General features: G+C 46.9%; 93 protein-coding genes and 6 tRNA genes (2 of these 99 cut by a window edge). 58 read left to right on the forward strand and 41 right to left on the reverse strand.

Annotation, left to right across the window (positions count from 1 at the left end):
• The 6 genes from LRP49_RS08670 to yvcK all read left to right on the forward strand — a co-directional run.
• Nucleotides 1-101: the 3' portion of a MaoC family dehydratase gene (locus LRP49_RS08670; protein WP_274141662.1), read on the forward strand. It extends 316 nt beyond the left edge of the window; only the last 101 of its 417 coding nucleotides appear in the window; its start codon lies off the left edge, out of view; the stop codon is at nt 99-101.
• A gap of 15 nt (nt 102-116) precedes the next feature.
• Nucleotides 117-1,319, forward strand: a complete 1,203-nt coding sequence (gene fabV / locus LRP49_RS08675) for an enoyl-ACP reductase FabV (protein WP_274141663.1) — start codon at nt 117-119, stop codon at nt 1,317-1,319.
• A gap of 196 nt (nt 1,320-1,515) precedes the next feature.
• Nucleotides 1,516-2,715, forward strand: a complete 1,200-nt coding sequence (locus tag LRP49_RS08680) for an MFS transporter (protein ID WP_274141665.1) — start codon at nt 1,516-1,518, stop codon at nt 2,713-2,715.
• 9 nt (nt 2,716-2,724) lie between these two features.
• Nucleotides 2,725-3,660, forward strand: coding sequence for an alpha/beta hydrolase (locus tag LRP49_RS08685; protein ID WP_274141666.1), 936 nt, complete (start codon nt 2,725-2,727; stop codon nt 3,658-3,660).
• A 76-nt stretch (nt 3,661-3,736) separates the two neighbouring features.
• Nucleotides 3,737-4,999 (forward strand): hypothetical protein, encoded by a 1,263-nt coding sequence (locus tag LRP49_RS08690; protein ID WP_274141667.1) that lies wholly within the window; start codon nt 3,737-3,739, stop codon nt 4,997-4,999.
• 209 nt (nt 5,000-5,208) lie between these two features.
• Nucleotides 5,209-6,096 (forward strand): uridine diphosphate-N-acetylglucosamine-binding protein YvcK, encoded by an 888-nt coding sequence (gene yvcK / locus LRP49_RS08695; protein WP_274141668.1) that lies wholly within the window; start codon nt 5,209-5,211, stop codon nt 6,094-6,096.
• Here the strand turns inward: yvcK and LRP49_RS08700 are convergent.
• The 3 genes from LRP49_RS08700 to uvrB form a co-directional block, all read right to left on the reverse strand.
• Nucleotides 6,058-6,417, reverse strand: coding sequence for an Hpt domain-containing protein (locus LRP49_RS08700; protein ID WP_274141670.1), 360 nt, complete (start codon nt 6,415-6,417; stop codon nt 6,058-6,060). The genes yvcK and LRP49_RS08700 overlap by 39 nt on opposite strands.
• Before the next feature lie 4 nt (nt 6,418-6,421).
• On the reverse strand, nt 6,422-7,876 hold the full coding sequence (gene luxO, locus LRP49_RS08705) for a quorum-sensing sigma-54 dependent transcriptional regulator LuxO (protein WP_274141671.1): 1,455 nt from the start codon (nt 7,874-7,876) through the stop codon (nt 6,422-6,424).
• 299 nt (nt 7,877-8,175) lie between these two features.
• Nucleotides 8,176-10,200, reverse strand: a complete 2,025-nt coding sequence (uvrB, locus tag LRP49_RS08710; protein ID WP_274141672.1) for an excinuclease ABC subunit UvrB — start codon at nt 10,198-10,200, stop codon at nt 8,176-8,178.
• A 349-nt stretch (nt 10,201-10,549) separates the two neighbouring features.
• Between uvrB and LRP49_RS08715 the strand changes: the two genes are divergently transcribed.
• Nucleotides 10,550-11,278 (forward strand): SDR family NAD(P)-dependent oxidoreductase, encoded by a 729-nt coding sequence (locus tag LRP49_RS08715; RefSeq protein ID WP_274141673.1) that lies wholly within the window; start codon nt 10,550-10,552, stop codon nt 11,276-11,278.
• A 2-nt stretch (nt 11,279-11,280) separates the two neighbouring features.
• Nucleotides 11,281-12,126: an amidohydrolase family protein gene (locus tag LRP49_RS08720; protein WP_274141674.1), complete on the forward strand. Its 846-nt coding sequence runs from the start codon at nt 11,281-11,283 to the stop codon at nt 12,124-12,126.
• 69 nt (nt 12,127-12,195) lie between these two features.
• On the opposite strand, the gene LRP49_RS08725 is transcribed toward LRP49_RS08720, so the two are convergent.
• Nucleotides 12,196-13,371 carry a mandelate racemase/muconate lactonizing enzyme family protein gene (locus tag LRP49_RS08725; RefSeq protein WP_274141676.1) on the reverse strand — a complete coding sequence of 392 codons (1,176 nt, stop codon included), beginning with the start codon at nt 13,369-13,371 and terminating at the stop codon, nt 12,196-12,198.
• A 51-nt stretch (nt 13,372-13,422) separates the two neighbouring features.
• Entirely contained in the window at nt 13,423-14,190 is a 768-nt protein-coding gene (locus LRP49_RS08730; RefSeq protein ID WP_274141677.1) for a class II aldolase/adducin family protein, read from the reverse strand.
• A gap of 673 nt (nt 14,191-14,863) precedes the next feature.
• Between LRP49_RS08730 and LRP49_RS08735 the strand changes: the two genes are divergently transcribed.
• The 15 genes from LRP49_RS08735 (at nt 14,864) to LRP49_RS08805 (ending at nt 29,422) form a co-directional block, all read left to right on the forward strand.
• Nucleotides 14,864-14,939 (forward strand) — tRNA-Asn (locus tag LRP49_RS08735).
• A gap of 142 nt (nt 14,940-15,081) precedes the next feature.
• A tRNA-Asn gene (locus LRP49_RS08740) sits at nt 15,082-15,157 on the forward strand.
• A gap of 41 nt (nt 15,158-15,198) precedes the next feature.
• Nucleotides 15,199-15,274, forward strand: a tRNA-Asn gene (locus tag LRP49_RS08745).
• Nucleotides 15,275-15,343: 69 nt separating this feature from the next.
• Nucleotides 15,344-15,419: transfer RNA gene (locus LRP49_RS08750), tRNA-Asn, on the forward strand.
• A gap of 41 nt (nt 15,420-15,460) precedes the next feature.
• Nucleotides 15,461-15,536, forward strand: a tRNA-Asn gene (locus tag LRP49_RS08755).
• A gap of 315 nt (nt 15,537-15,851) precedes the next feature.
• Complete coding sequence (gene rsxA / locus LRP49_RS08760) at nt 15,852-16,433, forward strand: electron transport complex subunit RsxA (protein WP_274141679.1); 582 nt, start codon at nt 15,852-15,854, stop codon at nt 16,431-16,433.
• Entirely contained in the window at nt 16,433-17,017 is a 585-nt protein-coding gene (gene rsxB / locus LRP49_RS08765; RefSeq protein WP_274141680.1) for an electron transport complex subunit RsxB, read from the forward strand. Before rsxA ends, rsxB begins: the two co-directional genes overlap by 1 nt.
• Nucleotides 17,014-19,650, forward strand: coding sequence for an electron transport complex subunit RsxC (gene rsxC / locus LRP49_RS08770; protein ID WP_274141681.1), 2,637 nt, complete (start codon nt 17,014-17,016; stop codon nt 19,648-19,650). Before rsxB ends, rsxC begins: the two co-directional genes overlap by 4 nt.
• Nucleotides 19,651-19,652: 2 nt before the next feature.
• Complete coding sequence (rsxD, locus tag LRP49_RS08775) at nt 19,653-20,714, forward strand: electron transport complex subunit RsxD (RefSeq protein WP_274141682.1); 1,062 nt, start codon at nt 19,653-19,655, stop codon at nt 20,712-20,714.
• Entirely contained in the window at nt 20,711-21,343 is a 633-nt protein-coding gene (gene rsxG / locus LRP49_RS08780; RefSeq protein WP_274141683.1) for an electron transport complex subunit RsxG, read from the forward strand. The genes rsxD and rsxG overlap by 4 nt, the downstream gene beginning before the upstream one ends.
• The gene (locus LRP49_RS08785) at nt 21,340-22,032 is read left to right on the forward strand and encodes an electron transport complex subunit E (protein ID WP_274141684.1); all 693 of its coding nucleotides are present in this window, start codon (nt 21,340-21,342) and stop codon (nt 22,030-22,032) included. Before rsxG ends, LRP49_RS08785 begins: the two co-directional genes overlap by 4 nt.
• 23 nt (nt 22,033-22,055) lie before the next feature.
• Nucleotides 22,056-22,697, forward strand: coding sequence for an endonuclease III (nth, locus tag LRP49_RS08790; RefSeq protein ID WP_274141685.1), 642 nt, complete (start codon nt 22,056-22,058; stop codon nt 22,695-22,697).
• Nucleotides 22,698-22,801: 104 nt separating this feature from the next.
• Nucleotides 22,802-23,212, forward strand: a complete 411-nt coding sequence (gloA, locus tag LRP49_RS08795) for a lactoylglutathione lyase (protein WP_274141687.1) — start codon at nt 22,802-22,804, stop codon at nt 23,210-23,212.
• A gap of 193 nt (nt 23,213-23,405) precedes the next feature.
• Nucleotides 23,406-26,306 carry an HD domain-containing phosphohydrolase gene (locus LRP49_RS08800; RefSeq protein WP_274141688.1) on the forward strand — a complete coding sequence of 967 codons (2,901 nt, stop codon included), beginning with the start codon at nt 23,406-23,408 and terminating at the stop codon, nt 26,304-26,306.
• 212 nt (nt 26,307-26,518) lie between these two features.
• Complete coding sequence (locus LRP49_RS08805; protein WP_274141689.1) at nt 26,519-29,422, forward strand: HD domain-containing phosphohydrolase; 2,904 nt, start codon at nt 26,519-26,521, stop codon at nt 29,420-29,422.
• An 84-nt stretch (nt 29,423-29,506) separates the two neighbouring features.
• On the opposite strand, the gene motY is transcribed toward LRP49_RS08805, so the two are convergent.
• Complete coding sequence (gene motY / locus LRP49_RS08810) at nt 29,507-30,394, reverse strand: flagellar protein MotY (protein WP_274141690.1); 888 nt, start codon at nt 30,392-30,394, stop codon at nt 29,507-29,509.
• Nucleotides 30,395-30,560: 166 nt separating this feature from the next.
• Between motY and rnt the strand changes: the two genes are divergently transcribed.
• From rnt to LRP49_RS08835, 5 genes are all read left to right on the forward strand, one after another.
• Nucleotides 30,561-31,229 (forward strand): ribonuclease T, encoded by a 669-nt coding sequence (rnt, locus tag LRP49_RS08815; protein WP_274141692.1) that lies wholly within the window; start codon nt 30,561-30,563, stop codon nt 31,227-31,229.
• Between the two features lie 281 nt (nt 31,230-31,510).
• A complete protein-coding gene (locus LRP49_RS08820; RefSeq protein WP_274141694.1) occupies nt 31,511-32,830 on the forward strand; it encodes an outer membrane protein transport protein in 1,320 nt (439 codons plus the stop codon).
• 449 nt (nt 32,831-33,279) lie between these two features.
• On the forward strand, nt 33,280-34,530 hold the full coding sequence (locus tag LRP49_RS08825) for an outer membrane protein transport protein (RefSeq protein WP_274141695.1): 1,251 nt from the start codon (nt 33,280-33,282) through the stop codon (nt 34,528-34,530).
• A gap of 33 nt (nt 34,531-34,563) precedes the next feature.
• On the forward strand, nt 34,564-36,954 hold the full coding sequence (locus tag LRP49_RS08830) for a VolA/Pla-1 family phospholipase (RefSeq protein ID WP_274141698.1): 2,391 nt from the start codon (nt 34,564-34,566) through the stop codon (nt 36,952-36,954).
• Nucleotides 36,955-37,141: 187 nt separating this feature from the next.
• Nucleotides 37,142-38,464 carry a Na+/H+ antiporter family protein gene (locus LRP49_RS08835; protein WP_274141700.1) on the forward strand — a complete coding sequence of 441 codons (1,323 nt, stop codon included), beginning with the start codon at nt 37,142-37,144 and terminating at the stop codon, nt 38,462-38,464.
• 74 nt (nt 38,465-38,538) lie between these two features.
• On the opposite strand, the gene LRP49_RS08840 is transcribed toward LRP49_RS08835, so the two are convergent.
• Nucleotides 38,539-38,877, reverse strand: coding sequence for a Grx4 family monothiol glutaredoxin (locus LRP49_RS08840; RefSeq protein WP_274141701.1), 339 nt, complete (start codon nt 38,875-38,877; stop codon nt 38,539-38,541).
• Between the two features lie 264 nt (nt 38,878-39,141).
• Here LRP49_RS08840 and sodB point away from each other — a divergent pair, with 264 nt between their 5' ends.
• Nucleotides 39,142-39,726, forward strand: coding sequence for a superoxide dismutase [Fe] (gene sodB, locus LRP49_RS08845; protein ID WP_067419935.1), 585 nt, complete (start codon nt 39,142-39,144; stop codon nt 39,724-39,726).
• A gap of 137 nt (nt 39,727-39,863) precedes the next feature.
• Here sodB and asd read toward each other — a convergent pair whose 3' ends face one another.
• On the reverse strand, nt 39,864-40,982 hold the full coding sequence (gene asd, locus LRP49_RS08850) for an aspartate-semialdehyde dehydrogenase (RefSeq protein WP_274141704.1): 1,119 nt from the start codon (nt 40,980-40,982) through the stop codon (nt 39,864-39,866).
• 589 nt (nt 40,983-41,571) lie between these two features.
• Between asd and nhaC the strand changes: the two genes are divergently transcribed.
• From nhaC to LRP49_RS08870, 4 genes are all read left to right on the forward strand, one after another.
• Nucleotides 41,572-43,011: a Na+/H+ antiporter NhaC gene (gene nhaC, locus LRP49_RS08855; protein WP_274141706.1), complete on the forward strand. Its 1,440-nt coding sequence runs from the start codon at nt 41,572-41,574 to the stop codon at nt 43,009-43,011.
• A gap of 328 nt (nt 43,012-43,339) precedes the next feature.
• On the forward strand, nt 43,340-44,068 hold the full coding sequence (locus tag LRP49_RS08860; protein WP_274141708.1) for a nucleoside recognition domain-containing protein: 729 nt from the start codon (nt 43,340-43,342) through the stop codon (nt 44,066-44,068).
• Nucleotides 44,068-44,529, forward strand: a complete 462-nt coding sequence (locus tag LRP49_RS08865; protein ID WP_078751828.1) for a YjiG family protein — start codon at nt 44,068-44,070, stop codon at nt 44,527-44,529. Before LRP49_RS08860 ends, LRP49_RS08865 begins: the two co-directional genes overlap by 1 nt.
• A gap of 68 nt (nt 44,530-44,597) precedes the next feature.
• A complete protein-coding gene (locus tag LRP49_RS08870; RefSeq protein WP_274141711.1) occupies nt 44,598-45,719 on the forward strand; it encodes a M20 family metallopeptidase in 1,122 nt (373 codons plus the stop codon).
• A 45-nt stretch (nt 45,720-45,764) separates the two neighbouring features.
• Here the strand turns inward: LRP49_RS08870 and LRP49_RS08875 are convergent, their stop codons facing one another.
• From LRP49_RS08875 to yejK, 7 genes are all read right to left on the reverse strand, one after another.
• On the reverse strand, nt 45,765-47,168 hold the full coding sequence (locus tag LRP49_RS08875; protein ID WP_274141713.1) for a TRAP transporter large permease: 1,404 nt from the start codon (nt 47,166-47,168) through the stop codon (nt 45,765-45,767).
• Complete coding sequence (locus tag LRP49_RS08880; protein ID WP_274141714.1) at nt 47,165-47,719, reverse strand: TRAP transporter small permease; 555 nt, start codon at nt 47,717-47,719, stop codon at nt 47,165-47,167. The genes LRP49_RS08875 and LRP49_RS08880 overlap by 4 nt, the downstream gene beginning before the upstream one ends.
• A 45-nt stretch (nt 47,720-47,764) precedes the next feature.
• Nucleotides 47,765-48,751 carry a TRAP transporter substrate-binding protein gene (locus tag LRP49_RS08885; RefSeq protein ID WP_274141716.1) on the reverse strand — a complete coding sequence of 329 codons (987 nt, stop codon included), beginning with the start codon at nt 48,749-48,751 and terminating at the stop codon, nt 47,765-47,767.
• A 377-nt stretch (nt 48,752-49,128) separates the two neighbouring features.
• Complete coding sequence (locus tag LRP49_RS08890) at nt 49,129-49,479, reverse strand: nitrous oxide-stimulated promoter family protein (RefSeq protein ID WP_337992944.1); 351 nt, start codon at nt 49,477-49,479, stop codon at nt 49,129-49,131.
• Nucleotides 49,480-49,538: 59 nt separating this feature from the next.
• The gene (locus tag LRP49_RS08895) at nt 49,539-52,001 is read right to left on the reverse strand and encodes a hybrid sensor histidine kinase/response regulator (protein WP_274141718.1); all 2,463 of its coding nucleotides are present in this window, start codon (nt 51,999-52,001) and stop codon (nt 49,539-49,541) included.
• Nucleotides 52,002-52,042: 41 nt separating this feature from the next.
• A complete protein-coding gene (locus tag LRP49_RS08900) occupies nt 52,043-53,323 on the reverse strand; it encodes an Hpt domain-containing protein (RefSeq protein ID WP_274141719.1) in 1,281 nt (426 codons plus the stop codon).
• Nucleotides 53,324-53,539: 216 nt separating this feature from the next.
• Nucleotides 53,540-54,553 carry a nucleoid-associated protein YejK gene (yejK, locus tag LRP49_RS08905; protein ID WP_274141720.1) on the reverse strand — a complete coding sequence of 338 codons (1,014 nt, stop codon included), beginning with the start codon at nt 54,551-54,553 and terminating at the stop codon, nt 53,540-53,542.
• Nucleotides 54,554-54,629: 76 nt separating this feature from the next.
• Here yejK and LRP49_RS08910 point away from each other — a divergent pair, with 76 nt between their 5' ends.
• From LRP49_RS08910 to LRP49_RS08930, 5 genes are all read left to right on the forward strand, one after another.
• A complete protein-coding gene (locus tag LRP49_RS08910; RefSeq protein ID WP_067419922.1) occupies nt 54,630-54,851 on the forward strand; it encodes a YejL family protein in 222 nt (73 codons plus the stop codon).
• Between the two features lie 52 nt (nt 54,852-54,903).
• Entirely contained in the window at nt 54,904-56,778 is a 1,875-nt protein-coding gene (locus LRP49_RS08915; protein WP_274141721.1) for a DUF3413 domain-containing protein, read from the forward strand.
• 120 nt (nt 56,779-56,898) lie between these two features.
• Nucleotides 56,899-56,975 (forward strand) — tRNA-Pro (locus LRP49_RS08920).
• Nucleotides 56,976-57,093: 118 nt separating this feature from the next.
• On the forward strand, nt 57,094-57,852 hold the full coding sequence (locus tag LRP49_RS08925; protein WP_274141722.1) for a sulfite exporter TauE/SafE family protein: 759 nt from the start codon (nt 57,094-57,096) through the stop codon (nt 57,850-57,852).
• 214 nt (nt 57,853-58,066) lie between these two features.
• The gene (locus LRP49_RS08930) at nt 58,067-59,662 is read left to right on the forward strand and encodes a diguanylate cyclase domain-containing protein (RefSeq protein WP_274141724.1); all 1,596 of its coding nucleotides are present in this window, start codon (nt 58,067-58,069) and stop codon (nt 59,660-59,662) included.
• Here LRP49_RS08930 and LRP49_RS08935 read toward each other — a convergent pair.
• From LRP49_RS08935 to LRP49_RS08945, 3 genes are all read right to left on the reverse strand, one after another.
• Nucleotides 59,644-61,578: a DNA topoisomerase III gene (locus LRP49_RS08935; RefSeq protein ID WP_274141726.1), complete on the reverse strand. Its 1,935-nt coding sequence runs from the start codon at nt 61,576-61,578 to the stop codon at nt 59,644-59,646. The two genes, LRP49_RS08930 and LRP49_RS08935, sit on opposite strands and share 19 nt — an antisense overlap.
• Before the next feature lie 114 nt (nt 61,579-61,692).
• Nucleotides 61,693-62,241, reverse strand: a complete 549-nt coding sequence (locus tag LRP49_RS08940; protein WP_274141727.1) for an NAD(P)H nitroreductase — start codon at nt 62,239-62,241, stop codon at nt 61,693-61,695.
• A 104-nt stretch (nt 62,242-62,345) separates the two neighbouring features.
• Nucleotides 62,346-64,355 (reverse strand): NADPH-dependent 2,4-dienoyl-CoA reductase, encoded by a 2,010-nt coding sequence (locus LRP49_RS08945; RefSeq protein ID WP_274141729.1) that lies wholly within the window; start codon nt 64,353-64,355, stop codon nt 62,346-62,348.
• Nucleotides 64,356-64,516: 161 nt separating this feature from the next.
• Here LRP49_RS08945 and sppA point away from each other — a divergent pair, with 161 nt between their 5' ends.
• Entirely contained in the window at nt 64,517-66,373 is a 1,857-nt protein-coding gene (gene sppA / locus LRP49_RS08950; protein ID WP_274141730.1) for a signal peptide peptidase SppA, read from the forward strand.
• 86 nt (nt 66,374-66,459) lie between these two features.
• A complete protein-coding gene (gene ansA, locus LRP49_RS08955) occupies nt 66,460-67,470 on the forward strand; it encodes an asparaginase (protein ID WP_274141731.1) in 1,011 nt (336 codons plus the stop codon).
• Between the two features lie 28 nt (nt 67,471-67,498).
• On the opposite strand, the gene LRP49_RS08960 is transcribed toward ansA, so the two are convergent.
• Nucleotides 67,499-67,783, reverse strand: coding sequence for a YeaC family protein (locus tag LRP49_RS08960; protein ID WP_274141732.1), 285 nt, complete (start codon nt 67,781-67,783; stop codon nt 67,499-67,501).
• Nucleotides 67,784-68,143: 360 nt separating this feature from the next.
• Here LRP49_RS08960 and LRP49_RS08965 point away from each other — a divergent pair, with 360 nt between their 5' ends.
• Together LRP49_RS08965 and LRP49_RS08970 are read left to right on the forward strand one after the other, a co-directional pair.
• The gene (locus LRP49_RS08965; RefSeq protein ID WP_274141733.1) at nt 68,144-69,910 is read left to right on the forward strand and encodes a calcium-binding protein; all 1,767 of its coding nucleotides are present in this window, start codon (nt 68,144-68,146) and stop codon (nt 69,908-69,910) included.
• Nucleotides 69,911-70,076: 166 nt separating this feature from the next.
• Complete coding sequence (locus LRP49_RS08970; RefSeq protein ID WP_274141734.1) at nt 70,077-70,943, forward strand: DUF2989 domain-containing protein; 867 nt, start codon at nt 70,077-70,079, stop codon at nt 70,941-70,943.
• Between the two features lie 37 nt (nt 70,944-70,980).
• On the opposite strand, the gene msrB is transcribed toward LRP49_RS08970, so the two are convergent.
• A complete protein-coding gene (msrB, locus tag LRP49_RS08975; RefSeq protein ID WP_274141735.1) occupies nt 70,981-71,367 on the reverse strand; it encodes a peptide-methionine (R)-S-oxide reductase MsrB in 387 nt (128 codons plus the stop codon).
• A 510-nt stretch (nt 71,368-71,877) separates the two neighbouring features.
• On the opposite strand from msrB, the gene gap reads away from it, so the two are divergent.
• The 5 genes from gap (at nt 71,878) to LRP49_RS09000 (ending at nt 79,042) form a co-directional block, all read left to right on the forward strand.
• Nucleotides 71,878-72,873 carry a type I glyceraldehyde-3-phosphate dehydrogenase gene (gene gap, locus LRP49_RS08980; protein WP_274141737.1) on the forward strand — a complete coding sequence of 332 codons (996 nt, stop codon included), beginning with the start codon at nt 71,878-71,880 and terminating at the stop codon, nt 72,871-72,873.
• A gap of 118 nt (nt 72,874-72,991) precedes the next feature.
• On the forward strand, nt 72,992-73,855 hold the full coding sequence (locus LRP49_RS08985; protein ID WP_274141738.1) for a D-hexose-6-phosphate mutarotase: 864 nt from the start codon (nt 72,992-72,994) through the stop codon (nt 73,853-73,855).
• 353 nt (nt 73,856-74,208) lie between these two features.
• Nucleotides 74,209-76,143: a PrkA family serine protein kinase gene (locus tag LRP49_RS08990; RefSeq protein WP_274141740.1), complete on the forward strand. Its 1,935-nt coding sequence runs from the start codon at nt 74,209-74,211 to the stop codon at nt 76,141-76,143.
• Nucleotides 76,144-76,182: 39 nt separating this feature from the next.
• On the forward strand, nt 76,183-77,451 hold the full coding sequence (locus tag LRP49_RS08995; RefSeq protein ID WP_274141741.1) for a YeaH/YhbH family protein: 1,269 nt from the start codon (nt 76,183-76,185) through the stop codon (nt 77,449-77,451).
• A gap of 46 nt (nt 77,452-77,497) precedes the next feature.
• Nucleotides 77,498-79,042 carry a SpoVR family protein gene (locus LRP49_RS09000; protein WP_274141742.1) on the forward strand — a complete coding sequence of 515 codons (1,545 nt, stop codon included), beginning with the start codon at nt 77,498-77,500 and terminating at the stop codon, nt 79,040-79,042.
• An 81-nt stretch (nt 79,043-79,123) separates the two neighbouring features.
• On the opposite strand, the gene fadR is transcribed toward LRP49_RS09000, so the two are convergent.
• Nucleotides 79,124-79,975, reverse strand: coding sequence for a fatty acid metabolism transcriptional regulator FadR (gene fadR / locus LRP49_RS09005; RefSeq protein ID WP_274141743.1), 852 nt, complete (start codon nt 79,973-79,975; stop codon nt 79,124-79,126).
• A 660-nt stretch (nt 79,976-80,635) separates the two neighbouring features.
• On the opposite strand from fadR, the gene nhaB reads away from it, so the two are divergent.
• Both nhaB and dsbB read left to right on the forward strand, forming a co-directional pair.
• Nucleotides 80,636-82,222: a Na(+)/H(+) antiporter NhaB gene (gene nhaB, locus LRP49_RS09010; RefSeq protein ID WP_274141745.1), complete on the forward strand. Its 1,587-nt coding sequence runs from the start codon at nt 80,636-80,638 to the stop codon at nt 82,220-82,222.
• Nucleotides 82,223-82,312: 90 nt separating this feature from the next.
• Entirely contained in the window at nt 82,313-82,852 is a 540-nt protein-coding gene (dsbB, locus tag LRP49_RS09015; protein ID WP_274141746.1) for a disulfide bond formation protein DsbB, read from the forward strand.
• Between the two features lie 13 nt (nt 82,853-82,865).
• Here the strand turns inward: dsbB and LRP49_RS09020 are convergent, their stop codons facing one another.
• Entirely contained in the window at nt 82,866-83,270 is a 405-nt protein-coding gene (locus tag LRP49_RS09020) for a (deoxy)nucleoside triphosphate pyrophosphohydrolase (protein WP_274141747.1), read from the reverse strand.
• Nucleotides 83,271-83,272: 2 nt separating this feature from the next.
• Nucleotides 83,273-83,914, reverse strand: a complete 642-nt coding sequence (locus LRP49_RS09025) for a YecA family protein (RefSeq protein ID WP_274141748.1) — start codon at nt 83,912-83,914, stop codon at nt 83,273-83,275.
• A 222-nt stretch (nt 83,915-84,136) separates the two neighbouring features.
• On the opposite strand from LRP49_RS09025, the gene LRP49_RS09030 reads away from it, so the two are divergent.
• On the forward strand, nt 84,137-84,811 hold the full coding sequence (locus tag LRP49_RS09030; protein WP_274141749.1) for a Rossmann-fold NAD(P)-binding domain-containing protein: 675 nt from the start codon (nt 84,137-84,139) through the stop codon (nt 84,809-84,811).
• Nucleotides 84,812-84,916: 105 nt separating this feature from the next.
• On the opposite strand, the gene dusC is transcribed toward LRP49_RS09030, so the two are convergent.
• Both dusC and LRP49_RS09040 read right to left on the reverse strand, forming a co-directional pair.
• A complete protein-coding gene (gene dusC, locus LRP49_RS09035; RefSeq protein ID WP_274141750.1) occupies nt 84,917-85,876 on the reverse strand; it encodes a tRNA dihydrouridine(16) synthase DusC in 960 nt (319 codons plus the stop codon).
• A 357-nt stretch (nt 85,877-86,233) separates the two neighbouring features.
• Nucleotides 86,234-86,662, reverse strand: coding sequence for a helix-turn-helix transcriptional regulator (locus tag LRP49_RS09040; protein ID WP_274141751.1), 429 nt, complete (start codon nt 86,660-86,662; stop codon nt 86,234-86,236).
• A gap of 135 nt (nt 86,663-86,797) precedes the next feature.
• Here LRP49_RS09040 and LRP49_RS09045 point away from each other — a divergent pair, with 135 nt between their 5' ends.
• The gene (locus LRP49_RS09045; RefSeq protein ID WP_274141753.1) at nt 86,798-87,631 is read left to right on the forward strand and encodes an alpha/beta fold hydrolase; all 834 of its coding nucleotides are present in this window, start codon (nt 86,798-86,800) and stop codon (nt 87,629-87,631) included.
• Between the two features lie 86 nt (nt 87,632-87,717).
• On the opposite strand, the gene LRP49_RS09050 is transcribed toward LRP49_RS09045, so the two are convergent.
• Together LRP49_RS09050 and LRP49_RS09055 are read right to left on the reverse strand one after the other, a co-directional pair.
• Nucleotides 87,718-88,602, reverse strand: coding sequence for a hypothetical protein (locus tag LRP49_RS09050; protein ID WP_274141754.1), 885 nt, complete (start codon nt 88,600-88,602; stop codon nt 87,718-87,720).
• 406 nt (nt 88,603-89,008) lie between these two features.
• Nucleotides 89,009-89,449 carry a YcgN family cysteine cluster protein gene (locus tag LRP49_RS09055; protein ID WP_274141756.1) on the reverse strand — a complete coding sequence of 147 codons (441 nt, stop codon included), beginning with the start codon at nt 89,447-89,449 and terminating at the stop codon, nt 89,009-89,011.
• 221 nt (nt 89,450-89,670) lie between these two features.
• On the opposite strand from LRP49_RS09055, the gene LRP49_RS09060 reads away from it, so the two are divergent.
• The gene (locus tag LRP49_RS09060) at nt 89,671-89,919 is read left to right on the forward strand and encodes a YkgJ family cysteine cluster protein (RefSeq protein ID WP_274141941.1); all 249 of its coding nucleotides are present in this window, start codon (nt 89,671-89,673) and stop codon (nt 89,917-89,919) included.
• Here the strand turns inward: LRP49_RS09060 and LRP49_RS09065 are convergent.
• Nucleotides 89,902-90,501, reverse strand: a complete 600-nt coding sequence (locus LRP49_RS09065) for a sugar O-acetyltransferase (RefSeq protein ID WP_274141758.1) — start codon at nt 90,499-90,501, stop codon at nt 89,902-89,904. The genes LRP49_RS09060 and LRP49_RS09065 overlap by 18 nt on opposite strands.
• Nucleotides 90,502-90,647: 146 nt before the next feature.
• On the opposite strand from LRP49_RS09065, the gene LRP49_RS09070 reads away from it, so the two are divergent.
• Entirely contained in the window at nt 90,648-92,072 is a 1,425-nt protein-coding gene (locus tag LRP49_RS09070) for a hypothetical protein (RefSeq protein ID WP_274141759.1), read from the forward strand.
• A 71-nt stretch (nt 92,073-92,143) separates the two neighbouring features.
• Here LRP49_RS09070 and LRP49_RS09075 read toward each other — a convergent pair whose 3' ends face one another.
• The 7 genes from LRP49_RS09075 to LRP49_RS09105 form a co-directional block, all read right to left on the reverse strand.
• Nucleotides 92,144-92,602: an FKBP-type peptidyl-prolyl cis-trans isomerase gene (locus tag LRP49_RS09075; protein ID WP_274141761.1), complete on the reverse strand. Its 459-nt coding sequence runs from the start codon at nt 92,600-92,602 to the stop codon at nt 92,144-92,146.
• 189 nt (nt 92,603-92,791) lie between these two features.
• Entirely contained in the window at nt 92,792-93,529 is a 738-nt protein-coding gene (locus LRP49_RS09080) for a 3'-5' exonuclease (RefSeq protein ID WP_274141762.1), read from the reverse strand.
• A 10-nt stretch (nt 93,530-93,539) separates the two neighbouring features.
• The gene (locus tag LRP49_RS09085; RefSeq protein ID WP_274141763.1) at nt 93,540-95,423 is read right to left on the reverse strand and encodes a putative nucleotidyltransferase substrate binding domain-containing protein; all 1,884 of its coding nucleotides are present in this window, start codon (nt 95,421-95,423) and stop codon (nt 93,540-93,542) included.
• 137 nt (nt 95,424-95,560) lie between these two features.
• Nucleotides 95,561-97,168: a BCCT family transporter gene (locus tag LRP49_RS09090; RefSeq protein WP_420791535.1), complete on the reverse strand. Its 1,608-nt coding sequence runs from the start codon at nt 97,166-97,168 to the stop codon at nt 95,561-95,563.
• A 536-nt stretch (nt 97,169-97,704) separates the two neighbouring features.
• On the reverse strand, nt 97,705-99,336 hold the full coding sequence (locus tag LRP49_RS09095) for a BCCT family transporter (RefSeq protein ID WP_274141765.1): 1,632 nt from the start codon (nt 99,334-99,336) through the stop codon (nt 97,705-97,707).
• A gap of 353 nt (nt 99,337-99,689) precedes the next feature.
• The gene (locus LRP49_RS09100) at nt 99,690-100,880 is read right to left on the reverse strand and encodes a putative manganese transporter (RefSeq protein ID WP_274141766.1); all 1,191 of its coding nucleotides are present in this window, start codon (nt 100,878-100,880) and stop codon (nt 99,690-99,692) included.
• Between the two features lie 166 nt (nt 100,881-101,046).
• Nucleotides 101,047-101,550: a lactoylglutathione lyase family protein gene (locus LRP49_RS09105; RefSeq protein WP_274141767.1), complete on the reverse strand. Its 504-nt coding sequence runs from the start codon at nt 101,548-101,550 to the stop codon at nt 101,047-101,049.
• A gap of 105 nt (nt 101,551-101,655) precedes the next feature.
• Here LRP49_RS09105 and LRP49_RS09110 point away from each other — a divergent pair, with 105 nt between their 5' ends.
• Nucleotides 101,656-102,546, forward strand: coding sequence for a LysR family transcriptional regulator (locus tag LRP49_RS09110; protein WP_274141768.1), 891 nt, complete (start codon nt 101,656-101,658; stop codon nt 102,544-102,546).
• 74 nt (nt 102,547-102,620) lie between these two features.
• On the opposite strand, the gene LRP49_RS09115 is transcribed toward LRP49_RS09110, so the two are convergent.
• From LRP49_RS09115 to LRP49_RS09125, 3 genes are all read right to left on the reverse strand, one after another.
• Nucleotides 102,621-104,246: a methyl-accepting chemotaxis protein gene (locus LRP49_RS09115; RefSeq protein ID WP_274141769.1), complete on the reverse strand. Its 1,626-nt coding sequence runs from the start codon at nt 104,244-104,246 to the stop codon at nt 102,621-102,623.
• Between the two features lie 298 nt (nt 104,247-104,544).
• On the reverse strand, nt 104,545-105,387 hold the full coding sequence (locus LRP49_RS09120) for a LysR family transcriptional regulator (protein ID WP_274141770.1): 843 nt from the start codon (nt 105,385-105,387) through the stop codon (nt 104,545-104,547).
• Nucleotides 105,388-105,548: 161 nt separating this feature from the next.
• On the reverse strand, nt 105,549-105,878 hold the full coding sequence (locus tag LRP49_RS09125) for a hypothetical protein (protein WP_274141771.1): 330 nt from the start codon (nt 105,876-105,878) through the stop codon (nt 105,549-105,551).
• A gap of 244 nt (nt 105,879-106,122) precedes the next feature.
• Between LRP49_RS09125 and LRP49_RS09130 the strand changes: the two genes are divergently transcribed.
• On the forward strand, nt 106,123-107,328 hold the full coding sequence (locus tag LRP49_RS09130; RefSeq protein WP_274141772.1) for a pyridoxal-phosphate-dependent aminotransferase family protein: 1,206 nt from the start codon (nt 106,123-106,125) through the stop codon (nt 107,326-107,328).
• A 44-nt stretch (nt 107,329-107,372) separates the two neighbouring features.
• Here LRP49_RS09130 and LRP49_RS09135 read toward each other — a convergent pair whose 3' ends face one another.
• On the reverse strand, nt 107,373-108,332 hold the full coding sequence (locus tag LRP49_RS09135; RefSeq protein ID WP_274141773.1) for a hypothetical protein: 960 nt from the start codon (nt 108,330-108,332) through the stop codon (nt 107,373-107,375).
• A gap of 276 nt (nt 108,333-108,608) precedes the next feature.
• Between LRP49_RS09135 and LRP49_RS09140 the strand changes: the two genes are divergently transcribed.
• Nucleotides 108,609-109,868: an aromatic ring-hydroxylating oxygenase subunit alpha gene (locus LRP49_RS09140; RefSeq protein ID WP_274141774.1), complete on the forward strand. Its 1,260-nt coding sequence runs from the start codon at nt 108,609-108,611 to the stop codon at nt 109,866-109,868.
• Nucleotides 109,869-109,898: 30 nt separating this feature from the next.
• Nucleotides 109,899-111,014: an FAD-binding oxidoreductase gene (locus tag LRP49_RS09145; protein WP_274141776.1), complete on the forward strand. Its 1,116-nt coding sequence runs from the start codon at nt 109,899-109,901 to the stop codon at nt 111,012-111,014.
• Between the two features lie 367 nt (nt 111,015-111,381).
• Here the strand turns inward: LRP49_RS09145 and focA are convergent, their stop codons facing one another.
• Nucleotides 111,382-112,224, reverse strand: coding sequence for a formate transporter FocA (gene focA, locus LRP49_RS09150; RefSeq protein WP_274141778.1), 843 nt, complete (start codon nt 112,222-112,224; stop codon nt 111,382-111,384).
• Nucleotides 112,225-113,999: 1,775 nt separating this feature from the next.
• On the opposite strand from focA, the gene LRP49_RS09155 reads away from it, so the two are divergent.
• Nucleotides 114,000-114,584, forward strand: coding sequence for a hypothetical protein (locus tag LRP49_RS09155; protein WP_274141779.1), 585 nt, complete (start codon nt 114,000-114,002; stop codon nt 114,582-114,584).
• 130 nt (nt 114,585-114,714) lie between these two features.
• On the opposite strand, the gene LRP49_RS09160 is transcribed toward LRP49_RS09155, so the two are convergent.
• Nucleotides 114,715-115,343, reverse strand: partial view of an SIR2 family protein gene (locus LRP49_RS09160; protein WP_274141781.1) — the final stretch only. Its footprint extends 3,157 nt past the window's final position; 629 of the gene's 3,786 nt are visible here — the last part of the coding sequence; the start codon falls outside the window, past its right edge; its stop codon occupies nt 114,715-114,717.

Genomic DNA, 115,343 nt, shown 5'->3' on the forward strand with positions numbered 1-115,343 from the left:
TCAAAGAAAAAAACATCGTCAAGCTCGCGACGCGAAGCATTAACCAGAACAACAAAATCGTGATTCAAGGTCAGGCAACCGTTATGCCGCCAAAGCATTAGTTTTAAGGATTTAACATGATTATCAAACCCATTATTCAAGGTGTCGTTGCGCGTTCTGCACACCCTCTTGGTTGCCAGCAAGCGGTCTTAAACCAAATTGACTACGTGAAAAATGCTCCCCAAATTGCCAACGGCCCCAAAAAAGTCTTGGTGCTGGGCGCATCGTCTGGCTTTGGCTTGGCATCACGAATCAGCATGGCATTTGGCGGCTCACAGGCTGATACCGTTGGTGTATCTTTCGAGCGAGGCCCTAGTGATAAAGGAGTTGGCACAGCGGGCTGGTACAACAATGTGTTCTTTCGCGAGGAGGCAGAAAAACAAGGCTTGATTGCGAAGAACTTTGTAGGCGATGCATTCTCGCAGGACATGCGAGATCAAGTGGTGTCATATATCCAAAATGAATTCGGCGGTAGTGTTGATTTGGTGGTCTATAGCCTTGCGACTGGGGTTAGGCCAAATCCTGAAACCGGGGAACTGTGGCGTTCTTCAATCAAGACAATTGGCGAGCCTGTCTCCGGCCCAACCATCAATATTGAGCAAGATACGCTGGAGTCAATGGATGTCGGAACCGCTTCTGCTGACGAGCTAGAAGCGACAGTCAAAGTCATGGGCGGTGAAGACTGGGCCAGCTGGATTTCCATGCTGAACGATGCAGGCGTGCTCGACAAAGGCTGTAGAACCGTTGCTTACTCTTATGTAGGGCCAGAAGTCACATACCCTATTTACCACCACGGCACCTTAGGCAGAGCAAAAGCGCACTTACATAACACCGCCGATCTGCTTAACGAACAGCTGGCTGACATTGACGGTGCTGCCTATGTGTCGGTATGCAAAGCATTGGTCACCAAAGCCAGTGTTTTTATTCCTGCATTTTCGCCTTACATCCTTTCACTATTTAAGGTGATGAAAGAGAAAGGCACGCACGAAGGCTGCATAGAACAAATGCAACGCTTGTTTGGCGAACGCCTCTATGGCAAAAGCAATCACGTCCCGGTAGATGATGCACGATTAATCCGTGTTGATGACTGGGAGTTAGAGCCAGACACACAAGATGCGGTAAAAGTCCTGATGGCGCAAATGACCGCTGACAATTTTCACCAAATCGGTGATTACGCAGGCTATAAACTCGACTTTCTACAACTCAACGGATTTGGGTATGACAATGTAAATTACGACGCCCCTGTCGACATGGAAAAGATGCTGGCATTGCACCCGTAATCTGCATACTGAATTGGACAAAAAGCCTCGCCTATCGCGAGGCTTTTTTTATTTACCTGTTTTAAAAGGTGTTTTTACGAATTCGTTAGCACCATCACGGAATTCATTATTGCAAAATCAGGATAATTCCTTGTTTTTAATGGGGTATTATTAACACCAGAAAATCAATCAAATACCACCCTACAAGGTTTATAACATGAATAAGAAACATCTTATTGAAGTCGTCATATTCCTCACTTATGCATTGTTCGCAATGTCGTGGGTTGCAGGCTCAATGATGACCAAAGACATCATGGCTTACTACAATATTGAAGGTATGGCAGCAGCCACATGGATGACCAACGCCATCACAATCGCAAAGATCATCGGTAACCTTTCGGCTGCTTGGCTATTGGTGAAAATGGGCCCTAAAAAAGCGTTTGCGGTCGCTTCTGTCCTTATTGTTGCAGGTGCAATCGGTGCCTATGCTTCAAACTACCCACTTTACGTATTCTCTCGTCTGGTTATGGGCTTTGGTGGTGCGTTTGCCATCGTGTATTTCAACCCGATCGTCATCAATTATTTTACTGCTGAAGAACGCCCACTGATTAACGGTATTAATGCCGCCGCATTCAACATGGGTAACTTGCTGGCAATACTGTTCACAGGCTCATTGCTATCGAGTCTCGGTCAATGGCAAAACGTTATTCTCGCCATCTCTGGCTTCAGCCTGGCCATTTTGATTGTCTGGTGGTTTATCAGCGATGACTTTTCACTTTCCAGCTCTGCAGGTAACCAACAACAAGCCGCCTATACATTGAAAGACGGAATGAAAGAGTCAGTGAACTGGTGGTTGCCAATCGCTTACTCCGGCCTTTTATTCTGCTATATCTCTGTCTTCTCGTTGTTCCCTCTCGTACCAACCTTTGCCGCTGAAGCTAAATACCTGTCATCCATCATGATTGGTGCAGGTATGGTGGGTACCATCGCAGGCATTATGATTGCGAAACGCTATCCACTGCGTGTCCCAGTTATCCGTTACTGTGGCTTAGCCATGACCCTGTTTGCGGCATTAATGATTACCACCAGTAACGCCACCATCGCATATATTGCAGCGTTTATGGCCGGCTTCTTTATGTTCATGCCAATGACATCTTTGGTAACCTTGCCACAAGAACTTCCAAACATGACGCCAGCGCGCATCACGGTAATTTTCGGCATGTTCTGGTCTGTTTCTTACATGATCGAAACGGCACTGATGTATTTCGCAGGGATCCTGGCAGACATGACAGGGAACATTGCTTATGCGGCGAGCTTTGCTGTCATGTGTTCTTCAACATTCTTCCTCGCCAGTTTCTTCTTGCCGGAAACAGGCAAGAAACCTGATGCCTTTAATGCAACTGCAAAACAAGCCTAAGGAGTGGGTATGCGCCAAGTAAGTCCAAAATTACAAACCTGGTTAGCCAACTTTAATGTGGCAGTAAATCAACTTATTGAGGGCGGTTTCAAACCCACCGCGACCAATGCCCGTGAAGGTCTGGCCAATTTAACCAAAGGCCTCGTTACTGACATTCCGGCAGTTGCATGGGTACAAGACGATTTAGTCGTCGGCGGCGAATACTCGGTACCCGTGCGTATTTACCACCCTGCACCTGACGCTGAATTACCGGTATTGGTGTATTACCACGGTGGTGGCCATATGGCAGGCAGCGTGACTGTGTATGACCCGATTTGTAGAAAGCTCGCACTCGCTACACAGCATATTGTGGTTTCCGTCGACTATCGACTTGCGCCTGAATGTGCCTATCCTGCTGGTGTAAACGATGCGTACTCCGTCGTTAAACATTTATGGCCAACACTGGATAGCAGGAAGGTGAAATACATTCCTACACTCTCCATCGCAGGCGACTCTGGTGGTGGTGCGTTAGTCGCAACTGTCAGTGCCAAAGCGCAATTTGACAGTGACGTGAACATCGCCAAGCAGGTGATGGTTTACCCGAGTCTGGATTACACGATGGACAGTGCATCCATGGAGCAAAATGCAACAGGATATCTGCTGCAAAAAGGCAAAATCGTCTGGTATTTCGACAACTACCTACAGCATGGTGAAGACAGAAAAGCCGTGTCGCCTTTGTATCAGCCAATGACAGCGCAACTTCCTGATACCCTGCTATTCACCGCCGAGTTCTGCCCTTTGAGAGATGAAGGTGTTGCTTACTGTGAATACGCAAAATCAGCTGGCGCGAACGTCGAGCATTATCACTTCACCGACATGATCCACACCTTCCTCAATATGGAAGATTTGGTCAAAGAAGAATGTGAACTGGTTTATCAAAAAATCAGCGACTTCTTGAACAAATAACCTCTCCACCCCGGCATCACTGGCTGAGCAAGTACCACTTGCCAGCCAATGATCGCCGACTCGCATGGAAACAATAATGAAAACACATACGCTGCTCTTCGCGCTGGCGGGGATTTGTGCACCTTTTTCCGCTTCTAGTGCCGTCACAGACATCAATCAAGACGTATCAATAGACTGGGGAATGGACGCCTATCTGCAGGCTTTCTCCGTCACACCTGACGCAGGAGAAAACCAACATGGCTACACCAGTCGTTTCAAAATGACAGCCAATTTACTGCTCGATGATGGCTGGTCAATTAACACTCGCTGGCAAGCCTATTATGACTGGTCCGGAGACCGCCGACACAGTGGGGGCTCGGGAACCAATTTTACAGATGGCGAGAATGCTGACGGGCTTTCGCTTGATCTTGGTTATTTGCAATATGCCGCAAACGACTGGATTTTCAGAGCGGGTCGCCAACGCGCGGATTGGGGTTACGGTTTTAACATTGAAAATGACCGACGAGATCGCTTACTTGCCATGAAATCCCTGAGTTACGGCCAAAGCAATTCCGTTAGTGTTCTGGGTATTTATGACCTCAGGTTCGCCGAAAAAGAGCTAGACACTACGTACGATGTTTACGATGACGTCCATATGTATGCGCTGGCTGCAGTAGGTAAGCATGGCATCGTCGACTGGGGAATGTTGTGGGCGTATTTTGATGGCGGAGCCAACAATATTGGCGACCCGTCGCAGGGGATCCCTCAACAAGGATATGGTATTGATTACTTCCATAACGTATCTCCGTTTTTAACCGTTAATCTGGATGCTTTGCAACTAAGAAGTGGTGTCAATATCATCCTGTCAGATTCAAACGAAACGCGCGGAAAATACACCACATGGGGAGATGATAGTCTGGCTGGATTTATCGAAGCCAGCTACAGCATAACGCCCAATGTGACAGTACAGGCGCAGGGTATCGGTTACGTTGACGGTGGGCTGGTAGGTCGTGGGTTTGACACCTATTCTGGCCTTATCAACAATAGTGACCGAAATGACCCTAGCCCAATTGCGCGCCAGTACTTTGGTGGATTAGGCCATGAAGGCAATGACGGTCAGATTTATGCGGCAAGGCTTGATTGGCAGATGGACGATGCGCTAAATATTAAAGTCGCAGCCGGGCATATGTCCATCAGCAACCACCTCGGAAATGGGCAAGATACAGAAGCCCAATTTGTCGATGCTAAGGCATTGTATGCATGGAGCAAACATACAAACATTGGCATGCAAGTCAGTTGGGCCAATGAAGATATTGATGATTTAGCCGTAATGGCACGAATCAATATTCGTTACCACTGATTTCATAGATAACGATATCAAGGGTGAATGCACCGCCATTCACCCTTTAGTAAGTGGTTACTTTCGTTTCATACCCTTGCCAACACTGCTTCTTTTTTCATCGCAGCGTGACCCAATAGCCAGTTTTCTCTACATTTCACATTAAGTTTGTGCGCTAGATGTGATTCTTATCTTATTATTTGAGTAGACGAACCCAGTAATGGCAAACAATGAAACAAAAACAACAACGCATCGTCGCAATTGGCGGCGGTCACGGCTTAGGGCGCGTGCTCTCTGCACTCAGAGACTTTGGTGAGAACGTTACCGGCGTAGTAACTACAACGGACAACGGTGGGTCTACCGGTCGTATTCGTGCCTGTCAGGGCGGGATTGCTTGGGGCGACACACGTAATTGCATCAATCAGCTCATCACAGAGCCTTCTATCGGCTCAATGATATTTGAGTATCGCTTTCGTGGTAACGGAGAGTTGAATGGCCACAACCTCGGCAACTTAATGCTTACCGCACTCGACAATCTTTCAATTCGTCCGTTGGAGGCAATTAACCTGATCCGCGACATGCTGAAGGTTTCGACGCATATTGTTCCTATGTCTGAACATCCTGCAGATCTCGCAGCACAAACGCGTTCAGGAGACATTATCGCTGGCGAAACAGACGTGGACGAATTAGCGGAGCCTCCCGCAAGGTTATTGCTAGAACCTGTCGTACCTGCCACAAAAGAAGCGGTTCTCGCCATCCAACAAGCCGACTTGATTGTACTTGGCCCCGGCAGTTTCCTGACCAGCGTCATGCCGCCACTCTTGCTTCCAGAAATCAGCCGCGCCATGAAGCTGACACCTGCAAAAATCATGTTTATCCGGAATCTGGATAAAGAGGCGGGCCCCGCAGGCCAAATGTCACTTTCGACCATGCTAACGTGGTGCGAACGATCGATTGGCGGGAGAAAAGTCGATGTCGTATTAGGTCCGGATGAAGAATCCGATCTCGATAAAGATTACAAGCAAGTGGTTGCAGACCTTGCGTCTGCGAACCACCGCTGGAGACACGACAGAGAAAAGCTATCCCTGGCGATTGAACAAGTCTTGCTGGCGAGCTAACGCCTTGTACTCAGACGCTGTGCCTTGCAACATGGTTGTGAGGCGCGGCAACTGATCATGAACCCAAGAGTCTTGTCCGAGCTTAACGCGAGACTCACACTCTCTCGCCAACTCCGCAAGCTCATCAGCGCCGAAACTGGCTGCACTGCTTTTGATTGCGTGGCTGATTTCTCGAACTTTAAGCGAGCTCGGTGTATCTGTAAGCTGATCAGAGTATCGGCTCAATTCATCACTAAAAACGATCAGAAGTGAAGATACGGTTTCTTCACCTACCTCCACCGCTAGCCGCCGCAATGTTTCGTGGTTCACCGTCGACGCCATATTCCTAGTTCCTTTTTTCTTGTGACTCTTGCCAACTTTGCAGTTTTCGATAAATAGTTGATGGACTTACCTCTAACAGGCCAGCTGCTTGAGGAATGTTTCCGTCACATGCATCAATCGCGATTTGTATTGCGCGTTTCTCGACTAACCATAAAGGCTCGATATCCGCTTTTGTGATTGATTCAGGTCTATTTAACGTCGAACTAACAGCAAAACTTTCTTCGCGTATGTGGGCAATAGTGTTTTGATTTTTGTTATTCGAACCTAGTGATGCAATTTTGACACCAGAAACGGTGGAAAGAGGGGGAGGAAGCATAGTTTCCGTGACTTCCCGCGCATTGTGAAGCACGACGATATTTCGTATTACGTTCTGTAACTGTCTGACATTACCCGGCCAATCATAGCTAATGAGCCGCTGAATAACGCCAGCATTAAAGGTGCGGAAATCTTTCCCTTCTTCCATGGCAACATGCAGCAACAGAGATTGTGCAATCTCCAGCACGTCTTCACCACGATCACGTAACGGCGGTAAAGTAAGCGGAATAACATGCAATCGGTAGTAGAGGTCTTCTCTAAAATTCCCCTTCATTACCTCTTCCCAAGGATCGCGATTGGTTGCACAAACAAAGCGCACATCAACCTGTCTCACTTTAGAAGAGCCAACTTTTTGGAATGTACCTGTTTGAATAAAGCGAAGAAGTTTTGACTGTAGGTCCAAATCCATCTCGCAAATTTCATCCAGAAACAGCGTGCCTCCATCGGCCATTTCTGCTGCCCCTTCGCGCTCTGCTGCCGCCCCGGTAAACGCCCCTTTAACATGACCAAACAGCTCACTTTCTATCAGGTCTTTAGGGATGGCCGCACAGTTGATCGCAACAAATGGGTTCTTGGCCCGCGCACTGGCAGCATGTACTGCTTCCGCACAGACTTCTTTCCCCGTTCCGCTTTCACCAGTAATAAATACCGTAGCTTTACTTGGCGCCGCTGAGTCAATAACTCGATAAACGGCCTGCATTGGCACGCTTCTTCCAATAAAACCATAGTAAGCACCTTCTGGGGATTGCTTATTTATGGCGCTCTTTGGTTTCAACGCATTGTTGACAGTGACCCGCAGTAAATCCGCTTCGCAAGGTTTGATCAAGAAGTCGCTGGCACCATAGCGTAAGGCTTCTACAGCTGCATCAATTGAGCCATGCGCAGTCATGATAACGACTGGAATATCAGGCTTTTGCTTGCGTATTTCAGCAAGTACTTCGAACCCAGAAAGGTCGGGTAAGCGCAAGTCGAGTAGGATCAATGAAAACGCACTATCAGAGCTAAATTGCTCTAAGGCTTGTCTGCCATTGCTTGCGATTTCAACATCCACATCGAGTGGATTGAGATAAGATTTGTATAGCGCAGCTACTGATGCAGTATCCTCTACCATCAGTATCCTTTTCTTAGCGCCAGAATCTAGCATTATTCCCCCTGCTTTGATCCCGAAAATTTTTTTGTTTTGATATTGTCTCTAGTATAACGCCGATCTTCTTGTCGCAAGGTGTTTTGGATGCGTTTTGCATTGCAAAATGCAAAAGAATTTGCAAAACCTTATGATATTACACTGAGAGTTTGCCGAATTCTAACACATGAAAAATTGGCACAGTATGTGCTTATACTAATATGACCCTTCGGGGTCACCTAGCCAACTGACGTTGTTTGTGAGCACTTCGTTCACTGAAACAAGACAGCCAACCGACTTATTTACGGTTGGCTTTTTTTTTAACTGTTTTGAATAAACAAAGCCCTCAACGTTGATATCTCATCACGTAAGCCAGCAGCCGTTTCAAACTCCAAGTTCTGTGCAGCTTCATACATTTGCGACTCGAGTTTCTGAATACGCGCTTCAATCTGCTGTGGCGACTTCGCCGCATACGCAGCATCTTCTTCTGCGACCGCTTTAAGCGATGGGGTGACCTTTGGCTTGTGCGATTTACGCTTGCCACCAATCTCCATCACATCAGCCACTTTCTTATTCAGCTTTTGAGGAATAATTCCTTTTTCTTCATTGTAGGCTTCTTGCTTAGCTCTGCGTCGCTCCGTCTCATCAATCGCACGTCGCATTGAACCCGTAATGTTATCCCCATAGAGAATCGCTTTACCGTTCAGGTTACGCGCAGCGCGACCAATGGTTTGTATCAGTGAGCGCTCCGAACGCAAGAAACCTTCTTTGTCAGCATCTAATATAGCAACGAGTGACACTTCGGGCATGTCCAAACCTTCTCGAAGTAAGTTTATGCCCACCAGCACGTCAAACTCGCCTAAGCGCAAATCACGAATAATTTCGACACGCTCGACGGTATCAATGTCCGAGTGAAGGTAACGCACCCGCACATCGTGTTCTTCAAGATATTCCGTTAAATCTTCGGCCATACGCTTGGTTAGCGTGGTCACCAAAACGCGCTCATCAATGGCACTTCGAATGCGTATTTCTGACAGCAAATCGTCGACTTGTGTGGTGACAGGACGCACTTCAATAATAGGATCGAGCAAGCCTGTTGGTCTCACGACTTGATCGGCTATCTCGCCATCCGATTTGTCTATCTCGTAATTTCCCGGTGTTGCCGACACATAAATGGTTTGCGGAGCCAGAGATTCAAACTCATCAAATTTAAGCGGGCGATTATCAAGTGCTGAAGGTAATCGAAATCCGTATTCCACCAAGGTTTCTTTGCGTGATCGGTCACCTTTAAACATTGCCCCAATTTGCGGCACAGTGACGTGAGATTCATCGATGATAAGCAGGCCATCTGCTGGCAAGTAATCAAATAAGGTAGGAGGCGGCTCGCCTTCAGTTCGGCCACTCAAATACCGCGAGTAGTTTTCGATGCCAGAGCAATAACCGAGCTCTTGCATCATCTCAAGATCAAACAAGGTGCGTTGAGAAATCCGTTGCTCTTCAATCAGTTTATTGTTCTCAAGCAATACTTTCTTGCGGTCCGCCAGTTCTTCTTTGATGTGTTCAATTGCATCGAGAATTTTCTCGCGAGGCGTCACATAGTGTGTTTTCGGATAGATAGTGCAGCGTGGAAGGTTACGTTCAGAAATCGCGCCTGTCAGTGGGTCGAATACGCTGATACATTCCACTTCATCATCAAACAATTCTATTCGAATTGCATCTCTGTCTGATTCCGCGGGGAAGATATCAATGACCTCCCCTCTGACTCGAAAGGTACCTCGAGTAAACGCTTGGTCATTTCGGGAGTACTGCAGTTCTGCCAAACGGCGCAACATGCTGCGCTGTTCTATCACATCCCCACGGCGCAAATGCAGCATCATCTTTAGGTAAGAGTCGGGATCACCCAAACCATAAATAGCGGACACCGATGCGACAATGACCACATCGCGCCTTTCCATTAACGCCTTGGTCGCCGACAAACGCATTTGCTCGACATGCTCGTTAATAGACGCATCTTTCTCAATAAAGGTGTCAGAAGCAGGCACATACGCTTCTGGCTGGTAATAGTCATAGTACGAAACAAAATACTCTACGGCGTTGTCAGGAAAAAATTCCCGCATTTCGCCATAAAGCTGCGCCGCCAACGTCTTGTTAGGCGCAAGGATCATCGTAGGCCGTCCCATCTCTGCAATGACATTTGCCATCGTATAGGTTTTGCCCGACCCCGTAACCCCCAACAAGGTTTGATGAGCAATACCCGAGTCCAGCCCCTCAATCAACTGACTGATTGCGGTTGGCTGATCCCCTGAAGGTTTAAACGGTGACTGTAATTTAAAAGTCTTACTCATGACGCGTCCGTGACTTAAATACTGAACCCGTCATTTTGCGCTTGGATGAGGGTAAGTCAACTGACAATATCCTGACAGTGAAAAGGTCTCAGCCTACTCAAGCATGAACCTCTCGGGTTTAGCGGATCGTCCACAGTGATCGTTTTACCGCTTCACCTCTTTTTACCTATGTAAAACCAAACACAGAACTTCCAACTAAACGCCCAAATGATGTTCAAGTTCAGGTTGCTTGAGGATATTCCTTTTTGCGTGATTGACTTATCGAATCCTCCCCACCATCATCAGCAACAATAGCAAACCAAACGGCCAACATGATCCAAACGCTGGTCGATTAAGATTGAGAATTAGCATGAAAAAAGTCGCACTGGTAACAGGTGGTTCAGCAGGTATCGGTTTAGCCGTGGTAGAAGGATTTATCGCTGAAGGCTACACCGTCTACAGCTTGGATATTCAACAAGGCCCGAAAGGACAATGGTTGGACTGCGACGTGACTGATTCAAACGCAGTCCAAACAGCGGTAAATACGGTGGTTTCTAATGAGGGGCAGATCGATGCATTGGTTTGCAATGCGGGGATTCACTTTAGCTCTACCATAGAAAATACATCTGAAGCTGATTTAGACCGGGTGCTCAGTATCAATGTGAAAGGGGCGTACTATGCAATTCGCGCGTGCTTGCCAACGATGAAGGACGCTAAACAAGGCAGTATCGTTCTGCTCGGCTCCGACCAATGTACCATTGGTAAACAAAACTCGTTCGCTTATAACATGAGTAAGCACGCTATTGCTTCTATGGCAAAAACCACAGCACTGGATTATGCCAAATTCAACATCCGCGCTAACGCGGTGTGTGCAGGGACTACAGAGACCCCGCTTTATCATAAAGCGATTGATGCATACTGTGAGCGTTCTGGTGCAGATAAAGCAGAGATCCACAAAGAAGAAGGCGCATTGCAACCGCTTGGCCGTATTGCTCAGCCTGAGGAAGTGGCAAATCTGGTTGTGTTCCTTGCCAGTGACAAAGCAAGCTTTATGACTGGCGGGCTTCACGCGGTCGACGGCGGATACACGGCACAATAAGCATGAAGATTATCGACCCACATCTTCATCTTTTTTCGCTTGAAGACGGAAACTACGGATGGTTAAAACCACAAAACCCTCCCTTCTGGACAGACAAGACGATCATACACCGTGACTTTCACGAAAAAGACCTATCCCTTGATAGCCCTTTGGCATTAACAGGGTTTGTGCATGTCGAAGCTGGGTTTGATAACGCGCAGCCATGGCGAGAAATTGAATGGCTAGAAGCATCTTGCTACCTGCCATTTAAAAGTATTGCGTGTGTTGATCTCACCTTGCCTCAAGACGCATTTGCGGTTCTCGTCGACAAGCTGACTCAATATCAAACTGTTGTGGGAGTTCGCCACATTTTAGATGATGACGCGGTCAGATTACTAAATCTCGCCTCAGTGCAAGACAACCTGCGAACACTTGCGGAAAATAACCTAATTTTCGAAGCACAATTTGATGCAAACGACACACAAGCCGTAGAGGCATTTTTCGACACGACTCGGCAACACGCTGACCTTCAGTTTGTCCTTAATCATGCTGGCTTCCCTCCCTCAGAAAATGACAAGCCTTGGGAGATAAACCTTCAACGTCTCTCTAAGTCGAAAAACCTATGGGTGAAAGCCTCAGGTTGGGAGATGAGCGATCGTCATTTTAGCGTTAAAACCATGCTTGAACGCATAAATGCGCTGATCGCGTGTCTGGGAGAAGAACGTGTCATGCTGGCAAGTAACTTCCCTTTGACCTTGTTCAGAACAACATATTCAGGATTGTGGGCAGACTACCTTGCATTGCCCTATTCAGAGATGACGTTAAAGAAACTTTGTTTTGAAAACGCCAATCAATGCTACCGCTTTTGACGAGATTCGCTGTATGAAAAGGAAGAGCCCGCACTATGCGGGCTCTTTTCTGTTCGAACTAAGGCGATATTATTTGATAACAAGCCGAGGTGAACGCATCACCACGTCATCATTCAACTCAATACCGATACCCGGCGTTTCTGATACCTCAAAGAAGCCATTTACAGGCTGAGGGTCTTGAATACACAACTCGCGGTTCCAAGACTTAATCGCATAAGTATGGTGTTCGTGAATAAGGAAGTTCGGGATGGCCGTTTCCAAATGCAGTGAAGCCGCTGTTGCTACAGGACCACCACAGACGTGCGCTTGAATGCGCACATCGAAGATATCAGCGTAATCACACACTTTCTTCGTTTCAGTAAAGCCGCCACACAACCCGATATCGGGTTGCAATACGTCCACACTCTGGTCTTCAAGGTAAGGCCTTACTCCCCAGCGGTTATAAAGACGCTCGCCCCCGGCGATCGGCACATTCACGCGATCTGCCACTTTCTTATGCAGTGAATGATTCAGGTAGTTCACGGGTTCTTCGTAATACATGCAATCAAACTCTTCGGCGATCTCGCCAAGTTGAATCGCGGTTGTTGCTCCCGGCAGGCTGTGGCATTCAAAAATGATATCAACCTCATCGCCTACCGCTTCTCGAATGGCTTGCATACGCGCACGATAGAGTTTCATTTCAGCACGAGAGATGATCTTGGTGCGCTCGTAATAGGTGTTCCCATCTTTGTCATACATGATTGGGTCAACTTTTACGGCATCGTACCCTTCTGCGATCGCTTTAAGTGCTGCTTCTGCATACTCTTCAGGTTGGGAAAGGGCTTTAAATTCTTTATCCCAATCGAACTGAAGCTGAGACGCATAGGTACGCAGCTTGTCGTTAACTTTGCCGCCTAAAAGCTGATAAACCGGCAGATTAAGTGCCTTGCCTTTTATATCCCACAAGGCAGTATCAATTGCACTCATTGCGGCATAAACAACAGGACCACCGCCGAGTCCCCAAAAACTTTCGCGCAACATACGTGACCAAAGCATTTCAGTTTGAAACGGGTCATGCCCGATTAAAAACGCTTCGGCCATCTCTTTGATCATATTCGCTGCCGCGCTGTGCCCTAAGTCATAAGCCAGCCCGGCTTCGCCCACACCGTTGATCCCTTCATCTGTGTGAATCCGAACAAACACGGGATTCCACGCTGGGCGCTCAGGGCAATGAATGTCGAAAACTTCAACCGACGTTACTTTCATCCTTGTTCTCCATTTCGTCTTTTATTCAGACAGGTTTTCTTACTGCCCGATTTATTCCATAAAACTGGGGTCTAATCGCCACGCTTTTCTTAATAGAGACGGCCAAGCCTTCTGCCCACCCGTACTGCCAGAATGCACAACATTCGCCTGTGCATAAATATTGTCCTGAATACTCTGCGGAACGGGAATAATTTCTTGACCCGCAGACTGCAGCATTAACTGCACTTCACATGCCCGTTGCATATCATAGAAACGCATGAATGCGTCACCTACCGTTGGACCAAGTGTTAGCCCACCGTGGTTTACCAGTAACATATGATTAGTCGTACCTAAATCCTCTTGCAGACGCTTTCTTTCATCATCGTTTACTGCAAGTCCTTCGTAGCCATGGTAAGAAAGCGAAGACAACGAAAACATGGAGTACTGGCTAAGAGGTTTGAGACCTTCTTTTTGACTCGCCACAGCGATGGTTTCATTGGTATGCAAATGGATAACACAGTGCGCATCCGGCCGAACCTCGTGAATCGCACTGTGAATGGTGAAACCGGCGGGGTTAATCGTAAAAGGTGAGTCGTCAAGAATATTGCCATCGAGGTCGACCTTCACCAAATTCGAAGCCGTCACCTCATCAAATGCCACGCCAAACGCATTAACCAGATACGTATCAGTACCCGGTATACGTAAAGAGATATGCGTGTAAATGAGATCATCCCAGCCCATATGCGCGACCAAGCGGTAGCAAGCTGCCAAATCGACACGTCGCTCCCACTCTTCCGGCGAAACCTTGTCCTTCAATGACGTGTTAGATAATTCAATCATTGTCGCATCCTTACGCGTTGTCTTTTTTTCAGCTTGTCTTATTTATGGGCAGTTCGCAATCATCCTTACAGAAAACAGGGGGAGTCTGCAAATAACACCGAAGTGAATTAAAAAATACAAAACAGAGGTAAAGTCGTTGCCTTCTCAAACACATTCAGTGGATATCCCTTCAAAATAAGGATCCAAATTTGATGATTAACACACTTATCCACAGATTTTGTGGGTAACATTGTCAACGCCAAACCCTGAAAGACTTTTTAAATGTCAATCCAATTCTGAAAAAATGTCCATCAAATCGACTGAATACACACGATTTCGCTCAATGAGACCTTCATCACAAAGTTTTAGCGTAATAATTCATCGACCTCTGTCGCTGCAACGCGCTTGATATCGTCGTCAACCCTTACGCGAGGTCAAACTTTAACCAACTTAAGTCAGGTGCCCAAAAACACAAATCGGAATGAATAAAGACGTCGCTCGACCGTGAATATGAACAATGCCGCCCAAAACGGGAGTTACGCGATGTTTTTTGCCTTTAATTTAGCCAGTAGCACAAAAAAGAAACCAAATCTGATCGCACTTTAAACGGATGATTTAAAATCCGCATTTTGTGCTATTTCAATGGTTGACAGCCAGAAAGACGATAGCTAAGATTCGCCCCGCTTTGAGAGATTCCCCCTTAGTTCAGTCGGTAGAACGGCGGACTGTTAATCCGTATGTCGCAAGTTCAAGTCTTGCAGGGGGAGCCACTTTCGATGATTGGTTCAATGAACGAGTCATCCGCTTGAGATTGTCGCTACGCGATATGTCGCAAGCCTAGGCGGCCCCGTTAAGTCATACAGGGAAGCCACTTTCGATACATCGCCAAGGCGGTGAATCAATAAAATCTGCTCCCCCTTAGTTCAGTCGGTAGAACGGCGGACTGTTAATCCGTATGTCGCAAGTTCAAGTCTTGCAGGGGGAGCCACTTTCGATACATCGCTAAGGCGGTGAATCAACAAAATCTGTTCCCCCTTAGTTCAGTCGGTAGAACGGCGGACTGTTAATCCGTATGTCGCAAGTTCAAGTCTTGCAGGGGGAGCCACTTTCGATGATTGGTTCAACGAACGAGTCACACGATACATCGCCAAGGCGGTGAATCAATAAAATCTGTTCCCCCTTAGTTCAGTCGGTAGAACGGCGGACTGTTAATCCGTATGTCGCAAGTTCAAGTCTTGCAGGGGGAGCCACTTTCGATACATCGCTAAGGCGGTGAATCAACAAAATCTGTTCCCCCTTAGTTCAGTCGGTAGAACGGCGGACTGTTAATCCGTATGTCGCAAGTTCAAGTCTTGCAGGGGGAGCCACTTTTAAGAAACCTAGTCCTCGGGCTAGGTTTTTTTTCGCCTGTTATTCAGGCGGGCACGACTTGGCGTCCCCGTAAAGCCTCACAATGTGAGCTTTTTTAGGGAAATCAGCCTCGGCTGTTTTTTGTTATCTACTCTCCGTATCTCACTAAACTGATGTTACCGTCTGTTTGACATTGTGTGACATCGAAATCCAGATCGGTCAATTTATATACACTATCGCAAATTTAGTGAAAAACCCTTCCTGCTATCTGTTGTTATACCCGCCTCAAACGCCGATAATATAAAGATCTCTTTAAAATTGTATTGAATGGCATGACTGAGTATTTATTGCTTCTCGTCGGTACCGTCCTCGTTAACAACTTCGTTTTGGTGAAGTTTCTTGGCCTCTGTCCATTTATGGGCGTGTCTAAAAAGCTTGAGACCGCGATTGGTATGGGCCTGGCGACAACATTTGTGCTTACCCTCGCATCGGTAAGTGCCTACCTCGTTGAAACCTACATTCTGGCACCGTTAGGCTTGGGTTACTTGCGTACCCTGAGCTTTATTTTGGTCATTGCAGTGGTCGTTCAGTTCACCGAAATGGTGGTACATAAAACCAGTCCGACCCTTTATCGTCTGCTCGGAATATTCTTGCCGCTCATCACGACAAACTGTGCAGTGCTGGGTGTCGCACTACTTAACATCAACGAACAGCACAACTTTATCGAATCCATCATTTATGGTTTTGGTGCAGCAGCAGGCTTCTCACTTGTGTTGATTCTGTTCGCCGCGATGCGTGAACGCATTGCCGCAGCGGATGTCCCTGCACCATTTAAAGGTGCATCTATCGCAATGATTACCGCAGGACTTATGTCACTGGCGTTCATGGGCTTTACTGGATTGGTGAAACTGTAATGAGCGGAATTCTAATTGCGGTAGCAGCTATAGCCATTTTGGCTGCCGTATTTGGCGTGTTGTTAGGCTTTGCGTCTATCCGCTTTAAAGTGGAAGCCGACCCAATTGTCGACCAAGTCGATGCGATTTTGCCACAAACCCAATGTGGCCAGTGCGGCTATCCCGGCTGCCGTCCTTATGCAGAAGCCATCGCGAATGGTGATGCGATCAACAAGTGTCCTCCAGGTGGCCAAGCGACTATAGAGAAGCTCGCCGACCTTATGGGCGTGGAAGCCACAGAGTCTGCTCACGACGAAGAAAAGAGCGCAAAAACCGTCGCCTTTATTCGTGAAGACGACTGTATTGGTTGTACCAAGTGTATTCAGGCGTGCCCTGTAGACGCCATTATTGGTAGCACCAAGGCCATCCACACAGTATTGAAAGATGAATGTACAGGCTGTGACCTTTGTGTTGCGCCGTGTCCGACAGATTGTATTGAGATGATCCCAGTTCAAACAACGCCAGAAACGTGGAAATGGCAACTTAACCAGATCCCTGTTGTACAAGTGACCGACCATGAAAATGCCGGGGTGAAACAAGCATGATCACCCTTATCGAACAAATCAAACACGGTCAGATCTGGGATTTCCATGGTGGGGTTCATCCACCTGAAAACAAACACCAGTCTAACCAACAGACTATACAATCTGCTGAGATTCCAAGCGAAATTGTACTGCCACTGAAGCAGCATATCGGCACAACCGGACAGCTTTTGGTGTCCGTTGGCGACAAGGTATTGAAAGGCCAGCCGCTGACGAAGTCAGACGTACTGCAAGCCTGCCCTGTCCATGCGCCGACGTCAGGCGAAGTGGTTGCGATCGAAGCGCGCACCATTGCTCACCCTTCTGGATTAACAGACAACTGCATCGTTATTCGCCCTGACTTTGAAGACACGTGGGCAGAAAAATCATCGGTTGATGATTACCTCAGCAAGTCGCCAGAAGATCTTATCGATCATATCCGACTCATGGGTATCGCAGGTATGGGCGGCGCAGGTTTCCCTGCCGCGCGCAAACTACAAACCGCGCATAACAGGACCGAAATACTGATCTTGAACGGGGCAGAGTGTGAACCTTACATCACGGCGGATGATCGCCTGATGCAAGAGCGCGCAGACGAAATCGTTCAAGGTGCAGAAATTCTCAAGCATATCGTTAATCCAAAGCTAACCGTGGTGGCACTGGAAGATAACAAGCCAGAAGCTATTGAAGCACTCAAAACGGCAGTGATGGGTAAAGACGACATCCTTGTTCAGGTTGTACCAACCAAATACCCTTCTGGTGGTGAGAAACAACTGATAAAACTGGTCACGGGTAAAGAAGTACCAACCAAAGCCATTCCTGCTGCTATCGGCATCATGGTTCAAAACGTGGGTACTGCTTTCGCTATCAAACGTGCAGTGATTGACGGTGAGCCGCTTATCGAGCGTGTGGTAACACTAACGGGCACCACGCTAAAAGAGCAAAGCAACCGTTGGGCTTTGCTAGGCACTCCAATCAGCTTCTTATTGGACAAGCATGGCTACCAGCCTGACAAAAAACTGGAACGCGTGATCATTGGTGGTCCAATGATGGGCTTTACCGCGCCACACACTCAGATCCCAGTGACAAAAGTGACCAACTGTATTCTGGTACCGAGCAAACGCGAAATTGAGCCAAGCCACGGCGAAATGGCGTGTATCCGATGCAGCAGTTGTGCAGAAGCCTGCCCTGCGTCCTTGTTGCCACAACAACTTCAGTGGTACGCGAAAGATCAAAACTACGATAAATGCGAAGAGTACAACCTGTTCGATTGTATTGAATGCGGCGCATGTGCTTACGTTTGTCCAAGTGAGATCCCCCTCGTTCAGTACTATCGCCAAGCAAAAGCGGAAATTCGTACACGGGATGCAGAACATCAATCGGCCGAGCGCGCACGCGAGCGTTTCGAAGCGAAGAAAGCCCGTTTAGAGCGCGATAAAAAAGAGCGTGAAGCGCGACATAAGCAAGCGGCTGAAAATCGCCGTAAGGCAATGGAAAAATCCGGTGACGGTGACGCAATCGCCGCTGCTATTGCGCGAGTTAAAGCGAAAGGCGAACAAGGCTCCGCAGTTGCAGCAATAAAACCCGCCGTTGCCGCGGCCATTGCGAAAGCGAAAGCGAAGCAAGCAGAAGCCGCTGTTGCAGGTAGTTCTGAACCCGACAACAGTGAAATGAGCAAGCTTCGCGAGGAGCGTAAACGCCTTGCTAGAGAGCGAAAAGCACAAAAAGAGGCGACGACAGACACTTCGCCTTCTGACAGCACAACAGACAAAAAAGATGCTGTAGCTGCGGCAATTGCCCGCGCGAAAGCGAAAAAAGCAGCGCAACAAGCCGATGCACCAACGAGCGAGTCTAGCGAGGGTGATGCGAAGAAAGCAGCAGTAGCGGCGGCTATCGCTCGCGCGAAAGCTCGCAAGGCAGAACACGCTGAATCAGTTGAGCCAACAGAAAATGCGTCGTCTGATGCTGACCCGAAAAAAGCTGCTGTTGCGGCTGCAGTTGCTCGCGCAAAGGCGCGTAAAGCGTCGCAACAGGTAGACTCGCAAGATACCGCTGATGTTGTAGTGCCTTCCGAGAACGACCCGAAGAAAGCGGCTGTCGCTGCTGCCGTCGCCCGTGCAAAAGCACGCAAAACGGCTCAGCAGGCCGAAGCGCAAGATACCGCCGATATGGTTGAATCTTCTCAGGAAGATCCGAAGAAAGCAGCCGTCGCTGCCGCCGTTGCCCGGGCAAAAGCACGCAAAGCGTCTCAGCAGGCTGAAGCGCAAGATACCGCTGATGTGGTTGAATCTTCTGAGGAAGATCCGAAGAAAGCAGCCGTCGCTGCCGCCGTTGCCCGAGCAAAAGCACGCAAAGCGGCTCAGCAGGCCGAAGCGCAAGATACCGCTGATGTGGTTGATCCTTCTATTGAGGAAGACCCGAAGAAAGCGGCTGTCGCTGCCGCCGTTGCTCGCGCAAAAGCGCGTAAAGCTGCTCAGCAAGCCGAATCAAAACAGCTCCAAAGCGAAAATACTGAGGTTCAAGCTCCGCTAATCGAAGAACCTTCCGCGGAAGAGCCTGTGATTGAAGACCCGAAAAAAGCAGCTGTCGCTGCTGCAGTCGCGCGAGCAAAAGCGCGTAAAGCAGCGCAAATGCAAAACAAGAACGAGGATGAGTAATCGTGGCCTTTTTTCTAGCCAGCAGTCCACATAGTCATAACCGCAGAAGCACCAAAGACATCATGATGACGGTGATCCTATGTACCCTTCCGGGTATCGCGGCACTGTGTTACTTCTTTGGCTGGGGCGTGTTGTTGCAAGTGCTCATCGCCTCTATCACAGCAATGGTGGCAGAAGCCGCCATTGTTGCTATGCGTCGTCGCCCTGTTAAGCGTTACTTGCAGGACAACTCTGCCCTGCTGACAGGGATTTTAATCGGCATTGCTATCCCGCCTTTTGCACCTTGGTGGATTGCGGTGATTGGCTCTCTGTTCGCTATTGTTATCGCAAAACATCTCTATGGTGGCTTGGGACAAAACCCATTTAACCCCGCGATGGTGGCTTACGTTGTTCTGCTGATCTCTTTCCCTGTACAAATGACGACGTGGCTACCGCCATCATCACTGCTAGCGCAACCGTTAAGCTTTATGGATGGACTGTCAACCGTGTTTACAGGATTGAGCGTTGATGGATTCAGCGTCAACCAACTCCGACAAGCTGTTGATGGCACCACCATGGCGACACCGCTAGACACCGTCAAAACGGCACTGCTGGCAGGTAAAACCGTAACAGAAGCCGTTCAAGAGCCCGTATTTGGCACCTTTGCGGGCCTAGGCTGGGGCTGGGTGAACCTCGCGTTCCTTGCAGGTGGTATTGTGTTGCTGAAACTAAAAGTGATTCAATGGCAAATCCCTGTTGCGATGCTGGCAACACTGCTTGTGTTCAGCGTGGTAGGTTTTGCTATCAGCCCAGATACTGTCGCGTCTCCGCTATTGCACCTATTTTCGGGCGCAACCATGCTAGGTGCATTTTTCATCGCAACCGATCCGGTTTCTGCATCCACCACGACAAAAGGTCGACTGGTATTTGGTGCCATGATTGGCATGCTTGTTTACCTCATCCGTACTTTCGGTGGTTTCCCTGACGGTGTGGCATTTTCCGTGTTGATTGCAAACATGTGCGTGCCTTTGATTGACTACTACACCAAGCCAACCACATACGGTTACAGTAAGGAAAGTAAATGATCCGCGCGATGAGAAAAAATGGGTTGGTTCTGGCTTTCGTCGCCCTGCTTTCAACTGGCTTGATTGCAATTACCGATGCACTAACCAAAGACACCATTGCTGAACAACAAAGGCTGCAACTGCTGAACGTATTGAACCAAGTAATCCCTACGTCGATGCATGACAATCCGCTTTACAAAAGTTGCACCATGGTAACCAGCCCCGAACTGGGTTCTAAGTCACCGATGCCAGCGTACATTGCAACCAAAGACGGCAAGACAACGGCGATCGCTATTGAAGCCATTGCACCTGACGGCTACAACGGCGCAATCAAAATTCTGGTGGGTGTAGACACCAATAAAACCGTGCTGGGTCTTCGTGTATTGAGCCAAAACGAAACACCGGGATTAGGTGACAAAATTGAACTGAGCGTGTCCGATTGGGCCCTGTCGTTCAACAACCAAAAAATTGAAAGTGCTGACGACAAACGCTGGCACGTGCAGAAAGATGGCGGTCAATTTGACCAATTTACAGGCGCAACCATTACGCCTCGTGCTGTTGTAAACGCAGCGCGCAAAGCGGCATGGTACGTAAGCGAAAACCTCGATACCATCGTTAGACAACCACAAGATTGTGGAGATGCATCATGAGCCAAAACATTGAATTAATGAAAAACGGGCTTTGGAACAACAACCCAACGCTCGTTCAATTGCTAGGCCTTTGTCCTTTGTTGGCGGTATCGTCTACTGTGGTCAACGCTTTGGGCTTGGGTCTTGCTACGCTGCTAGTACTTGTCAGCTCGAATCTGACTATTTCGCTAGTACGTGAGTGGGTACCGAAAGAAGTACGTATCCCTATCTTCGTAATGATCATCGCATCACTGGTAACCTGCGTTCAACTGCTGATGAATGCCTACGCATATGGCCTTTATCAGTCTCTGGGGATCTTCATCCCGCTGATCGTAACCAACTGCATAATCATTGGTCGTGCCGAAGCATTTGCTTCGAAAAACACTCCTCTGCCATCGGTACTTGATGGCTTCTGGATGGGCTTGGGCATTACGCTATCACTTACCGTAGTTGGTGCTATCCGAGAGGTATTGGGAAACGGTACCTTATTTGATGGCGCGGATCGCTTGCTCGGCGAATGGGCGGCAGGTCTGAAAATACAAATCTTCCACTTCGACAGTGCGTTTTTGCTGGCATTGTTGCCACCAGGCGCATTCTTAGCCGTGGGTTTTCTTATTGCCGCGAAAAACGCCCTCGACGAGCACCAAGCGAAGAAACAGCCAAAAGAAAAAGTCGTGATTGAACGTGCCCGCGTGACATCAACAGACTAACAATTCAATTCAATGGAAGAGCAATGAATAACGAAAAACGAGTCCAAATACTGGAGCGCTTGCGCGCGGAGAATCCACATCCGCAGACAGAGTTGAACTGGAGTACACCGTTTGAGTTACTCATTGCAGTATTGCTGTCTGCACAAGCGACAGATGTCAGTGTAAATAAAGCCACTGACAAGCTATACCCAGTCGCTAACACCCCTGCATCCATTCTCGCTTTAGGGGTGGAAGGTGTTAAAGACTACATTAAAACCATTGGCTTATTTAATTCTAAAGCAGAAAACGTCATCAAAACCTGTCAGATTTTAATCGACAAGCATGGTGGCGAGATACCCGAGGATCGGGAAGCACTTGAAGCCTTGCCAGGCGTTGGGCGTAAAACAGCAAATGTTGTACTAAACACCGCATTTGGCTGGCCAACAATTGCCGTCGACACCCACATTTTTCGCGTATCCAATCGTACAAAATTTGCGATGGGCAAAAATGTCGACCAAGTGGAAGAAAAACTTCTCAAAGTCGTCCCTAAAGAATTTAAAGTAGACGTTCACCATTGGCTGATTTTGCATGGTCGCTATACCTGCGTGGCGCGAAAGCCTCGTTGTGGTAGTTGCATCATCGAAGATCTTTGCGAATTTAAAGACAAGGTCTATCCAGACGAATAAACAAAAGCCACCCAAGGTGGCTTTTTCTATACCCAAACAACCTGATGGGTCAGTTTTCAGGTTGCTTGGGTATAAATCATACAGACATATTAAAGGAGCATGTCATGAGCCGTATTCTTCACACCATGATTCGCGTTGGCGATTTGGACCGTTCAATTGCTTTCTATACCGACGTGATGGGTATGCAACTTCTACGTAAAAACGAGAATGAGCAGTTCGAATACACGCTAGCATTTGTTGGTTACGGTGACGAATCGCAAGGTGCGGTTATCGAACTCACCTACAACTGGGGCACTACCGAGTATGAACAAGGTACTGCATTCGGTCACATCGCGATTGGCGTCGACGACATTTACAGCACCTGTGATGTCATTCGCGCAGCGGGTGGCAATATCACACGTGAGCCTGGCCCAGTTAAAGGTGGCTCAACGGAAATCGCATTTGTTGAAGACCCTGATGGCTACAAAATTGAGCTTATTCAAAACAAAAGCGCATCAGAGGGTTTAGGCAACTAATCCCCATGGGAAACGCCGTAAACATTGCGGCGCTTTCCATTTGCATATCGCTATATACATAATTATCAATACGACATACTGCAAGTCGTTTCTTTCTGATTTAAGCCCCCTTCACATTTCCCGAGTTCATCCTTCAAAATCAATTATCTCTGATAGGCTTATTGTATTGTCGCAATAACAAGACTATGCCTTCATGCTCCGTAAAAAGAACACGCTACAACTGCACATCGCCAGCATTTTTTTCATCGTCGTCTCTGTGCTTTCACTGATACTGATCATCCTCAGTTATCAGAACTCAAAAGCATTAAATGAGCAGCTTGCGAGAGAGCGTACCTCGCAAAATGCTGAACAGGTTAAACTGGCTTTTGATAAGAAAATCACCCCCGTTCTCACTGCGTTGGAAACGCTGGCTGTGTCAGACTTTGGGCATACACTCGACGCGTCTAACGACGAAAACTGGCTTGCTTCCGTCAATGCCATCATGGATGTTTCCCCTGACGTACTATCGATCTATGTCGGGTATGAAAATGAAAGCTCCGCATTTATTCGCTCAACGCGACCTGCATTTATGCGTGACCAGTTCTCAACGCCAGACAACTCACACATCATGGTCGATATCAACCAGAGCAATGGCAATCAAGTCAGAACCTACTACGACGACAAGCTTCAATATATCGCAGAAAAAACCGACAAAATCTCGTATTTACCCACGACGCGGCCATGGTACAAAGATACGCCGCATGATGGTTCGATTTATATTACTGACCCCTATTTCTATCTGTTTATAAAGCGGATGGGAATTACAATCTCTAAACGCATTCCAGAAAATGGCGGTGTTCTGGCAGCCGACATTACGCTCGCATCCCTCAATGCTTTCCTAACATCACTGCCTTTCTCAGAGGACTCTCAAGTACTGCTTGTTGATGACAATGGCACCATACTTGCGCAAAACGGCATCATGCAGAATGCTGCAGAGAACACATCACAAGATACCTATACGAAGGCAATTAAAAATACCCCGTTGAACACTATTTTCACGTCTGAGAACTGGTCGGAATCCTCACAAACCTTGACCCATAAAGGCGTGTTGTGGCGCATTACACTGGTAAATGTCGCCTTTGGGCAGGGAAATGGCTTATGGTTAGCAACCGCTATTCCAGAGAATAAATTGATTGGAACGGCCCTTGAAGCCAGAAACAACCAAATAATCATCAGCTTTGTGGTTCTGGGTATCGGAATGATTCTGATCCTTTGGGCATCGCGACGTATTGCAACACCTTTGAGATTGCTCAACCAAGCCACACAGCGCATTAGAAACCTCGACTTTACTGGCGTTAAAACGCCCGAATCAACAATTCAAGAAGTGCGAGAGTTGTCTGACTCAATCAGCGTGATGTCTGAAACCATCGGTGATTTTTTAAACACACTCCACCGAGTCTCCCATAGCCAGAATTTCGAATCGCTCTTGGCAGATATGGTGTCTCATTGCCAAAAAACATCAGGCGCGGATTATGTCCTTATGTGGGCAGCAGACATGGATGATCGAAACCAGCTTTCTCTTGTGACCCACTTTCCTGAAGAGATCAGCGAAACCACCATCGATATTTCCCTTTTGCTGAGCATACTGCCAGACATGGCAGAAGCTCTCGACAGCCAGCGTTTCTATACCTTCTCTCCAAACGAAGAAATAAAGAACCAGTGTTGCTTACCCGCGGAACTCGAAAGAGCATGGGTGCTGCCTCTTCATAACAGAGACAAAGAATGCGTCGGTTATGTCTTTATCGGTTTCAACCACAAAGTCTCTGCGGAGCAAGAGGAAAAAATTGCCTTTATTCAGGAGTTCCTTGGCTTTGCTTCGCTCATCAAAGAAAACTGGGACCATATTGCAGCCCAACAAAACCTCTTTAAGTCATTCATTGAGCTGATGGCTTCAGCTATCGATACAAAATCACCTTATACTGCGGGTCATTGTCAACGTGTGCCAGAGTTGACCTTTATGATTGCCGAAGCGGTCAGTAACGACGATGAATCGTTCCCTCACTTCTCGTTAAATGAAAAGTCACGCGAAGCCTTATACTTTGCAGCGTGGCTTCATGATTGCGGAAAAGTAACGACCCCCGAATATGTGGTCGATAAAGCCACCAAGCTCGAAACCATTTACAACCGTATCCACGAAATCAGAATGCGCTTTGAAGTATTAAAGCGTGACGCCGAAATAGACTATTGGCGGAAAAAAAGTCGTGGAGAAACCTCGGATGTTGATTGGGAAACACTGCAACAGACCCACCAGCACTTAGACGATGATTTTGCGTTTATTGCCCAATGTAATATTGGGGGTGAATTCATGGATGATGCTTCTATAGAAAGGCTCAACCGGATCAGCGAAATAACATGGACACGCACACTTGATGATTCACTTGGCTTGTCGTGGGAAGAGGAAGAACGCAGGAATAGAAGGCACGACAGATCACTACCTTGCGAAGAGAAGCTACTCGTTGACCGAATAGATCATCAGATCCACTGGATGACAGAGCAACGCAAATACTTTGATAATTGGGAGTTCAAATTACCTGCTCCGTTTTTGCAATACAATCGCGGAGAAGTTTATAACCTGAGTATTCGCAGAGGCACTCTGAATGATGAAGAGCGTTTCCGCATCAACGATCACATCATCCAAACCATCCTTATGCTTAGAAAACTGCCCTACCCAGAGCACCTGAAACGCGTCCCTGAAATCGCAGGTGGGCACCATGAAAAACTGGACGGCAAAGGCTACCCCTACGGGTTGAATGAAAGTGAGCTGCCCATTGATGCACGAATTATGGCTATCGCCGATATCTTTGAAGCACTAACCGCGAGCGACAGACCTTACAAAAAAGCGAAAACACTCAGTGAAGCTCTCAAGATCTTGGCTTTCATGGCCAAGGACAAACACGTTGACCCTAAGTTGTTTGAGCTTTTCATAAAGCAGAAAATCTATCTGAAGTATGCAGATGATCATTTACCTCAACAGCAGCATGATGATGTTGACGAAGATGCGCTGCTTAACCTTGTATTTGCCGCCGACAAGGCGCAAAACACCACAAAAGTATAAGGAAAACTCAAGTGTTCACGTTTATCTATTCGTACGTACTGTTTCATCCGTTAGACGAGAAAAACAGACAGGTATTTCTTTTCAAAAGTTCGAGGCTTAACTCAGCGTGAAATTGTTTTACGTGATGAAATTCATAGGCATGAATGTAAATATCTTGAAAATTTTTAGATCTAATAGTCTCTAAGTAACATCTTACTTTTAAGACAAGACGCATGCTCCCGAAGAAACATTACACACTCCAAATCCATATTGCTGGTATTTTCTTTGTTGTCGTCTCGGCACTTTCTTTCATCCTAATTATATTGAGCTATCACAACTCAAAAGCACTGAATGAGCAGCTAGCCTCAGAACGTGCCGTTCAAAATGCGGAACAAATTAAAGCCTCATTCCAGAACTTGGTCTCCCCCGTTGTGACATCACTCGACACCTTAGCTGCTTCTAGCTTCGGAAAAACACTCTATTCGGCGAACAACAAGCTTTGGATTTCAACCATCGATGCCATCATGACACGCAATCCAGACGTGCTAACTGTTTACCTTGGCTACCCTGATGAAAGCTCAGCTTTTATTCGATCTACCAAACCACGCTTTATGAAAGAGCAATTTTCAACGCCAGACAACAGCCACATTATGGTGGATATCAACATGGCGTCAGGTCGGCAAATTCGCACTTACTATGATGCAGACTTAAGCCACATAGATACTGCTATCGATGCCATCGAGTACTCGCCTACATCGCGTCCTTGGTACACCGCCGCCCCGAAAGACGGCAACATTCATGTTACTGACCCCTACTTCTACCAGTTTATTCAACGAATGGGCATCACACTTAGCCGCAAACTGCCCTCTGGAGATGGCGTCCTTGCAGCAGACATTACCATCGCCTCTCTAGAGAATTATCTCAATGCGCTTATGGACTCTCCATCCACGCAATTGATGCTACTCGATGACAAAAAACGCATCTTTGCCCATACAGGCTTTCTACCCTCCATGTCCACAGGATCGAGCCAACAGCTTTATCTTGATGCTCTTGCTAAATCCCCGCTGAATACCTTTTTCGCTAGCCCCCAATGGGAAGAGAACAACCAAAAAGTCGAACACGACGGGCAAACCTGGGTGCTGAATTTAGTCCACATCACTTTTGGCGGAGAAAGAGGCCTTTGGCTGGCAAAAGCGATTCCAGAAACAGCACTGATTGGCAGTGCAATTGAAGCAAGAAACAACCAAATCATCATCAGTGCGTTTGGGTTACTCATTGGCACGCTAATGGTACTTTGTGCTTCTCGTAAAATAGCTACCCCTTTGAAGCAGCTAGGTCTTGCAACGCAAAACATCCGACGCTTAGATTTCTCCTCTGTAGACACCCCGACCTCAAACATTGTTGAAGTGCGCGAACTGTCCGAGTCAGTAGAGCTGATGTCAGAAACAATCGGAAGCTTCCTTGATACGCTCCACCGTGTTTCCAACAGTAATAACTTCGATGCGTTGATGTCCGATATCGTATGTCATTGCCATCAAACTGTTGGTGCTGACACGGTGCACTTATGGACCAAGCCCGCAGAACAAGAAGACGCCTTAGCCCTGATTGCGCATCATCCAGCTAACAGCCAGGAAAGTGAGATCAATATGGCTAAATTGCTTGATGATTCGCCCGAAATTGCTAACGCACTAAGCGGACAAGCGTTCTTTCGCTTTACACCGTCAGAAACAGACATACAGCGCAGCCATTTTCCAGCGGACATAAAGCATGCTTGGCTGCTTCCGCTTTACAACCGTGATCGTGAAAATGTTGGCTGTGTGCTTCTTGGTTTCCATGACTGCCCAACAAAAGAGCAAGAAGACAAAATCCACTTTATTCAGCAATTTTTAGGGTTCGCCTCACTAATCAAGGAAAACTGGGACCGCGTTTCTGCCCAAAAGCATCTTTTTAAATCGTTTATCGAAATGATTGCATCTGCAATTGATACAAAGTCCCCTTATACAGGTGGCCACTGTCAACGAGTGCCTGAACTGACATTTATGCTCGCAGAAGAAGTCGACAAAGATAAAGAACGGTTCCCTGAGTTCTCACTCGATGAACAATCCCAAGAAGCGCTATATTTTGCCTCTTGGCTGCATGACTGTGGAAAGGTCACAACACCCGAGTATGTGGTCGACAAAGCCACCAAATTGGAAACCATCTACAACAGGATTCACGAAATCAGAACACGTTTCGAAGTGTTGAAACGCGATGCCGAAATCACTTACTGGCAAAAACGATTTGAAGGCGAAGACGAAAGGATATGGCGAAAGTGGCTGGGTACAACGCAACAAAAACTCGATGAAGACTTTGCGTTTATCGCCAAATGTAATGTTGGCGGTGAGTTTATGGATGACAGCAACCTTGTTCGCTTAGATGAAATTTCGAAAAGGACATGGGTACGCACCATCGATGACTCATTAGGCCTTTCTTGGGAGGAAACAGCCAGACGAGCCAATCGCGGTGACACTGTGCTACCGGCTGTTGAACGTGTACTAGATGATAAAACTGATCATCAAATACCTTGGCTTGAACAACAAAAAGAGGCATTCCATAATTGGGAGTTCAGTCTGAAAATTCCTGAGCTACAGCACAATCGCGGAGAGTTATATAACCTCTCAATCCAGCGCGGAACACTAAATGATGAAGAACGATTCATCATTAATGATCACATCATTCAAACTATCAAGATGCTCAGAAAGCTGCCTTATCCCAATCATTTACGAAATGTGCCAGAGATAGCAGGCGGGCACCACGAAAAGCTTGATGGAAAAGGCTACCCATATGGACTTGATGAAGCGTCACTGTCTGTCGACGCGCGAATTATGGCCGTCGCTGATATCTTTGAAGCACTAACAGCCAGTGACAGACCGTACAAGAAAGCCAAGACATTAAGTGAAGCACTAAAAATACTGGCATTCATGGCAAAAGATAAGCATATAGACCCAGCACTGTTCCATGTATTTATTAAGCAGAAAGTTTATCAACGCTATGCAGATACGTTCTTACCGCCATCTCAACATGACGCAGTCAATGAAGAGGCACTACTTGCGATAGCCACACCACCGATACCAAATAAAGAGGAAACGCCAGTATAGCGGTTTCCCCTTCCTCTAAAATGGTACCCCAAAATAACAAAAAGCCCCTTGCAAAGGGGCTTTTTACCGTTAGCTACCGCGAGGTTATATAATGGTTCGTCCGAGCGATATCACCACGCGCCGGTTCTTATTTCGCCCAATCGGTGTTTCATTTACAGCAATTGGACGCCTCTCCCCGTAAGCTTCAACCTGTATGCGGTTTTTGGGTAACCCAAGAGACATGAAATACTCTTCAAGTTTTTGCGCGCGTTTTTCCGACATCCGTTGGTTGGCCGCTTTTGCGCCACGGGTGTCAGTGTATGTCGCCATAAGGACCAAATCGATATCAGGGCTGTAACGAACAAACTCTGCAATCTGCGCGAGTTTTGCCATGGACTGCTTATTTAACTCATCGCCGTTTTCGTCGTAGTGCAGCGTTGTAAATGCAATATCTTCAAACGAATAAGGCAAAAGGCGCGATAAGCAATTGCTGAACTCATTATAAGAAGGTTGGAACGCAACAGGTGACAGAGCCACTTCTACGCGCTTCCCGCGACTTTGCCACTCGCGAAAACTGAATGTTGGTAAACGCCCCGACTCCAACTCTGCCAACATACTCCAAGCAGTCTGGCCGTCAACATACCCATCAAACTGTTTGTAAAATCGCAAACGGTCAATGTATTCAGCAGGCTCGCCAGGGGTCCAAACAGGCGGTTTAGACAGCAAGGCAACATTTTCGGTTTGCCCCATAGGTCGGCGCATTTCTAACTCAAAATCTAAATTGATTTTCTTGCTGGCGCGAGATGTAAACGTCGCCAGTCCAAAGTTAGGAATTACATGCTGGACTCGACACTCAATCGGCGTATCCACTTTTACCTGCCATACTGATTCAGTCGGCTTGGCACCGTAATACTTGCTCGCATTCACAGACAAAGGAGTGAGTGCAGCTGCAATACACAGAGGAAGAAGCGTATGGCGGATCGCGCTTTTCATAATCTGGGTAAGCTCCTGTGTCTTTGGCTAAATGGGTTATTAGATTTATCGGTCGGCACACCGACTTCTTTAATGGTAATTGTAATAATCATCGGCCCAACAAGAAAATGAAAAAGACAGCAGCTTCTGACATAATGCACGCCTGATTTTAATGAGTTGCTCAAATATGACCCAAGAAACCAACCTAAACACCTTAAAAGCGCGATTTCGTGGCTACTTCCCTGTGGTTATTGATGTTGAAACTGCAGGTTTCAATGCCAAAACTGACGCATTGCTGGAGATTTGTGCCGTCACTTTAAAGATGGACGAAGAAGGTTGGATTTCACCCGATAAAACCCTGCATTTTCATGTCATGCCGTTCGAAGGAGCCAACCTTGTAAAAGAAGCTCTGGAGTTTAATGGTATCAAAGACCCATTCAGTCCATTGCGCGGTGCTGTCAGTGAAGAGCACGCACTAAAAGAAATCTTCAAGCTCATTCGAAAAGAGCAAAAGGCACAAGGTTGTCAGCGCTCCATTATGGTTGCACACAACGCAAACTTTGATCACAGCTTTGTAATGGAAGCAGCAGACCGAGCAAGCCTAAAACGAAACCCTTTCCACCCATTCGCAACATTTGATACCGCCGCGCTAAGTGGATTAGCACTTGGACAAACTGTTTTAGCGAAGGCATGTAAAACGGCGGGCATCGCATTTGATAATCGTGAAGCGCATTCGGCACTCTACGATACAGAACGAACTGCAGAACTATTCTGTGAGATTGTTAACAAATGGAAAAAATTGGGCGGTTGGCCCGTTATTTCGCCTGAAGAAGAATCCGAACAAAGTTCTGATTAAAAACCGCTTTCTCCCTTCAAGACTCTTTGCGGGATGCCAATAAAATCAAGGCATTCCGCTCACTCCCTCTCAGTATTCAAACATTCGTTTCAAACATAAGTATGAATTAGTGATATTTTAGTGGTCATACCATTGTAGATCTCGCGCAAACTATTGATAACAAATCCGTCACATTCACGAAAAAGCCGAATATACTCTTAAAACTGAACCGCTATAGCGTGATTGATACAGGGCTATGTGGTAGCGGAAAAAACAAAGGCAGTGACAGAGAGGCAAGATTGATGAAACGTGTAACCAACCGCACCCTACTATCCGCAGCGATTGCGCTGGCAACTTTTCAAGCACACGGTGCCGGATTCCAAATTAGTGAGCATTCCGCCAGTGGCCTAGGCCGCGCATTCGCAGGGGAAGCAGCCATTGCAGACAACGCAGCTGTCGCAGTGCGTAACCCTGCAGCCATGACCATGTTCGACTCAGCACAACTCTCTGGGGGCATTTCCTTTATTCAGCCGGATGTGAATGCGAAAGTGAATACCGTCGGCAGCAATCCTGCGTCGGCAATCCCAAATACTTCGAATGAACATAGTGGCGTCGCACCTGATGCTATCGTTCCAAATGTTCATTACGTAAGGCCTCTTGATGACAAATCCGCCCTCGGCGTATCTGTCTTCTCAAACTTTGGCCTTGCAACCGAATACCCTTCTGATTCTGCCGCTGGCGTCATAGCCGGACAAACCGAATTAACCACCATCGACTTTAACGTCAACTACGCCTATAAAATTACGCCTCAATGGAGCTTAGGGTTTGGTTTGAATGCGGTTTATGCCGACGCTTCTCTGGTTCGTAATGCGGGTGCCGCAGTGTATGGTGCGAATGCAGGTACCTTATCTGCGCTGGGTATAACATCGCCAACCGATGAAGTGACAAACATAAAAGGTGATGGCTGGGGCTTTGGCTGGAATGCGGGCGTTCTCTGGGAAATCAATGAAAAGCACCGTTTAGGTCTGTCCTATCGTTCGGAAACTGACATCACGTTGGATGGCGACTACCGAGGAACATCTAACGCGCAAAGCGTACTCACTGGCGGAACAGTGCCGGGTGAATTAGAGCTGAACTTACCGGACATCCTCGAGTTTTCTGGCTATCACAAAGTGGCACCTAAATGGGCTGTCCATTATAGTGCCATGCGCATTGGCTGGAGCTCATTTCAAGAGTTGAAGGCAACCAGTTCATCATGTACCAGCACGGCTGGAGCAGGGATCTGTCTGCAAAAAGACGAGAAATGGGACGACAGTTGGCGTTATGCCATCGGTGCAACACACTATTTGAACAACGAATGGACGCTTCGAGCAGGCTTCGCGATTGATGAAAGCCCAGTACCAGATTCACACCGTACATTGAGTATTCCTGATACAGAACGTAACTGGTACACCATCGGTGCAACGTATCTCGCATCGGACAATCTAACCATTGATGGCGGCTTCGCTTACCTTAACGGAGACTCTGTGACAGGAAGCGAAACAGAAAGCGGAACAACGTTCACCTTTGAAGCAGGTGGTGACGCCTATATCTACTCGATTAGCGCGAATTACACATTCTAATCATTTGTTTCATTAACAAGAAAAAGTCGACTCTTTGCAGTCGGCTTTTTTATTTCCCTCACAGAAGCAAAATTTTCCTGATAAACCCGTGACGGACAAGCACAAGAGCACAAAACTCAGTTTTCAAACGCGCGTTTATATCTACAAATTCTAACAGAATCAGATAACTCACTAATAACAATGCAATCAACAACTGCATTTCCAAATTTGAGTAATTACTTCAAACAACAGTTTTCCTTTCCGTACTCCATTCCGGCATTAAATTCCGTCAAATACACCAATTTAACAGCTATTTAACATTCCAGTGTTGCGTGCCATATTACTCAGCGAAAAGATCCGACCAGATAAAACGTGAGTCACTCTCTCGCTGCGTCTCATCTTTAAAACACACTAAAACAATAATTTACACCTGTATCCCAACGGACATCTCTAACGGACAGAGAGGCGGTATGTCACAAAAATTTTTAAAGACGGCAATTGCAATCACAGTAGCGTGTACTTCTTCCCTTGCTTGGAGTGCGGGCTATCAGGTATCAGAGCATTCGGCCAGCGGATTAGGTCGCGCCTTTGCGGGAGAAGCCGCGGTCGCTGACAATGCGTCAGTGTTGGCGCGCAACCCAGCGGCGGGAATACTGTTTGAACGTGCAACGACATCTGGCGTCATCAGCTTTATTGACCCAAATGTCGACGTTTCACACACAGGCCCTTCTAGGGAGCAATCAGCAAAAGACGTTGCACCTTATGCCATCGTGCCCGCCTCGTACTACATCTCCCCTATCAACGACCAATTTTCATGGGGCGTGGCTCTCTTCACTGGCTATGGGGTCGCGACCGATTACCCGGATGATTTCAATCAGGGCAGCTCTGCCGGTGATACGTCTCTCGTCAGCGTGACGTTCAACCCAAGTGTCGCTTGGCAGGCTACAGAACAATGGAGCTTAGGTGTCGGTCTCAGTGCCGTTTACGGCATTGCTGAGTTGAATCGCCATTTAGGTCTAAATGCAAGGTTGCTGCCTGGAGCCAGTGCATCAGACAAGCTCATCACCATGGAAGGCGACACCTTTGGCTTTGGCTGGAACATTGGCGCACTGTATGCCCTTGATGACAAAAACCGATTTGGCTTCGCGTATCGCTCTGAAGTCACACTCGACTTCGACGGCGACTTCACCGATCACAGAGGCCTTGCTGCTGGATTACCAGCGGGAACCACATTGACAGGTAAACTTGAAGCCGTCCTTCCCGCCACCTTTGAATTCTCTGGCTTCCATCAAGTGGATCCTCAATGGGCGGTTCACTACAGCGTGTTATGGACAGAGTGGAGTCAATTTAAAGAACTCCGAGCAACCAACCCACAATGTAACTCATCAGACGGTGCAGGTATTTGCTTCTTAAAAGAAGAGCACTACGAGAATGCCCTTCGCTGGTCGCTGGGTGTGACACATAACCTCAATGATGACTGGATTGTCAGAGCAGGGTTTGCCTTTGATGAGCAAGCGGGTAAAGCCACCCTCAGCATTCCAGATACCGATCGCTACTGGTACTCCATTGGAGCCACCTATCAGTACAACAGTGACCTCTCCTTCGATGCAGGGTTTACGCTCATTGACAGCCAATCCGGTACGTTCACGGAAGACGGAGAAACCTTCGATAGTTCAGGAAACGCCTTGGTTTATGCCATGCAGGCTAACTACACCTTTTAATTTTTCATCGATTAGCAGTTCATGAGGCGTTTTATGAAAACGAAAATTTTAGCCATGATGGTTTCTGCCGCCCTTTTGTCGGCATGTAATGACTCCAGCCTTTCCGGTGAGCCCACTCTAGATCCCGGTGTTACTGACAGTCTCAATGCACCAACGAAAGTAAACTTCGATCTCTTGGCAAAAAAGCCCGTGGTCGTCACACCTAGTTTCATTGCCGTTGATACGCATGACGGTACGCTGGCTTCCGAAGGAACGGTAGGAAGCAGTGCTTACTCGACAGATATTTCCGATCCTCTGGTTGCGACGGGGAAAACCGACGGTTGGGGAACGCAATCACCCATCAGCGTGTCATTCACCGGTAACGATCTCGACCCGTCAACAGCAAGCCAAGGCTTTCGTTTGATGGCAAGTATCAACCCAACTGCATCGTCGAGCACCGTAACCCCCACGTTACTCAAAGAGAACCAAGACTACTCCGTGAGTGCCAGTGGAAAAACGCTGACGGTTTCCCTGAAAAAGCCACTCAATCCAGCCGCAGAATACATGTTTGCCATTACCAATGACCTAAAAGATGTCACAGGGGCAAGCGTTGGTATGACACGCTCGTATGCCTTGTTAAAAGACAAAGCGGCGCCACCCAGTGATGCGCTGAAGCCCGCTCAAGCGATCACTCGCACGGTGGAAAGCGAGTTCAACAAAGCAGGGGTTCCTGCTGAAGACATTATCTTTTCCACTTGGTTTACCACGGCATCAGCAGGTGATGTCCTCTACGGTGCAAAACAAGCCACCGCGTTTGCAATCGATCAAGGTGCATCATCAGTTTGGAAAGGTTCTGCCATAAGTAGCTCAGTCACATCTGCAGAGCTAGACGCCCTGTTTTCCATCACGGCTCAAGCTGTTACACCTACCCAAACGAGCGCAGGCAACACAGTTATTGCCCTTTCGGTAAAACTGCCATACTTCTTAAGCAAAGAAGCTGGCACTTTCTCATCGACTCCTTGGAAAAGTGGCATGCCAAGCTTAGCGGCCATCACTAACATCCTTTCAAGCGGTACAACAGACGACAAAGCGGCTGTGTTAAGTCAACTAACTGCGCTGGGTATTTCGCAATCCCAGTTAGCGACAGTTGCGACTGACCCTCAAACACAGGCTGACGTGTTGCCGAAACTTGTCGGCGCAACCCTAACCAAAGCTGACGGCAGTCAGCTTGATGCCGAGCGTCTTGTTACCCGCTACAGTCCTGTGCCTATGCTGCGTTCAGTGGAAGATGTACCCGTGATGCTGGTCGTACCTAAATCAGCGAACTGTGCCAACGGCGCCAAGATGCGAGCCGTCATTTTCCAACATGGCATTACATCGAAAAAAGAAACACTTACTGATAACGGCGGCATCGGTGCTGATGGCCTTATCGGTGATAACTGCGTCGCTATTTTCGCCATTGATCACCCACTTCACGGTGAGCGAGCTATATCCGAACAATTGAGCGCGACGACAGGCAGCGCCGCTGTTTATCTCAACCTCGCTGCTCTGCCTGTTGCACGTGATAACCTGAGACAAAGTGCGATTGACGTCATCAACCTGCGCGCATCCATCGGGCGTATTCTTGCGCTGCTAAAACAAGGCGGAACCCTTGCCGCACCGCTTGGCAACCTAGACCCTGATAAAGGCGTCGCCTTTGTTGGCCACTCTCTGGGTGCAATCACTGGCGTTGACGTTGGGAATGTTGCAAACCGTTCAGTGAATAACCCAACTGCAGATACCTTTCTTTTCAACATCAATGCTGTGGCACTTGCTAACCCGGGGGCGGGCATTCCTTATCTGCTGCTCAACTCAGGGTTCTTTGGCGATTTCGTAAAAGGAAGCTTGTTAGCCGGTGCAAATCAAACATTTGCGGGCTTTTGCCAGCAAAATGGGCTGTCTAATGATTTAAAAACCTGTTTCTCGGTGTTTCAAACGAATTCACCTGATGCAGCGTTACAGCCAGCTTATGACGCATTTGGACAATACGCTGTTGCCGCTCAGATTGTGTTAGATTCGGTAGACCCCATCAATCACGCAGGCTCAATCGGCAGCAACATTCCCGTCTACATGTCTTCTGTGGCGGGCGATGAAACCATTCCGAATGCGTTGAAAGAAAATACACCTATTCGCGCAAACTCCACAGTTTACGAGATTTACTCTCCGTCAGGAGGCACGCTACCGCTTATCGAACCTTTAGATTTAGACGCCACTACAGCGTCAGTGAGCGGCCAAACGGTCAAAAGTGCACTGCTGTTCACTGAAGGCGGACATTCTTCACTACTGAATACATCCCCAAGCGGCAATGCCAATACAGAAATGCTGGACCAAATTGCGTCTTTTATTAATGGCGATGGTAAAACACTTGTTGTCGGTGACAGCAGCATCCTTTCCACCTCCCAATAAAGGGCTGTAGCCCGCTTTATCCCTGCTTCGAAGGCCTATTTGCGTAGGCCTTCTTCTTTTTTTCTCTTTCCGTTAAATTCCTCTCGACAATGTAAAAAAAACGCGCAAACTGTGTTTTTTTGTGACATCAATCTTTTTAGGACGTTTTTTCGCCGGGATTGGGCGAGTTTTGTAGGGATAAGAAGTAATGAATCCAGTAGTCGTTTCCGTCTGCGTGATGCTGTTGTTAGCTCTCTTACGAGTTAATGTCGTTGTCGCGTTGACTTTTAGTGCCATTCTTGGCGGTATCGTGAGTGGCATGAGTTTACCCGATACCATTTCAGCGTTCGAAGGTGGCTTAGGGGGTGGTGCAACCATCGCGTTGAGCTATGCCATGCTTGGTACCTTTGCCGTTGCTATCAGCCGCTCGGGTATCACCGACCTGCTAGCGCAATCAGTTATCCGTAAACTTAATGGCCGAGACAGTGCAAAAGGGTCTGCCGCACTCAAATACTCAGTGCTCGTTGTGTTGGGTCTGCTGGCGATTTCTTCACAAAATGCCATTCCTGTGCACATTGCTTTTATCCCTATTGTTATTCCACCTCTTTTGCATGTATTTGCAAAACTCAAGATGGACCGCCGTCTGGTTGCATGTGTTCTAACATTTGGTTTGATCACACCCTACATGGTGTTGCCGATTGGTTTTGGCGGGATCTTCCTGAACAATATCTTGCTGAAAAACCTGCACGATAATGGCTTGGATGTAGTTGCAAGCCAAGTACCGCACGCAATGCTATTGCCCGCTGCGGGAATGGTATTTGGTGTCCTTATGGCGGTATTTTTCAGCTACCGTAAGCCCCGTGAATATTCGGAAGAACTGATCCTAGCCGCTGAGCCAGAGAAAGCTGAATTCAAACCTTGGAACATATGGGTAGCGGTGATTGCCATTATTGTGACTCTCGGCGCACAGCTTTACACAGGCTCCATGATAGTTGGCGCATTGGCGGGTTTTATGGTGTTTACGTTTGGTGGTGTCATCAAGTGGAAAGACTCACACGACGTCTTCACTCGCGGCGTACACATGATGGCGATGATCGGCTTTATTATGATTTCAGCAGCAGGCTTTGCGGCTGTGATGAAAGCAACAGGCGGCGTTGAAACACTGGTTGCCTCGCTATCATCAAGCATTGGCGACAACAAACCACTTGCTGCACTACTCATGCTGGTTGTTGGCCTGTTGGTTACCATGGGTATTGGTTCATCTTTCTCGACCATTCCAATCATTGCAACCATTTATGTTCCACTGGCATTAGCGTTTGGCTTCTCACCAATGGCGACCATTGCACTCGTTGGTACTGCTGCTGCGTTGGGTGATGCAGGCTCTCCAGCATCTGACTCGACCTTAGGCCCTACGTCAGGTCTTAACAGTGATGGTCAACACGAGCATATTTGGGATACGGTTGTTCCAACCTTTATCCACTACAACCTGCCGCTTATCGCGTTTGGTTGGTTGGCAGCAATGACACTGTAACGCTGTGTGATTACTGATTACCAGAGACAAAAAAGCCGCTGAAATCAGCGGCTTTTTCTATATTGCTCGAAAACTTATTCGTTTTCAGCGGCGTCACGTCGTGCTGCCGATTCTTTGATCATTGGCTGAAGTTCGCCTTTCTGGAACATTTCCAGAATGATGTCACAACCACCGATCAGTTCGCCATCAATCCACAGTTGTGGGAAAGTTGGCCACTGAGCATAAATTGGCAGCTCAGCACGGATATCTGGGTTTTGCAGGATATCAACGTATGCGAATTTCTCACCACACGCCATCAGAGCTTGGCTTGCCTGAGAAGAGAAGCCACAGCTTGGCAACTTAGGCGAACCTTTCATGTATAGCAGAATTGCGTTTTCTTCGATCTGCTGTTTGATTTTATCAATAGTTTCCATTACTTCCTCGAACACAAAGTGTGATGATTACGTCGATTCTAACTGGGAAATGCTCGGAAAAAAACGCCTAAAGTTTGTAGGGGCAAATTCCCTCTATTTTTTTAAAATTATTCTTTTAATAAAGTAAAAACTTGCTAAACTATTCCGCAGTCAGCCTATAAGTAGATACGTCAGCCTACAGGTAAGCACTCTTAAAGTGTAAGACAAATCTACAGGAAGCAATAAAGTCAGGGGGAGACCCCGCCTATCATGGAGAATCGAGTAATGGCATTTCAACTACCAGCTCTTCCTTACGAAAAAAATGCACTAGAGCCACACATCTCTCAAGAGACTCTGGAATACCACCACGGCAAACACCACAACACCTACGTGGTTAAGCTGAATGGTTTGATCGAAGGCACTGAGCTTGAAAGCAAATCTCTGGAAGAGATTATCAAGACTTCTACTGGCGGTGTATTTAACAACGCTGCTCAAATCTGGAACCACACGTTCTACTGGCACTGCCTGAGCCCAAATGGCGGCGGCGAGCCTACTGGTGATGTTGCAGACGCAATCGCTAAATCTTTCGGTTCATTCGAAGAATTCAAAGCGAAATTCACTGATTCAGCAATCAACAACTTCGGTTCTTCTTGGACTTGGTTGGTGAAAAAAGCTGACGGTTCTCTGGATATCGTTAACACGTCAAACGCAGGTACACCTCTGACTGAAGAAGGCGTAACTCCTCTGCTGACTGTTGACCTGTGGGAACACGCTTACTACATCGACTTCCGCAACCTGCGTCCAGATTACATGAATGCATTCTGGGCACTGGTTAACTGGGAATTCGTAGCACAAAACCTGGCTGCGTAATTTCTGGCTGAAAGCCTTTGAAAGAAAATACCTCGCTAAGGCGGGGTATTTTTTTGTCCTTGCTTGTCATCAATCGAAAATCGCTGGCAATAAAAAAGCCGCTGCAGATGCAGCGGCTTTTTCGTATGAACGCAGTCTTATGCGACTTCAGACAGAATGATTCGCAGTGTACGACGCAGCGGCTCAGCAGCACCCCACAATAGCTGATCACCAACCGTGAACGCATTGAGGAAGTCATCGCCCATTGCCATTTTACGTAGACGACCAACAGGGATAGACAGTGTACCCGTGACTTTTGCTGGAGAAAGCTCTTGAACAGTGATGTCACGTTCATTTGGAATCACTTTCACCCAGTCATTGTGTGCCGCGATGATGCCTTCGATTTCATCCAACGGGACGTTTTTCTTCAGCTTCAACGTCAGTGCTTGGCTGTGACAGCGCATTGCCCCAATGCGAACACAGGTGCCGTCGATTGGAATTGGACTGTCTTGTAGACCCAGAATCTTGTTGGTTTCTACCGTGCCTTTCCACTCTTCTTTACTCTGACCATTTTCACGCTTCACATCAATCCAAGGGATCAACGAGCCCGCCAGAGGCGCACCAAACTCAGAGGTTGGGAAACCTGATGAACGCTGAGTTTCTGCCACTTTACGGTCGATATCGAGGATAGACGTTGATGGGTTTGCCAGATCCATGCTCACAGAGTCATTTATCACACCCATTTGGCTGATCAATTCACGCATGTTTTTCGCGCCCGCACCTGAAGCGGCTTGGTACGTTTGAGAGGTCATCCACTCAACGAGACCCGCTTGGTACAAACCGCCCACAGCCATCAGCATTAAACTAACGGTGCAGTTACCACCTACATAGGCTTTAGTGCCTTGGTGAATACCTTCTTGAATTTGTTTAAAGTTAACAGGATCGAGCGTAATGATTGAATCGTCTTTCATACGCAAAGAAGACGCGGCATCAATCCAGTAACCTTTCCAGCCTGCAGCTAACAGTTTTGGATACACTTCATCGGTGTAGCTGCCGCCTTGACAGGTTACGATAATGTCCAGCGTCTTCAGGCTTTCAATATCAAATGCATCCTGCAGAAGACCAGCATCTTTACCATAGTTTGGTGCTGGGATACCTACTTGAGAGGTGCTATAGAAAACGGGCTCAATAACATCAAAGTCACGCTCTTCTACCATGCGCTGCATCAGTACGGAGCCAACCATACCGCGCCAGCCTACTAAACCTACTCTTTTCATTCGTTCTCACACTCCTTGTTTTAATCTTCTACACCTATCTTGAAAATTAACGACACAAATAACAAGCAAAAACTGCATCTTTTTGCAGCTAAACGTTAAAAAACAGGCTAGTTCGCTGTTGTTTTTCAACAACCTTTAAGCAAGAAGCCGTTCGCAAACACTTTTGCTGTTAACAATATGAATTAATTACAGTTATATCCGCCATCAATCCAAGGCACATCACGGTCGAGATATATCACTATCCTTATCGTCCTTTTCAGCGCAATTGTCGAAGCATGAAAATTTTAACAGAGTTAACCACCTAGAATTTACACTTTTTAATACATCAAAAAACAACCAACCCTTAAGTTGGATCACCGTGCATTAACATCTGCAAAACCAAAAACTCACACACCTCCATTAAAATGAACAGTTTCAGTGTTCAGACCAGAGAAATCGAAATACTTGTTACCCCTGAAGTGAGTATTTCGCTAAAGTATGCGTCCGCCGCCAGGATGGTAGTGACAAAGCCCACAAACCTGCAGCTTGACGTTGTTTCGGTATATTTCGGCAGGAGCCAAGGGCCTGACACTTAATATAGGTTTGAAATATGCAACAACACTCGGCGCGACTTCCTTCTTTGTTCCAAGTTTTCGCTGCGCTTGGTCTGTTTCTATTACTGGCATTTTCGTTTACGGCGAAGCTAAATCTTCCCATCCAACTGGCTTTGTACATCGGTTGGTTCATTGTCATTGGGTTAGGTATCCGACTCGGTCACCGATATAAAGACCTAGAGCACGCTGCCACCCAAGGTATTTCAAATGGACTCGGTGCCGTACTCATCCTGCTCGCTGTCGGTGCCCTTGTCGGTACATGGATAGCTGGCGGTATCGTTCCGACTATCATTTACTACGGCTTAAAGGCCATTCATCCATCGATTTTCCTCGCGGCAACGATGGTCATTTGCTCTCTAACGGCTCTAGCAACCGGCACCTCTTGGGGAGCGGCAGGCACTGCTGGTATTGCCATGATGGGCATCGGGCAAGGATTGGGCGTGCCAGCACCTGTTACTGCGGGTGCTGTTCTGTCTGGCTGTTACTTCGGTGACAAAATGTCCCCACTGTCTGATTCTGTGATCCTTGCGTCTTCAATGTCAGGTGTTGAGATTGTTGAGCACATTAAGGGCATGCTGCCCATCGCATTGATCAGTTACATCATTACAGCACTTTTGTTTACCGCATTGGGTCTTCACTATGCTGGCAACGTCGATATGGCGCAGGTATCTGATGTGATCGCGGCAATGGACAAACAGTTTGTAATCACGCCATTTTCTTTTATTCCTGTCGCTATAATACTGGTGCTTCTGGCTCTGCGTTTACCGTCCTTCCCAGTGATCTCTTTGGGGTCGGTACTGGGTATTGTATGGGCAATCGTCGTTCAAGGGATGAACCCGCTAGACGCCATCAACACAGCCTGGGCCCCCTATTCCATTGAATCAGGTGTCAACTTCATTGATGCAATTCTCAATCGGGGTGGTATGGAGTCTATGCTGGGATCAGTGGCCGTCATTGTTTTCGGCCTCGGCTTCGGTGGCTTACTGGACAAAGTAGGCGTGCTTGAGACGATTGCAAAGATCTTCGAACGTAAAGTCAACTCAGCGGGTAGCCTGGCGACATCAACTATCGCCACGGCTTTCTTAGGGAATGTGTTTGGCTCCGCAATGTACGTTTCGCTGATCCTCACCCCAAAAATCTGCGCAAAAAACTATGATCGCTTAGGGTTTAAACGCAAGAACCTATCACGCAATGCAGAGTTCGGTGGCACATTGACGTCAGGCATGGTGCCTTGGAGTGATAACGGAATCTATATGGCGAGTATTCTAGGTGTAGCTACCTTGTCATACGCACCGTTTATGTGGCTAAGTTTTGTCTGTATTCTGGTGACCATTGTGACATCTTATTTGGGTTGGTTTGTTGACCCTTGTGAGCCAACCGCCGCCACCTCAACAAAAGACGCAACGCTAGCACCTGCTCAAGTTCAAAATACATAACTGATACAAAAGAAAAAGGCATCCTCGGATGCCTTTTTCTCGTCTGTTCACCAAAAAAACAAACATTGAATCCCGCCGCAAAACAAAACTGTTGCACAAACATCACACCGAATTATTCACTTTTTAAATGCCGCATCTCAGTTTTCATCACTTTTATTAACAAGTTAAAAATGCCTCACCGTGAATAAATAGCGATCCAGATCTCATTTCCATGCAATTCATCGCATTGACTCTGTTTTATGTAGCCCATATTGACCCCCGTCAATTTCCGTTTCCCTGTCTGAAGCAAAATCGATTTGATCAATTTATCTTTGTTTGAGGGAACAATATGTCGCAACCGGCAAACTCAGACCGCAAAGTCACGATAGGCGCCTATATCGCCCTAGCTTTTGCAGTCGTATTCTTTTCTGGCCTACTCCAATCTAATCAATGGTATGGCATTTTCGATTTCACCACGCTAAACGGATCTTTCGGTAGTGTTGTTTACTCAGTAAACGAAACTGCAGACGGCATTCAAACCGCTGCAACGTCTATGCGCGGTAAAGGCGGTAGCGGTGCACGTGACGGTTTCATGTTCGCTCTTACCCTCATCCCAACTGTTATGTTTGCACTGGGCATGATTAACGTTCTTGAGCACTACGGTGCATTGGATGCGGCGCGCAAACTTTTGACGCCACTTCTGCGCCCACTGATGAGCGTACCTGGTAACACGGGCCTAGCGTTAATTGCGTCACTGCAAAGTACCGATGCAGGTGCGGCGATGACTCGCCAGCTAAAAGATGAAGGGCAGCTTACCAAACGCGAAGCCGACATCTTCACCATGTTCCAATTCTCAGCAGGCGCAACCATCGTTAACTTCTTCTCTTCTGGTGCTGTACTGTTCACCCTCACTCTGGCTGACGGTTCTATGGCTGTCACCTCGTCAATCGGTCTGGCGGTTGGCGTTATGTTTATCTTCAAATTTGTGGGTGCAAACCTTTTCCGCATCTACCTGAACATCACTGAAGGTAAAGAAGACAAAGCTAGCAACGCATCGCTGACCGAGGAGAAAGCATAATGACTACAGCTAAAAAGCCGATGGTGACGGACATTTTCGTCGAAGGTGCAAAAAAAGGCTGGAACATTGCAACCATGTCTACCGTGCCAAACGTTCTGATGGCGTTTGTGATCATCAAAGCACTTCAAATCACGGGTGCGCTAGACATGATGGGCACGCTCTTCTCTCCAATCATGGCGATCTTCGGCCTGCCGGGCGAAGCCGCAGCGGTTCTGATCGGTGCTTGGATGTCTATGGGTGGCGCAGTGGGTGTTGTGATCACCCTGTTTGACCAAGGCATTTTGAATGGCGAGCACATTGCGATTCTGGCACCAGCTATCTACCTGATGGGTTCTCAGGTTCAGTACCTAGGCCGTATCTTGGGTCCAATCGGTACCGAAGGTCGCTACATCCCAATCATGATCCTGATTTCTGTGATCAACGCCTTTGGCGCAATGTTTGTGATGAACATTTTGGTGTAATCCCCTGACTTTCTGCGCTGAGGTCTCGTTCTTCAGCGCAGCTTTCCAAATGGAATTCTGGAGTAATTATGAGCTTTTCATTAGACGCTTACCTTGAAGAACTTCGTCCGCTGGTAAATGTAGACTGTGGCACCCTGACCGTTGAAGGCATTGAGGTTGTTGCAAACATCATGGCCGCAAAATACGAAGACATGGGCGGCTGGAACATCAAGCGTGTAGATTGCGGTATCGCGGGTACCGGTCTTGAAATTCGCAACAAGCCTGAAAGCGACGTTATCGACCTGATGCTAATTGGCCACATGGACACCGTGTTTCCAGTAGGTACCGCGGCGAAACGCCCTATGAGTGTTGAAGGTAACCGTGCATTCGGCCCTGGCGTCTCGGACATGAAATCTGGCCTACTGAACATTGTTTACGCATTGCGTACGCTAGATAAAGCGGTTCTGGATAAGATGTCTATCTGTGTTTGCATGAACCCAGATGAAGAAATTGGCTCTCTGCACTCTGGCGAATGGCTAAAGTCAGTGGCAGTTAACGCGCGTCACGTACTTGTGTGTGAAGCTGCGCGTGCTGATGGCTCACTGGTTAAAGCACGTAAAGGCATGGCACGCTACAAAATGACCTTTAACGGTAAAGCTGCTCATGCGGGCAACGAACCACAAAATGGTCGTAGCGCAATTTCTGAGATGGCAAATTGGATTGTTGCTATCAATGAAATGACGAACTTTGACACAGGCACCACGCTGAATGTGGGTGTTGTGACTGGCGGCGATGGCGCAAACATCGTGCCTGAGCTTGCAACCGCAGTGGTTGATGTGCGTTTCTGGGACAACGATGAATATGCCGCGGTTGACGAAAAACTGCGTGCAATGGCAGATCAGCCATTCATCGACGGTGTATCTGTCGTGCTTGACCGTGAAGCATACAAGCCTTCAATGACACCAAGCGAGAAAACAGAAACGCTGATGGGATTGATCGAAGAAACTGGCGCAGAGCTGGGTATGAATATTACTTGGCAAGCCGTCGGTGGTGGTTCTGATGCGAACCTAACCGCAATCCTTGGCATTCCGACACTGGACGGTCTGGGCCCTATTGGCGCAGGTTTCCACAGCGATGCGGAATATCTGGAGCTGGACTCCATCGAACCGCGCATTGAGATGCTGCAACGCGTAATCGCTAAACTAGCATAATCGCAGTCGGGATGAGAAAAGGGCGCTATTGGCGCCCTTTTTTATTTACGACTTATACCCTCGAAGTGAATCAAGGTAGTCTGGCAAGAACAGTGAAATCTGAGGAATGTAGGTGATTAATATCAAGAAGATCAACAGCAGTCCCAGCCAAGGTAATGCCGCTTTTATCGCCCACCCCATACTCTCTCCAGTAATGCCCGCCGTCACGAACAAATTGAGTCCTACGGGAGGCGTCAACATACCAATCTCCATATTCACCACCATGATAATTCCAAGGTGGATGGGGTCGATACCAAGCTGAACAGCGATGGGAAACAGAATAGGTGCCATGATCAACAGGATCGCTGAGGGCTCCATGAAATTCCCTGCAATCAGAAGCAGGATATTTACCACAATCAAAAAGCCCCATGCGGGTAATCCCCACGCGACAATGGTTTCTGCAATGGTATGAGGAATTCGCTCTGTGGTTAGAACGTGTGCGAAAAGCATGGCGTTCGCGATGATAAACAGCAACATAATGCTAACTTTCGCCGCATCCTTAACGACATGATTCACTTCTTTGTCAGTAAAAGAACACACCATGACGACAGGCAGTAAGACGAGGTTTCTCGCCAGCATCACGAGCGCATTCTCGCCCTCTTTGCGCCAAGCTACATCTTTGAGCGGGCCAATATCACGATATCCCCAGACACTCACAAGCCAAGCATAAACAGCCGCCACTGACGCCGCTTCTGTGGGGCTCGCCACGCCACCATAGATTGAACCCAGCACGATAATGATAAGCATCAAACCACCAAGTGCGCGCGCACCTGAGAATGCCAATGCAGCAAAACCGGGAAACGGCTGAGATGGCAGCCCCTTGATGCGGGCAACGATGTAAATCGCCAGCATCAAAATGCCGCCCATCATCAAGCCAGGGATAAAGCCTGCCATAAACATGCGCGAGGCCGACACTTCCGTAGCCGCTGCATAAACCAACATCACGATGGATGGCGGAATGAGAATACCCAAGGTACCTGCGTTGGCAATAACGCCCGCTGCAAAGGCTTTGGGATAACCCGCTTTGACCATGCCGACAATCACAATGGAACCAATTGCAGCCACCGTTGCCGGCGAGCTACCTGATACGGCAGCAAAAAGCATACAGGCCATGACCGACGCCATCGCCAAGCCACCTTTGACATGCCCGACAGAATCAATCGCAAAATTAATTAAGCGTCGTGCCACGCCACCTGTCGACAGAAATGCCGAAGAGAGAATAAAGAATGGAATGGCGAGAAGCGTGTAGTGCTCACTCGTTGCTTCAAACAGCTTCAATGAAATAGATGCCAGAGAGTCATTGGAGAACATCAGTATGGTTGCCACGCTCGATAAACCCAACGCTATCGCAATCGGCATTCCCATAAACATGCACAGGAAAAGTAATCCAAACAGTACTGCGATTGTCATTTCTTACTCTCCTTGTCTAACGTTTCCTCCGCCATTTCTTCAGCAAGATGCATGCTTTCTTCAGCTTCATCGACAAAGCCAAAGCCTTTGCGGGTTCCCTTTACCACCTCATAGGCAATCGTGCACACTCGAAGAGCCAGCAACCCAAACCCCAACATCAAGCACGTCATGGCCTTCCATTTCTCGATAGGAATATCTTCCATTTCTATGCCAATCATTTTCATTTTGCTGAGGTAAATCCACGACCCGTAAAGAAACAAGCCACAGTAAACAAGACACAATGCTAATGCAGTGAGGGTAACGGCTTTCTGAAGCGGAGGAGATAGGTGTTTAATCGCTGCATCCACGCCTATGTGCGCACCTTCCCTAAGCCCCCAAGATGCGCCCATCAGTACCATCCAAGCTGATAAATACAAGGTAAGCTCTTGCGCCCAAAGTAGGCCTTCATTGAAAAAAAAACGCAGGATCACTTCCATAAACACAAGCAGTGTCATTGCCACCAGTAAGAGACCGATCCCTGCCTCTTCAAAGCGGTGTAATAACCGAATCATTTCAAACTCCATGAAAAAGCCCGGCAGATCACCGGGCTTCTTGTATTACTGATTAGATGCCACTGCAGCTTCAATAAGCTCTGGGCCAATTTGATCTTGGAATTCAACCCAGACAGGCTTCATCACTTCCACCCACTGCGCTCGCTGATCATCGGTCAATGTGATGATTTCACTGCGCCCAGATTCGACGATGTTCTGACGATCTTTCATCGCCTTTTCATTCGCAATCTGATTGCCATACGCAACGGCTTCTTCTAGGGCTTTTGCCAATACTTGGCGATCTTCATCTGGTAATTGCATCCAGAACTCAGTCGATGTGGTTACCATATAGTCGAGAACGCCGTGGTTTGACTCCGTAATATAAGGCTGAACTTCAAAGAATTTTTTGGAGTAGATGTTTGACCACGTATTTTCTTGCCCATCAATCGCGCGCGTTTGAAGCAAAGTGAACACTTCAGAAAACGGCTTTTTCAAAGGTACTGCATCAACCGCTTCAAACTGGGCTGCGAGTACGTCAGAGCTCATGATGCGGAATTTTTTACCATCAGCATCGCTTGGCACACGAAGTGGATCATTGGCTGAAAGTTGTTTCAGTCCATTGTGTAGATAGCCAAGACCTATCAAACCTTTTCCCTTCACTGACTCAAGTAGAGCTTGCCCCGCTTCGCTACGCTGGAACCTGTCTACCGCTTCCATGTCTTTAAACAAAAACGGCAGATCATAGATTTGTAACTGTTTGGTGTACTTAGAGAATTTTGAAAGGGATGGAGCAATAAACTGTACGTCACCGAGCAGCAACGCTTCCATCTCTTTGCCATCGCCAAACAATTGCGAATTTGGATAGACCTCTACCACATACTTATCGCCGATCCGCTCAGCCACCAAATCCCGAAATTTCAGTGCCATCTGTCCTTTGGGCGTATTTTCAGCCACCACATGTGAAAATTTGATGGTTTCTGGTGCCGCATAAGCGAACGCCGATAATCCTGCAAAAAGTGCTAATGAAGACAGCACTCGGTTGAGCATTTTCATATCTATTCCTCTCTTTCCATGTATATCCCATGCGTATGCATGTCCAACTCGTTATTTGGTTCTAGTTCATGGCTGAGAAGTCGCTAGCAACAGAAGTAGCCAGTTAACATTCCATTAACGGAACTGAGAGGTGGTTAGAAGGAAATGGGTAAAAAACCACCCATTGATGATAGGAAAGTGTGATGACTCTTATAGCGCGGTAATTGCGACTACCAGATCGAGGTAAGTGATAATTTAGACTGCACGCAGAAAGGTGCACGTGCACATCATTGGGACAATCTGAAGGCTTATCCCGATACAAGTGGCGGAGAGAGACGAAATGAAAACGCGCCCAGATCTGGGCGCGCGATAAAATAGAACACGTAGAAAATGCAGAACTAATTCAATATGGAGCTGACGTAATGTCTCGCGACAAGCAACGGTTTTCGCCACCTCAGCTTTGGTGCCGCCCAGCGAGTGATATGGTTTATTTCCAATCGCTTTGCATCAGGATAACACTGGCGATCACACTCTTTGCAGGCTGACTTGCTTCCTTCTTCAGCGCATTGAGAGACTCTCGTCTCCTCAAATGCTAATAGAGCTGTACATTGCGGACACAATTGGCTGCCGCGGTGAATATGCTTACAATAAAGCGTCGTCATTGCGCGCACGAGCCACAAAGGTTGGCGTCGGGGGCCAGACGAATTAGATACAGTTTTCATAGGCGCGCTATTTTCCTCAGTCGCCATGAAATTCCCTTGATTCAGATCAACTTTCTCGCATCAAACACCCAAGTGCTGCGCACTGATTACACTTCAACTTCCGTAGACATCGCTTTCACGCATACCGCGAAAATGTCATTTTCTCGCAACGGCTTACCGATATGCCCTTGCATGCCATTGCTGATGCAGCGCCATATATCATCTTTTAACACGTTCGCTGTCATCGCGACTATCGGCGTTCGCTTATTGAAGCTAACGTTTGAACGGATTCGCCTTGTCGCCTCAAGCCCATCCATACGAGGCATCTGAATATCCATAAAGATAATGTCATAGCCCCGCATTGTGGCTTTATCTAACGCTTCAATACCGTCAATCGCTTTGTCTACAGTAAAGCCAAATTTGATGAGCATTTTTTCTGCAATCATCATGTTTATTGCGTTATCTTCCACCAACAGACAATGCTTACCTTTGAATGCATCGGTGTGTTCACGAAGCACTTCACGGCCTTTTTCATCCACGGAATGCTCTTCAATTTGCAACGGCAAAGACACATCAAACTGGCTGCCTCGTCCGAGTTCACTATTGACGAAAATTTCTCCACCCATCAACTCAACCAATTGTTTGGTGATGGCGAGACCCAATCCAGAACCACCAAATTGGCGCGTTGTTGACGCATCAGCTTGCTGGAACTCATCGAAAATCACATCGAATTTGTCAGGAGAAATTCCCACCCCCGTATCCTTAACACTGATAATAATGCCGGTGTATCTATCCTGCTGTCGGTGGATACCGATATGTAGACTCACCAACCCAGATTCAGTGAACTTCAGGGCATTAGAGACGAGATTTAACATCACTTGTTCAATGCGGTGTGCATCGCCCATAAAACGATGCGGACAATCACTGTCATAATGAAAATCAAACGCTAGCTGTGGCTTGTTTTGAATAGTAGGAAGCATCAAGTCACGTACATATCGCCCGACTTCCTGTAAGTCAAACGGAGCTTCTTCTAACTTAAGGTGATTTGACTCCATTTTGCTAAAGTCGAGGATATTGTTAATGAGAGACATCAAGCCACGTGAAGAGTGAGCGATCACTGACAAGTATTCCGCCTGTTTTCCCGACATTCCCTCATCTTGCATGAGCGACGTTGCACCAAGAATGCCATTCATTGGGGTGCGAATCTCATGACTAATATTGGCAAGGAAGAGTTGTTTTGCTCTCGCGGCCTCAACAGCGCGTTCTCGGGTTTCCACCAAGTTCGTGCTCAATTGATTAAACTCTTGAACCAGCATACCTAGCTCGTCTTTTTCAGCATAATCTATTGGCGAATATGGGCCTTCGGCGCCCTGTGTGACTAACGCGTTTCTTACTCTGGTCATCGGTCTAACGATATAAATGTGGATCGCAAGGTACGTCACACCGACAAGCAACAGTGCAACCAATGACATGGCAAAAAAGAGGTCGTTTTTCAGCGTTGTTGATTCCACCTTGAGCAAACGCTCTGGCAATGCACCTACCAACATCCAGTTGGTTCTCGGTAACACCTGAGCCAACACTAGCGTAGGCTCATTGAGCACAGGATCTCGCTTTAGCTGATGAATAAAGAGCTTCTGAGTACCTTGAAACACGTTCTGAACGGGGTTTAATTCCGCAGCAATCGACAGTGCATAGCCAAAATCTATATCTGGTGTCGCTGTCACTATCTGTTCGGCCAAATCTTGAATGGTTGCATTACTCTGCAAGGCTAACCGCTCACCTTGCACCGCAGAGCTCAGCACTAACGCCAATTCAGAAAAGTGACTATTCCGACTCGCTATTTGCAGTGCAGTGGGCAATTGGTTCTTCCCTTGCGTAACGATATCGACAGATTCGGGGTAAGACATCAAGCGTCCTCCGCGATCAAACATCGCCAGATAGCCACCAAGCTTTTGCCCACTTCGGCTCAGGAACGCCTGAAGCTCTCCTAATCGCACGTCGATAGTGACGACACCACAAAATTTGCCATTTTTAATAATTGGCACGCTGCTGGTTACCATCGGTTCCTTGGTATAAGGATCGATATAGGCACTGGACCAATATGCACCGCCTCTTATAAATCGAGTTGGCGCATACCATTCTTCGATATGGTATGGGCGAGCGAGGTCAGAATTGTAATCATGAACACGCCGATAGGTGCCATCTTCGTTAAAGGCGATGAAGACCGAGGCTTTTGATTGTCCTGACTCATAGAGGTGTGGTTCTGGCCAAAAGCCACCGCTTGCAACAATGGAACGAATATTCTCATTGCTCAACATTACTGCCAGTTTGTGCTCAATTTCTTCTTGGGAGTCAGAGATTTCAAGCGTGTCAGCCAAGGATAGCGCAACCGTACTCACGTTATTGGACATTTGACCGAGCGTACGGGCGACATTTTCAACCTGTGCTTCAACACGCTGGTTCGCGCTGTCACTGACCATGCTGTCGCCGGTAGTTTCCATCACATAGACAATGGTGATAACAACCACAGCAAGCATCAGGCCCAATATCAAAAGGGCTTTGAAGCTCATCGTTCTATACCAGGGGAGTTGTTTGGTAAACACGATGTTCCTCACGTGGCCAATGTTCTACGAAGTTGCTCCATTTCCTTCAGCACACTTTGTATCGTCATAGTCAGTAGTTTCTCAAATTGTTCCAATGATGCATCCGAAATGCCATGTCCCTCTTTCAGTGACAGCTCCACATCTTTACAAAAGTCTTCCAATGCGAGAGCACCAATGTTGCCCGCAACACCTTTTAAGTTGTGTATAAGCGCACTGTTTCTCGCCACCTCATTTTGCTCATTTTGCTTTCTCACTTTTTGCGCATCGTTTTGGTGCTCTGCCACAAACATGGTCAAAACCGAATCAATAGCATCAACGTCGCCCTCAAGTTGCTCAATAAGCACATGGGCATCGAACAACTCCAACTCAGAAATACTGTCAGCCGATTTAGGCTCTTGCTTCGTGTCCTTGATGTGTTTTCGAGAAGGGTTTATCTGTGATGTTTGATGTTGATGAGCACGTTGTTCTAACGTGTAGCGAATCAGAACTTGAGCACCTAAAGCGAGAAACGCAACAACCGCTGAGAAAAGGATATTGTCTAGCAACAGAATGACGCGGTTTGTCCAATATTGCTGCTGCTGCGTAATCGCTCTGACAAATTTGTGGTTAATGACGCTATCGAGGCTTTCAAGCTGTCGATTTAGGCGGATCAGACCAGTGTAAAGCGTGTACAACTCGACGCTCACAACATTGGAGGACGAGCTAGAAAGCTCTCGTTCTATTGCTTCGATATAATGATTAAATCGCTTGACGCTTGTCGCTCTATCACCATTTAGGCCATGAAATTCAAAAAGTAAGTAGCTACTTATCGATTCAAATAATCGAATTAGCTCTGGTGAACGATGGGTTTCAGTCAAAGACTTCAGTTGCCTCGTTACCTTTGAAACCGAGTAAATAGAGGCCAACAAATTATCGACATCTTCAACGAAAGAATCAGCATCCACCAAGGTGCTTTGAATATCTTCCCAGCTATCATCAATCGTGTGTGACTTGGATCTAAGCAGAAGATAGCGAAAGTGTTGAACTTCTTTCTCAATCTGAGTGAGTTCGCGCTCTTGATTCAACATCGATGCAGAAACAGTTTGCCTCAACTGCTGAGCGGCATTGTTCAGCGTAACCACTTGCGCTGTGTGCCCTTTAACATGAATCAGGTCTTGATAGGCATACAGTGCATATCCTAAGGCAAACACAAACACCCCCCAAAGCGCATACGATACCCGATGAAGTGCAGATTTGTTATTAATACCCAACGGGTTACGCAGCCCTGATCGTGCTGATAAAGATGTCACAAATGTCCCTCAAATAAGCTATCACGTTAACAGGCTGACTAACGGTAAAGACTAAAACCTGAAGCTTGTTGTGATAGAGAAAGTGTCGCGTTTCTTATAAGTTAGAAAACCTGTCTTACTTTGCAAACATTAATGTGTAAGATGCCTATACACAACAAACCGATCCCAGACTAAAACCTAGGATCGGCAGCGTATATTTTCATCGATAACGAAAAATTACTCGTCGACGTTCAATCGACGAGTCAGTTGGTCACGAAGATTTGGTGGTGTTCCTTTTATGGTCAAGGTATCTGTCGCTTGATCGTAGAAAACGCGCTCACCAAGTAACATGCTATCGAAGTTAATTGATAAACCGCCTCCGCCTCCAACAAATTTCGTTAGCTTACGCATAGACGTACGATCTGCTGGGAAGCTTTCCTCCAGCTCGTAACCTTGCTCTGAGGCAAACTGATAGAAATCCACACCTGCTTCATTGGCTGGCAACTCCTGAGCGAGTTCTTTAACAATCACTTCGTCGCCTGATTGAAGTTGACCATTGCAGTAGTCATAAACTTGCTTGCGATATTGTTGCTTTTCTTCTTTGTCTAATCGCGAGTCTGCGCAGTAATCTTCTACTGCCTGCATAAGGACAAGGTTCTGCTGTTTCGTATCCATGCCAACTTCCGCTTGCATGAAGTCCAAAAAGAAATCCGCCACTTTTCGACCAACACGTCCTTTGATAAAAGTCAGGTAACGATTTGACTCAGCATCGCTTTCCCACGTCGACAGGTCTATACGAGCAGCAATGTCCATTTTTGCAACATCTAAGTAGTCAGTGGTACCAATCTCAAGATCATCAGTGACTTTCATACTCGCTTTGGACTCTAACAGACCAATGAACAAGTATTCTGTTGCCAAAGAGCGGTATTCAGCGATAACCAATACGCCTTCATCTGCAAACGGATACTTAGAAAGTTCTTCTTTCAGGCGCTCTGTTGCTTGGGAAGAAAACGACAAAAAGTCCAATTCTTGCTTACGACACGCTTTCAACCAGCCGCAGAATGCACTTTCTTCAGCAAATTGACCAAAGCCCTTACCTGCTTTTGCGTTGTAGACGCGATGAATTTCACTTACAAGATTTTCTGTTGATGTAGAATGAGTTAGGGGCTGCTCTCTTAGATGAACAACCAGTGAGTCTTCACCCTCTTTTTTTAATTGGTGAAGAATTACGTTGGAAAGCGTGAGGCTCATAATTGAAAACATTTTTCGTCAGACTAGAGTGTGGGTTATTATACGCGGCTTCCGTTGATACAAGACAAGAGTTTCTATGCCTGTTACTTCTAAATATCAAGATAAAAACGTTGAACAGATCCTTTCAGATGTGGTCAATGTTCTTGAAAAGCACAAAGCTTCTAATGAACTTTCGCTAATGATTGTTGGCAACATCGCCACAAATTTGATCAACAGCAGCAAGATGCCTGCTGAACAGCGCAAAATCATCGCTGAAAAATTTGCTCAAGCTCTGCTGTCATCTATCGATACAGAGTAATAACGCGTCATCAAATTACGCGAAGTAGAATAAAGAGAAGAATTGACCTTTTATGGTAGACAGCGGAAATACCTACAGGGATAAAGTGTCGCAGCTCATTAGCTGGGGACACTGGTTTAGCTTTTTTAACATTATTGCGGCCATGTTGCTGGGGACGCGCTACATCGCGCAATCCGGTTGGCCAGAGACGTTGCTCGGACAAACCTATCAATTGCTGACATGGCTTGGTCACTTTGGTTTTCTGGTTTTCGCTGTTTATATTCTGATCATATTCCCGGCCAGCTTTATCATTCCTTCCCAAAGATTGATGAGGCTGTTTGCCGTGTTTGTTGCAACAGCAGGTATGACGCTCCTGTTGTTAGATATCTACGCCTACGAAACACTCCATTTGCATCTCAACCCTTTGGTTTGGGACCTCCTTCTTAGCGGCGAAAAAACAGACATGAATGCGCATTGGCAGTATTTGTTTGTTGTCGTGCCCGCCATTTTCTTACTAGAACTCATTATGTCTGAGTGGGTTTGGCGCAAGTTAAGAAAGCTGTCTCGTAAGCGAGTAGGTGTGCCCATTGCGACCGTTTTCGCGGTTTGCTTCATCGGCAGCCATTTGATTCACATCTGGGCAGATGCGTTTATCTACAGCCCAGTGACGTCTCAACGTTCGAATTTCCCAGTCTCCTATCCAATGACGGCAAAAACCTTCATGGAGAAATACGGCCTGCTTGATCGCAAAGAGTACCAGCGCCGCAGAGATGAAGTGGGCAATCAGGAAAGTGAAGTCATTCGCTACCCACTTGAAAAACTATCCTTCTCTTCAAAGGCCGCAAGCTACAATCCAAACCTGCTTGTGGTCATGGTCGAAAGCTTGCGTGCCGATATGCTTGACCCTGTCGTCATGCCAAACCTGGATGACTTCGCATCACACAATGTGAATTTTAAGCACCACTACAGTTCAAGCAATGACTCGATGGCTGGGCTGTTTGGCTTATTTTACGGCTTACCCGGCAGTTATGCGCAAAGTGCACGCACTGAAGGTTTGAGTCCACTGTTGTTAGATACACTGGAACAACGAAACTATGACTTCGGTTTATTCAGTGCTGACAATTTCGATAACCCAATTTATTACCAAAGCATCTTTGGAAATCACCTTGAGAAATCGACGAAGGTGACTGCAAACGAAGCTTGGGTTGCTGATCATAAAGCGACCGATAATCTCGAGAATTGGCTCAACGACAAGTCACCTAACACGCCATGGTTTGCGTATTTAGAACTTAAAAGTGTGACCGAATACGAGCAAGGCGGTGATTATGAGCGTCCATTCCAACCCTCGCTAGACAATGACTTGGCCAATGTTGGTGAACACACATCGTTGGTGATGAAAAACAGCTATAACAATGCGGCATACTATGTTGACGGCTTGTTAGGCGAACTATTTGATACCCTAGAAGCAAAAGGGCAATTGGATAACACCATCGTCATCGTCACAGCCAATCATGGCTTAGAGTTTAACGAAACAGGCTCAAATAGCTGGGGTGCAAACACCAATTACAGCAAGTATCAAATTCAAGTGCCGCTTGTCATTCACTGGCCGAATCAAGACCCGAGCCAAGTGGATATCTACAGCTCTCACCTCGACATTGTTCCTACTCTGATGGAAAGCATGTTGGCAGTTGATAGCCCATCTGAGTCATACACGAGTGGGCAAAACCTTTTCGATTTGGCCGATAAACCGAGAAAATGGGTTCTCGCGGGCGACAGCAGAGATATCGTGGTTGTTCAACCCGGTAAGACAACGGTTGTCGACAAGTTTGGTAATTACCGCGTCTATGACAGCAACTACAAGCTTCAACCGGAAGGCAAGCCTCAGCTGTCAGTGTTAATGCAAGTTATGCATGAACTAAAACGCTTCTACTACCCAGAAGAACATTGAGAAGATGAGGTCAGAGATCTCAACCTTGGCTCATTTTTGGCCAAGCGATTGAATTTCACCGATTTAATGTCGAAAGGCAATTGACACTGAAGATCTAGCTCCGTACCATGAATACATAGTCGGTCTGTAGCGCAGCTTGGTAGCGCACTGTCATGGGGTGTCAGGGGTCGGAGGTTCAAATCCTCTCAGACCGACCATTTTTCATAAGCCCGCAGCATTCATGCTGCGGGCTTTTTCGTTTCCAAACATTCCGATATGATGCCTAAGGCTTTCGCTTCGATTGCCCGAACTCTCAATTCACACGGATGTAAAGATATGGATATCTCGCTCGGTTTTGGCGTACTGCTGGTCGTTCTTGGCTTTTTAGCAGGGATTATTAATACGCTTGCCGGCGGTGGCTCCAACTTAACCATACCCGCACTCATCGTTTTAGGTATGCCTGCTGAAGTCGCTAACGCAACCAATCGAGTTGGCGTTTTAATGCAAAGTGTTAGTGGTATCGCGGGATTTCGACATCACGATCGTTTAGAAACTAGCGATTTAGTTGGAATCCTCATCCCCATGCTCGGTGGTGGGCTTGTTGGCGCGAGTGCTGCGGCATGGCTCCCTTCTGACATCATCAAACCTCTCCTTCTTGGTACCATGCTTTTAATGGCATTCATTATGCTCATCAAACCCAGCGTTATCGCCCCTGATCCCGATGTTCCTTTCAGAAAAGTCAAAGATACTCCCGTCTCTTGGATAGGATTAACGGTTGCCGGGTTTTATGGTGGTTTTGTTCAAGCAGGTGTTGGCTTCGTGCTCATTGCGGCTCTTTGCGGCACCCTTCGCTACGATCTGGTTCGAGGTAACGCATTAAAGCTTGTTTGCACCTTGGCATTCACGTCGGTTTCATTGGTGATTTTTATCTGGCAAGACCTCATCCTCTGGCTTCCAGGCTTATTACTCGCATTGGGTTCAATGGTAGGTGCTTGGCTCGCTGTTAAGTTCGCCATTAAGGCCAGCCCACAAGTGCTAAAGTGGTTCTTGTTTATCATGACACTCGTAGGATGTGTGTTCGCATACCTCACCTAGTGGAAATCCCCTACTTCGCTGTTTTTACTAAATTTAAACAATCTTGCCTGCGAGCCAGTAGCTAGGTCACACCCTATCAAATAGCCCTGTGACCTGAGTCGAAGATGGAGGAAATTCAGACATTTATGGAACTAATTACTGTCATACTGACGCAAAGAATATTAGAACCAACGTCACGTTTTCACGCTAGCTAGATTTAGGGGAGTCACAGAGCATGAATGCTCTTGATTATTCATTCTGTTTAAGAGTCGGTGAGGCTATCTGTCCACAAGAAGATATAGAGTCTTTTTGTACTGCTCTTGGGCAAGTTTTTACCGACACATTTCCAGATGCGCATTGCCAACTTCTCATTGCAGAAGACGGCGATACACAATGGCAGCTATTGGCTGAAATGTCATCAGACTGTTCAAATGTATATACCCCAGCAACCTCAACCGATATTCGATTCAACGAGTTATTAAATCGGTTGCTGCTATCTAGTGAATTACGCATTCAGTCCGACCGCTTCCATCAACTGCTTCGTTTGACTGTCCGTGGGAAAAACTACGGATACTTTGTGCTTTCTTTACCTGAAACGATCAATATTGACGGGCATTCTCTCGACATGCTCTCTTTACTGATTTCCGGCGCACTAGACAGCCTCCTCCAATACGAAGCATGCATCGAAGAACAGGTCGCGCACCGACAAACTGAGCAAAAACGCGTTCAGGAAGTTTGCTCTCAAAAAGGACTACTCGAACAGCTTCATATTCTTCATAAGATTTCATTGCGCCTTTGGCACGCGCATTCTCTTGATAACATGCTTCATACAGCGGTTTACGAATGTATTCATGCGCTTGAATTGGACCGAATGGCCATTTTCCTTCTCAACACCCGTACGGGTTTGATGAGAGGAACCTATGGAACAGACATCGATGGCAGCGTGACCAATGAACAATGGTACTGTACTGCTATCCATGAACACTTCCATGCGAAAACAACGCTGGATAGAAGAAAGCACATTACTATCAATGACAACTCTCCGCTGTATCATGACAGCAAGGAAGTCGGGATTGGTTGGAATGCGACGATTTCTTTGTGGGACGGAGATGACCCAATTGGCTGGATTGCTTGTGACAACTTAATCACGGGCACACCGCTTAAGAGTTATCACAGCGAGCTGTTAAAGCTTCTAGGCGTGACCATGTCGCAACACCTCATTCAACGCAGGGCTCAAGATGAACTTAAAGCACTTAACCTGTCGTTGGAACACCGTGTTGCTGAGCGTACCGCTCAGCTAGAAGAAGCGAACATCAGACTTAACCGCATCTCTCGCGAGGACAGTCTGACCATGGTGCCAAACCGACGAATGCTCGATGAAAAGATGGAAGAAGAATGGCGCCGTGCGCTACGCCATCAAACCCCAATGAGTATACTGATTGTTGATATTGACCACTTTAAACAGTACAACGACAAATATGGCCATTCATTGGGCGATAAGTGTCTGTATGAAGTAGCAAAAGCACTCAATAATGTCGATCGTCGAGCAGGTACGGTGCTCGCTCGTTTTGGTGGTGAAGAGTTTGTTTATTTGCTTCCCAATTGCGATAGAGATGCTGCAGCCGTTGTTGCAGAGCGCGCGCTACAAGCTATTCGTGATATAAAAATCACTCATGAACAATCACCTGTTGCGCCATATGTCACCGTCAGCATTGGTGGTAAGTCCGCCATACCAAACAAAATCAATGCACAACAGCAACTTTTCACCGACGCGGATGTGGCTTTGTACGAAGCGAAGAGCAAGGGAAAAAATCAGGCTTTTGTTTTATAGCGTCGTTTTGCGCCGTTACCCTTTCCTCTTTTTTTGGTAAACCTCGAAGGCTGTGCCGGCAATGCGCGTAAGCTATCCGGCAAAGGGCCTTTCCTGACTTCTTCCATCAAATTATTCAGCTCGTTTTCCAATGCCCCCATAAAGGGCTGATAAGATGATTTTTTCTCTGCCATGTCATGGAGTTGCCTTTCCCATTGCGCAGTCATGTCTGGATAAGACGCTTTCGCCGGTAACGCATCAATAAGCCCAAACCCGGAAAGGGTTGCGCGAATTTGTTTTCCTTCACGGGAAAGCAGTCCTCGCTTGAATAGAAGATCCATGATCCCTGCTCGCGTCGCTTCTGTACCGAGGCCATCCGTATCGCGAAGTATTTTTTTCAGCGAGCTATCTTGAACAAAACGGGCAATTCCCGTCATCGCTTGCAGTAACGTTGCCTCCGTAAAGTAACGTGGCGGCTCAGTCATGCAATCTTTAATCTCGCCACGCAAACACGTCAACACTGTGCCTTTTTCAAGCGGTGGGACCAGGCTTTCTAAATCTTCTTTTTGGCTTGATGTGTCCCGTGACAACAAGGCACGCCAGCCTTCGAGCATCAACTTTTTCCCTTTCGCGATGAAAACGCCGCCCGCGATATCAAAGGTGAGTTTGGCCTCTGCATATTCAGCGGCAGGGTAAAATTGCATGAGATACTGACGTGCAATCAATTCGTAAACATTCAACTCTTTGCCGCTAAGGGAACTCACACTTTTTCCCGTAGGAATAATCGCATGGTGGGCTTCTACTTTGCTGTCGTTCCATGCCTTCGATTTTAACGCCGTATTTGCCCCATCAGCCGCTGCGTTAAGAGAAGACGCCGTTTTCTTCACTGCCTGAATGACCGACGCCGCTTCTTTAAAATGATCTTTTGGCAAATATCGGCAATCTGAACGCGGGTATGTAATGACTTTGTGCTTTTCATAAAGAGCCTGACAGCAAGCAAGCACATCCGCGGCACTCATCGTAAAACGTTTGGCTGCATCTATTTGAAGGGCAGATAGGCTATAAGGCAAAGGCGGGGCTTGTTTGCTACTTTTACGTTCTGATGCGACGACATGCGCAGGTTGGCCCTCAATGCGCTTGGCAACGTTCTCCACCAATTTGCGTGATAACACCCGGCCGTCTTCATCCTGCCACGGCTGACACGACTCACTCGGCTGCCAACGAGCCAAAATGTCACTGCCATTACACGGTATCACGGCATCTAATTGGTAGAATGGTTTCGCAACAAAGTCAGCAATCTCTCGGTCTCGACGTACAACAAGTCCCAGCACTGGCGTTTGAACACGTCCTACTGACAGCACGCCGTTATAACCGGCCTGTTTACCCAATATGGTATACGCCCGCGTCATGTTCATACCATACAACCAGTCTGCACGAGAACGCGCTAACGCTGAAACTGACAAAGGCACGAAATCGAGATTACTTTTCAACGATGAGAGTGCTTTTTTAACAGCCGACGTATTTAAGTCATTGATCAATAGACGCTGAATACGCTGTTTCTTAGCGGCAGGGAGTTTTGCAAAACTGAACACTTCGTCCACCAGCAATTGACCTTCACGGTCAGGGTCGCCCGCGTGGACAATATCATCGAATTGCTTGAGTAGCTTTTTGACAACACTGAGTTGCTTAGCGGCAGATTTACGCGGCTTGAGGATCCACTGTTCCGGCAAAATAGGAAGATGTTCTAATCGCCATACTTTGTATTTCTCATCGTAAGCATCAGGCTCGGCTTGCTCTAAAAGGTGACCAATACACCAAGTGACCGTATCACCGTTGCCAGCAACTACGTATCCTTCGTTATTTTTATGGGGCTTAGGTAACGCAGCAACAATCGCGCGGCCAAGACTTGGTTTTTCGGCAATAAAGAGGCGTGCCATAAGTGCTCAGACAAGAAAGTAAATGCTAACAATCTAACGAAAAAGGACAAAGCACACAAGATTTAACTGGATATATATCCAGTTAAATCTTGTCAAAAAGTGTACTGGAGGGTATTAGAGGTATTTTACGTATTTGCCAGTATCACGTTTCGGGGCGTTTGCAGGTGTGCAATCAGGCGTGCCGACATACAAGAAACCGACTATTTCATCATCGCCTGAAACACCAAATGCCTCACGAACACTCGGGTGATAGGCCCACTTTCCAGTCCGCCAGAATCCTTGGAAGCCTTGCGCGACCGCCGCCATCTGCATCGCTTGGGCTGCACAACCGGCAGAAATGTGCTGCTCAATCACAGGCACTTTATCGTGTTGCTTAGTACGCGCGATAACAGTAATAACCATTGGCGCACGGAAAGGCGCATTGGTCGCTTTCTCCACCACTGCGGCTTCTTCATTGTCTGCTTCAGCGGCCGTTTTTAGGATCGCTGACAGTTTGTTCAATCCCTCCCCTGTCGCAATGACAAACTCCCACGGAGTAAGTGCACCGTGATCTGGGGCGCGAAGTCCCGCTGCCAACATATTGTCCAGTGCATCACCGCTCGGTGCTGGTGCTAAAAGACGTGGAATAGAACGACGCTGAGTGAGAAGGCTTAAAGCATCCATAACGATCCTGAGTATAAAAACAGTTGAACTTACAAAGAAAAATACCACAAAACTGAAGGGCTAACTCCCTTCAAATTTTGTGGCAATAGCTCTGTGGAATACAATTAAAGCGATATGGCCAGCTTCACGCCTTGGCGGATAGCACGTTTCGCGTCCAACTCCCCTGCCTTTTCAGCGCCACCGATAACGTGCACTGATTTACCTTTTCCATTTAGCTCTGTGGCGAGGTCATTCACTGACTCTTGCCCCGCACATAAAATGATATTGTCGGCAGGCAACACATGAGGCTGGCCTTCCAGTGATATATGCAGGCCTTCATCATCAATTTTCTCGTAGCTGATGCCCCCCATGAGTTCCACGCCGCGTTTTTCCAGCGTTTTCCTATGTATCCAACCCGTTGTTTTACCCGGCCCTTTACCGACTTTGCCTTGGCGACGCTGGAGTAGCCACACCTGACGCTGGGAAATGTAGTGTGCTTGTGGCAATAATCCGCCTTCATGACCTAGAGATTTATCAATACCCCAATCTTGCAGCCACTCATCAAGTGTTTGATTTTCTGGCTCAGTGATCATGGTAGCAACGTCAATTCCGATCCCCCCAGCACCGATAATTGCGACTCGATTTCCGAGTGTTGGTTGCTCACGGATAAGCGTTTGGTAATCAATAACCTTGCTATGATCCAAGCCAGGTATATTCGGTAAGCGAGGCTTCACCCCTGTTGCGATAACAACCTCATCGAAACCCTCAAGATCCTCTGCACTTGCCTTGGTGCCTAACCTAACGTCAATGCCCCAGTCTGCAACTTTCTTGGTGAAATAACGGATAGACTCTTTGAACTCTTCCTTACCGGGAATTTGCATAGCGAGATTGAATTGGCCTCCTAGGGTATCTCTCGCTTCGAAAATCACGACATCAAAGCCTCGCTCTGCGGCAGTTACTGCAAACGACATCCCTGCCATACCACCACCGACAACTGCCACACGACGTGTATTCGCCGCCGGTGATACCGTCAATTCAGTTTCATAGCAAGCTTGAGGATTAACGAGACAACTCGCGCGCTTCCCTTTAAACACATGGTCTAAACAGGCTTGGTTACATGCGATACACGTATTGATGTCATCTGCCTGATCCGCCTCGGCCTTGGCGACAAAGTTTGCGTCCGCCAAAAACGGGCGTGCCATCGACACCATATCAGCCTGCCCTTGTTCTAATATGGACTCGGCCACTTCTGGCGTATTAATGCGATTACATGTCACCAAGGGAATGGAGACTTCACCTTTAAGTTTTTCAGTGACCCAGCTGAAAGCTGCTCGAGGAACTTGCGTCGCGATGGTCGGAATACGCGCTTCATGCCAACCAATTCCTGTATTGAGAATGGTAACGCCTGCCTGCTCTAACGCCTTCGCTAACTGCACCACTTCTTCTTTGGTGCTGCCTTGTTCGACCAGATCCAGCATAGAGAGACGGAAAACAATGATGAAATCACGTCCGACTCGCTCACGAACCGCTTTCACAATTTCAATCGGGAATCGAATGCGGTTTTCGTAGCTTCCACCCCAATCGTCATAACGCGTGTTAGAACGTACACAAATAAACTGATTAATCAGATAGCCTTCAGACCCCATGATCTCAATACCGTCATAACCTGCTTCTCGAGCAAGCTCTGCACTTTTCGCAAAGTCAGTGATGGTATTGCGTATTTGACGTTCACTCATTGAGGACGGCGCAAATTTGGAAATGGGAGAACGCGTGCCAGACGCACTGACCGCAAATGGGTGCATGGCATAACGACCAGCATGCAATAATTGCAGCGCGATTTTACCGCCATGCTCGTGGACGGCATCAGTAATAGTTCTATGAGCCCTCGCCGCTCTGCCACTGCTGAATTGCGCACTTAGCGGATGCAATCGACCTCGGAAATTAGGCGAAAAACCCCCAGTAACGATAAGTCCTACTCCTCCTTTTGCGCGTTCAGCGTAAAAAGCAGCAAGCTTTTGAAACCCATCGTTAGACTCTTCTAGCCCTGTGTGCATTGATCCCATCAACACACGATTTTTTAAGGTAGTAAAACCAAGATCCAGTGGTGCAAGCAAATGTGGGTACGGCGAGCTCATAGTATGCATCCATGATAATTATAAATTCTGGTCTGACCAACATAACCCTAGTTAAGCAAAAATTCAAACAACTGTTTACATTTTCACAACACAAATCAAAGCTAGGTAATCCAAACAGGATTCGTTACGATTACACTCAGGACAAGAAGCTGGATAACCAAATGAAAACGCTTTTTAAATTTATCGGTAATGTGCTTAAGTGGATCTGGAAGACCATCACATTTGCGCGTCAGTTACTGCTAAATCTCATTTTTATAGGAATCTTGGTGGCAATCTACTTTGCCGTCACGACTGAACATACACCCGCACCTCAGCAAACAGAGCAACCTGCTCGCGCTCTGCTCGTCGATCTTTCGGGGCCTATTGTTGAAAAGCAGCGTCGCCTTGACCCTTACGACGTCGCAACGCGCAATTTGTTCGGCCAACAGATGCAGTTTGAAAACGTACTTTACGATGTGGTTGACCAAATTCGAGCAGCAGCAAAAGACGATAAAATCAACGGCATGGTGCTGAGTCTGTCTGACATGTCGGAAACCAGCTTGACCAAGCTGCGTTATATCGCCAAAGCAATTAACGAATTCAAAGCAACGGGCAAACATGTCGTCGCAATTGGCGGCCATTACAGTCAGAGTCAATATTATCTCGCGAGCTATGCCGATGAAGTGCTCATGGCACCGGACGGCGCAGTCCTGCTGCGTGGCTACGGTACCTATAACCTTTACTTTAAAGACTTGCTGAAAAATCTGGATATCACAACGCATGTGTTCCGCGTAGGCACTTACAAATCGTTTGTAGAGCCTTACACGCGCACAGACATGTCAAATGAAGCCAAAGAGTCTAATGCCGTATGGCTGAACCAACTTTGGGGAGCGTATGTGGATGATGTTGCCGCAAACCGCGGGATTACCCCAGAGTCTATGTCGCCAACCACCAAAACATTGCTGGCTAACCTCGAAGCAGTCGACGGTGATTTTGCGTTGCTGACGCAAAAGATGGGACTGGTTGACGCGTTACTGACCCGTCAGCAAATCCGTGCCAAGTTGGCGGAAGTTTTCGGCAGCAATGGCGAAGATAGCTTTAACTACGTCAGTATTTATGACTACTCGCCACTGACGTTTAACCTGCCTAGCTCAAACCAAATTGCCGTCGTTGTCGCCAGTGGTGCCATCATTGACGGGTTTGAAACCGAAGGCACAGTGGGCGGCGATACAACCGCGGGCTTGCTTCGTGAAGCGCGTCTGAACAGTGCGATTAAAGCCGTTGTGCTTCGCGTGGACAGTGCAGGCGGCAGTGCTTTCGCATCTGAAGTTATCCGCAATGAAGTCGAGGCGTTAAAAGAGGCCGGCAAACCGGTTGTCGTTTCCATGTCATCCGTTGCGGCATCTGGCGGTTACTGGATTTCAACCAGTGCTAACAAAATCATTGCTCAGCCTACGACAATCACGGGTTCTATCGGCATTTTCGGCATCCTGACTACCTTTGAAGACGCGCTGGCGAAATACGGGGTTTACAGTGACGGCGTAGGAACTACACCTTTTGCCGGTGTTGGCGTGACGCGCGCACTACCAAAAGAAATTGGCGATATGATGCAATTGGGTATCGAAAATGGCTACCAGCGCTTTATTGGTCTCGTTGCTAGCCAGCGTAACCTGTCTATCGAAGATGTCGATTTGGTAGCACAAGGCCGAGTTTGGACTGGCTACGACGCGATGAAGCGAGGTCTCGTTGACCAACTCGGTGATTTTGACGATGCCGTCAATGCTGCCGCAGAGCTTGCAAACATCGAAGCCTATTCGCTGAATTGGATGGAGGAGCCTTTATCCCCAGCACAACAATTTATCGTTGAGTTGATGAACCAAGCTTCTGTCGCTCTAGACCTGAATACGCATTTAAAACTGCCGTCAGTTGTTCAAGAGTTCGCTGATGTCGCGACCAGCGAAATGAATAACTTAAATAACTTTAACGACCCGAATGGCAGGTATGCTGTCTGTCCAAACTGCAGCTATTTTGAAAACTAAGATATCCCCGGCGTATGCCGGGGTTTTTTTCGCCGTTATGGTACGTATAATGCGCCCACACCCACGAACAGATTGATGTTGTGAAGATGGAAAGAAAACACATTTATATCGCCTACACAGGCGGCACAATTGGCATGTTGAAGTCAGAGCAGGGCTATATCCCTGTTTCTGGATTTATGCAGCAACAACTTCAGCAGATGCCGGAATTCCATCGTCCAGAGATGCCAGAATTCACCATTCACGAGTACAGCCCACTCATCGACTCTGCAGACATGACGCCAGCAGAATGGCAACGCATCGCAGATGACATTCGAGATAACTACGACAAATACGATGGCTTCGTGATCCTCCATGGCACAGACACCATGGCTTACACCGCGTCAGCACTGTCTTTCATGCTGGAAAATCTCGACAAGCCAGTCATCATCACTGGCTCGCAAATTCCACTGGCTGAGCTTCGCTCTGACGGTCAGGCGAATTTGTTGAACGCGCTACACATTGCAGCTAACTATCCCATCAACGAAGTCACCCTGTTTTTCAACAACCAACTACTTCGTGGAAACCGCAGCACCAAGTCACATGCGGACGGCTTTAACGCCTTCACGTCACCAAACCTGCCTCCGTTACTCGAAGCGGGGATTAACATCCAGTTGCTAGGTGGCGAGATTGATAAGAAACCGGAAGGTGCGTTCAAGGTTCACACCATTACTGAGCAACCTGTTGCCATCATCATGATGTATCCTGGCATTTCACCGGAAGTTATCCGCAACGCCTTGAAGCAGCCAGTCAATGCCATGATTCTGCTGACATTTGGTGTTGGTAACGCACCTCAGAATAAAGAGCTTCTGGGCCTACTCAGTGAAGCCACCGAACGCGGCGTCGTTGTGGTTAACCTGACACAGTGTTTGGCTGGCAAGGTCAACATGGGGGGCTATGCGACAGGTTGTGCGCTGGCAGATGCTGGTGTGTTAAGTGGATTTGATATGACGCCAGAAGCGGCGTTGGCAAAATTGCACTTCCTATTAAGCCAAGACTTATCCATGGTAGAAATTCGTACTCAGCTTCAAGCAAACTTACGCGGCGAGCTAACGATCTAAAAACAAAAAACGGCCGCGAGGCCGTTTTTTATTCGTCATGTACCTTGGTCTGTACGATGGTATCTTGGCCAGAAGAAAACTCGCGTTTAAGCTCGGCTTTTGACTTCAATTTAATATCGCCACCTGCAGCGACACTCATATGCTGAGGATCTGTATTATTGCGTGATTGATACAGCATCACCAACTGCATTGCATTGTCACGTTGCTCAGGAGTAAGCGGTGTGCCTTCTGGCCACTTTCCCGTTTCTACGGCATAGTTCAATCGTTCAAATACGTCTGGTGTTACACTCGATAGCAGCTGCTCAATATCCATAAAACTCTTGTCCTTGTTTTCAACTCTGACGCGCCAATAACGACTTATTTTCTATACGTTCGCACACATTTCGTCGTCAGTCATTTGTCATACTAAAACTCATTCTTTTTAAGTGCTTTAGTACAGTGTCCCGCTTGAACATAAACATAATACTACTGATTTTAATATGAATAAGCACCTGCCAGCTTGAGTACTTTGTGACAATTTGCCACCTTAATCGGTAACTGGCCGGTGACAGAAACCAGTTTCACTACAACAAGTTTTTCCCAATAGCAGCCAGTTCAATCGCTGCTCTCTCCGCTTGTGTTTACCAAACGACCTGTCACCTTACGGCCCAATAAACACAAAAGGTACTCTTGCATGGCCATAATCACGGGTAGCAGCTCTCAAGATGAACTGTTAGGCACTTCAGACGATGACAGACTCTACGGACTCGGTGATGATGATGTCCTCCGTGGCTACGCGGGTAACGACAGAGTATATGGCGATTCATCTTCCGACGACATTTCAACACTAACCGCCAATACTGATGGCAGTTACGATCTGGAAGCCAACACTTTCCTTGCCGTCACATTGTCACAATTCGATTTCGATGTAACTGAAGAGCAAAGTCTCGGCTATGCCATTCTCAATAGCAGTGGCGATGTGCTCACCCGCAAAATCATCGTAGATGCAGTGACGACTGCCGAGCACGGTTCCGCTATCGATATCAATGTCCCTGATGGAGCCAAGTTAGTCTTTTTTACCATTCCAGCAACGGCTCTCCCCTCTTTCGAATGGACACCCTTTAACCTCGGTGACGTTAATACTGATATTACCTCCGATGATGTAAACATTAATGTCGAAGAAATCTCTAGCGATGCAACCTCCCACGGCAATGACTCACTGTTTGGTTACGACGGTGATGATTATCTTGTCGGAGAAGGCGGTGACGATGCACTGACGGGAGCTGATGGTAACGATGTCATATCTGGCGGTGACGGTAACGACAGAGCATGGGGAGGAAACGATGATGACCATATTCATGGTGGCAACGGAGACGACCGTCTTTACGGTCAAAATGGTAATGACAAGGTTGAAGGTGGCAACGGACATGATGAACTTTGGGGGGGATTTGGCAATGACGAACTCCTTGGAGGTGAAGGGGACGATCTGTTAGAAGGCCAACAAGGTAATGATGAGCTCCGAGGTGGTGCTGGTCATGATGATATTTTCGGCGAAGGCGGTGCTGACAAAATCTTTGGTGATGCTGGCAATGATTACATCGAAGCTGGCGATGACGACGATCTGGTTTTCGGCGGGGCAGGCGACGATGAGATCTATGGCGGCAGCGGCAACGACGACTTACGGGGAAATGCCGGTAACGATGAAATTTATGGCGAAGACGGCAACGACAAGCTTTACGGAAAACAAGGCAACGACATTCTGTACGGTGGCAATGGTAACGACGAACTCTACGGCAACCTAGGAAGTAACGCACTTTATGGTGGCGAAGGAGATGATGTTCTTTTTGCGGGTTGGTTTAGTGCCAACAACATTCTGGATGGTCAGCAAGGCGTTGATAAAATCACAGGAAGCATTAATTCTGACACCCTGATATTTGACGTCGATGACTTTCAAGGACAAACCAAAACGCTGCCAGATGGTACGCAGATCAATGAGCACCGATACGATGCCTCTTCAGGTTTCGATACGATGAAAATCGCTGGTGCAGTCCATGCCGACTTCACAGGGGCCTCCTACCAAACTGACCCCAGCATCACAGGCAACGTGATTGCAGGCATAGAAGCGGTAGTCGGCGACAGCAGCGCACAGACCGTGACTATCAACCTTCATGAGATAGATGAGCAATCAGACGACACCAGCAATAATGATTGGCAAGGGTTCATTGCGTGGCTCGGCGACGGAGATGACACGCTTAACCTTACGGGGGTTAATTGGGCGTACAACAGTACAGCAACACCCGCAGCAACAATATCGCCCGAAATGGTGACGCAAATGGGGCTAAACGCCAGTCAAATTGGAGACCTTCAAGCCTATGTGTTTGATGATATCTACAGTAGTGCTCAAATCACGATTTGGACGGACGCCGACAATATCGATTTCCTAGGGACAACCATTCTTTAAGAAAGAGCCCCCCGATCGACCGTAGCTAACTCACTAAAATTTTTCCTGTATGAGGCATCACGCAAAACTCCGTAATCGGACATAAACTCTATTTAAGTGTTTATGTTATAAGTCGTGCGTATCCTTTTTTGGAAACATTCTTATAAACTGATGAGTTCGCTATACGATGACAACAGGTAGAATTCCCGTTACGTTAAAACTGATCGCAGCCATTTTCGTTCCCACGCTGCTTTCTGGTTGCTTTGAAAGTAACCGCAGTACCGCTCAGCTTTGTGAAAACTACCCGCAAATTTGCCACAAGCTAAACGTGCGGGATGGGCAATGCCGACATGAGCGTACAGATCTTATTTGGATGAGATTTGATGTAGAAAAAAAACCGTCAGATTTAAACAAATTTGACGAACTCATGCTGACGAAGAAGTATGCAAGGTGTATGGAGCTGTCCGCCCAAATTGAAACCACCACGCTAAAAGAACGCAAAACCAAACGTACTGAAGCTCTTTACCATGCCTATGATTCGATAGAGCGCATAGAGGAAGAGCTTACGACCTCATACCAGCCTTCAATTATTTACTACCGCTGGACCCAAGGGGACAATGACGCGCTGGACCAATTCCTTCGCTTAGAGGAAACCGAATACCTCGACACGCCAGAGCTACAACTAGGACTGGCTACGTACTACGTTGATAAAGACAAAGAACACACTATCGATATCCTATTGAAATCTTTATCTTTCTATGACGGGCGCGCAGGTGAAACAAGAGATAAGACTGTTCCTGAAGCTGTAAAATCACTTGCGACTGCAAATCACTCTCTGGGCCTGTTGGACGAAGCCTACATGTGGGCACTAGTTGGGCAGGATCTCGGATTGCCGATTGCAAAAGAAGCGCAGCTAAAACTGCTCTATCCAATGCCAGACAACAGAAGAGATGATATTGCCGATATCGCCAACGACGTCTCATCTGCCATTGAAGATGGTGATTTTGAAAGGGATTTATTGGAGCCAGTTCGCCGACTTCCCGATCCGTCTTAAGCCATAACGAATAGTCGCGCCTCATCGGCGCGACGAACTATTCCTTACCCGTAAAAGATAGCGACACAGAATTAACACAATAGCGTTGCTTGGTTTCTGTTGGCCCATCATCAAAGACATGCCCTAAATGACTATCGCAATTCGCACACCGAATCTCTGTTCTTACCATGCCAAGGCTACGATCTTCTAGATAGCGAACCGCGCCGCTTTCCGCTTCATCAAAGCTCGGCCAACCGCATCCAGAATCGAATTTAGTTTGCGATTGAAACAGTGCTGATTTACAGCAAACACAGTGATACGTCCCCGCCTCTTGGTTATATAACAGCGAACCAGAAAATGGAGCTTCGGTTTCTCCTAACCGACACACTCTGTAGGCAAGTTCAGAGAGCATTTCCTTCCAATTTTCATTTTCTTTCGTTGTCATTTCTTTCCCTTTTCGCGAGTGGATCACAGCCTCTAATGATTTCATTTTCTTGCAAGGAATTCGCCCCTTGCATTGCGACCGTGTGAGCTCGGCAAAGCTTTACATCTATTAGCGAAGTATTCACATGCAACAGATTGTTTTAATTATGGAGAAAAATTACAAGAATCTAATTAACACACCATATGCAATTCACTTTATCCATCCGAAACAACAATGTCGCTTGGATTCTCAATATTCGCACGCAAGAATAGTTTTCAGACCGTCATAATAGGCAGCGAATGAAAGGCCCCGCCGACGTATCGTTCGAAATTTGACCTAACCCTAACATCCACAAGGAAATTCAACTTTTCCTATAACAGCCCAAAAAGATGTTTAGGTATTGTAAATTTAATCCGTAGTAATTTTGACTTTAAGCAATTTAGATGGGTTTTTTACTTGCATGGGTGGTACCGATTCTGTAATTTTACTACCAATTTCCTTTCACTAGATATTAAGTTGTGGAGCAACATAATGACTATCAAAGTAGGTATTAACGGTTTTGGCCGTATCGGCCGTTTCGTTTTCCGTGCATCTGTTGAACGTAACGACATCGAAGTTGTAGCAATCAACGACCTGATCGACGTTGACTACATGGCATACATGCTGAAGTATGACTCAACTCACGGCCGTTTCAACGGTACTGTTGAAGTTGAAGGTGGTAACCTGATCGTTAACGGTAAAACCGTTCGCGTAACTGCTGAGCGTAACCCTACTGACCTTAAGTGGGACGAAGCTGGCGTTGACGTAGTTGCAGAAGCAACTGGTATCTTCCTGACTGACGAAACTGCACGCCAACACATCACTGCTGGCGCGAAGAAAGTTGTTCTGACTGGTCCTTCAAAAGACGCGACTCCAATGTTCGTAATGGGCGTTAACCACGCTTCTTACGCTGGTCAAGACATCGTTTCTAACGCTTCTTGTACTACTAACTGTCTTGCGCCTATCGCAAAAGTACTGAACGACAAGTGGGGCATCGAATCTGGTCTGATGACTACTGTTCACGCTACTACTGCAACTCAGAAAACTGTTGACGGTCCTTCTGCGAAAGACTGGCGTGGTGGTCGTGGTGCTTCTCAGAACATCATCCCATCATCAACTGGTGCAGCTAAAGCAGTTGGCGTAGTTCTTCCAGAACTGAACGGCAAACTGACTGGTATGGCTTTCCGCGTACCAACTGCAAACGTTTCTGTAGTTGACCTGACTGTTAACCTGAAAGAAGCTGCTACTTACGCAGAAATCTGTGCGGCAATGAAAGCTGCTTCAGAAGGCGAGATGGCTGGCGTTCTGGGTTACACTGAAGACGAAGTTGTTTCTCAAGACTTCATCGGTGAGAAGCAAACTTCTGTATTCGACGCGAAAGCAGGTGTTGCTCTGACTGACAAATTCGTTAAAGTTGTATCTTGGTACGACAACGAAATCGGTTACTCAAACAAAGTTCTGGACCTGATTGCTCACATCTCTAAGTAATCATTCCGGATTGCCGTTAAGGCATGAGTGACAAAAGGCGGCTTATTGGCCGCCTTTTTTGTATCTGAATTTTCATTGCGACGCCTTGTCGCAAGCATTTTGATATTAAGGCATATTCATGGACGTTAAACAGCTTCCGACTACCGCTGTGCTTTCTGATTTTGTCACCGTCTGCGAGCTAGACGGACTTAAAGTCATTCGCGTTATTCACCCTAAGGCAACCGCCGCTGTCTCTTTGTTCGGTGCGCACGTATTAAGCTTCCAGCCTGCGGGTAAAAAAGACACCATTTGGATGAGTGAAAACGCTGACTTCGGCGGTACCAAAGCTATTCGTGGTGGTATTCCCGTCTGCTGGCCTTGGTTTGGTAAAGCCGCCGAGCCATCTCATGGTTTTGCGCGTACCAGCCATTGGACACTCAATGAACACCGCGAGAACGAGGATGGCGTAATTCTGAGTCTCACGCTCGAAGACAGTGCTGAAACGCGTGCAATTTGGCCTCACGCATTTCATGCAGAGCTTCTCGTTGAAGTATCAGATACATTGAAAGTCAGCCTGGTTTCGACTAACACGGGCGAGTCTGCGATGAATATCGGTGGCGCGCTTCACACCTACTTGAATATTGGTGATGTTACCGAGACCACTGTCTCTGAACTCGGCAATGAATTTATTGAAGCTGGCGAGCGCAAACCAAGTTCTGGCAGCGCAAACTTTGATCAAGAAGTTGACCGTATTTACACCCAAGCCGCCGAAACAGTGGTTGTCGAAGACCCTGCGTATCAACGTCGCATGACAGTGACAAACTCAGGTAACAATGCAGTTGTGGTTTGGAATCCATGGGAAGCGCTGTCTATCAGCATGGGTGACATGGCAGATGACAGCTACAAAACCATGGTCTGTGTTGAATCCACCGTGTATGACCGCAGTGTGATACTGGAATCCGGCAAAAAACACGTGCTCACTACGTTAATCGCTTGCCAATAATTCCGATTGATTAGTAAGAAAAAACCGACGCCTCATTCAGCGTCGGTTTTTTTATTTCTTCTCTCAGCCGTTCTCTTCCCCCTTTCCGCATTCCACAGCAAATTCCGTTGTCTCTGTGAAATTTGCCAGAGAATTCCGCTTCGTCTTTGCGACACCACAGCGACAAGTGCATCAATCGAAAGTTACATCTCGAATACAAAGCACTATCACAAAAGGGAAAAAGATTTATAAAACAAGCAATTCAACCACGCAAATTGATCAGTTGCTACTAGTCTTAAAAGAGCGAGGATATGAAAGCATCTGCGTTTATATCCTTTCTCAATGGACAACAGCACGATTTAGGGGGCAGGACCATGAGTATTTTCGACCACTATCGTCAGCGCTACGAAGAAGCTAAAGACGAAGAGCTGAGCCTTCAGGAGTTTCTGGACCTATGCCGCGAAGATCGCAGCGTTTACGCCAATGCCGCAGAGCGACTATTGATGGCAATTGGCGAACCAGAAATGATCGACACAGCACTCGACCCAAGACTAAGCCGACTCTTTTCGAATCGCGTCATATCACGCTACAAAACATTCGAAGACTTTTATGGTATGGAAGATGCTATCGAGCAAATCGTTTCCTACCTAAAACATGCCGCACAGGGACTGGAAGAGCGCAAACAAATTCTATACTTGCTCGGGCCTGTTGGTGGTGGTAAATCGTCACTGGCTGAAAAACTGAAAAGTTTGATGCAAAAAGTACCGATTTATATGCTTACCGCTAATGGCGAACGCAGCCCGGTGAATGACCATCCATTTTGCCTCTTTGATGCATTAGAAGACGGTGCATTATTGGAAAGCGACTACGGTATTCCGCAGCGTTACCTTCGCTCCATCATGTCGCCGTGGGCAGCTAAACGCCTCCATGAGTTTGGTGGCGACATCAGTAAGTTCAAGGTTGTAAAAGTACGTCCGTCGATCCTTGATCAAGTTGCTGTGGCGAAAACAGAGCCTGGCGATGAAAACAACCAGGACATTTCTTCTTTGGTGGGTAAAGTCGATATCCGACAGCTTGAGCACTTCTCTCAAGACGACCCAGATGCATACAGCTATTCCGGCGCATTGTGTAAAGCCAACCAAGGCTTGATGGAATTCGTCGAGATGTTCAAAGCACCTATCAAAGTGTTGCACCCCTTACTAACTGCCACCCAAGAAGGCAACTACAACGGGACCGAAGGGCTTTCCGCACTTCCGTTTGACGGTATGATTCTCGCGCACTCAAACGAATCCGAGTGGCAGACATTCCGCAACAACAAGAACAACGAAGCCTTCCTCGACCGTGTATACATCGTAAAAGTGCCATATTGTCTACGCGTGTCGGAAGAAATGAAAATCTACGACAAGCTGCTTCAGAGCAGTGAGTTGTCAGCCGCGCCTTGTTCGCCTAGCACGTTAGATATTCTTGCGCGCTTCAGCGTACTCTCTCGCCTCAAAGAGCCAGAGAACTCCAGTTTGTTCTCGAAAATGCGCGTCTATGACGGCGAAACACTGAAAGATACCGACCCCAAAGCCAAGTCATACCAAGAATATCGTGACTACGCAGGCGTCGATGAAGGCATGAATGGTCTTTCAACCCGCTTTGCTTTCAAAATCCTCTCTCGCGTATTTAACTTCGATCACTCAGAAGTGGCGGCGAACCCCGTTCATCTGTTCTACGTGCTTGAGCAACAAATCGAGAGAGAGCAGTTCCCGCAAGATGTCGCAGAGAAATACCTCGAGCACCTTAAAGGGTATCTCATCCCTAAATACGTCGAGTTTATCGGTAAAGAGATCCAAACCGCCTACTTAGAGTCGTATTCTGAGTATGGGCAGAACATCTTTGACCGCTACGTGACGTATGCTGATTTCTGGATTCAAGATCAAGAGTATCGCGACCCTGATACAGGCCAACTGTTTGACCGCTCTGCGCTTAACAGTGAATTGGAGAAAATCGAAAAGCCAGCCGGTATCAGTAATCCGAAAGACTTCCGAAATGAGATCGTGAACTTCGTATTGCGTGCACGAGCCAATAACGAAGGTAAAAACCCCGTGTGGACGAGCTACGAGAAGCTTCGCACCGTTATCGAGAAGAAAATGTTCTCGAACACCGAAGAGTTGCTTCCTGTTATCTCCTTTAATGCCAAGACATCGACCGAAGAGCAGAAAAAGCACGACGACTTTGTCGCCCGCATGATGGAGAAAGGCTATACCCGCAAACAAGTAAGGCTCCTATCTGAGTGGTACTTGCGTGTTCGCAAGTCTTCGTAAATAGGCAGTCTATGTAGTTACAAATGATACGGGGGGCTTATGGCGCATTTTATAGATCGAAGGCTCAACGGAAAGAACAAGAGTACGGTAAACCGTCAGCGTTTTTTGCGACGTCACAAACGACAGATAAAAGAGTCGATTGCTGATGCGGTAAATAAACGCTCAATCACCGATGTGGATAGTGGCGAGAGCGTCACTATCCCCTCTCGTGACATCCGAGAGCCTGTATTCCGACAAGGCAAAGGAGGAGAGCGTGAAGCTGTCCATCCTGGCAATGACCAGTTCATTCCTGGCGATCGCATAGAGCGTCCACCTGGTGGAGCTGGGGGTGGTGCTGGTGAAGGCCAAGCAAGCCCCGATGGTGAAGGGCAAGACGACTTCGTTTTCCAAATTTCAAAAGATGAGTATTTGGACTTGTTGTTTGAAGACTTGGAGCTGCCTAACCTTCAAAAAAATCAAATGACAAAGTTGGTGGAATACAAAACCCACCGCTCTGGTTTCAAGGCGACGGGTGTACCCGCCAATATTGCGATTGTACGTTCACTTCAAAATTCATTAGCTCGCCGCACGGCAATGTCTGCTGGTAAGCGACGTAAATTGAAAGAACTAGAAGCAGAGCTTGAAGAGCTTAGAAGTACAGAGCCTGCACAGCCACTTGAAGAGAAACGCATACAAGAAGAAATCGAAGCGTTGAAGGAGAAGATTGCAGCCGTCCCCTTCATTGATACGTTTGATTTACGTTTTAAAAACTACGAGAAGCGTCCTCAGCCAAGCAGTCAGGCTGTTATGTTTTGTTTGATGGATGTGTCAGGTTCTATGGACCAAGCCACCAAAGACATCGCTAAACGCTTTTACATCTTGCTGTATCTCTTCTTAACCCGCACCTACAAAAATGTAGAAGTGGTCTTCATCCGCCACCACACGCAGGCAAAAGAAGTTGATGAGCATGAGTTTTTCTATTCGCAAGAAACCGGTGGAACTATCGTCTCTAGTGCGCTTCGTTTGATGAACGAAATCGTGAAAGACCGTTATCCCTCTAATGAGTGGAATATCTACGCAGCGCAAGCGTCAGATGGCGATAACTGGGCAGATGACTCACCGGGTTGTAGAGAATTGCTTGAACGTAACTTATTGCCGGTAACGCGATATTACGCATACATAGAGATAACTCGTCGTGCGCATCAAACCCTCTGGCGTGAATATGAAACGCTAGATGAGAGACATGAGAATTTTGCTATGCAGAATATCCGCACGGCAGACGACATCTTCCCTGTCTTCCGAGAGTTGTTTAAAAAACAGGTGAGCTAACCGCTCACCGTTTCCTATTTTTGGGGCTGGGATCCAAGGAGGACTTATGACTGTCGCTCAAAAAAACAGAAAAAAGACTCTCAGTGATGGTCCAGATTGGACATTTGATCTGCTGGACAAATACCACAATGAAATCAAACGCGTTGCTGCCCACTACAAACTGGACACCTACGTTAATCAGATTGAGATCATTACCGCCGAACAGATGATGGATGCATACTCCAGTGTCGGCATGCCCATCAACTACAGTCACTGGTCATTTGGCAAAAAGTTCATCGAGACGGAACGCGGCTACAAACACGGTCACATGGGCTTGGCGTATGAAATCGTGATCAACTCTGATCCTTGTATCGCGTATTTGATGGAAGAAAACACGATCACGATGCAGGCACTTGTCATGGCGCACGCCTGTTATGGCCACAATTCATTCTTCAAAGGCAATTACCTGTTCCAGACATGGACAGACGCAGGTTCTATCATCGACTATCTCCTGTTTGCCAAAAAGTACATCAGTGAATGTGAGGAGAAGTACGGTGTCGATGAGGTTGAAAAGCTACTCGACTCCTGCCACGCCCTGATGAACTATGGCGTCGACCGATACAAACGCCCTCAAAAAATCTCCATGGCGGAAGAGAAGGCTAGACAAAAAGCACGTGAAGATTATCTTCAAACTCAAGTGAATGCACTTTGGCGCACTATCCCCACCAGCGAGAAGAAACGAGAGAAAGAAGTGGAACGCTTCCCTGCTGAACCGCAGGAAAACATCCTCTACTTTTTTGAGAAGCACTCGCCTTTGCTCGAACCTTGGCAACGCGAAGCGATCCGCATCGTGAGAAAAGTGAGCCAATATTTCTACCCGCAAAAACAAACGCAAGTGATGAATGAAGGCTGGGCCACATTCTGGCACTACACCATCTTGAATCACCTCTATGACGAAGGCTTGGTGACTGATCGCTTTATCTTGGAGTTCCTACACAGTCATACAAATGTCGTAGCGCAGCCGCCGTATAACAGCAAATTCTATAGCGGGATTAACCCTTATGCGCTTGGCTTTGCGATGTTTCAGGACATTCGACGTATTTGTGAAGAGCCGACAGAAGAAGACAAATATTGGTTCCCCGATATCGCCGGAAGCGATTGGCTAGAAACCCTTCATTTCGCCATGCAGAATTTTAAAGACGAGAGCTTCATCAGCCAGTTCTTATCGCCAAAAGTCATGCGAGATATGAAGTTTTTCTCAATCAATGATGATGACAGACAAAACTTCATTGAGGTCACCAGTATTCACAATGAGGAAGGTTATCGACAAATCCGCGAGAAATTGTCTGCTCAGTACAACCTGAGTAATCATGAGCCCAACATTCAGGTTTGGGATGTGGATCTGCGTGGTAATCGCTCTCTCACGCTGCGCTATGTGCCACACAATCGAATTCCACTGAATGACTCTTATCAAGAAGTACTCAAGCATGTCCATAGATTGTGGGGGTTTGAGGTGGTGCTCGAAGAGGAAACGTCAGATGGTAAGGGCAAAATAATCTCTACCTGCCCTAAACGCCCACAATTCGATCCAGACTTGATCCCTGGTACCTAAGCAATACCTCTGGGCGAAACAGTACCGACGTAAAAACAAAAAAACCGCCAGATTGGCGGTTTTTTTTGAGCGCAAGCGTGCTTACGCTTCTTCTTGTTCCATCAGTTTGGCGATGCTGTCACGGTTAACAAACCACATTGCCCCACTTTCACGGCCATACTGTTTAACGCGCTCTGCCACTTCACCGTGACGACCTTCCACCGTAATCGCCAGCAACTCACGATAAAATTGCAGTGCTAATTCACAAGCACGCTTATCCATGAAGTAGTAACCGCCAACACGAGAGTAAATCTTGCGCATACCGTTCATTGTCAACACGTAAACTTTATTGCCTGAGCGTTGCGCCATACCTTGGAATAGCATGTAGTCAAAATGGTTGAATGCACGTGCTCGACACACCGCTTCGCATAGTGCTAAATCAGTCTTACCAAACGTATCAAAGATTTTTTTCACGTCTTGTTGAATCGCATCTTTCTCTTCAATACCTTCAACAAAGCTCGCATAGCTTTCACTCGCTAACAATTCTTCGCATCGGCTGATCACTTTTTCAATCAACGCTGCACATAGTTGCGGGTCATTTTTCACTGCATAGCGCATGTATACACCGCTAATGTCGGTGCGCGCTGCAAGCAGGTTCTCAAGCACACCTTGGACATCTTCACCTTCTAAGGTGACAAGCGTGTCTAGAATGCTCAGTCCTGATGTATTCATGTAATCATTGACGCGGGTCGGCTTGCCATGCTGGATAGTCAACCATCCATCACGTGCTAAACGTTGCAATACTTCACGCAACGTCGTACGTGTTACACCGATGAGTTCCGACAATTCACGCTCTGCTGGCAGGATGGAGCCTTGAGGAAAGTGATTATTCCAAATGCTCTCGATAATATATTTCTCAGCAAAAGTTGCCGGGCTGTCCGCCTTAATAACCATTGAGTGTTCCAAGTTGCTTCTTATCTTGATTAATAACTCATCATACCACTTCTGGTCACATCCTAGAAACCTATGAGTGGAATCGTTTGCGTGGAATTGACGCAGATTTAACGGTACAGGTCACAGATACTCAATTTGTACGCAAATTGTCATCAAATTTGGCAATGCTGACGCGGAACATTGATACCAATTAATAACATTCTCAATAGATGAAATGCGAGGTTCTTCATGATGTAGAAGCCTAATAACTCGCCAGTCGTCGAACAAATTCTCTCATTTTTTTAGCTCACGAATTAACCTTGATCGACATCACAGTTTGCAATAGATCTCGCGCATAGAATAAGCGCGCTTCAATGTTACATATCGTTTCATTTTTAATGTGCTGAAGTTTTATTTTTTCGTAACAAACTCCAGTAATTTAATTAACATGCATTGGATTGTTGACTGTTTGGAAAGTCGCTGTATTGTGTGCATCGAATTCGTCTGACCCGCGGGCGATGAGGTGCAAAGCGTCAACTATTGGGCGGTTTCACAATGGAAAATTGTTATTTCAACGCATCGCGAAATAAGATCACCATTCCTCTGTCCTCGGTAACAGCTTATTTACAACCATTTCAAGCCCCCAAGAATACTTGCATTAGAAAGAACAGAGACTAATACATGGCCATTACGCTAAGGAACGCATTTATCAAGAATTTTCTTGGTAAGGCGCCAGACTGGTACAAAGCCGCGATCATCGCGTTTTTAATCATCAACCCGATTTTATTTGCTATAGACCCATTTGTTGCGGGTTGGGTACTCGTCGTAGAGTTTATCTTCACCTTGGCGATGGCACTGAAGTGTTACCCACTTCAGCCAGGCGGCTTACTTGCCATTGAAGCGGTAGCCATTGGCATGACAAGCCCTGCTACGGTAAAACACGAACTGGTTGCTAACTTCGAAGTACTGCTGCTACTTATCTTTATGGTTGCTGGCATCTACTTCATGAAACAGCTTCTGCTGTTTATCTTCACCAAAATACTGCTGGGTATCCGCTCTAAGGTACTTCTTTCTCTCGCATTCTGTGCCATGGCAGCATTCCTTTCTGCTTTCTTAGATGCACTGACGGTTATCGCAGTGGTTATCAGTGTTGCAGTGGGTTTCTACGGTATCTACCACCGTGTTGCTTCGGGTGCAGATTTCACCTCATCGCATGACATCAACTCGGATGAGTCAGTGCGTGACGACTTAAGCCGTGATGACCTAGAAAACTACCGCGCATTCCTGCGCAGCTTGCTAATGCACGCGGGTGTAGGTACTGCTCTGGGTGGTGTAATGACCATGGTAGGTGAACCTCAAAACCTGATCATCGCTGAAAAAGCAGGTTGGCAGTTCGGGGAATTCATTATCCGTATGTTGCCAGTCACCCTACCCGTTCTTATCTGTGGCATGCTAACTTGTGTTCTGGTCGAGAAATTCCGTTTGTTTGACTACGGTACAGAACTACCAGAAAACGTACGCCAAATCTTAGTTGAGTTCGACCAAGCAGAGCGTGCGAAGCGCACTAACTACGACGTAGCAAAGCTAATCGTCCAAGCACTGATTGCGGTTTGGTTGATTCTAGCTCTGGCTATGCACCTCGCTGCTGTTGGCCTAATTGGTCTAACCGTTATCATCTTTGCTACCTCTTTCACTGGTGTTATTGATGAACACCAAATCGGTAAAGCATTCGAAGAAGCATTGCCATTTACTGCACTACTTGCTGTATTTTTCTCCGTCGTTGCCGTTATCGTTGACCAAGAGCTATTCACGCCAGTCATCGCAGCGGTATTACGCTTAGAAGGCAGTGATCAGCTTACGATGTTCTATATCGCGAACGGTTTGCTTTCGATGGTGTCTGATAACGTGTTCGTGGGTACCGTTTACATTAACGAAGTAAAAGCTGCGTTGATGGAAGGCGCAATCTCACGTGAACAATTCGAGCTTTTGGCGGTGGCAATCAACACGGGTACTAACCTGCCATCTGTTGCTACACCTAATGGACAAGCAGCATTCTTGTTCCTGCTGACATCTACCCTTGCACCGTTACTTCGCCTTTCTTACGGCAAGATGGTTTACATGGCATTGCCATATACACTGGTTCTTGGTTTGATCGGCTTGGCGGGCATTGAGTTCTTCCTCGTTCCAATGACAGATTGGTTCTACGATGCGGGTTGGATCTCAATCGGCGAGATCGGTTCAGCTGCCGCAGCGAGCGTTGGCCACTAAAAGGTTGATCTTAGATCGATTAAGCCTTTGAATAGCGAAGTCCTGCTAGAAACAGTAGGGCTTCGTTTTTTTTAAATGGATTCGCTATTTATGTTTTCCTACTTCAATGAAATTTCGCGGGGCCGTGGTGCATGGTTTCTGTTAATGCTGTCGGCATTAACGTTTGAAGCGTGTGCTTTATTCTTCCAGCATGTCATGGATCTCGCACCCTGTGTCATGTGTATCTACGAACGTGTTGCTATGTTAGGCGTTGTTGGCGCAGGCTTGCTGGGTATGATTGCACCCGCTAATGGGTTAATGCGTTGGTTAAGCCTCTCGGCATGGGGCATTTCTGCAGGGTGGGGATTAAAGCTGGCCATTGAGCATGTTGGCTACCAGTTCCCAGATCCCAATCAACTGTTTGGTGCAACGTGCGATATCTTCGTCTCTTTCCCTTCATGGGCACCATTAAATGAGTGGGTTCCTTCCGTCTTTGAAGCGAGCGGTGATTGTAGCAAAGTAGTTTGGCAGTTCCTGACACTGTCGATGCCTCAATGGCTGGTCGTAATATTTAGCGGAATGCTCGTTTTCTTGGCCATCGTGGTGCTCTCCCAATTCATTGGAAAGCGTCAACGCAGAATGTTTAGCTAAAAAAAATCCCAGCCTAGCTGGGATTTTTTTTGCTTTGAAGTTTTGCAACCAAGGGCTTATCGGCACTACTAAAACGGTAATCCCCCAACGCGTTAGCATCTACCCACGCCATCGCTTGGTGACAATGCAAGGTAATCTCTCCCGACGTGATAGTGCATTCATAGCTTCGCAAACAGATCGTTTTTGTCGGATACGTATGGCGAGTTTCTAGTTGAAAAGCTCCAACTTCAACCTCCACTCCCAGCTCCTCGAAAAGCTCTCTCGCTAGTGCTTCTTGCTCTGACTCGCCAAGCTCAACTTTGCCGCCGGGAAACTCCCAAAGCCCAAGCCCTTCGTCGCTATCAAACCTTTGCGTGATCAGTATTTTATGACCGTCACGAATGACACCCGCCACAACCAAAATTGCATCTTGGGGCATGGTTATTTACCGCAGCACTTCTTGAATTTTTTACCACTACCGCAAGGGCATGGGTCATTTCGACCAACAGACTTGTACGGGTTGACCGCTTGCGCGCCCGAGCCCTGTTGCACTTCGTCTGCCGCCAACGCAACTTCGTTGATCATTAGCTCCATTTGCTTGTAGTACTTTTCAGGGGACGGTAACGATGTCAGCCCAGCTTCTTGCATTTGTGCTAGCGTACCTTGCTCATCATGAAGAAACAGCATGGTTGTCATCAGTGCCGATAACATGCGGCGGCTACCGTCTGACACAGTCACCTCTTGCCATGCCGGTTCAATGTGCGGCCAAACGGCAAGAAAACCTTCAGAGAACACCTGATGCTCTGCACTGCGTTCACCTTCCAAAGAAAGCGACTCAGGTAGCGTATACTGATGCCTCATTAACAGCGCATATTGCTGTTCAAAGCGCATCAAAACCGCTTTCTTTTGGTCTATGGTGATAAGTTCTACATTATCTTCATCCATACCACCCGTCTGAAGGATTGGCATCCATACGTCTGGATCCAGTGGTGCTGGAGACAAGTTTGCCGCTAACAACGCACCTTCAATAAAGCTTGCAGGCATGCCATCCCAATCCTGTGGCATTTCAATTAATGTATTCATCACTACTCTCGGCTAAACCAAAAAGTGGATCATATAGATCCAAGTCTGTAAGTCCAGCATTAGGCAATGCCTTCATGGCATCGAATTCTCTTTCATGAAAGACCTAAATTTCGTGCTCACGCGTTGCCTATGAGTTTCATCTAATATTCTGTCTAAGGGATTGAATAGATTTACGCAAATCATGGTAGCCTAAGCGCAATTGCTTAGTTGAAGGAAATTGCAGTGTCTTCGTCGAGAAGCGTTATTATTGCTGGAGCAACAGGTTTGGTTGGCGATGAGCTACTTCATCAGCTTCTTGGTGATCCAGACGTTTCACACATTCATGTTGTCACGCGACGCCCTGTCTCAATAACCTCTGAAAAGATCATTGTGCATCAAAGCCAAGACTTGTCTGTCACGCATTGGCAGCCTCACTGGCCGGTGCCGATCCAAGGTTACATTGCCTTGGGGACAACATTGAAACAAGCAGGATCAAAAAAAGCATTGGAAGATGTCGATTACCATCTGGTGGTAAAAGTTGCCCGCATGATGGCTGTTGTCGGGGTAAAACATCTTGCTGTTGTTTCTAGCATGGGGGCGCACCCTTGGTCTCCCTCCCACTACCTGCGCTGTAAGGGAAAGATGGAGAGAACACTGTCAGACATGGGTTTTAAACGGCTTCTGTTTGCCCGTCCAGGTCCTTTACTTGGTGAGCGAGATGTGCCGAGAAAAGATGAACAGGCACTTAAGCGTATTTTGCCTTTTATCTCTCCGTTTCTAGCCGGTCCATTGGCCAACTTGGAACCCGTAGAAGGCGTTCGCGTTGCAAGAGCAATGATAGGAACGCTTTCTGAAGAAAAGTGGCCTGGCCGTTTTGACTTCAGAATACTCCACGGCAAAACCCTCAATGAGGCCTGAAAGATAACGTCAAAAACTCAAAAAGGCAGACTGAGTCTGCCTTTTGTTTTCACCACGATATAGCACGCATCTAAGATGCAACCAAACACCATTTTCAGCATCACTTTACACTAACGCTTTTTCGCTCTGTCTCAAGGCATTCGTAATCATGCCCAAAATCTGCTGCTTATTTTTCAACGCGCGAATATCGGCAAACAACGCACGGGCTTCGGGGTATTCGACTTGAAGGTAGCGAAACCACTGCTTAACACGATTCGGATAATACAGCCCTTTATCTCCTTGAATCTCAAACTCAGAGTATCTGACGAGAAGATCCAAAACTTCATGCCAACTCATTGGCGCAGCGTCATTCTTAATGTGTGCGGCTAGGTTTGGCATATTCAACGCGCCACGGCAGACCATTAACTTATCACTACCAGTGATTTCCGCGCATTTAATTGCATCATCACGGTTCCAGATATCGCCGTTTGCCGTCACTGGAATACTAAGACGCTGGGTAATGTCACCAATTAAGTCCCAACGAACCGTACCTGGTTTGTAAGCGTCGGCTTTACTTCTACCATGTACGACGATTTCATTCGCACCGCCCGACTGAACAGCATCGACAATTTCACGATAGGGTGAGCAATCGTCAAATCCCAGCCTCACTTTGGCACTAACAACATGTTCTGACGACACAGCATCGCGCACAGCTTTAATGACCTGATACATGAGTTCAGGCTCTTTAAGCAAGGCTGCACCTCCTTTATTGCCATTCACCGTTTTTGACGGGCAGCCAAAGTTAATATCAATTCCCGACGACCCCAACTCCGTCGCGAGCGCAGCATTCTCTGCCATGAATTCAGGAGCCTGACCAAGGAGTTGCACACGCACAGGCGTACCAGACAATGTTTTACCACCATTGTGCAGCTCAGGGCTCAGCTTGTGGAATACGCGGGGAGGAAGTTTGGCATCAACAACACGAACAAACTCCGTCACACAAAGATCGTACGGATTAATATCAGTCAGAATTTGACGCATGAGAGGGTCAAGCACCCCCTCCATTGGGCCTAGTATCAGCTTCAAATTTACTGACCTCTGCACACGAATAAACACATATCGGTGTGGAAATGGAGGTTAATCACTTCATTCATATTGGTAACCAAGGAACACATATCAGAACGTTACGTAGCGATAGGAAGAGCGACAAACCCTTCTCGAACGACGATGAGCGCGTATGGTACTTGAAATGCGCCAATATGAGTACCTTCGGTGCTCCCAAAGGAATGAGGAGAAAGTAGCGGAGGGAAATCAAAGGAAATGTCGGTCTGAGGATGGGGGAAGCAACATGCTTTTATCCTCCCCCCTAAGACACGATCAAACACGAATTACGGTAACTACACTGTCAGTGTATTGCATATGCCGTATGGCTATTTGGGGTCTTCAACAAACTCCACTAACAACGCGGAACCGATGTAAGCTGTCAGTTTCTCTTTCACTGGCAACCTTGTTTCTGAAAGAAACCATCATTGAAGCCATCTGCGTGCTATTTTTCAAAAGCTCAATGCGTGCAGGCTCAGGCAATTTGGATATGACCATCATGAAGTCCATAACATCTTTACTATCTCTTACACTTTGATAGTCAGCATGATCTCGGGAGTCTTCAAGAAACCACATGATTGGCATTTTAGTGATTTCCGCGATTTCCAATAACGTAGTCGTTTTGGCCGACGTTTTACCGTTCTCAATGTCTAGATAGGTTTGCCTCGCAATATTTAGCTCTTTGGCCATTAAAACCTGCGTTTTGTGCGCCAGCTCTCTTGCGGTTTTTATTTTATAAGCAATTTTCTTTTTAGATAATTCAATATCCATTTATTCACCTATCTTTTCGAATGATTCCCATTCAGCACACGTTTTTACCTTAGTGTTTTTATTCTCAATAGTTATGCGCCCTCAAAATTATGGATATATTTCTCCCTCCTTATAAAAAGAGAAAAGGTAGTAAAAATGAACCATATTATTTTGAATAACAGAAAATACCGCTACACTGTTTGTGAAAACAAAAACACAGACCAAGTGGCAATATTTCTTTTGGGTGCACTCCAAGACATCGAATCTGTCTCAGCGTTTTCCGAAGAATTTTCTAAGACACTCACTTGCATAACTGTTGAGATTCCGGGGACTGGCTATGCTGAGCCACTTGACTCTAAAGTCACTATCCGTCAACAAAGTGAGATGCTGCTTGATTTCATTCATTATATGAATATTAAATCCGCACATATTATTGGCATCTCCTATGCTACCGCTATTTCAGTAGAACTTTGTAGCATTTGGCGTGGCGTTAAATCGTTAAGTATTTGTGGTGGTGTACCTGGCATTCCCACTTCTGGTATCGCAGCCACTAAAAAAATGATTGCAGCTTCTACCCAAAGTAAGGCCGACTTCGCAAAAACATTTGTAAGCTCTTTAACTGTCGACAACCCTGACATACCACGTTCCAAAGCAATCAAGCGCTCAATGGAAGCCAATATCGCCCGTCTTGACGATGAACGCATCGACATGTTCTTTGATAACTCAGTAAGGTTGCTTGTACATACACCATCAAACGTAACGCAGATTTCGATTCCAGCTGTTATATGTGCAGCTGAGTTCGATCCTTACGTAACAACTCAAATTGCTAAGGAGTTCTCTGACCAATTGCCAAACAGTCGATTCATTGAAATTAAAAATTCTGATCATCTTGTTCATTTAGAACAACCGGAGAAAGTGACAAAAGCGTTAATCGCCCTAGCATCTTCTTCTGTATATGTGGAACAAATGCTTCTACCGATGGCAAGCTAATTATTCAATTTAGATAAAATATGGTCAACGCAAAATCTTGCGTATTTTGCGTTGCCTATTTTCTACCTAATGTTTAGCTTCACATTCTAGATGTACATATTTGAGAGAGATAAAAGCATTTGCGATACATTCTTTTTTTCAATATCGGCTAAACGTCGCATAGCTTCTACAATGAGAGCATCTCTTACGTGCTGTGCAATACGGAGGTGGTGGAAGGCGGGAAATTGGATCATATCAGATGTAAAATCCACGTGCGATATAAGCTGAAATCCGAGCTTTGCCCGAAAGCCTATCGCCACAGAGAATGCAACGGGTTTGTTTTCATTTTCTAGTACACCATATTGATATGGCGACAAACCGAGAACGCGCGCTGCAAATTCTTCAGAAATGTTATTTTCTTTTCTAAATCGTTTCGCGGTGATTGCTACTGAACGATAGTAATCTTCACCAAACGCTTCCAGGTCTAAAACTTTCGGCGGGAATAGCGAATTGTAATCAATCTCACGATAGCCCTCCGTGTTTTCCATTTTTAAGCGAAACTCTTCAAATTCCTCTTTATCTTTATCAGAATAAAGATGGGTAATTATATCAAGCATCGAGTTGAATTGTTCTGTCGGTAACTTGCCAATCCTCACCAATGCCTCGACTGAAGCATCATCCATCCCACGATAATACTCGCGTAACTTCAATCCATAGTAAAATGCGGTCATCGGCACCATCATCGCCCATGAGTAAGCAGCGACAACATGGATAGGGCGATGAGCAGTGTAAGACGCTTGCATATACTTCTGTAGGGTTTCGACATTAATCCCCGAGAACTTTTTCTTCAGTTCAGGAAACGAAACATCGTGAGCACGCCTTACATAAGACATCGACAATGCGATATCGGAATCGATATCTTTTAACATTGTGTCTAACTTATTAATATGCTCTTCGCTAACCTTATCTTCGGCACTTCGCGTTAATAACATACCAAATATACAATCCTTTGAATTTTCATCAATGGTAATCAGAAAATCTCATCTTTAAACTGAAATTTTGTTATTTGTAGACTTTGTCCCAATATAGGTATCTACACATTGCGCCAATAAAATCTGACGCCCTAGATTCGCTACAAAACATGAGAAATTTTGTTACTATTTACGTATTAATACGCAGAAGAAAAGCTCTCAAAACAAGAACAGCATCTTCGCATCTATACTGGATGACGCAAGAAATGCCAACGCTCAACCAACAAAAATGAAAAATAAGATTGCGATTTTTTATGAAAAAGCCGCTGATACAAAGGTATCAACGACTACTTCAATATATAGGGAGCTAACAAGAACGTTAATCTAGGCTGCTATTCAAACAACCTTTCAATGACATTACTTCTTATTACTTGCGATTCGGGTGATTCAAAATGTGGTCTTCCCAATCGATCACATCGATCTCATAAACCACTTTTTCCTTTACCGATTCATCAGCTTCATGCATTGCATCTTTCGAGCCAGTGATCAATGGGTGCCATGTAGGAAGTGTCTTCCCTTCCGCCAATAAACGATAAGAGCAAGTGTCTGGTAACCAATAGAATTCATCGATCTTATCTCGCGTTAACTTAAGGCACTCTTCGTCATAGTTAAAGCGATTAGGATAATCCTTACAAGAACACGTTTTGTCGTCGAGCAGGCTGCAAGCAATATTGGTGTAGTAAAGCTCTTCTGTCTCTTCGTCGATCAGTTTATGAAGGCAGCACTTTCCGCAACCGTCACACAGTGATTCCCACTCTGCATCCGTCATCTCAGTCAGCGATTTTTGTTCCCAGAAAGGTGTCGACATCTTTACCTATACCTACTCAATATTGCTAGAAGGCGCCCGTTATACCACCGGAGCGGGAAAGTTCAAGGACTATCCATTCCATAACCCCAGAATAAAGGACGCAAGACGCACTATCAGTGCCTTGCAAATTCACTTATCGTGTCCTTTGCGTTCTTAATAGTGTAGTGGTACTGTGCGCGCCTTCTTTACATATGTAGGCGAATATCGTGAGCAAACAAGAAATCAGTTGCCGACTAGGTTGTGGTGCGTGTTGTATTGCCCCAAGCATCTCTTCGCCCATTCCAGGCATGCCAAACGGCAAACCCGCCGGACAACGTTGCATTCAGCTTAATGACGACAACTTATGCAAAATTTTTGGTCAGCCTGATCGTCCGGCAGTTTGTAGTCAATTTAAAGCAGACCGCGATATCTGCGGTAGCACCAACCAATACGCTATTGACGTTCTGACAGAGTTAGAGTCCCTGACCTAACGGTCCTCGGTCTTCTCGTTCTTCTTCCGTGAGTGCACGTAGTATCTTCGCAGGATTTCCCACCGCAATCACGTTTGCGGGCACATCTTTCGTCACGACACTTCCCGCCCCAATGACACTGTTTTCACCAATGGTGACGCCGGGCAGCACGATAACCCCACCACCTAGCCAAACATTATTGCCAATTGTTATCGGTAACCCATACTCCACCAACTCCCGCACACGACGCTGAACATCAAGCGGGTGCGTAGCCGTTAATAGCTGCACGTTGCTCGCCATCATGACGCGATCCCCAATCGTCACGGGGGCAACATCCAAAATCGTGCAGTTAAAATTCATAAACACTGACTCACCAATGTAAGTATGAATGCCATAGTCACAATAAAAGGGAGGTTCAATGTAGACACTCTCATGGGCATTTGGCAGCAGGTCCAGTTTGGCTTGAGTCCATTCAGGGCTGTCAGGCAAGCTTTGATTAAATCGACGCATTGCTTCACGGCAGTGTATTTTATCCGCCACCAGCTCAGCATCACTTGCACGGTATAACTCCCCACTGAGCATTTTCTGTTTTTCGGTTATCACTCTTGTTTTATCCCTTTAAACTTGGTCATTGAACGTCTACAAGACTGCCACACTCAAGCCAGACACTTACTTTTCAAAAGTTTGATATCTATAGTTAATGAAGCATGCGTTAATAGAGTAAGCACATTACCCAAATAAGAATTTAAATGCTGAGATCGCTACTGATTTTCCTTCCAATACTGACAATATTATCAGGCTGCATAACAACGCCAGAGAAAGCTTCGCCTCTCTTTAAAGGTGAGCACTCTCAATGCTTTCAGTTACTTTCTGACTTTTATACTTCCATTGAAACGCATCGCACTTACTTGCTGCCCTACGCGCAAGATCAACGGTTCCCCTATTTGGCATTTGACCGATTCAGCACATCTTTTAGCCAAGAGCTGAATGACTCACAATCCAGTCAACAATGGCTGTCATATGTAGGGAAAATGGGGAGACTTCAGCTAGAAACCGCTTTGAAACTAGCCCCCCGCGAGGAGCAAAATGTCGACACTTACCTTAAGTGCCAAGCTGACTTAACCGCAAAAAGTGCCAGCCTTCCTGCTTTTTGGCTATCCATCTCTCAACAACCACCAGAAATAGAAACTGCTTATCAACATTGGAAACGCGTCGTGGGTATATACCCTATTGGAAGCCTTATCGCAGAAGGGCGCATCGAAGAAGAGCAGGCCCATATACAATCAGCATTTCATCGTCCTTTAGCCCATCCCTTTCAGTATGGCGACAAACGTGAACCGATTTCAGATGTAAAAGCAATCTTGGAACAAGCTCGGCGTGGCTCCTTACTGCGATGGCCGCAGCTCAACGAGGACCAAGAAGCCGTTTTACTCGGGCATTTTTCGCCAGTCATTTCCGTAGAAACATTATCAAAAGATGACTTACCAGGAGCACTACTCTTTGATGAGAGAGATCAGAATCTCACAATCGAGACTAAGCAGCCAACACTCTATCAAGGTATTACCTACACGCGATTTCAAGGTGACGTACTCGTCCAACTGAACTATATCGTTTGGTTTCCTGCGCGAACCGCGAAAAGCACCTTCGACCCTTACGCAGGCGAATTTGATGCGATTAACATCAGGCTCACGTTGGATAACAACGGGCACCCTTTGATTTTAGATTCCATTCACCAATGTGGTTGCTTCCATATGGTGTATTCGTTAAACCCGACACTGACATTCTTACCGTCTGACGGTGAACGTCCCATCGAAATGTCACTGCCAACACCATCGAATCACTCACGGTTGCATGTCTCACTCTCCGCGGGCGAGCATATGATCACGCAAGTGTCCTTTACCGATAACATTCAACCCGACATTCCTTTAAGCCCTGCGCCACTGCTGAGCTTGGCTGCATTACCTTCAGGCGATGGGCAGCATAAAAGTCCTTTTGACCGAGACGGTATTCTTTCCGAAAGTGCCCGTGGTGAGCGGTGGTTTTTGTGGCCGTTTGGTGTGCGCTCCCCTGGAGCCATGAGGCAACAAGGGCAACATGCCATTGCCTTTATTGGTGAGCGACATTTTGATGATGCATTTCTGTTTGAAAACGTATTACAACGTGAAGACAAATAAACAAAAGAGACAGATGCCAAAAACAAAAAAGCGAGCTATTAGCTCGCTTTTTTAACGGTTGATACGCGAAATTAATGCACGTGTCCGTGCTCAATCTCTTCTTCAGTTGCATCGCGAACTTCGCGGATAACACCTTCAAAATAAAGAACAATACCCGCAAGTGGGTGGTTGCCATCAATGGTCACTTGGTCACCATCAATTTCAACGATAGTCACTTGGATATTTCCTTGTGGACCTTGCGCGTTAAACACCATGCCTACTTCAATTTCATCAACACCTTGGAATACTTCCTTGTCCACAGTTTGGATGAGGGCTTCATTGCGTTGACCGTAAGCATCGTCAGGGTGAACTTCCGCATTGAATTCTTCACCTTCAGCTTTGCCAGCCAAGGCGTTTTCCAACCCAGGGATGATATTGCTTGCACCATGGAGGTACGCCAGTGGCTCATTGCCTTCTGACGTATCGATAATCTGTCCAGCATCATTCTTCACGGTGTAATCGATTTTTACGACTTTGTTTTCTTCAATCATATTGCCATCCTTTATCGGCAATGAATGTATGCATCTGAAACACTGACAGATACTCCGCTATGTTTGACTCTAACACAGAGAACGAAAAGCAGACGGATATAGGAGGGGAATCGGCATATCGCTTTCTAAGAAACGTGAAGCGTTGCACTCTAAGAGTAAATCCGGTGCAACACTTCCCACGCTAATGCGCTATCGCCAGAGGCCTTTAATGGGATAATCAGGACTAAATCGATGGGCGACCTGTGCTTGCAGTAACTCCGCCGTTGCTATCGCATCTGTCAATGCATTATGCCCCTGATAAAAGGGTAAATTGTATCGACGGCGGCTATCAGCCAAGCGTATGGAAGTCAGCGACTTTTTCAGCAAGCGCGACCAAAATTTTTGGCTCGGCTTACGGTAATACCAAGACTCAATTTCCAGTGTATCAACCACAGGGAACAGTAACCCTTCACCTAATCGATGTTTAATGGCCGAGTCAATAAACTCGCGTTCAATACGGCGGTAATGCACCACCACCACTTTACCTTCAAGTGCCGCTAATACCTCTTCCAAAATACGGCGTAAATCAGGCGCATCGCTCACATCAGAGTGCGTGATACCATGAAAAACAACAGACTCTTCATGCAAGGGTTTGCGCGGCTTAACAATCCAGTGGCGCGACTCGCGGCAGTGAATGCGGTCTAGGGTAAAGGGAACCAAACCAATGCTGATAATATCGCTTTTGCTTGGGTCTAGCCCCGTTGTCTCCAAATCGAGCGCAACAAACTGCACTTCAGATATCGGCGTTTCACCGTTTACCACACCCGCTTCATAGAAACGTTTTAACAACGGCACTTTGGCCTTTTGTTTTAATCGCTTAATCAGCGTTGGCCAGTCTGGCCCTGCCTGAATAAGGGGCATACCTTTATTGGGTTCAAGAAACAGCACAATTAGCCCCTTAGTTACTGCGATTTGGCTGATAACGGTATTTCAAAAACTTCTGCGCATTACTTAAAATTTGGAAAGCATCTTTCAAGTTTCGGCGTTCAAAATCTGAGAGGTTTTCTGGTTCAATGTTGTTGTCCGGCTCAATACCTTGCTCAACATCAATCGCCTGATGACGAATCCGCACCATAGAAATGAATTCCATAGCATCACGAATATCTTCACCACGCCCTTTCGGCAAAATGCCCGCTTCGATGATGTCATCCAATCGCTCAAACGAGTTTTGCGAACGCGAGTCAACCGCTAGCGCATGCACTCGAATTAGATCTGCCAAAGGTGCAGTTCCGCGGCGTTTCAAATTGATAGAGTTTTTATGTGCACCATCTTGCTCCATCACAAAGCTCTTAAAGAAACCCAAAGGCGGCGTTCGGTTCAGCGCGTTTCTCGCCATACACGCTAAGAAACGGTTATTGCGACGGGCGCGACGACCAATAAATGCCTTAAGCGTTTCCGCCCAGTTGGTCGCACCGTAAACCCCATCCAGATCGAAGAAGATATTGCTATTGAGAAGAGATTTCGGGTTCGGATGGTCAATCCAATCCGCAAAGGTGGCTTCCCACTCGGTGCGGGTTTTACGCCACTCAGGATTGGTCGCCATAATGTTACCGGTACAATAGGCGTAACCACAGCGTGCCAGACCATCGGATACAAACTTGGCAAGTTGCGCGAAATATTCACCGTGTTCTTTTGGATCGTATTTATCATCCAAGATCATCGCATTGTCCTGATCCGTGACGACAGACTGTTCGTCACGCGCCATCGAACCCAATGCCAAGAAACAATACGCCACAGGCGGAGCACCTAGCTCTTCCTCCCCGAGCTCAAGCAAACGCTGTTTAAAGCTTCGGCCAATCACAGACATCGCCGAGCCAATCATGTGCGAGTTTGCATCTTCCGATACCATACGAGAGAAACAGGCTGGCACATCTTTGGAGAGTGCTTCCAAGTCTTCCACGGTTTGTTGCCTGAAGATGCTGCTTACAATGACCAGACTACTTTGCGACTCATGGCGAACGATGTCTGACAACGCAATAACACCCACCGGTTTATGGTGACGCAAGATAGGAAGGTGGTGAAGATTGTTTCTCAACATCACCAGCATGGCTTCAAACACGTAGGCATTGTAATCCAGTGTGATTAGCTGAGGCGTTAAGATGTCAGAAACGGGGGTTGAATAAGGCAGTCCTTCCGCTAATACACGTGTGCGTAAGTCTCGATCGGTAATGATCCCGACAATACGCTCCTGATCGACGCCCTCTTCATCTTCTTCGATAGTCATGACCAGCAACGAAGAGACGCCTTCATCAGTCATCAAAATCGCGGCTTGCTGAACAGAAGATTCGCAGCCAATCGTCACTGGGTCTCTCAGGATCAGGGATTTAACCTTTGATGTGGTCAAGTCGCTGCTATCACGCTGATTTTCGACCGCCTGACGCAGTCGCATTCCATCTTCCACTTCCATGAAATCTGAAAACGCCTCAAAGCGTTCACTCAGATCGTCAAACACCGTATCCGGAATGAAATACACCAAGCTGTCTTCAATGGCTTTTGCAGGGAAACGAACTCGACGGTTCATCATCAACCCCCACTGGCCAAACGCATCTCCTTCCGTGAGTCGATTGAAAAGCTCCCCTTTCCTGCGGTAAATCTCAACGACACCACTTCGTACTATGCACAAGTCCTTGATCGGTTGACCGTATTCAAAGATTTGCGCGCCAGAACGAAAGTAGGATATTTCCACCTGCTTTGCGACGTCATCCACCGCGTCTTCAGGTAAGTCTGTAAAAGGCGCGTATTGTTTGAGAAACGCTGCGATTTCGATTTGTTCCGCTTCCATTAATTCTCAATCTCTGGGTAACCACATAGGGGTTAATACTAACTATACTGCGGCGCAGTCCCTTACTGACGCCGGAATACGAAGCAGGGCAGGTATTTATAAAAACACCTGCCCTGCCTCGTTAAATCATGTTGCGATTAACTTCGAGGCTCTGACATCAGCCCTTTAATAAGAGACACACAAGATACCAGCAAAACAATCGTGAACGGGAACCCCGTTGACACCGCCATTGCTTGCAAGGCCACCAAGCCGCCTCCCATCAGAAGTACGATTGCCACCAAACCTTCAAACGTGCACCAAAACACACGCTGAGGCACTGGGGCGTCAACCTTACCGCCTGCTGAAATGGTATCGATAACCAAGGAACCGGAGTCCGATGATGTAACGAAGAACACTACAACCAGAATAATACCGATAAATGAAGTGATCTGTGCAAATGGTAGCGCATCTAACATCGCGAACAATTGTAGTGGCAATGCAGCTTCTGTCACTGCGGTGTAACCATCGTTGACAACCTGACTAATGGCCGTACCACCAAATGCCGTCATCCACAACACACACGCGGCTGATGGGATAAGTAGCACACAGATGACAAACTCACGCACTGAACGTCCACGAGATACGCGCGCGATAAACATGCCCACGAATGGTGACCAAGATATCCACCATGCCCAATAGAACGCCGTCCACCCTTGCGAGAAGTTGGCATCTTCCCGCCCAAACGGATTAGACAATGCCGGCAAGTGTTCGATGTAAGAGGTCAAGTTACCAAAGAAACCCGTAATGATAGCCAGCGTTGGCCCCATAAAGATCACAAACAGTAACAAGGCCAATGCGAGCATCATATTGATCTCAGATAGGCGTTTTACACCCGCATCCAAACCTGCCATCACCGAGACAAGCGCAAGAATCGTAATGAAAACAACAAGCACGATTTCGGTGGTAGTACCCAATGGCGTACCAAAAAGGAAATTCAAACCCGCCGATGCCTGAGATGCGCCTAAACCCAATGACGTAGCCAGACCAAACAAGGTCGCGACCACCGCAAGGATATCGATAACATGACCGACCCAACCCCACACACGCTCGCCAAACAGGGGATAGAAAACAGAGCGCATGGTTAAAGGCAAGCCCTTGTTAAACGAAAACAGTGCCAACCCGAGAGCCAACACGGCATAGATTGCCCATGGGTGTAATCCCCAGTGGTAAATCGTCGCTGCCATTGCAAGGTCGATGGAACCTTCAACATCGCCCGCTGCCGCGCCTAGCGGTGCCCAGTCCGTACGCACCCCACCTTCAGACGCTGTCCCACCGAATGACGAAGCATAGTGAGACAGTGGCTCTGAGACGCCGTAGAACATCAAACCGATGCCCATGCCCGCAGCGAACAGCATCGAGAACCATCCAGCGTAGGTATAATCGGGAGTCGCTTCTGTGCCGCCTAAACGCACTTTGCCAAGAGGGCTGACAATGAGGAAAAGGCAAACCAACACAAAGATGTCACCCGCTGTTAGGAAGAACCAATCTAAGTTAGAGGTCAACCAACTGCGGATATCGCCAAAAACGGGAGCAACCTCTTTCTGAAAAGCCAGTGTGACAAATACAAACAGTGCGATCGCAATGCCTGAAATGAGAAAGACGCGGTTATGGATATCGAGCCCGAACGGACCGATTTTGAGGGCTATATTGTCTTGCCCGACCTGGTAGTCTGTATCAATGGGGTTAACGTTACCATCAGGTTTCATTAACTCCTCATGACTTTTATCGCTCACAGTAAACTCCTTTGTCCGTCTAGCGAGTTAAGCTGTCAACGCCACCTAAGCACTTAGTGTAATTGTCAACAAACCGACGAAATAACAACGAAAATTTGCGACGCATAATGAACGTTAACAAACTAAACACTGTAACATATCCTTAGTGTTCAACGCTTAATTTATGAGATACATGTCAATTTAACTCCAACCAACCCGCCAAAGTGGACGAATTGCCGCCACTTTGCCGCGTTCTGTCGAAATTATTAACCATTGAGCTCTAAACATTGGATACGAGCCATCACCAAGCTTATTCAATGTTCTTCGAACAAATTGCTTAAATGCGCCTATCGCGATCCAAATTCGGCCAGTATCACACTTGGTATTGCTAAACACATCAGAGCGATTTTAAGACGGATCACTTGAGAGCGACCAAAAGACAACACGAAATAGTCACTCATTATCAGTTCACTATTTCGTGGTGCCCTAAACAGCAGTCCGGGTGGCGGCCACCCGGACTGAAGCGGTGTTTATTTACGAGGTTCTGACATCAAGCCTTTCACCAAAGAGAAGGCACACATGAGTAGAACGATACAGAAAGGTAAACCGGTAGAAACAACCATTGCTTGTAGCGATGAAAGGCCACCACCCAGCAAGAGTGAAATCGCTACCAGACCAACAAAAGAACACCAGAAAATACGCTGTGGAACAGGTGCGTCAACTTTACCACCCGCAGAGATAGTATCGATCACTAGCGAACCTGAATCTGATGATGTTACGAAGAACACAACAACCAGAATAATACCGATCAACGAAGTGATGCTTGCCAGTGGCAAACCATCAAGCATGGTGAACAATTGCAATGGCAACTCGGCATCAACAACTGAACGGTAACCACCTTGAAGCTGCTCGATTGCCGTTGTACCAAACGTGGTCATCCACAATACACATACTGATGTCGGGATAAGCAATACGCAGATGATGAATTCGCGAACTGTACGACCACGCGATACACGCGCGATGAACATGCCAACGAATGGTGACCAAGACATCCACCACGCCCAATAGAATGCAGTCCACCCTTGAGAGTAGTTTGCATCTTCTCGACCGAAAGGCATCGATAGTGCTGGTAGGTTGTCAAAGTACGCGCCCATGTTGCTGACCAAGCTGCTAAAAATAGACAGTGTTGGACCCACAATGATCACGAATACCATTAGCAACGTTGCCATCAGCATGTTGAACTCAGACAGGCGTTTCACGCCCGCATCCAGACCAGCAACAACAGAGCTCAAAGCGAGGCCTGTGATACCAATAATCAGGACGATCTGCGTCGGGGTGCCATTTGGAATGCCAAACAGGAAATTCAAACCTGCTGCCGCCTGCGAAGCACCAAAGCCAAGCGATGTCGCCAGACCGAACAAAGTCGCCACAACTGCAGTAATATCAATAATGTGGCCTGGCCAACCCCAAATGCGCTCACCAAATACTGGGTAGAACACAGAGCGCATTGTCAGAGGCAAACCTTTGTTGAACGAGAACAGTGCCAATGACAAAGCCAGCAATGCATAGATTGCCCAAGGGTGCAGACCCCAGTGATAGATAGTTGCTGCCATGCCAAGATCTTTGGCTGCTGCCGCGTCATTAAACGCACCACCTAATGGGGCCCAGTCAGTGCGCAGACCATTAGCATCTACCACGCCGCCCAATGAAGCAGCATAGTGTGACAGTGGCTCAGATACACCATAGAACATCAAGCCAATACCCATGCCTGCGGCAAACAGCATCGAGAACCAACCCACATAGGTGTAATCTGGTTTTGCTTCGGTACCGCCAAGACGGACTTTGCCCAATGGGCTGACAACGAGGATTAAGCACAGCAACACGAAAAGGTTACCTGCGCCAATAAAGAACCAGTCCATTTGTGACGTCAGCGTATTACGCAATTCGCTGAACATTGGACCGACTGAGTTTCGGAACAGTAAGGTGACTACAACAAACAGTGCAATCATAGAGCCCGAAACGACAAACACGCGGTTATGAATGTCTAGGCCAAAAGGGCCGATTTTTAGTGCAATGTTATCCTGACCAACCTGATAATCGGTATCAATTGGATTAACTGCACCATCCGGCGCCATTAATTCATCGTGGCTTTTATCACTCACAACGACAACTCCATTTTCCTTTGAGGTATTACAAAATAAGCACCAACTGGTGCTTAAAAGACCTTATAATATGCGTCTTTTTGTTTAGTGCGTAAAACAAAAATAACTGATTATAACAATCGATTACGTAAATACCTCAAACGCATAAATCCAATTTAAACAAAGATTAACCAAATTAACTTACTTTCCAACAATGTCCGGTTAGATATTCACCTTGCTTTGTAATAAAACAATTCACATTCATTAAGAGTGTTAAAGGAATCTTGGCGTTTTTTAATATTTCGTGTGAACGCAGGATAAAAATCCGTACCGTTTATTCAATCATTCAAAATCGTTCAACAAATAAGCAGCCACTAAATTTCCACAAGCAGAAAATAACTGTAGGCAAAAAGTAATGCAGGGATGGTCGAATACACCGTCGCTACCAACGCCGCTTTAGGTGCAAGTGCTATTGCCGGGAAAAGTGCATCACCATCATTGGAAATGGCATTACCAATTTGTGCAGACATGGGGACAGTGCCACTGATGTATAAACTCGTCACCAATATTTGAGGGCCACAACCTGGCAATAGCCCCACCAATACGCCAAAGAGCGGCAGCATTGGTGCCCACTCACCAAAGATCCCCGCCAAGTCGATATGAAAAACCATGATAGTCAGTTCAAAAGCGAGAAAGGCTGCAATCACCCAAACCGTCACAAAATTCGTATCTTGGGCGACGCCCTGGAAGAGATGAGCATGCTGACATTTAGGATCTTCTCCGACGACAGATTCATAGGTATTTGCCTCTCGCTGCAGTGCCCAAAACGTGACGGTCACAATCGCCAATGCCGCTCCTACTAGCTCTGTTGTACCCGTAGGAAGCCCAAACAAATGGTCGGCATCTAGCTGAAATGAACCAATGAGTGCCACAGACAAAGCCGGTATTACTGCCCACTGCCAGAATCGCCCTTGTGCATTAATGAACGGCTGTCCATTTGCCTTAGCACAAGACGTCAGCTCCTCGTTGTATTTGGCGGCCGGTCGCAAAAAATCATCACCATGAAGCGCATCAACGACTCGACCAGAAATCAAACCGACAAAGAATCCCAAAACCAGCATGAACACACCGTCGTAAGGCTTTGTCGCCAACAAGAGAAATGCTGCATCGCCCATGGTTGCAGTCAAAACAGCAACCACACTACCAAAGCTCAAGTTACCGCGAACAAACTGGGTAATCACCACGATTGCCCCTCCACATCCAGGCAGTGCCCCCATAAAGGAAGCAAATAACACCTGTAGATTTCGATGACGCATCAATGTGTGCAGGAATGCTCCATTGCGATCGAACTTTTCGGAAAGGTAGTGGAACAAAGCGAGTGTTGCAGCAACATACGCCGCGACTTGCCAAAATGCATCAGACAACGTGGGAAGCACCACCGCCCTTGTAGGCTCTGCAACAACCAAGGCTAATAATAAAGCAGGCACAACAAGTCGATGATAATGTGGTGAAAAGTGCTGACCTTTTGCTGCCGGAGCGAGAAGTTTAGAAAGGAACTCAGTCATATCGATACTTTATGATAATGAGAATTATTATCAATATAGCGTAAAGAATATGAAATGCAATGACTGATGTTTTGGTTTCTTAATCGTTTTTAAGCGTGAATGTCTGGCAGTAAAACACGCGGGCTAACAAGCTAATTGCTGGGCAGAAAGCCCGCGTTTTCGTCTTTTATTGGTAAGCACCTGCTGCGTAATGCAGTTCATAGCTATGGGAGTAAATTTCCAGAATGTTCCCAAACGGGTCTTCCATATAAATCATGTGGTAAGGTTTCTCTCCCGGGTAGTAGTAACGTGGTGCTTTCATGCGCTTCTTGCCACCCGCTGCAACGATTTTCTCCGCAAGCCCTTCGACATCAGGATCCTGTACACAGAAGTGAAAAATCCCCGTTTTCCAGTATTCAAAGTTGTTTTCTGGGTTTTCTTGGTTTTTAAATTCAAACAGCTCAACACCAATACGATCACCTGTAGAAAGGTGCGCGATACGGAGTCGCTCCCAACCTTCGCCGAAGACATCTGTACACATTTCGCCAATGGCGCTGCCATCTTCGACGATTTCTGTTGGCTCCATAATGAGGTACCACCCCAGAACTTCCGTATAAAACGTAACCGCGGCTTCTAAATCAGGTACGGAAATACCAATATGACTGAAATTACGTGGATAAGGCTTGCTCATGAAATTTTCCTCTCTCATTTTGAATGCACTTAGTGTAAGTCGCCGCTATCCTCGTTAAAAATTATCGATTATTATTAATTCAATAATTTATTTTTATACAACACTATGCTAAATCCTAAATGGCTCGCCACCTTCGAGCATCTTGTGAAGACCCGAAGCTTTACAAAAACAGCAAGCCAGTTGTTTATGACGCAACCCGGCGTCAGCCAGCATGTGAAAAAACTTGAAGCAGAGCTCGGTGAAAATCTTATTTATCGAGAAGGAAAGCAGTTCGAGTTAACACATGCCGGCTCAATGCTTGCTGACTTTATCGCGAATCAAAAACTGCAACACCACGCCTTTTTAGCGCAGTTGAAAGCGGATGACGCTCACCGCGGAGCAATTAAAGTTGCTTGCTCGGGTACCATGGCAATGAAGCTTTACCCTTTGTTATTGGACCTACAATGCGAGCATCCTGCTCTTTCAGTCTCACTGGAAGCCGCCCCCGTAGAGCGCATTCGTCATATGTTAATGAGCAATGATATTGATATTGGCATCAGTACCCAGCGCATCGACCACCCAGCTATTGAGGAAAAGGAGATTGGACAAGAGCACCTTGCCGTCGTAGTGCCCTCCTCTCATGAGATAAAGGAAGATATTTACGCCTCACTGGCTGAGCTAGGCATGGTGATTCACCCAGACGGAAAGCATTATGCAGACCTAGTATTAGGTCGGAATTTTCCTGAAAGGTACCAAGGCGTCGACAGCATTAAACAAGCTGGCTATATCAATCAGCTTGCTCAGATTTTGCTGCCCGTTGCCCAAGGGCTTGGTTTCACCGTTTTGCCCGCTAGCGTCATTGAGCAATTTGAACACGTGGACAAACTAAAACAATTGCCGCTCGAGATTGCGATTTCACAACCGCTGTTTCTCTCTCAGAAAAAACACCGCAAATTGCCGCATCGGTATACGCGTGTGCTGGAGTTAATCCATCATGCTATTGCTACCACAAAGTAAGGCAACTGGACGGTAAAAAAACAAAAAGCCGTCAGTAATGACGGCTTTTTTCTCATTGTCTTTCTCACATCTTATTACAGACGGAAGAAGCCCAGCTCTTGTTTTTGGCTTTCAGCAAGTTGAGACAACTCTTGGCTCGCCTGAGCACTTTGGCTGATACCCGCAACGTTTTGCGAGATGATTTCAGAAACGTTGCTGATGTTACGGTTAATGTCCTGCGTAACCGCAGATTGTTGCTCCGCTGCCGTAGCAACCAAGGTGTTCATATCCGTAATTTGTGCCACAGACTGCGTAATGCCCGTCAGTGCTTCATTCGCCTGCGAACTTAGCTCTTGAGTACGTGACAATACATCCATACAAGTACCCATGCTGTCGCCAGCTTGTGCAGCCTGAACTTGCAAACCTTCAATGATCTGCTGAATTTCTTTTGTAGAGGCTTCAGTGCGCGCTGCCAGCATGCGTACTTCGTCAGCAACAACCGCAAAACCTCGGCCAGATTGACCCGCGCGAGCAGCTTCAATCGCCGCATTCAGTGCCAGCAAATTCGTTTGCTCTGAAATGCCACGAATCACTTCAACCACATGACTAATACGCTGAGATTGCTCCTGAAGCGTGCTTACCACACTCGCCGTATTTTCAATCGACTCTGCCATTTGATGCGCAGCTTGAGAGCTTTGCGAGAAGATCGCCAACCCTTGAGAGGCCAGATCGTCTGTTTGACGCGCTGCATGATCCGCATTCACCGCGTTGTCTGATACATTATTAGCAGTGCTTGAAAGCTCGGTGACTGCAGAAGCAACCTGTTCGATTTCGCCTTGCTCTTGTTGCGCGTTCGTTGCAGATTGCGTCATCACGGTCGCGAGCTGTGTCGAGGCTGCTGCCACTTCATCGCTGATACTGCACAGTGTGCTCACGGTGCTACGCAGCTGAGCAATGGTTTGGTTGGCATCACGGCCAAGAAGCGCCAGCTCGTTTGTCCCTTCATCAGAGGCTTTTACATTGAGGTCACCACCCGCCAGCTTACGCATGACACCTTGAAGCTCCAGCAACGGCTTGACGATCACACCCGACATCCACCAGCTAAAAATGATGGCTGCAAGAATTGCCCCTGCCAGTGTCAGCCCTGCCGTCAATATCATTTGATCCGCTTCTGCATCTGACGCCTTAAGATCTTGGTCTACCAGAGGGTTAATAAACGCAGACAACGCATTAATGTCACCCATCATATCTGCGCCCATCGCGCGATATTCAGTCACCATGGCGTTGTAGCGAGTTACATTCAGATTTTCATCGAAGTACGACAAGATAGTTGGCTTAGCTTGTTGCTCGGTATAGCGAGAATAGTCACTGACACTGTCTTCAATTCGTGCGGCTAAGTCGCGTAGCGCAGGAGTTTGTGCAAGCTCACGGGTGATACCCAATGCTTCCCTGCTCAATCTCGCAACACTCGAATCCATGTTACGCGCGCGCTGCTCATCGTAAATGCCATAAATTGCTTCAACACGCATTGCCCATGCAAGATCTGCCAACTTTGTGACCTTGTCTTTATCCGTCGCCGCTTGGCGTGCCGTATTACTCACAGACTCAATGGCAGACTCAACCTCGTATTTCGCAATAAATAATACGGAGAAGGTCGCAACAACCAGCATGACAATAGGAATCAATATTTGATAGCGGATGGAAATATTTTTTAGTGACATTTATGAAAGGAGCCTTGCACGGTTAAATAGGTCTAAAATCGCGCACATTATGAGACTTAGATCAAAAAAAACAACCACCTTTGTAAAATAAAACCATGCAACATGCCCACTTTTATTGACCGCCAATTAACCGTCACTCTTGTCAAAAAACAGTCTTACTTAACCACCTGATTGTTATTGCTTTTATCACTTCATCAGAATAAAAACACCCTTTTTCTCTTGGGATTGCCGAATTGAGAAATAATAAAAAAGGGTGCCTTAACAGCACCCTTTAATGTCTTATTATTTGCCTGACGTATTATTCCGACAAATTGCCTACGAGATCTTCAATATCTTCGTGTTTGTCATTGGTAGAAAGCCAAACCATATACAGCTCATTCGCCATCGCAGGGCTATCTTTAACAAGGTGAAGCTCCCCTGCGTCAATCCAAGGTTGCGCGATCATTGATGGTAAGAAACCCACGCCACCACGATTTAACAAGAAACGTAACGCAGCCTGACAACCATGACTGTGCAACACTGGCGTTCGTTGGAGTGCAGGAATACGACCGTGCTCAACGCCGAAGCGCGTCCCCCAATCCAAATACACCAAAGGCAATTCCACAATGGAATCCATATCTTGATCAGGCACGTTGGAAACCAGCACCAATTCGAAACTGGTTAAACGCATTTGCTGCATGTCCGCCAATTTCGGTGGTTCGCTGGTTAGCACCACATCGACAATTTTCTCAAGCAAGGCATTTGAGATCTGTTGGCGACTTAATGACTCAGTGCGCAGTGCCCAATCAGGCTTCACGGCTTGAACCTTTTCAAGCCATTCGTTACAGCTCTCCATTTCCCATATCACAGCCGCAGCACCCACGGTTAACTGCTGTTGATAGGAACCAGTTAGTGCGACATCTTGGCGCGCACGTCCCCACGTTTGCAAAATGGTTTCTGCATAAGGAACGAATCGCTCACCCGCCGCCGTCAGACGCAAATCCCCGCGTTTACGGGTAAAGACGGGCGTGCCCAGTTTTATTTCAAGCTGACGGATACGGAAGCTTACCGCAGACTGAGTGAGGTATAAGTTTGTCGCCGCCTTACCAAAGTGACGCGTTTTGTTCACTTCCAAAAAAGTGCGTAGTAAATCAGTATCCATATCAGCATTAAATCAATATACAAACGTCAACTGGCGTTATGGGGGAAAACCTTGCTCGGGTCAAGGTGTAATATGCGAAAACAACGACTTTGCCGCTCAGCCAGACAGAGAATAGGAGAAATAATGTGCCACATTGACCGTGACACCGTTAAGCAAGCAGCTTACTCACCTTGTTGGCCGGGAACAGTTTGTTTTGAGGAAGAGAAGAAAAGCACGTAACACGCATAGCTAGCACACCAACCCACAATAAATGCCATCCACGCCGTTACCATACCTCCAATCACCGCTGATGCACCCAGTAAAAATAGTGACAGTGCAAGCAGGTTAATCACAAACGCCAGCGTGTTGTTCGCTTTATAACTGCGGCCCCAAAAGACAAAAACACCCAATTTTATCAAGGTAACCTGTTTGAGATAGAGCCGGTCTAAGTAAAGTGCCAACCAAAAACCCCAAGCGCAGCCCAATAAAGCGTCCCCCCACATTAACGTCATATCGCCTCCTCACTACTGCATAGGCTTTATTGACAGTGTATGTGCAACTTGTTTAGTCACATGTACTAACAACGAGAATGCTCATCATGTTCTAAATGGCCATCTTTTCCGCATATTGGTATCGGGACACATCACATTGCCCAATCTGTCCATAGCAATGCTGACAGGGGTGTTCTACTATGGCTGTTCAGCCCAATTGGCTGGCAAATCTACAACGGATGTTTTGTTTTACAGGAGTTTACACGTGCGCATTTCAGCCCCTATCGTCGAGTCTTTAGATTCCATTCTACCTGATGAGCCATTGCTCATGATGGGGGCAGGTCCCGTGCCTATTCCCGCCAAAGTGGCGGCGGCCAATGGTATAGTGATCAACCACCTTGGCGACACCATGTCACGTATTATCGAACAAGTGAAAGCCATGTCTCGCTATGTCTTTCAAACAAACTCGACGCACATCCTCGGTGTCGCTGGGCCCGGATCTGCCGCAATGGAAATGGCCATTGCAAACCTTGTCACCTCAGGAGATTCCGTGCTGTCCGTCACGAACGGATTCTTTAGCGGCCGTTTGGCTGAAATGGCCGACCGTGTAGGCGGCAACGTTCACCGACTCACGATTGAAGAAGGTCAGGCAGCCTCTCCTGAAAAGGTAAAAAGCGCGCTTAATGAACATCGCCCGCAAGTGCTCACTATCGTTCAAGGGGAAACGTCAAATACGGTTTGCAATACCGCCTTACCCGAAATCTGCCGCCTTGCGAAAGAGGCTGGATGCTTAGTCATTGTTGATGCCGTGTGCACCCTCAGTACCATGCCACTCAACATGGATGAATGGGGCGTTGACGCGGTTATCACCGGAGGGCAAAAAGGGCTAAGTTGCATTCCTGGCGTATCGCTCGTGGCGTTTTCAGAAGCAGCTTGGACAAAAATTGAAGAACGTACTGACACCCTCAAACACTGGTGTCTCGATGCGAAACTTGCCGACAAATTTTGGTATCAAAGTTCCTATCACTATACGGCCCCTGTCTCTGGCATCATGGCGATTCACGAGGCCTTGCGGTTGGTCTGCGACGAAACCCTCGAGGCGCGTTTTAACCGACATTTAAAGTGCTCAAAAGCACTGCAAGCGGGGATAGAAGGTTTAGGCCTTTCGCTGTATACGCATGGGGCATCTCGCCTTAATTCAGTCGTGGGAATTCACGTTCCAAAAGGGCTTGAACAAAAAGCCATTCTCTCCCATATTTCGCAGCAGTTTAAAGTGGAGATCTCAGGCTCATTTGGGTTGGATATTATTCGAATTGGCCAGATGGGAGAGCAATGTCGCGTACACAACATCTTCCGCACAATCCATGCATTAGGATCAACGATTCAAGCATTAGGTGGCGAGGCAAACTTGCCGCAAGGGGTGGCGATGTTAGAAAAGGCATTGCAAGATTTCGAACCGTCATTTACCTAACTCGTGCCACAGGCAGTGCTTTGTCGCTGCCTGATTCTTTTGACCTAGTAAATCTCCCCACGATCAACAAGCAACTGATCATCTTCCCATAAAATAGCAAACGCATGGCTGGCTGAAGAATCCACCGCTGGGCCGCTAAGCCGGATGTATTCACCATCGGCGTCGTAAGCATGATCCACTTCGATCCGGCAGATCTCATTGCGGTACATAAATCGCCCTAAGTTTGTCATCGCATTTTTTATCTCCATAGACACCGAGATATCCTCACCGAGAAAATAGAGGCTAAAACAGCGTGAAAGCATCAAAATCTCAAACTCAGAAAATGGCGGAACCGCCTTACTTTCCTCTCCCTCTACCCACGTTGAGCTACCATTCGACCTAGTCACATCGTACTCATTCATAAACACGATAAGATCAGTGTCGGGCTCAGCGAACGCTTCTGTTTCACGTTGAAACCTGTCCAAATGACATTCTACGTCGCCATAATATGGCGAAGAGCTGGTCCCAGCCCCCACCACTTCGCTTGTGATACCAAGTCCAATACCCACTTCAGACAAAAAGTCGTGCACAGACAAGGTCATGTTGTCTTTTTCGTTTTTTATTAACGTGACAAATTTCGAATCGTAGAGGATTTTGGGGTGCGCCATATCTTCAAAAAAATAGGACTTCAAATTGATACTCGCCGACACTTTTCGCCGCTCTTTGCCGACAACAAAATGGAACTTGGTTTTCTTGGTAAAAAAGTTATAGCTCGGATGTTTATAAGTATCGAACCGTACTTTTTCCCTGCGGCAGAACAAAAACAGTAAATTGTCTTCAAGCCGATGAACCATCTCACTTTTCAGGTTTGCACGGTAATCAACAATGTATTGGCTTAATATACCCAGCTCTGAAGAAAACTTGTCGTCGACGAGCAAATCGCACCAAAACATGCCAGAACCAATAAGGTCTGCATGCCATTGGCTTTTTTCAACCTTTACGTTTAAGGGCTGGAGAGCTTCCAAGCGTTACCTTTTGAAAATCGACGAAATGGTTTTTAAAAGAGTAGCTTAAAAATAACTATCGCGCGCATTTCCCCCCTGTGATTGAACACCACCTTGCGGTCCCCTCATTGGCAAGACACTCTCTGTGGCAAAGGGGTCGTAAAACGACATTTAGTGAGTCGTATTTACATAAATAATCCCCCACAAACCACGTCAATATTCCCAGTATGTACTCAATCACCCGGATCCGACGCAGTCAGGCCCAAATTACCTTTTTCAAAGGCGAAAGGAATCACAATGGATCAGTTGCCAGTTTGGAATGTCGACGCAGAAACCTCCCCGCACGCACTCGTGAAAGCGATGCTCAAACGGCGGATACCCGATTACACGCTTGAGCAGCCTTTCTACAACAGTGAGGCAATCTTCCAACTCGATATGGAAGAGATCTTTTCCAAAGAATGGATTTTTGCAGGCATGACATGCGAGCTTCCCAAAAAGGGAAGTTTCATTACCGTCGATATTGGTCGAAATTCAGTGATAGTAACGCGAGACAACAAAAACGAGCTTCGCGCGTTTCACAACACTTGCCGTCATCGCGGCTCAAAAATTTGCCTGACCCACCGGGGAAAAATGCCAAAACTGGTCTGCCCCTATCACCAGTGGGCATATGATTTGGACGGCTCCCTCGTTTATGCGGGCAGTGATATGGGCGATGACTTTGACAAGTCAGCGTTCTCACTATCAACGGTTCAATGCCGCGCGGCGGGCGGATATATCTTTGTCTGCCTATCCGATAACCCTCCCCCGATTGATGATTTCCTCAATGACTTGGCGTTTTATCTTGAACCCTTAGACCTTGATAACGCGAAGGTCGCCGTTCAAAGCGAAATTATCGAGAAAGCCAATTGGAAACTGGTGGTTGAAAACAACCGCGAGTGCTATCACTGTGAAGGCTCGCACCCCGAACTACTTAACTCGCTCTTAGAGTGGGATGACAACAACGACCCGCGCGCCACACCAGAGTTCAATGCATTGGTTGAGAAAATGCAGACGTTTTGGACCGACCTCGACATCCCATTTAAATATCAAATGCGCTACAACAATCGGAACCGCATTGTCCGCACGCCGCTTAAAGAGGGAACGCACTCCATGACAATGGATGGTCAAGTCGCGTGCAGTAAGTTGCTTGGTCGAGTGACTTCTCCCGATCTCGGTGCCCTGCGCATATTGCACCTCCCTAACTCTTGGAACCACGGCATGGGCGATAACCTTATCGCGTTTCAAATTTTGCCCGTCAGCCCACAAGAAACCAAGGTCATCACTCGCTGGTTGGTGCACAAAGATGCGAAAGAAGGTGTGGATTATGACCCGGAAAACTTGCGCAAAGTTTGGGATGCAACCAACGCCCAAGATCGCACGCTTTCCGAGAACAACCAGCTAGGGGTGAACTCAGCGGGATATCGCCCAGGCCCTTATTCAAAGACCTATGAGTTTGGCGTGATCAATTTCGTCAATTGGTACTGCGAACGTCTTGAGACAAACCTCAACAACGAGTAAACACGCGAACATTATCAGAGGACAATATGAATGAACGAGCCTGACGTAATGCCAGATAACAGCCTAAATCCCGTCAATACGCAAACGTGGGTAAACGGTCGTCATATCGTTCGTTGTGTCAAAGTCATCCAAGAGACACATGACGTCAAAACGTTCTGCTTTATGAGCCAAACGCCCATCATGTACTTTTTTAAGCCGGGTCAGTTTGTCACGTTAGAATTGAATATTGGCGGGGAGCAGGTCATGCGCAGCTATACCATGTCCTCGTCGCCTTCCGTGCCTTACAGTTTTTCCATTACGGTAAAACGACAGAAGCATGGCTTGGTTTCAAACTGGCTTCACGACAACCTCCGCATTGATGACGAGCTTGCGGTTCATGGCCCCATAGGCAACTTTAACTGCATTGATCACCCAACCGATAAAGCCTTATTTCTCTCTGGCGGCGTAGGCATCACACCCGTCATGTCAATGACACGGTGGTGGTATGACACCAACAGTGCCGTCGATATGAAGTTCATTCACAGCGCGCAAACCCCCAAAGACATTATCTTCCTTAAAGAACTGGAGCTGATGAGTTCGCGTATCGACAACTTTGATTTGTCCATCATCTGTGAGCGCTATGACATTGGCGAAAGCTGGCATGGCTACCGCGGCCTACTTACCCAAAATTTGTTGGAACTGATTGCACCAGACGTCTTACAACGGGAAGTTTATTGCTGTGGCCCTGAGCCTTATATGAAAGCCGTGCGCGGGATGTTAGTGGACATGGGCTACGATATGTCCCGCTACCATGAAGAAAGCTTTGGAGAAACGCCACCCGCGGCAATCGAAGAGGCAGAAGAGTCCGCAGAACTCGCGCAAATCGCCGATGAATTGCCCCAAGCAGGCTTCTGTGTTGAGTTCATTGATGAAGGCATGTCTGTCACTGTATCTGAAAGCGAAACCGTGCATGCTGCCAGCACCAAGCTCGGTATTCATGTACCGAAAGCTTGTGGTATGGGCATTTGTGGTTCCTGCAAAGTTCGCCTGCTATCCGGAAACGTAAACATGGAGCACAACGGTGGAATTAGCGAAGAGGAAATAGATGAGGGATATATTCTCAGTTGTTGCAGTAAGCCAATTGACGATGTATCGATAGAAACCTGACACTAATTGTAAAAATTATTAGACAGAGCGCTTAGCTAACATTGCGCTTACCAACCCCTAACAAAGGGTTGAGAAAAATAAACCACAGTGTATTCGCTGCAGCAATTTTCCGATTCAACACTCCATAGGAAAGGAGACTTTGCAATGAATATGCTTCAATCACTACTTTTCGCTATCGCCGTATTATTCTCAGGCGCGACATTATCAGCAGAAGTAGATAAAAACTGCACTGAAGGATCCGAGGCTCCCGAATGCCAAACGGAAAAAAGCGATGAGGGTTCATCGTCTTAATTTTGTTTAGTGACTCTTCTAAAAAAGGCCGACGATTTCTCGTCGGCCTTTCTTATTTAAAGCGTTGATTGGCGTATCAGTCGCGCAGATAAATCATCCAGTACCACATACCAACAAACAAACCACCACCGATGATGTTACCCAAGGTAACAGGCACCAAGTTGTTCATAATGAAGTTGGAAAAGGTCAGATCGGCGAAGTCAGCAATGTTCGCGCCCGTCATCGCCCAGAAAGATTCTGGCGCAAAGTACTTAATACCAATAGCCATAGGTACTTGGAACATGTTCGCAATACAGTGCTCAAAGCCTGAAGACACAAACATCGCAACAGGTAGAATCATCACGAGAATTTTGTCAGTCAGCGTGCGACCACTGTATGACATCCATACCGCGATACAAACGAGCACATTACACATAATGCCAAGTGCCACTGCCTGAAAGAAGCCATGGTGGAGTTTGTGTTGGGCAATCTTCATCGCATTGATGCCCACAGCACCTTGACCAAACATATACTGTTTGGCGATCAGCATACAAATGACCAGCAACACAGCACCAACAAGGTTACCGCCGTAAACCACTGCCCAGTTTTTAAACAGTGCTTTCCAAGAGATCTTGCCGTTTGCGCGCGCAACCAGAGTCAGTACAGAACTGGTGAATAGCTCGCCGCCGGTGATAATGACAAGAATGAGGCCCAAACTGAACGCCATACCACCAACAAAACGCGACATGCCCCATGCCATGTCACCTGCACCTGTGGTGACCGTGGTATAGAAAATAAATGCGATACCAATATGGATACCGGCAGAGATTGCCAGCAAGAAAGATTTGTGTGGATCTTTGGTGGCTTTCGCAACACCAATCTCAGCTGCACGCTCCGCGATCTGTGGCGGTGGCAGGGAATCGAACTGCGTAAAATTCATGGGGCTTTTGCACTATTAAAGAACTGGAGGGCGCGGATAATCTCTCCTTTTCCTGACTTTTTCAAGGGCTAATTTTGACCAATTTCTCTTAAAAAGTGTGCGGTATGTCAAACTAAGATTCCAACTCATAAAGCCAATCAAATGCTTGCAAGTTGAGAGGAAAAAACATAATGCGGGATATTGGCAAGTGTGACGCATAGACTGTAAAGCGACAGGACAATTAGATGTGTAAAGGAATGCGGTGATTAACATTCGCTACCCTGACACGAGTAATTTCCACTCGAATTATCGAAAATAGCAACTAACGAAGCCATGACCAAGATAACACGCACATTACCTCGCACACGGCCCCTGTCAGCTAATACAGCGAACAACGAGACCCTAACGGCCCCTTATTCCCATCAGGCACATAGACAAATAGAGGTCAGTAAGCTGCGTTTTACTCTCACACACACAATGAATCGCGGCATTTCATTACAACACGATCACTTTAGTGCTCGTTGCATTTTACGTTTATCCAACTGATTTATTACGCATTAATCGTCTAAGGCCACCCTCCGATTCAGGTCGCCATTTATCGATTCCGAATGCTGTAAACGGCATGAAAAGCGCACAATGCAGACGATGAGAACAGCGATGCAAAGCATGAATACAACAGCGATAGACGGTTATCTATTTTGCTGAGATACATAATAATTTAGAGGCGAGCAAGAAAAGCCAAATGCGGAATTCGGGTTGGAGATATAGTGATACTACCAATTAATATCATATGGTGAGACACACAAAGTGTACAACTTGGGCAAATCTAGGTGATAGGCGAATTTAGGTTATTGATTTGGAAAAATAAAACTGTTGCCAACACCATAAAGCTTCAAAGCCAAAACATGAGATCAAAGGGTTACGAGACTTATGACACCATAAGTTTGCAAAGTCTGACTCCATAAGTTTGCAAACGCTTAATACAGAAGTCTTATCAAACGGATTGTGAAAGAAAGTTTCACAATATGTACTGAGTTGCTCCGGTTCCAACAACATTACTTGAGCCCTACCATACATCGAAGCAAAAGTTCCCAAAAAAGCGGAAAGCCCTCCAGCATCACCTGAATAGTCATCATTGCCCACCTTTCAGCCTTCAACTTAAGTACATCATCCTTCGTAGCTGTGGTGGTCATCGGTTTGTCCGCCCGGGTACTTAGCTGCTGCAATGCCCTCAGCATGTCTCCCGCTGGCAGGAACTCAAGGCATGAATTCAGTTCTGGTCTGTCCGCTGCCTTAACTCAAATCTCTTCTTCAAACACATTGTCGAACTTAACTCCTGCATGTTGTCACTCAGTTTTCTACCCTGCTGCTGACACTCGGATGTATACAACTCGAAGACCATTGTTCGTAGTTTTCATAGTATCTTGTTTTTCAATCAATTTTCCTCGCAACCTCTAAGAGCTCACACGGCGACAGTTTCCATCAATCAAATTCAACCCTTGAGACACAGAAAGCCAAACGAGTGAGACTGCATCGAAAGGTATACTTATGAGCCGTAAAGATGATACAGGGTTGAATCAAGAACTAAGAGGTACACCATGGCCCACTCTGATATGGTTAGAAATCCAAATCGCACCTTCCTTCCGGCCAGAGCAAATTTGGAGACCCACGGGAGGGGGAATTGCTGGAATCTCTATATGTATTGGCTATTCAGATTTTGTGTGAAAACAAGGTATTTAAGGAGTGACCAATTAGGTAATATTGACCTATTCAGTGTAAAAAGAGAAACGTAAAAGATGTCTAGTAATATTCTAAGCGGGCTATTAAATGGAGTGCCACTGGGCATACTTGTCTTTGTAAGTTTGATTACAGTATTTTTCTTTTTTGCCAAGAAATACTTTGGTTCTAAGCTATCTGAAAAGGGGAAGAGTGACCAGAAGGTGACTAATATCACACAAGATGCAAAGGTAGAGGGCCATATCGCCTATCAAAAGAGGTTCCTTGAGCAACAAGCAGAGAAAGATTTCACCGATCTATATGAGAGTAAAAAAGAGGCCGTTCAGGATGTAGAACGTTTTGCCGAAATGCTACTAGATTACTTGAAAATCATCCGTGGCGGAGATCAAGACTACAAGGCTATAGTAAAGGAACTGGAAAAGCGTCAACTGTCATTAGATATCCAAAGACACAACTTCTTTAAAGTGGAAAAATTCAATCTGAGGACTTTTAGGCTTGTCGCTCTTGAGGAAGCATTAAAAGCCGATGTTAAGGGAAAGGAATACCACAATTGCATTGTAAAGGAGAAGGGTGCATACAACATAATTAAAGCAATGGAGGCTCATATCTTGGACATGGTTAGAGGCTGCAAAGACTATCAGTAAATAAGGGAAATTCTAGTGGAAGAGGTTTTATGCTCATTATCTACCCATCAGGGGGCTGATTAGCCACTGATTTGGTCGAAAGATCCAATTTGTTCAGTGGCTTTTTTTATGGGAGCGACGAAAAACAGTGTTATCTAGCTCGCAGCTTTCGAACTAGCTCTACATACCGCTGAGAACTAGTCACATCCACTTCACTAGCCTTGAACATCTCAAACACCTCCTCAATCCCGTATGACCAATCATTAGCATTCGCAGGCAATATCACTGATAACATATCTAGAGCTTCGTTTGGATGTTTTGCAATTATGTCTTTACTCTGTTTTAACTTATACGCGATCGTGTTGTTTCGATTTATGGTAGTTAAGTACTGTTTTACCACTGGAAACAAGGCACCAAAATGTTCCTCATTTTTTAACAAAATCTCGCACAAAATACTCGACTGTTCAGGACTTCTAGCACTTCGTTGCCTCGGCCAAACGTTTGAGAGCAGGTGGAAAACCTTATCTTTCGAATCTTCATTGCAATGCCACGACAGTACATTACTCAATACTCTAGCTAGGAATGAATTATCAGCATCGTTTAATATTTCTGTAAGCTCATTATCGGTATATACGGGAGTACCTTCAGATAACCCCCACCATCCGCCAACGATCAAACCCGCAATCTTACCACTCCCTCTGAAGTTATCTCGCTGCTTGTATGACAATGCATAGACGGCAATCTCCCTTTTTAAGGCAACGAACAAAGCTTGGGGGGGGA

This window comes from Enterovibrio qingdaonensis, assembly GCF_028683135.1.
Taxonomy (GTDB): Bacteria; Pseudomonadota; Gammaproteobacteria; order Enterobacterales; family Vibrionaceae; genus Enterovibrio; species Enterovibrio qingdaonensis.

What these genes read in the sequence shown, in the direction of transcription:
- fabV (WP_274141663.1), top strand. Translation starts at nt 117, where the DNA reads ATGATTATCAAACCCATTATTCAAGGTGTCGTTGCGCGTTCTGCACAC.
- LRP49_RS08680 (WP_274141665.1), top strand. Translation starts at nt 1,516, where the DNA reads ATGAATAAGAAACATCTTATTGAAGTCGTCATATTCCTCACTTATGCA.
- LRP49_RS08685 (WP_274141666.1), top strand. Translation starts at nt 2,725, where the DNA reads ATGCGCCAAGTAAGTCCAAAATTACAAACCTGGTTAGCCAACTTTAAT.
- LRP49_RS08690 (WP_274141667.1), top strand. Translation starts at nt 3,737, where the DNA reads ATGAAAACACATACGCTGCTCTTCGCGCTGGCGGGGATTTGTGCACCT.
- yvcK (WP_274141668.1), top strand. Translation starts at nt 5,209, where the DNA reads ATGAAACAAAAACAACAACGCATCGTCGCAATTGGCGGCGGTCACGGC.
- LRP49_RS08700 (WP_274141670.1), bottom strand. Translation starts at nt 6,417, where the DNA reads ATGGCGTCGACGGTGAACCACGAAACATTGCGGCGGCTAGCGGTGGAG.
- luxO (WP_274141671.1), bottom strand. Translation starts at nt 7,876, where the DNA reads ATGCTAGATTCTGGCGCTAAGAAAAGGATACTGATGGTAGAGGATACT.
- uvrB (WP_274141672.1), bottom strand. Translation starts at nt 10,200, where the DNA reads ATGAGTAAGACTTTTAAATTACAGTCACCGTTTAAACCTTCAGGGGAT.
- LRP49_RS08715 (WP_274141673.1), top strand. Translation starts at nt 10,550, where the DNA reads ATGAAAAAAGTCGCACTGGTAACAGGTGGTTCAGCAGGTATCGGTTTA.
- LRP49_RS08720 (WP_274141674.1), top strand. Translation starts at nt 11,281, where the DNA reads ATGAAGATTATCGACCCACATCTTCATCTTTTTTCGCTTGAAGACGGA.
- LRP49_RS08725 (WP_274141676.1), bottom strand. Translation starts at nt 13,371, where the DNA reads ATGAAAGTAACGTCGGTTGAAGTTTTCGACATTCATTGCCCTGAGCGC.
- LRP49_RS08730 (WP_274141677.1), bottom strand. Translation starts at nt 14,190, where the DNA reads ATGATTGAATTATCTAACACGTCATTGAAGGACAAGGTTTCGCCGGAA.
- rsxA (WP_274141679.1), top strand. Translation starts at nt 15,852, where the DNA reads ATGACTGAGTATTTATTGCTTCTCGTCGGTACCGTCCTCGTTAACAAC.
- rsxB (WP_274141680.1), top strand. Translation starts at nt 16,433, where the DNA reads ATGAGCGGAATTCTAATTGCGGTAGCAGCTATAGCCATTTTGGCTGCC.
- rsxC (WP_274141681.1), top strand. Translation starts at nt 17,014, where the DNA reads ATGATCACCCTTATCGAACAAATCAAACACGGTCAGATCTGGGATTTC.
- rsxG (WP_274141683.1), top strand. Translation starts at nt 20,711, where the DNA reads ATGATCCGCGCGATGAGAAAAAATGGGTTGGTTCTGGCTTTCGTCGCC.
- LRP49_RS08785 (WP_274141684.1), top strand. Translation starts at nt 21,340, where the DNA reads ATGAGCCAAAACATTGAATTAATGAAAAACGGGCTTTGGAACAACAAC.
- nth (WP_274141685.1), top strand. Translation starts at nt 22,056, where the DNA reads ATGAATAACGAAAAACGAGTCCAAATACTGGAGCGCTTGCGCGCGGAG.
- gloA (WP_274141687.1), top strand. Translation starts at nt 22,802, where the DNA reads ATGAGCCGTATTCTTCACACCATGATTCGCGTTGGCGATTTGGACCGT.
- LRP49_RS08800 (WP_274141688.1), top strand. Translation starts at nt 23,406, where the DNA reads ATGCTCCGTAAAAAGAACACGCTACAACTGCACATCGCCAGCATTTTT.
- LRP49_RS08805 (WP_274141689.1), top strand. Translation starts at nt 26,519, where the DNA reads ATGCTCCCGAAGAAACATTACACACTCCAAATCCATATTGCTGGTATT.
- motY (WP_274141690.1), bottom strand. Translation starts at nt 30,394, where the DNA reads ATGAAAAGCGCGATCCGCCATACGCTTCTTCCTCTGTGTATTGCAGCT.
- rnt (WP_274141692.1), top strand. Translation starts at nt 30,561, where the DNA reads ATGACCCAAGAAACCAACCTAAACACCTTAAAAGCGCGATTTCGTGGC.
- LRP49_RS08820 (WP_274141694.1), top strand. Translation starts at nt 31,511, where the DNA reads ATGAAACGTGTAACCAACCGCACCCTACTATCCGCAGCGATTGCGCTG.
- LRP49_RS08825 (WP_274141695.1), top strand. Translation starts at nt 33,280, where the DNA reads ATGTCACAAAAATTTTTAAAGACGGCAATTGCAATCACAGTAGCGTGT.
- LRP49_RS08830 (WP_274141698.1), top strand. Translation starts at nt 34,564, where the DNA reads ATGAAAACGAAAATTTTAGCCATGATGGTTTCTGCCGCCCTTTTGTCG.
- LRP49_RS08835 (WP_274141700.1), top strand. Translation starts at nt 37,142, where the DNA reads ATGAATCCAGTAGTCGTTTCCGTCTGCGTGATGCTGTTGTTAGCTCTC.
- LRP49_RS08840 (WP_274141701.1), bottom strand. Translation starts at nt 38,877, where the DNA reads ATGGAAACTATTGATAAAATCAAACAGCAGATCGAAGAAAACGCAATT.
- sodB (WP_067419935.1), top strand. Translation starts at nt 39,142, where the DNA reads ATGGCATTTCAACTACCAGCTCTTCCTTACGAAAAAAATGCACTAGAG.
- asd (WP_274141704.1), bottom strand. Translation starts at nt 40,982, where the DNA reads ATGAAAAGAGTAGGTTTAGTAGGCTGGCGCGGTATGGTTGGCTCCGTA.
- nhaC (WP_274141706.1), top strand. Translation starts at nt 41,572, where the DNA reads ATGCAACAACACTCGGCGCGACTTCCTTCTTTGTTCCAAGTTTTCGCT.
- LRP49_RS08860 (WP_274141708.1), top strand. Translation starts at nt 43,340, where the DNA reads ATGTCGCAACCGGCAAACTCAGACCGCAAAGTCACGATAGGCGCCTAT.
- LRP49_RS08865 (WP_078751828.1), top strand. Translation starts at nt 44,068, where the DNA reads ATGACTACAGCTAAAAAGCCGATGGTGACGGACATTTTCGTCGAAGGT.
- LRP49_RS08870 (WP_274141711.1), top strand. Translation starts at nt 44,598, where the DNA reads ATGAGCTTTTCATTAGACGCTTACCTTGAAGAACTTCGTCCGCTGGTA.
- LRP49_RS08875 (WP_274141713.1), bottom strand. Translation starts at nt 47,168, where the DNA reads ATGACAATCGCAGTACTGTTTGGATTACTTTTCCTGTGCATGTTTATG.
- LRP49_RS08880 (WP_274141714.1), bottom strand. Translation starts at nt 47,719, where the DNA reads ATGATTCGGTTATTACACCGCTTTGAAGAGGCAGGGATCGGTCTCTTA.
- LRP49_RS08885 (WP_274141716.1), bottom strand. Translation starts at nt 48,751, where the DNA reads ATGAAAATGCTCAACCGAGTGCTGTCTTCATTAGCACTTTTTGCAGGA.
- LRP49_RS08890 (WP_337992944.1), bottom strand. Translation starts at nt 49,479, where the DNA reads ATGGCGACTGAGGAAAATAGCGCGCCTATGAAAACTGTATCTAATTCG.
- LRP49_RS08895 (WP_274141718.1), bottom strand. Translation starts at nt 52,001, where the DNA reads ATGAGCTTCAAAGCCCTTTTGATATTGGGCCTGATGCTTGCTGTGGTT.
- yejK (WP_274141720.1), bottom strand. Translation starts at nt 54,553, where the DNA reads ATGAGCCTCACGCTTTCCAACGTAATTCTTCACCAATTAAAAAAAGAG.
- LRP49_RS08910 (WP_067419922.1), top strand. Translation starts at nt 54,630, where the DNA reads ATGCCTGTTACTTCTAAATATCAAGATAAAAACGTTGAACAGATCCTT.
- LRP49_RS08915 (WP_274141721.1), top strand. Translation starts at nt 54,904, where the DNA reads ATGGTAGACAGCGGAAATACCTACAGGGATAAAGTGTCGCAGCTCATT.
- LRP49_RS08925 (WP_274141722.1), top strand. Translation starts at nt 57,094, where the DNA reads ATGGATATCTCGCTCGGTTTTGGCGTACTGCTGGTCGTTCTTGGCTTT.
- LRP49_RS08930 (WP_274141724.1), top strand. Translation starts at nt 58,067, where the DNA reads ATGAATGCTCTTGATTATTCATTCTGTTTAAGAGTCGGTGAGGCTATC.
- LRP49_RS08935 (WP_274141726.1), bottom strand. Translation starts at nt 61,578, where the DNA reads ATGGCACGCCTCTTTATTGCCGAAAAACCAAGTCTTGGCCGCGCGATT.
- LRP49_RS08940 (WP_274141727.1), bottom strand. Translation starts at nt 62,241, where the DNA reads ATGGATGCTTTAAGCCTTCTCACTCAGCGTCGTTCTATTCCACGTCTT.
- LRP49_RS08945 (WP_274141729.1), bottom strand. Translation starts at nt 64,355, where the DNA reads ATGAGCTCGCCGTACCCACATTTGCTTGCACCACTGGATCTTGGTTTT.
- sppA (WP_274141730.1), top strand. Translation starts at nt 64,517, where the DNA reads ATGAAAACGCTTTTTAAATTTATCGGTAATGTGCTTAAGTGGATCTGG.
- ansA (WP_274141731.1), top strand. Translation starts at nt 66,460, where the DNA reads ATGGAAAGAAAACACATTTATATCGCCTACACAGGCGGCACAATTGGC.
- LRP49_RS08960 (WP_274141732.1), bottom strand. Translation starts at nt 67,783, where the DNA reads ATGGATATTGAGCAGCTGCTATCGAGTGTAACACCAGACGTATTTGAA.
- LRP49_RS08965 (WP_274141733.1), top strand. Translation starts at nt 68,144, where the DNA reads ATGGCCATAATCACGGGTAGCAGCTCTCAAGATGAACTGTTAGGCACT.
- LRP49_RS08970 (WP_274141734.1), top strand. Translation starts at nt 70,077, where the DNA reads ATGACAACAGGTAGAATTCCCGTTACGTTAAAACTGATCGCAGCCATT.
- msrB (WP_274141735.1), bottom strand. Translation starts at nt 71,367, where the DNA reads ATGACAACGAAAGAAAATGAAAATTGGAAGGAAATGCTCTCTGAACTT.
- gap (WP_274141737.1), top strand. Translation starts at nt 71,878, where the DNA reads ATGACTATCAAAGTAGGTATTAACGGTTTTGGCCGTATCGGCCGTTTC.
- LRP49_RS08985 (WP_274141738.1), top strand. Translation starts at nt 72,992, where the DNA reads ATGGACGTTAAACAGCTTCCGACTACCGCTGTGCTTTCTGATTTTGTC.
- LRP49_RS08990 (WP_274141740.1), top strand. Translation starts at nt 74,209, where the DNA reads ATGAGTATTTTCGACCACTATCGTCAGCGCTACGAAGAAGCTAAAGAC.
- LRP49_RS08995 (WP_274141741.1), top strand. Translation starts at nt 76,183, where the DNA reads ATGGCGCATTTTATAGATCGAAGGCTCAACGGAAAGAACAAGAGTACG.
- LRP49_RS09000 (WP_274141742.1), top strand. Translation starts at nt 77,498, where the DNA reads ATGACTGTCGCTCAAAAAAACAGAAAAAAGACTCTCAGTGATGGTCCA.
- fadR (WP_274141743.1), bottom strand. Translation starts at nt 79,975, where the DNA reads ATGGTTATTAAGGCGGACAGCCCGGCAACTTTTGCTGAGAAATATATT.
- nhaB (WP_274141745.1), top strand. Translation starts at nt 80,636, where the DNA reads ATGGCCATTACGCTAAGGAACGCATTTATCAAGAATTTTCTTGGTAAG.
- dsbB (WP_274141746.1), top strand. Translation starts at nt 82,313, where the DNA reads ATGTTTTCCTACTTCAATGAAATTTCGCGGGGCCGTGGTGCATGGTTT.
- LRP49_RS09020 (WP_274141747.1), bottom strand. Translation starts at nt 83,270, where the DNA reads ATGCCCCAAGATGCAATTTTGGTTGTGGCGGGTGTCATTCGTGACGGT.
- LRP49_RS09025 (WP_274141748.1), bottom strand. Translation starts at nt 83,914, where the DNA reads ATGAATACATTAATTGAAATGCCACAGGATTGGGATGGCATGCCTGCA.
- LRP49_RS09040 (WP_274141751.1), bottom strand. Translation starts at nt 86,662, where the DNA reads ATGGATATTGAATTATCTAAAAAGAAAATTGCTTATAAAATAAAAACC.
- LRP49_RS09045 (WP_274141753.1), top strand. Translation starts at nt 86,798, where the DNA reads ATGAACCATATTATTTTGAATAACAGAAAATACCGCTACACTGTTTGT.
- LRP49_RS09050 (WP_274141754.1), bottom strand. Translation starts at nt 88,602, where the DNA reads ATGTTATTAACGCGAAGTGCCGAAGATAAGGTTAGCGAAGAGCATATT.
- LRP49_RS09055 (WP_274141756.1), bottom strand. Translation starts at nt 89,449, where the DNA reads ATGTCGACACCTTTCTGGGAACAAAAATCGCTGACTGAGATGACGGAT.
- LRP49_RS09070 (WP_274141759.1), top strand. Translation starts at nt 90,648, where the DNA reads ATGCTGAGATCGCTACTGATTTTCCTTCCAATACTGACAATATTATCA.
- LRP49_RS09075 (WP_274141761.1), bottom strand. Translation starts at nt 92,602, where the DNA reads ATGATTGAAGAAAACAAAGTCGTAAAAATCGATTACACCGTGAAGAAT.
- LRP49_RS09085 (WP_274141763.1), bottom strand. Translation starts at nt 95,423, where the DNA reads ATGGAAGCGGAACAAATCGAAATCGCAGCGTTTCTCAAACAATACGCG.
- LRP49_RS09090 (WP_420791535.1), bottom strand. Translation starts at nt 97,168, where the DNA reads ATGAAACCTGATGGTAACGTTAACCCCATTGATACAGACTACCAGGTC.
- LRP49_RS09100 (WP_274141766.1), bottom strand. Translation starts at nt 100,880, where the DNA reads ATGACTGAGTTCCTTTCTAAACTTCTCGCTCCGGCAGCAAAAGGTCAG.
- LRP49_RS09105 (WP_274141767.1), bottom strand. Translation starts at nt 101,550, where the DNA reads ATGAGCAAGCCTTATCCACGTAATTTCAGTCATATTGGTATTTCCGTA.
- LRP49_RS09110 (WP_274141768.1), top strand. Translation starts at nt 101,656, where the DNA reads ATGCTAAATCCTAAATGGCTCGCCACCTTCGAGCATCTTGTGAAGACC.
- LRP49_RS09115 (WP_274141769.1), bottom strand. Translation starts at nt 104,246, where the DNA reads ATGTCACTAAAAAATATTTCCATCCGCTATCAAATATTGATTCCTATT.
- LRP49_RS09120 (WP_274141770.1), bottom strand. Translation starts at nt 105,387, where the DNA reads ATGGATACTGATTTACTACGCACTTTTTTGGAAGTGAACAAAACGCGT.
- LRP49_RS09125 (WP_274141771.1), bottom strand. Translation starts at nt 105,878, where the DNA reads ATGACGTTAATGTGGGGGGACGCTTTATTGGGCTGCGCTTGGGGTTTT.
- LRP49_RS09140 (WP_274141774.1), top strand. Translation starts at nt 108,609, where the DNA reads ATGGATCAGTTGCCAGTTTGGAATGTCGACGCAGAAACCTCCCCGCAC.
- LRP49_RS09145 (WP_274141776.1), top strand. Translation starts at nt 109,899, where the DNA reads ATGAACGAGCCTGACGTAATGCCAGATAACAGCCTAAATCCCGTCAAT.
- focA (WP_274141778.1), bottom strand. Translation starts at nt 112,224, where the DNA reads ATGAATTTTACGCAGTTCGATTCCCTGCCACCGCCACAGATCGCGGAG.
- LRP49_RS09155 (WP_274141779.1), top strand. Translation starts at nt 114,000, where the DNA reads ATGTCTAGTAATATTCTAAGCGGGCTATTAAATGGAGTGCCACTGGGC.